This is a genomic window from uncultured Algimonas sp. (genome assembly GCF_947498175.1).
Taxonomy (GTDB): Bacteria; Pseudomonadota; Alphaproteobacteria; order Caulobacterales; family Maricaulaceae; genus Litorimonas.
The window spans coordinates 111213-223488 of sequence record NZ_CANMJB010000003.1 but is presented as its reverse complement, the minus strand read 5'-3'; the positions used below and the strand labels follow the sequence as shown (position 1 = coordinate 223488).

Below are 112276 nucleotides of genomic sequence, written 5' to 3'. Positions count from 1 at the left end.
CGCGACGCCTATCTGGATGATGTCGTGAACGGTGTGTCCCTATCGCGCCCGATCAAGGTCGTGGCTGCCTGCGGCAACGGCACGGCTGGAGCGTTCGCGCCCGAAGCGTTGCGGCGCATCGGCGCCGAGGTGATCGCCGTCGACTGCGATCTCGACCACACCTTCCCCAACTACAATCCGAACCCCGAATCCATGAAGATGCTGCACGCCATGCGCGACGCGGTGCTGGAGCACGGGGCCGATGTCGCGCTGGGCTTCGACGGGGACGGCGATCGATGCGGCGTCGTGGACGATGAGGGCGAGGAGATTTTCGCCGACAAGGTCGGCGTCATGCTCGCGCGCGATTTATCGGCGCTCCACCCGAACGCGCAATTTGTTGCCGACGTCAAATCGACCGGCCTGTTCAACACCGATCCCGTGCTAAAGGCAAACGGGGCGAAGACCGATTATTACAAGACCGGCCACAGCTACATTAAACGCCGCAGCAAGGAGCTGAATGCGCTGGTCGGGTTCGAGAAATCGGGCCACTATTTCTTCAACGCCCCGATCGGGCGCGGCTATGATTGCGGCCTGGTTTCCGCAGTCGCCATATTGCAGATGCTCGACCGCAGTCCCGGCAAGACCATGGGCGATCTGCGGCGCGATCTCCCCATGACCTACGGCTCGCCCACCATGAGCCCGGCCTGTGCCGACGAGGAGAAGTACGGCGTGGTGGAACGCATCGTGGCCGAGATCCAAGCCGCCAAGGAAGAGGGCGAAACCGTCGTCGGACAACGCATCGTGGACGTGAACACGGTCAACGGCGTGCGCTATACGCTCCAAGACGGCAGCTGGGGCCTGATCCGGGCGAGTTCCAACACGCCGAACCTCGTCGTCGTGGTGGAAAGCCCGACCGCCCGCGAGAATGCGGTTGGCATCTTCCGCGACATAGAGCGAAGGCTGGCCGCCCATGACGAGGTCGGGGAATTCGACCAGAAGATATGAGGCGCCGCGAACGTGACGGCGCATCCGGGTCGTTGACCTTCTCTTCCGGCCTCGACATGGCCGGGACATGAGAGGCGACCCCGGTGATAGCGGCGCTTGGGTGCGCATCGCCGTCGTGACCTACAATAGCGGCGCGCATACGCAGGCCTGCCTCGACGCGCTCGCCGCCCAGAGCGATCCGGCTTTCACGGCCATCATCGTCGACAATGACAGTTCGGACGGAGCGATCGACGGTTTGCGCCTGCCGGACGCCCGGTTCACGCTGGTCAGGAACACCGTCAATAACGGTTTCGCGGGCGGGTCGAACCAAGGGGTGCGGCAGGGGCGCGAACCTTACGTCATGACCCTCAACCCCGACACCCGGCTCGATCCGGACTGCTTGGCCCGCTTGCACCAGGCCGCCCGCGACCATGCGGGAGCCGCCATGCTGAGCCCGCTGCTCTGGCAGGAGGCAAGTCCCCCGGTTCTCGACGGGGCGGGAGACACGCTCAGCCTATACGGGATCGCCTGGCGCAACGGGCATGGCCGGGCGTGGCCCGATGCGACCGGACTGGAAGTCTGCGAAGTGTTCGGTCCGTCCGGTGCCGCCGCACTCTACCGCCGCGACCGGTTCGAAGCGGTCGGCGGATTCGACGAAAGCTTCTTCTGCTATTTCGAGGATGTGGATCTGGCCCTGCGCCTGCGCGCGCGCAAGGACATCGCCCTTCTGGTGCCCGATGCAAACGGCATTCATATCGGCGGGCATTCCACCGCGGGACTCCCAGGCTTCGCCATCCGCCAGACATCGCGCAACGCGCTTTCGAGCATGGCCACGAATGCGCCGCTCGCGCTCTTGCCGGTCATGCTCGCCTTGCACGTCATCGCCCACGCTTGGTTCCAGTTCCGCAACCGCAGAACGCCCGTCGCCCGCTTCCGGTCGGACGGGTTCCGCCAAGGGCTGGCGCGCCTGCCGCAACGGCTTTGGGCCAGAACCCGGCGGCGTCCCTATCCGATCGGCGCCAGTCTCCACGTCGCTCGCCGCCTATCCTGGACGATCCGCGACGTGAACGCGCGGCGCTTCGTATCCTGGCCTGCACCGCAACGGCCGGGCAGCCCACCATTGTCCGGCGGAACGACCGGAAGGCATGATCGTGCCGAACCATAAAGCCATGGCCTACGCATGACGACGAAATGTCCACCCCCGAGCGCGGCACGCTTCCGGCGGCCTGTCCCTATGGTCGGATTTGTCTCCGGGTCCATCACTCGCAGTCTTTCGCGACCGTCGCCGCGCATTCGGCATCAAATGAAGCGCGCAGGACATCAGACGCTCTTCATGGAATGTCCGAACGGTCTGTCTGTCTGGCTATGGGCAAACGCTCCTTCGGGCAACCAAAAGCCGTTGTATTCGTTGCGGCGAAGTCATATAGCGCGGCTTTTGGACCGTTCATCCTGTCCGCGTCTATCGGATCGCGCCCAGGGTGGTTACCGAACATGCGGTCTTCCTTGCAGTCCGCCTTTCGACGCCGTCCGGAGCAAGGGAGCGGTCTCCATCCGAGGATTTGTATGTCGGCATTACCGAAGGTCGCCGTCTTGGGTTGCGGACATTGGGGCAAGAATCTGGCCCGCAATTTCGCCGAACTCGGTGCGCTGCAGGCCGTCGTGGATCCGAATCCGGAGACCGCCCGCACTCATGCCGACATGCACGGCGTCGCCGCCATGACACAGGATGAGGCCCTTGCTTCGGATGTGGATGGCATCGTCATCGCCGCACCGGCGGAACTGCACCATGATCTGGCCATGGATGTCATCGCCGCCGGCAAACACGTCTATGTCGAAAAGCCGATCGCCCTGTCGGTGACCGACGGCGAGGAAATGGTCGCAGCCGCCCAGGCCGCCGATCGCATCCTGATGGTCGGCCATCTGTTGCAGTACCACCCCGTCTTTGCGGAATTGCGCCGCCGCGTGCAGGAGGGCTCGCTCGGCCAGCTGCGCTATGCCTATAGCCATCGTCTCTCGACTGGGATCTTCCGCGTCGCCGAGGATGCGGGCTGGAGCCTTGCGCCGCACGATGTTTCGATGCTGCTGTCGCTCTTCGGCGAAGCGCCGGACAGGATCCGATAGAGCGGTCTGGATTTCATCACGCCTGGCGTGGCCGACGAGCTTCGGCTCGACATGACTTTCCCGTCGGGCGGTCGCGCGCACGTCTTCGCTTCCTGGCTGCATCCGTTCAAGGAACAACGCCTTGTCGTCGTCGGCGCGACCGGCATGGCTGTTTTCGACGATCTGAAACCCTGGTCCGAGAAGTTGGCCATCTACCGCCATACCATCGACACGAGCGGGCCGGTTCCGATACCGCGCAAGGCCGAACCCGACTATATCGACGTACCGCAAGGCGAACCGCTGAAGTCCGAATGCCGGCATTTCCTGGACTGCATCGCCGAGAACAAAACCCCGTTGACCGACGGTGAAGAAGAATTGCGCGTCTTGCGCGTCATGGCGGATGACACGCTTCCCAAGCCGATCTAGACCTATCAGGACGAACCCATGCAATTCATCGACCTTCATGCCCAGCAAGCCCGTCTCAAGGACGAAATCGATGCGGGTATCGCCGCCGTTCTGGAAAGCGGCCGCTATATTCTTGGGCCCCAGGTCAAGGAATTCGAGGAGAAGCTCGCCGCGTTCGGCAGTGCAAAGCATGCGGTGGGCTGCGCCAACGGTACGGATGCGATCCTGCTGCCGCTGCTGGCTTGGGACATCGGACCGGGCGATGCGGTCTTCTGTCCATCCTTCACCTATTGCGCGACGGCGGAAGTGGTCGCCCTTTGCGGCGCGACCCCTATCTTTGTCGATATCGACCGCCAGACCTACAATATGGACGCGGAATCGCTGCGTCTTGCCGTCGAGGGTGTCGTGAAAGACGGCGAGCTGAGCCCGAAAGCGGTGATCGTCGTCGATCTCTTTGGCCAATGCGCGGACTATCCGGCCTGGAACCGATCGCGCGCCAGCACGGGCTGAAAGTGATATCGGATTCTGCGCAAGGCTTCGGCACGACGTTGAACGGTCGGCATCCGCTGCACTGGTCGGATGTGCAGACGACGAGCTTCTTTCCCGCCAAGCCTCTGGGTTATTACGGCGACGGAGGGGCGATTCTGACGGACGACGACGCGCTTTCATCCGCGCTCGACAGTCTGCGCGTCCACGGTAAAGGCAAGGATAAGTACGACAATGTGCGCATCGGCATGAATTCTCGCTTGGACACGCTCCAGGCCGCAATCCTGTTGCCGAAGCTCGCCGTCTTTGGCGACGAGATCGAAGCACACAACCGGATCGCCGACCGCTATACGGACGCATTGCGCAGCAACGCGCTGCGCGTGCCGACTGTCATGGACGGCGTGGTCTCGACCTGGGCTCAATATACGATCGAAGTGCCGGATCCGACAGCGTTCGCCGACGCCTTGAAGAAAGAGGGTGTTCCGACCGCCCGGTATTATCCGCGCCCGATCCACATGCAGACGGCCTATGAACATTACCCCATCGGCGCGGGCGGCCTAGCGAATACGGAAGACTGTATCGACAAAATCATTTCCCTGCCGATGCATCCCTATTTGAGCGAAGCGGATCAGGACAAGATTATCGCCGCGGCCCGCACTGCCATCTAAACATGACATCGAGCCGGTCACGAGACCGGCCGGACAACGAATCGAAGGGGCGCGCGCATGGCGATCAAGGACACTTTCCTGCAGAGAATATCGGACGGCTCCATCACGGTGGGGATTGTCGGGCTGGGCTATGTCGGCTTGCCGCTGGCCGAAGCCTATGTCCGCACCGGAACCAAGGTCATCGGTTACGACATCAGCGAAGAGCGCGTCGCGCAGCTCAATTCCGGCCTATCCGGAATGCGCCATATCGCCGACGATCGCGTTTCCGGCATGGTCGAAAGCGGCTTGTTCCGCGCGACAGCCAATCCGGCCGACCTGCAAGACGCCGACGCGATCCTGATTGCCGTTCCGACGCCGCTGGACGTCCATCACCAACCGGATTTGTCCTACGTCGAAGCGACCTGCGAGACATTGGCTTCCGTGCCGCGACCGGGTCAGCTCGTCGTGTTGGAATCCACGACCTATCCCGGCACCACGCAGGAAGTCATGCGTCCGATCCTGGAAAGGAGCGGACTGAAAGCCGGCGAGGATTTCATGCTGCCCTATTCGCCGGAACGCGAGGATCCCGGCAATCCGCACTTCGAAACGTCCACGATCCCTAAGGTCATCGGCGCGGACGGGCCAGCTGCGCGTGACATGGCGAAAGCCGTCTACGACCTGATCGTCACGACCGTGATGGTCTCGGACTCCAAAACCACGGAAGCGACCAAGCTGGTCGAGAACATCTACCGCTGGATCAACATCGCCGCCGTCAACGAGATGAAAGTGATCTTCGAGGCGATGGATATCGACATCTGGGAAGTCATCGACGCGGCCAAAACGAAGCCTTTCGGCTTCCAGGCCTTTTACCCCGGCCCGGGCGTCGGCGGGCATTGCATCCGCATCGACCCCTACTACCTGTCCTACAAGGCCCGCAAGCACGGCCTGTCGACCCAGTTCATCGAGCTGGCCGGCAACATGAACACCAACATGCCGCGGCGGATCGTCCAGCGCTTGCTGGAGGAAATGTCCTTGAAGTTGCGCAAGCCGTTGGCCGGGGCGAAGATCCTTCTGGTCGGCCTTGCCTTACAAGGCCGATATCGATGACATGCGCGAAAGTCCTGCGCTCGAGTTGATCGATATTCTCAAAGCCCACGGGGCGCACGTGTCCTATCATGACCCGATGATCCCGGTCGTGCCGACGACCCGCGAATATCCCGAGTTCGCCGGTATGGAGTCGGTCGATGGGTTCGACGGCTTCGATGCCGCCGTGATCGCGACCAATCACAGCATGGTCGACTATCGCGCGCTCTGTTCCGCGGTGCCGCTGGTCATGGATACGCGCAATGCCACGGCCGCCATTCGCGACGAATTCAGCGACCGGATCGTAAAGGCTTAACGCGGATAGGATGCATTCAATCCTCGCTTTCCGGAAATCATATCCTCGCCATACCTGAACGCTCTTAAGGTTCTCCTGTCATCGCAATAGGAGAGTTCATTCATGGCACGCGACATTCCGCAGTCCCCGAACCTGGGGCTGCCCCTCATGGCACCCGCACAGGCGCAAAAGCACTTGGTGGTCAACGATGCGCTGCTGCGCTTGGATGCCCTAGCGCAGCTCCGCATATCCGCCTTGGGAGTCGACGATCCGCCGATGGTCTTTGCGCCCGGCGATGCCTTTGCGACCGGTTCCGCCCCATCCGGCATCTTTGCAGGCCATCCGGAGAGTCTCGCCTTCGCGACCGGGCAGGGTTGGCGGTTCCAGCCCCTGCGTCCCGGCATTGTCGGCTACGACATCCAAAATGACACGTTGGTGCAATGGTCCGGGACGGCCTGGGTCGCCGTCGGCGGTCAGGGCTCCGGATCGCCCGATACGATTCCGAAACTGGGTATCGGCGCTCCAGCCGATCCCCGCCATTCGTTGAGTGTCCGGGGCGCCACCACCTTATTCAATGCCGCTCCGTCCGGCGATGGTCACAGACTGGTCCTCAACCGTCCGGCAGCGGGCGGCACGTCATCCTGCCTGTTTCAGACCGGGCTGTCCGGACGGGCGGAAATCGGCATGATCGGCGATGAGACGTTGAGCTTGCAGACGAGCCCGGACGGCACGATATGGCATCGGCATGCCAGCATCGCCCCCGACTTCAAGGGCCTGAGCGCGGCCGCTCTCAGAAGCGGGCAGCAGAGCTTGGCCGTCGATTCGATGATGGATGTCGCCACCCCGGGATCGGGCGGCATCTTTGCGCTGACGCTAACGGACGATGGCGGATATCCGCAATCGCATCATAGCGCCTTGATGGTCTACGACACCGGCGCCAGCCCCGTTCTGACCACGCTTGTTGCCTTGCCGGGCATCCGCAATCTGTCCGCCGCGACCCTGACCGGCCGGTCAGGCCCCGATGGTTTCACGAACATCGCCGTGAAGACCGGTGCCTTGCAGATCGAAAACCGATTTCAGGTTCAGCGCCAATATTCGTGGACTTTCCTATGCTGATGCTAGAAGCCCCGATTTTATATTTAAATCATTCTACCTGAGATTTTCCATGGATCGTCGTGATTTCGTCGTCGCAGCTGCTGCTATGGTGGCGGTGCAGGCCTGTGGTCCGCTGCAAACCCGCCGTCCGCATCAACGCGTCGCTATGGTTCCCAGCATGATGTTACCGAAGTCTGTTCTTCGACTTGAAACCATCCCCGTATCGAGCCTGAAGCAAAACAGTTTTAGAAAAGACAGGAAGGACATTTGCCATAAGATCAGCGCTGACAGGCTGAAAAGAATGTTCACAGGAGAGTATAGAAAGTTGTCGGAGGCCGCATTCGGCCACCAGTGGGGGACCATCTGAAAGGCCATGATGACAATCATTGCCGCAGTTCCGAAGACGGCAAGCCATCCGACATTGTATTTATACGTCATGAACCATCTTCCAGAAGGCCGATTAACTCCGACATGGATTTTTACTCCGGAAGGCCGCCTTAGCGGTAATATTCCAGATACCAATCCACGAAGTTCGAGATGCCGACGTCGACCGATGTATCGGGGCGGAAACCCGTCGCGGCTTTCAGGTCGGACGTATCGGCGCAAGTTGATGGCACGTCGCCGATCTGCATCGGCATGAAATTCCTGATCGCTTCCTTGCCGAGCTTTTTCTCGAGAGTCTCGATATAGGTCATGAGCGGCACGACGTTGCTGTTTCCGATATTGTAGACCCGGAACGGCGCGACGCCGGACGTGCAGGGGTCGGGATCATCGCTATTCCAGTCCGGGTCCGGCTGCGGAACCACGTCGGCCAGTTTCACGATCCCTTCGGCGATATCGTCGATATAGGTGAAGTCACGCGACATCTGGCCATTATTGTAGATGTCGATCGGCGTGTCCTCGATGATCCCCTTAGTGAACTTGAACAGCGCCATGTCCGGGCGTCCCCATGGGCCATAGACGGTGAAGAAGCGAAGGCCCGTGCAGGGCAGGCCGAACAGATGGGCGTAGCTGTGCGCCATCAATTCGTTGGCCCGTTTGGAGGCGGCATAAAAGGTCAACGGGTGGTCGGCATGACGATGTTCGTTGAATGGCTGCAACGTGTTTGCCCCGTAGACCGAGCTCGTCGAAGCATAGAGCAGGTGCTTGACGCCGTTGTGGCGGCAGCCTTCCAGCACGTTGAGGAAACCGGCCAGATTGCTTTTTACATATTCGCGCGGATGATCGAGACTGTAGCGAACGCCCGCCTGCGCTGCGAGATTGATAACCACGTCCGGCTGGTGACGCGCGAAGGTCTCCGCCATCCGGTCGTCATCGGCCAGATCGATGCGTTCCTCGGTAAAGCCATCAAAGGAGCGCAGACGATCGAGACGCGCCTCCTTGAGGTTCACATCGTAATAATCGCTGACGATATCGATTCCGATCACCTCGAAACCGGCCTTCAAACGGTCTAGCGCGACGTGATTGCCGATGAACCCGGCGGAACCGGTTACAAGATATTTCATTGGTTTCGGTCTTCCCCGGCCATCCCTGCTCGACGAGTCCGATAACCGTCAATGCGATGCTCCTATAAGCCACCCCGAAGGCAAGCCAAGCTTACAATAGGCGGAGATTGAGCACTCTACGCGCCAACACGATGATCATGATTGTTCCGCTTGCATAGGCGATACCCGTCGCCAAAGAGGAACTGCTGGGAAAACGAGTCAGCCATAAGTCCTGCCGGATTCGCGCCTTTGGCAAGGCCTCGTCTGCAAAAGGCAATGCTGACGAAAAAAGGATTCTGCAACGGCTAAGACTAAGGCTAAGGCTAAGGCTAAGGCTAAGGCTAAGGCTAAGGCTAAGGCTAAGGCTAAGGCTAAGATGATTCCCTCGACAGACCAGTCAAGCTATAGCGCTGCACATGTCAGAACGAGAACTAGCGATGGGCGAAAAGCCTGCATGAAAGCAAGGCTGCACTCGCTCTCGTCCCGTCAGTATAACCATGGCAAGATTCACGAGCGATCTGAAGAAAACAAATGGGGCCTTAAAGCACAACGCGGCTTCGATTTTCACACTATCGAGACTGGACACGACCCTTCGGAGCTGGAAGCCCTGTTCCCGGACACGATCCGCCACAGAACGGGAATGTATGACAACATGATTGTCTTCGTGGCCGATTTCAGGCGCGAGGTAAAAAATCCCGTCTTCAAGAACGACGCCTTTATATAGCGCGACATTGTTCTGGATCTTGCAACCATCGCCGATGCGGACGTCGGGACCGGCCATGACGTTCTGTCCGAGAGAGCAATTCTCGCCGATCACCGTGCCCGGCAAGACATGGCAGAAGTGCCATATCTTCGTGCCTTTGCCGAGCGTCACGCCGTCATCGACATAGGCGCTTTCGTGAACAAATGTGTCACTCATGAATGATCTTCCTTCGATAGCCTCAGCAGGCAAGCTATGGCCGTTGTACGAGTAGCGGCCATGTCCTGACAATCGCGACGCCCGGGTCAAGCGCTTTCGCCATGCGGGTTCGCATCACGATGGGTCGCCGTCCCGTTCGGGCCGAACCCGGTCAGGACAGGAGCGTGAGGAGATATTCGCCGTAACCGGACTTCTTCAGCGGTTCGGCAACCGCGGCGAGCCGGTCGTCGCTGAGCCAGCCCTTGCGCCAGCCGACCGCTTCGGGACAACAGATGCGCAGACCCTGCCGTTCCTCGATGATGCCGACGAATTGCGCCGCAGAGAGCAGGGAGCGGTGCGTGCCCGTATCCAGCCAGGTCGATCCCTTGCCGAACAGTTCCACGGACAGCTCGCCCCTATCCAGGTAGAGCGAATTCAATGCCGTGATTTCAAGTTCGCCGCGCGCGGAGGGCGTGACGGTCCGCGCCAGGGCGGGCGCGCGGTCGTCGTAGAAGTAAAGACCCGTCACAGCGTAGTTGGAGGCAGGGTCGTCCGGTTTTTCCACGAGCGATACGGCATTCATGTCGGCGTCGAAGCCGACGACGCCGTAATCTCCGGGGTTGCTGACATGATAGCCAAAGACGGTCGCTCCGGTCTTGCGTTGCTGGGCTCTGCGCAAGGCCAGTTCGAACTCGTCGCCGAAGAACAGATTGTCGCCCAGAATCAGGGCCGACGGATGACCGTTCAGGAAATCTTCCGCGATGATCAGCGCCTGCGCCAGCCCGTCCGGGCTGGGCTGGACGGCATAGGACAGGCGGATGCCGTAGTTGGAGCCGTCGCCGAGAAGATGCTCGAAGGCCGCCTGGTCGCGCGGTGTCGTGATGATCAGTATGTCGCGGATGCCCGCTTCCATCAGCACGCTGAGCGGATAGTAGATCATCGGCTTGTCGAAGACCGGCATCAGCTGCTTGCTGACGCTGATGGTCGAGGGGTGCAGGCGCGTGCCCGTACCGCCCGCCAGAATGATGCCGCGCCTGTCCGTCATGAGGTGCCTTCCGCTCCGAGATCCGCTTCCTGCAATGCCCGGCGCATGCCGTCACGCCAATCCGGCAAAGCGTAACCGAACCCGCGTTCGAAAGCCTCCGTGTCGAGAACCGAATAGGCGGGACGGGGCGCCGGCGCTCCGAACTCAGCCGTGGTGATGGGCTCGATCCGCATCCGCTTTTCGGCTGCATCGAAAATGGCGGCGGCGAATCCGGCCCAGCTGACCGGATCGCCTGTGTTCGTGACATGATAGGTTCCGCCTGTCGACGGGTCTGTCGCGATGGTCTCCAGCGCCGCGACGGCGGCGCGGGCGAGGTCGGGGGCATAAGTCGGGCGTCCTGTCTGATCGGACACGATGCGCAACGTGTCGCGCATTGCGGCGAGGCGCAGCATGCTGGTCAGGAAATTGCGCCCTTGGCCGTCATGGACCCAGGACGTTCTGAGAATGGCCGCGTTGGCCCCACTGTCTTGAATGGCGGTTTCGCCGTCGCGCTTGGTCCGGCCATAGACGTTGAGCGGCTGCGTCGGATGATCCGGACCGTAAGGCGAGACCGCACGGCCGTCGAAGACATAGTCCGTGGAGACGTGGACGAGCGGCGCACCGCGCTCGGCGCACCAGCGCGCTATGATGCCGGGCGCAACGGCATTGACGGCATGGGCGGTGTCCCGGTCCTCTTCCGCGCCATCGACATCCGTATAGGCTGCCGCCAGGATGACGCCGCTTTCGGAGGCGGCGCCATGCGCATCGAGGGTCTTGCATATCGCAAGCCCGTCGCCCGCCAGATCGAGGGCCTCGCGGCCAAGACAGGTCGCGTTCGGCAAGAGGGCGTCCAAGGCGCGGGCGAGCTGTCCGGTGCGTCCGATGACAAGCGGTCCCATCGCCTTCAGGCCTTGCGTCCGAGCCGCTGTCCGATCGCCTTGGCCTCCACGAGCGGGCGCCACCAGTCTTCGTTTTGCAAGTACCAGAGCACCGTGTCCTCGAGCCGCGACATCCAGTCGGCGGACGGGGTCCAATCGAGTTCGTCACGGATGCGCGAAGCGTCGACGGCGTATCGCCGGTCATGCCCCGGCCTGTCATCGACGAAAGCGATCAGCGAGGCATGATCGGTGCGGCCCGTGGGGCTGTGCCGGTCCATCAGGGAGCAGAGCGCCTGGACGAGTTCCAGATTGGTGCGCTCATTGTCCCCGCCGATATTGTAGGTTTCGCCCAGCCGGCCCTGCTCCAGAACCGTCAGCAAGGCATCGACATGGTCTTCGACATGGAGCCAGTCGCGCACATTGCTTCCGTCGCCATAGACGGGGATGGGTTCCTCTTGCAGCATTTTCAGGATCGCGACGGGAATGAGCTTTTCGGGAAACTGATAGGGGCCGTAATTGTTCGAGCAATTCGTCAGGACGACCGGAAGCCCGAAGGTCCGGCCCCAGGCCCGGACGAGATGATCGGACGCGGCCTTGGACGCCGAGTAGGGCGAACTCGGATCATAGGGAGTCGTTTCGGAAAAAGCCGGGTCGTGCGAAGACAGATCGCCATACACCTCGTCCGTCGAGACGTGGTGGAACCGGAAAAGGGCTTTTGCATCCGGTTCCAGGCCTGCCCAATGGGACCGCGCGGCCTGCAGCATCGAAAACGTGCCCACGATGTTGGTCTGGATGAAGTCGCCCGGTCCGTCGATGGACCGGTCCACATGCGACTCGGCGGCCAGATGCATGACCGCGTCGGGCCGCGTTCGCTGCATCAGGGCGGCGACCGCTTGCGTGTCGCAGACATCCATCCGTTCGAAGATGTAACCATCCTCGTCCGCGACGCTGCGCAGGCTGTCGAGATTGGCGGCATAGGTGAGCTTGTCGACATTGACGACCGAATGGCCGCGCGCGACCGCCTCGCGGATGACGGCCGAACCGATGAACCCGGCCCCACCGGTGACGAGGATCTTCACGGCCGGTTCCTCAAAACGGACTCTGGAACGCATCGAACGCCGGCGCCGCCGCATCTTTTTGCGAAACGACGGCATCCACGGCATCGACACCCCAATCGATCGACAGGTCGGGATCGTTCCAGACCACGCTGCCTTCGGCACCGGCCGCGTAATAGTCCGAGCATTTGTAATGGACGACGACATCGTCGGTGAGCGTGGAAAATCCGTGCAGGAAACCGGGCGGCACCCAGAGCTGGCGGGCATTGTCCTGCGTCAGTTCGGCCCGGACGTGCTGGCCATAGGTCGCAGACCCCCGGCGCACATCCACCGCAATGTCCACGATTGCGCCCTGAATGCAACGCACCAGCTTGCCCTGCGCATGCGGCGGGGACTGGTAATGAAGGCCGCGCACGGTTCCCTTGCGCCGGGATAGCGACTGGTTGTCCTGGACGAATTCGACCGGCTCCCCGACACTGTCGTCGAAGACGGACCGGCGGAACGTTTCCATGAAATAGCCGCGCGCATCCTCGAAGCGCCGGGGGCTGAAGAGGACGGGTCCGTCGATCTGGAAAGTGTCTGTCTTCATGTTGCCCAGGAATGTCCGAGAAAGGATTGCGACCGCGCCGGCCTTCGTCAGCCGGCGGCTTACAGTCAGCGCGTGTGTTTCTCAAGCCGTGGACCGGCCATGCGGCCGATCCTGGCAACCGGCGCGGCTTTCTAGGCATTCGAATGTCCGTTATGCCACCGGTTCCGTCAAAACACCCGTCAGCCTGATCTCGCGGCCTTTCACCTCGGCGGCGATCCCGTAAAGCTCGGCCAGCGCGTCCGGCGTCAGGACCCCGACGGTCGGTCCGTCCGCCAGGATGCGGCCTTCGCTCATCAGGATCATGCGGTCGGCATAGCGGGCGGCCAGAGTGATGTCGTGCAACACGACCAGCACGCCCAGACCCGCTTCGGCCTTGGTTTTCAGCAGGTCCATGATGCGGAACGCCTGGGCCGGATCGAGAGCGGCGACGGGTTCGTCGGCGATCAGCAAGGGCGTGCGCGCACAGAAAGCCCGCGCGCAATGCATGCGGGCGGTCTCGCCGCCCGACAGCGTGTCCACACGTCGGTCCGCCAAGTCGGTCAGCTGGCATTCGCCAAGCGCCGTCTCGACGGCTTGCCAGTCCTCGCCCGATATCCGGGATGGCGAGGCCCCGTAGGCGAAGCGGCCGAGTGCCACGACGTCCCGCACCCGCGCGGGCCAAGCCATGGGGCCGCTTTGAGGCAAATAGGCGATCCGGCGCGCGCGCTCCGCAGCGCTCATCTTCGAGACCGGGTCGCCGTCGATCTCCACCGACCCCATCGCCGGGACCAGACCCAGCGCACCGCGCAGCGCCATCGACTTGCCGGCCCCGTTCGGACCGATCAGAACGGCGATCTCGCCCGACCGGACCTGAAAGCCGACATGGTCCACGAGGGTGACCCCGTCGGCTTCCACATGGAGGTCCCTGACGCGCAGTTCGGTCATGACGCGCCTCTGCGCTGCGCCGCGATCCAGGCGAAGGCCGGCGCGCCGACGAGGGCCGCCACGACACCGAGCTTCAGCTCGCTGCTGGTGGGCGCCAGACGGACGCCGATATCGGCCAGAACCAGCATGATCCCACCGAGCAGGGCGGATGGCAGCAGCACGCGGGCCGGATCGCTGCGCACCCAGGGCCGGACCAGATGCGGCGCGATGATGCCGACGAACCCGATGGCCCCGGCCAGCGACACCGCCGCGCCCGTGGCCAGCCCCGCGCCGACGACGACCGCAATGCGCTGGCGCTGCAGATCCAGGCCGAGGCCCGCCGCCGCCTCCTCGCCCACTGTCAGGGCGGACAGTCCGCGGCGCGTCAGCATCAGCACCGCCGCGCCCGACACCATGAAAGGCAGGGCCAAGGCGATGTCGTCGAAACTGCGGTTGGCGACCGAGCCCAGCATCCAGTTGATCATGTCGGCCAGCGAAAACGGATTGGGGGCCAGATTGAGCAAAAGGCTCATCGCCGCACCCGCAAAGCTCGACAAGGCGACACCGACAAGGATCAGCGTGACCACGGACTGGACGCGGATCGCGAGCAGCGTGATCAGGGCCGTCGCGATCAACGCGCCCGCGATGGCCGCGACCGGCATGATCCAGACGGCGGCGGCCGCAAACCCGTAATAGATCGCGACGGCGGCCAGCAGCGACGCCGTGGCGGACACGCCCAATATGCCGGGCTCGGCGAGCGGGTTGCGCAGCAGGCCCTGCAGGGCGGCCCCGCTGACGCCCAAGCTCGCGCCGACCAGCCAGGCGGCGAGTGCGCGCGGCAGGCGGATCGACCAGACGATCGTGACGTCCCCTGCGGCGGCCGTCCCGAACAGAGCGGTCAGAACGCGGGACGGCGGCATGGGAGTCGAGCCGAGCAGGCAGGCGGCGAACAGGACGGCCGCGCTACCGGCGATCAGCGCCGGTATCAGGGGGATGCGCCGCATCACCGTCGGTTTTCCTCCGCGCGCACGGCCGCGCGGCTCAACGCTTCGACGGCATCGACCGCGAACCACGCTCCGCAGGACATCCAGGCGCTGGGCAGATCGACCACGGGGCGGGTCTTCAATTGCGCCTGCGCGATCGGGTGGCGCATGGAACTCCAGCGGTCGTGTTTCTGGCCGGGACTGTCGAAGAAGGCTGCGGCGACGAGGTCGGGCTGCGTGTTCGCCAGCCTTTCCAGTGGCAGGGAACGCCAGCCCGCACGCTGTTCGAAATTGGCCAGGCCGGCCTCTTGCAGGATCTCGTGGACCAGCGATCCCGCACCGGTCGTCGCGCCGGACGGGGTGACGTAGAGCGTGTCGAGGCGCGGGCCCGACCGTTCACCCGTTTGCCGCAGTTCGCCGAGGCGGCGATCCATGTCGGCTAGGATTTCGGCGGCCTGCGCTTCGGCGCCCAATCCCTTGCCCATGTCTTCGGTCACGCGGCGGATACCCGGCAGGTCTCCGGCCCAGCCCACTTGCAGGACCGGCACACCGGCCCGCTCGAACATGGCGGCCGCATTCGGCCCGCCGCCATAGGAGCGAACGACAAGGTCGGGCTGCAAGACCAGCGCATCTTCGGCGATGGGCCGTACCTGCGGCAATCCCTGCGCGGCGTCGCGCATGTAGGAAAATTCCGCCGTCGCGTGGGGCGAGAGCGCGAGAATCCGGTCTGGGCCCGCCAGTTTCAGGACATATTGATCGGCGCAGAAGTCCAGGCTGACGATGCGTTGCGCGCGGTCGGGCCTGTCCGCGGACGGCACCGCCGCAGGCGCCCCGCACCCAGCCGCCCCGCACCCGGCCGCCAGGACAAGCGACAGCGCCGCCAGCACAGGGCGGAAGCGGCTCCGTTCATTGTCCTGCCGTCCAGACCGCAATGTCAAAGCTCCTTCGCAACATGCGTCCCGGAGCGCCCGCACAGGGCGACGGACCCGGAACCGAGAAGAACCGCATCCGGCCGGGCCGGGTGCGACACATCCGATATCTGTCGCGAAAAAGGAGAGGCGCACGGCACGACCCGGTGCGTCTTCCCCGCCCTCGGACACATCCCGGTCCGCAGGCGAACGACGTGATGGCCGGTCTCCTGGCTTGCCGGTCGTCGCGGGCGGGCCGCCTTCCCGGAACGTGGCGTTCCAGTGGCAACAAGGCCCATCCGCATCACGGCTTACAGTTGCGGGTACAGCGCCGGTCTTGGTTCCTGAAGAACCGCACCGGCTTCCCATGCCCCGAAGGGCGCCATCGGGTTTCGGTTCACACCATGCGCGTCGGCGAGTCAAGCATGAGAGCGTGCCGGTCGGACGGGTCTATCCCGCCGCTTCCATCGCCATGGCGCGCAGGGTGGCGCGCATCCGGTCGATATGGTCGTCCTGGCCCTCGATCCGGTAATGGTCCCGCAATGCGGCGATGTCGGTGTGGATGATGCGTGTCCGGCCGCTTTCATCCGTGTAGATCAGCATCTTCAACGGCAGGCTGAAACCCAGTTCGGGTTCGGCCTGCATCAACGGCGCGCCGCCTTGCGGATTGCCGAAGACGAACAGCTTGCTCTGGCCGATGTCGCGACCGACCGACAGCGCGCCCGCCCCGTGATCGATCACGGCGAACAGACGGAAGTTCCTAGCCGATATGGCGTCGCGCAGCCGCGTTTCGGCCGCAACGAAACTGTCCGACACGCCGACCGAAGTCCGGACCGGCAGGGGCAACCGTTCGGACAGGGGCATGGCGTCGGGCAAGGGGATCGAGTCCGGCAGGCTGGAACAGGCCGACAGCAGAAGACAGGCGGCAATCGGAGCAAAGGATTTCATGATCCGCATCATGGCTCTCCCTTGGAATGTTTCCAGCTTTTTCTCGACCCGGTCGCTAAGCGCGTCATCCGACCAGTCCGTCCAGCAGGGTCGCCGTCCAGATCGCGATCCCCGACGACAGGCCCAGCGCCAGCAGCATCAGCACGCCGTCGCGCGCGATCAGGGCCAGACCCATGACGCCCAGGATAGCCGCGGCCGGGACGACGCCGAACGGAATCAGCCCGAGCGGGATCATGGCCGCGGACAGGAGGATCGCGACCAGCGCGGCCAGAACCAGCATCGGCCCCTCCGTCGCCCAAGCCAGACGCGGCTGGATGACATTGTCGATCTTCGCCAGCCACGGGCCGACCTTGGCGTGGACCGCCGCGACGCGCCTGTGGGGCACCCGGACGCGCGCCAGGAAATCCGGCACCCAGGGATGCGGACGGCGCGCCAGAAGCTGGACGGCAAAAGCGATGTTGATCAGGCCGAAGGCGGTCGGCAATCCGGGCAAGGCGCCCAGCGGCGTCATCAGGAACAATCCGCACAGCACCATGACGGGCCCGAAAGCGCGGTGACCCATGGAGATCACGATATCGCGCATGTTGCTGTCTGCGCCGTCCATTTCGGAAAGGACATGGGTCAAGACGCCTTGCAGCGGCGCCGTCTCGATGGGCGGGTCGATATCGTCGGGTTGGCTTTCCACGGCGGTGACAGATAGGGCGGGCGCTGTTAGGGCGCCACCGCTTATTCGCGAAAGGGGCGGCACACTTGGAATTCAATGTCTGGCTGAGCCTCGTCGTGCTGTTCACGGTCGGTGGGTTGACGCCCGGTCCGGCGGTCATGCTCGTCATGGCCAGCAGTTTCCGCCATGGTTTCCGGCCCGCCATGCTGCCCGCATTGGGCATCGCTTCGGCCAATGTGTTGTGGCTGGTGCTGGCGGCCAGCGGGACGGCGGCGCTGCTGACGGCATTTCCGAGCGTCACGCTGGGGCTGAAGATCGCCGGCCTCTTGGTCATTCTCTATCTCGGCCTGTCGACCATCTTCGGCCCGCCGCCGGACATGAGCGTGAGTTCCGGCGACGCTCCCCGCCGGTCGGGGCTGTATTTCCGCGGCCTCGCCCTGCAGATCAGCTCGCCCTTGCCGCTGGTCTATTTCGGGATGCTGCTGCCGCTCTATTTCGACCCGCAGAAGGACTTGCTCACCCAATTCGGGATCATGCTGGCGACGGTGACCTGGCTGGAGCTGCAGGGGCTGGCCGTCTATGCGGCCTTCGCGCGGTGGATCCGGGCGAAGCTGCAAAGCGCGCGGGCGGCGAAGGCCTTCAATGCGGCGATCGGGGTGGTGATGATCGCCAGCGGGGTGTGGGCAATCCTCGCCTGAAAGCGATTTCGTCCGGGGGACGAAATCGAGAGGATTGCCGGAAGGCGACAGCCGGACGGAAGCGACCGAAGGTCGCTATAGAGGCCTAATCAAGAAGGCTCTATAAACCGACCGTCCCCGGCATTCATTGCCGGGGGACGACTTCAGCTACGCCGCCGCCTCGATCTCGATCGCCTGCGCCGCGGCCATCAGCACCGCGCCGATGCGGATCGCGGTCTGCACGCCGGCGGGCTTGACGCCGCCCTTGGTGACTTCGGCGACATGCGCCTCCATGCACATGCCGCAGCCGTTTATGGCGGACACGGCCAGGCTCATCAGCTCGAAGTCGACCCGGTCGATGCCCGGATCGCCGATCACGTTCATGCGCAGGTTCGCCGGCATCTTGGCGTACTCACCGCCGACCAGATGGACGAAGCGGTAATAGACATTGTTCATGCCCATCACCGTCGCCGCCGCCTTGGAGGCGGTGACGATGTCGTCTGCAACGCTGACTTCGTCCCGGACCGCGCCGATCACCGTGTGGTTCTTCGTCGCGTAGGCGGACGCGAGCGCGATGCCCGCGACCTGGTCCTTGGACAGCCCGTCCATTCCGTCGGCCGCGAGAACGCGGCCCAAGTTGAGCTTGATGTCCTTGGCGTAGTCCGGCAGCGCGGACTTCAGCTCGGCGAGGGCCATTTAAGCGGCCTTCTGCAGGTCGATCACGTCTTCGCCCTTGGACCAGTTGCAGGGGCAGAGCTCGTCCGTCTGCAGGGCGTCGAGCACGCGCAGCACTTCCTGCGGGTTGCGGCCCACATTCAGGTCCGTGATGTAGATGAAGCGCACGACGCCGTCCGGGTCGGCGATGAAGGTCGCGCGCTGGGCGACGCCTTCGGCTTCGTCGAGAATGCCGAGCGCCGTGGTCAGGTCGCGCTTGATGTCGGCGAGCATGGGGATCGGCAGGTCGCGCAGCTCGTCCTGGTGCTTGCGCCAGTTCCAATGCGTGAACTCCGAATCGGTGGAGGCCGTCAGCAGCACGGCATCGCGGTCTTCGAATTCCTCGTTCAGCTCGCCGAAGGCGGCGATTTCGGTCGGGCAGACGAAGGTGAAGTCCTTGGGGTAGAAGAACAGGACCGTCCATTTGCCCTTGAGGTCGGCGTTGGAGACGGTGGTGAAGACATTGTCGATGGTGATGTCGTCGAACGGCTTGCCGTCGACGGCGGTCAGCGAGAATTCGGGAAGTTTGTCACCGATTTTGATCATGGGGGAATTCCATCCTTTGGATGCGTTGGGACGTGGGAGATGAACCGGAAGGTCCGGCAGGCGCAGGGCCTCTAGGTCCGTTGGAACGGGGCGCCCAATCGTTTGTTCCAATCGTTTCCATAGGGCGGGCCTAAGGGTCCGAAAACAGCCGACCGACACGGCTTTGTAACCGCACTGTCACATTTGTTTCGCTTGCGGTTCAAGAACCGCAGCCCTAGGGCGCGCGCAACTTCAGTCCATTCGAAACCAGCCTGTCCCTTCCATGAATTTGTCCGCCGTTTCCGCCGGGGAAAACCCGCCCGAAGACATCAATGTCGTGATCGAGGTTCCGCTCGGCGGCGAACCGATCAAATACGAAATGGACAAGGCCAGCGGCGCCATGTTCGTGGACCGGTTCCTCTACACATCGATGCGCTATCCGTGCAATTACGGCTTCATCCCGCACACGCTGTCGGATGACGGCGATCCGACCGATGTCCTGGTGGTCGGCCAGCGCGCCCTGATGCCGGGCTGCGTCGTGCGCGCCCGACCCGTCGGCGTTCTGATGATGGAAGACGAGGCCGGACTGGACGAGAAGATCGTCGCCGTGCCGCACGCCAAGCTGACCCCCTATTACGACCAGATCAAGACCTATCGCGACCTGCCGCAAGTGCTGCAGGACCGGATTCCGCACTTCTTCGCCCACTACAAGGACCTGGAAAAGGACAAGTGGGTCAAGGTGCTGGGCTGGGGCGGCCGGGACAAGGCCCATGAATTGATCGCCAGCGGGATCGCGGCGGCCTGACATGCGCCCTGTCCGGACATATGGGTGGATCGCGGCCGGGCTGACGGCCGTCTTCGCCGTGTCCGCACAGGCCGGTCCCATGCGTTCGGACGCAGCCGGGACGGCTTCTCCGATCCATCTTCCGGGACCCCCTGTTTCGGCGCAAGCGCACGCCGACCTGTCGGCCCGGTCCGACCCTGCGACGGCGAACCGTTTCACCTGCACGCAACGCTGCGACAGGCAGTTCGTGCGCAGCCACCAGATCTGCGTCGCCACGATCCGGGCTCTGTCCGCGCACGCATCCCCCGACGAAGCCCCGCTCTCGACACCCGTCCCGACCACGGATGATTGCGACCGCGCCGCACGGTCCGGCATCGATCAATGCCGCAAAAGCTGTCGTCCTGACGGCCTGTCTCCGGCGCGCGCCGACTAATCCGTCAGCCGCGCCGTGATGCGCGGCAAATACGGCGCCAGCGTCACGGCGCGGGCCGCGTAATAGACCAGGAACGCCAACCAGATACCCGTCGCTCCGAAGACCGGCGTCAGCAGGAAATGCGCGCCGATATAGATCGCAACGGAGGCGATGCCCGCATTGCGCATCTCCGCCGTATGGGTCGTGCCGATGAAGATGCCGTCCATCTGGTAGGCGGCAAACCCGATCACGGGCGCGAGCGCCGCGTAAGGCAGATAGTCGCGCGCCGTCTGGCGCACGTCGGGATCGACCGTCAGCCCATCGATCAGGAACGGCCCGCCCAGCAGGATGACCGCGCCGAGCAATAGCGCGAAGGCGCATGAGAAGCGCGTCGTCAGCCGCACCGCCCGCATGAAGCGCGCCCGGTCGCGCGCGCCGTAAGCCGCTCCGCTGACCGCTTCGGCCGTGTGGGCGAAGGCGTCGAGCACCAGCGCGCTCATGGTGATGAGCTGCATGTGGATATGGTTGGCCGCCATGAAAAGCGAGCCTTCGGACGCGGCCGCATTGCCGAAGAAGTTGAAACCGAGCGTCAGCGTCAGGGTTCGGATGAAGATGTTCGAGTTGGCCACGCCCAACCGTTTGAGCTGGGTCGGATCGAGCAGGTTGGCGCGCGTGACCACGCCGGGCCGTAGCCCGCCGCGCCGGATGAATTCGCGCCGCATCAGCATCAATCCCATGGCAAATCCGCACCATTCCGCCACAGCCGAGGCCAGTCCGACCCCGTAGAGCCCGGCGCCCAGCACGATGACGAAGACTGGCGACAGCACGATATTTACGAGGTTCAGCACGATCTGCAGCTGCAGGGCCAGACCAGCCCGGCTGATCCCCACGAACCAGCCCATCAGCGCGATCGTGCCCAGCGTGGCCGGCAGGCCCCACAGCCGCGCCTGGATATAGGTCGCCGCTTCGGATTCCAGATAGGGTGCGGCGGTGAAGACGGCGAAGGCGGCGGGCAACAGGAGCATCTGCGCGGCGAAAACGACCGTCCCGATGACCAGGCCCAGCGGAATCGCCCGCAATATGTGACCCTGCACCCCGGCCACATCGTCGGCCCCGTCATCCTGGGCGGCGAGCCCGGCCGTGCTCATGCGCAGGAAGCCGAAGCCCCAATAGACGATGCCGTAGATTACCGCGCCCAGCCCGATCCCGGCCAGGGCTGTCGTGCCGACGAAGCGCCCGACCACGAATGTGTCGACCAGACCGACCACCGGCGCGGCCGCATTGGCCAGCATGATCGGCCAGCTCTGGTTGAAGACCGCGCGGGCGCTCAGCGGGGGATGGGAGGGGCCGGACACGACGCCCGCTCTAGTCCCGTCCTTAACCGCGACCAAGCCCGTATAAGAGGAGCGGGAACGATTCCCCGCGCTGTTCGCTAGGAGTCTGATGCTCGATCCCGAATCATGGATGGAAGTGCGCGACGGGCATTTCTACTGCAAACCGGCGGACGCCTATGTCGATCCGATGGAGCCGGTGCCGCGCGCCGTCATCACGCATGGCCATGCCGACCATGCCCGCAAGGGCCACGGCAGGGTCTGGGCGACCGAAGAGACGATGGCGATCATGGACACGCGCTACTACATCTCCGACGACACGGTGCGCGTCCCGCTGCGCTACGGCCAGCGGCACGATCTGGGCGGGGGCGTCACGCTCTGGTTCGCCAGTGCCGGGCATATTCTCGGCTCCGCGCAGGCCGTGTTCGAATATCAGGGCCAGAGGATTGTCGCCGCCGGCGATTTCAAGCGCCACCCCGATCCGACCTGCGCGCCCTTCGAGGTCGTGCCGTGCGACGTCTTCATCACCGAGGCCACCTTCGCCCTGCCCGTCTTCCAGCACCCGCCGCTGGAGAGCGAAGTCGAGAAGCTGATGCGCAGCATGCGCACCCTGCCGGACCGCACGCACATCGTCGGCGTCTATGCGCTCGGCAAATGCCAGCGCGTGATGAAGACGCTGCGCCTGGCCGGGTATGAGCACCCCTTCTATCTGCACGGCGCGCTGAAACGGCTGACGGAACTCTATGAGAGCTACGGTCAGGATTTCGGCGAGTGGCAGCTGGTCAGCGAGATCGACCGCAAGGACAAGGACCGCTTCCGCGGCAAGATCGTGCTGTGCCCGCCCGCCCAGATCAATGACCGCTGGTCACGGAGATTTGCCGACCCGCTGCCCACGGTCGCCAGCGGCTGGATGCAGATCCGCGCGCGGGCGCGGCAGAAGCGGGCGGAGATGGGGTTGATCGTCAGCGATCATGCCGACTGGAACGATTTGCTACGGACGTGCCGGGAGACGGGCGCGAGCATGGTCTGGATCACACATGGTCGGGTCGAGGCGCTGGAATATGCGCTGCGCAAGGAGGGGATCAACGCGAAGGGGCTGCACCTGATCGGGATGGACGAGGAAGCGGGCGAATGATGGGGTTTGGCGCAGCCGAAATTTTCGATTGGCAATCGAAAATACCAACATGCCGTGAGCGCATGCGAATGGATGAACCCGCTTGGAGAATGAATGGGCTGCCTGCAGCAGGCTTCTTGGTTTCGTCTCCCCCTCCGACCCGCGTGCTACGCACGACGGCCCACCTCCCCCTGTCCGGGGGAGGAACCAAAGGGTCTGGCTTTCTACGATCTCTCTGTTCCTCCCCCGGACAGGGGGAGGTGGCCGAAGCGAAGCGTAGGTCGGAGGGGGAGACGAAACGAAAAGTCTCGCAAAGCGAGACCATCCGATGAGCGACCCATCCTCCAGTTTCGCGACCTTCGCCGACCTGCTCGACGATCTCTACTTCACCAATTCCAACCTCGCCAAGGAAGCGATCCTCAGCGAGTTCCTCCGCACCACGCCGGACCCCGACCGGGGCTGGGCGCTGGCTGCCATCGGCGGGACGCTGAGTTTCGATCTGTTCAAGCGCAACCTCGTCAAGACGCTGATGGAGGAGCGGATGGATCCGTATCTGTTCCAGCTGTCGCGCCACTATGTCGGCGAGATGAGCGAGACCGTCGCGCTCGCCTGGCCGCAATCGCCCGAGCCCGTGCGCCTGAACCGCCTGCCGGACCTTCATGAGGTGATCGAGGAGTTCAAGGTGCGCGATAAATCCGGCATTCGCGACTACCTCATCGTACTGCTCGACAATATGGCGCCACATCAGCGCTGGGCGCTGCTGAAGCTCGGCACGCGCGGGCTTCGGATCGGGATGAGCGCGCGGACGGTGAAGAAGACGCTGGCCAACATGAAGGGCGTCGATGTCGGCGTGATCGAGGAGTTGTGGCACGGCATCACGCCGCCTTACGAAGAGCTGTTCGCCTGGATCGACGGCAAAGCGGAAATGCCGGACATTTCCAACGTCATGACATATTCGCCGGTCATGCTGTCTCATCCCATCGACGAAGACGCTGACCTGGACCGACTGGCCCCCGACACCCACACGGCGGAATGGAAGTGGGACGGCATCCGCGTGCAGGTCGCCGGTATGGGCGGCGAGGCCCGGATTTATTCGCGCACCGGCGACGACATTTCCCACAGCTTCCCGGACCTGGCCGCGACCGTGAACTGGGACGCGGTGATCGATGGGGAGCTGCTGGTTCGGCCGGACGGAAACATCGGCAGCTTCAACGATCTGCAACAACGGCTCGGCAAGAAGAAGCCATCGGGACCATTGATGAAGCGCCTGCCCGCGCACCTGATCGCCTATGACATCATCAGCCAAGACGGCGTGTCATATCGCGACCAGACGCTGGACGAACGGCGCGGGCGGCTGGCCGACTTCATCGGCAACCGCAATCCGGATCACTATTCGCTCTCGGAACTGCTGGACTGGCAGACGGTCGACGATCTCAAGGCGCTGCGCGAGGAGGCCGCCGCATCCGAAGGCCTGAAGGAAGGGCTGATGATCAAGCGGCGCGATTCGCTCTACGTCGCGGGTCGTCCCAAACACGCCTGGTACAAATGGAAGCGCGAGCCGTTCCTGCTCGATGCCGTGCTGATGTATGCGCAGCGCGGTACGGGCAAGCGGTCGTCTTTCTACTCTGACTACACGTTCGGTCTTTGGAAGTCGGTCGAGGGCGAGGAGAAGCTCCTGCCCATCGGCAAGGCCTATTTCGGCTTCACCGACGAAGAACTGAAGCAGCTCGACAAGTGGATCCGGAACCACAAGGTCGCCCGCTACGGACCGGTGCAGGAAGTGGACAAGGAACTGGTCTTCGAGGTCGCGTTCGACAGCGCGCATCGCAGCCCGCGCCACAAGTCCGGCTACGCGCTGCGCTTCCCGCGCATCAGCCGCATCCGCTGGGACAAGCCCGCGCATGAGGCCGACCGGCTGGAGGTGATGGAAACATTGATCGGGAAGTAGGGGCCTAGTCCGGCAAACTCGCCAAATGCGACAGCCAGCGGTCCGGCGCCTCATAGGCGATGAGATGCCCGGTGCGCGGGACCACTTCCATCGTTGCAGTGGGCAATGTCTGCGCGAACCGGTCCACCGCGGCGGGCGGGAAGGCCGTTTCCTCCTCGCCGACGAAGAAGCGGATCGGACACTCCAAGCCCTGGAACAGATGATGCCAGTCGGAGCCGAACAGGCCCAGTTCGTCGATGAACCCGTCATAGCCCTGGCAGTGCGTGTCCTCGTAGGCGGTGCGGAACGCTTCGATCGTTTCCGCCTGGCGCGTGAATTCCAGGTCGGTCCGGCTGTCCTTGAGGTAGTGGCGGATGAATTCGACATCGTATCCCGCATCCACGCGCGACAGGAAACCGTGGGCGATCAGGCGGCCGACACGCGGGGCTTCGCGCGACAGGAAGGAGCGCAATTTCTGCGCCGCGCCGATGTGGCGCAGATGCGGGCCGCGCACCGTCGGCAGGCCCGGCGCCAGTGCGACGACGGCGGCGATGCGTCCGGGCAGGTGGTGCGCGGCCGCGAAGGCATGCATGGCGCTGGTCATCTGTCCGACGACAGGCACGCGCGGCAATGACAGCGCGTCCAGCAAGGTCTCGGTTTCCCGGGCGGTGTCGCGGAAAGGGTCGGCCGACGGCTCGCTATTGTAGGATTTCGAAAAACCGGGCCGCCACGGCATCACCAGCTTCACATTGTGACGCAGCAATGCGGCGTGCAGGGCCGCCGTCACGACGCGGCCGCCCAGCATGCCGGGCAGATAGAGCACGGGCCGGCCGCGCGGCGCGCCCGCGACCGTATAGTCGATCACATGTCCGCGCCCGACCATCAGGGCCGTCGGCGGCACGGTCTGCGCCGCGGCCCCTTCCGTTTGGGGCGTGCTCTCCAGGCTGTAGCGCGAAAAGCCCGAATAGAGACAGGCCAGTTCCGTCTGGGAGCGCACGCCCAGCTTCTTCAACAGCGCCTTGGTCTGGTTGCGCACGGTGGACAGCTTGCTGCCGCGCTGTTCGGCGACGGCGGACAGCGGCAGGCCCGTGACGATGGCGCGCGTGATCTGCAGCTCCGCCTTGGTCAGCTTCATCATGTCGCGGAAGCGCTGGCCGACATCGGGATACCAACTGATGTGCAAGGCGGACAGCAGGCCGACGGGCCGGCCCTGCCATCCGGTCGTGCGCGACAGCGACATCTTGACCAGCCCGCCATCGTCGGCCGGATGGAAGCCGAGAATGGTGAGGATGGTGTTTTCCGGCTGGGTTTCCAATCGCCCCAGATGGTCGAGCAATTCCGCATGGTGCCCGGTTTCGAACTGGGCGGGATCCAGGCGACCCGTGCCGGACAGGCCGAACAGGCTTTCGGCCGCCGGATTGGCGTGCAGGACCTCGCCGCGGCCCGACAGCGTCATCGCTGGCTTGATGGATGCGTTGAGCGTGCGGATCGCGCTCGACGCCGACAGTTTGCGCCGCCCCTGCGAACGCAGAAGAGTGAGGGCGTTCTCGAAATGGGCTTCGAGATCGGCAAGCCCGTCGAGCTGGCCCTGGCGGAGCCCCGGAGCATCGTCCGCTTCCTCCGAGAAGGCGGTGTCGAGGATATCGGCCTGATGGACCTGCAACGCATCGAACAGGGTCTCGAACCCTTCCGGCCCGACGACCAGGCCGTAGGCCAGCTGGATCAGCGATTCCTTGCTGGGCGGATCACCGTTTTTGCGGGCAGTCGTCATGGTGGGCGGTTTTCTCGCTAAGACAGGCGGGAAGGCCGTGTGCGGGCCAAACTCTCTTTGCGGCAACATTCTGTCCATGTCCAACGGGATGTTGCGGCGATCCGTCCGAAACCCTGTTGCCGTTGATTCCGGCCCGCCCTACAGGACAGGCCGTCCGGTCGTCGGCCCGATGACCGGCCCGGTCCGAAAGATGGGAGCCAGTATGAGCGAAAGACGCGATATCGCCGTCATCGGCCTGGGCACGTTCGGCAGCGCCGTGGCGCGCGAAATGGCCCGCATGGGCGATCGCGTGACGGGCATCGACCGCGACGCGGCCGCCGTTGCGGCCATGGACGGCGAGATCGACGCCGTCATGCAAGCCGATGCGACGGACCCGAAAGTCCTCAACCATGCCGGGATCGGCCAGTTCGACAGCGTCATCGTGGCGATCGGCGACGACATGCAGTCGAGCCTCCTGACCACGCTGGGCGTGATGCAGGCCGGTTGCCAGAACGTCCATGCCAAGGCCCAGACGCCCGAACATGCGCGGATCCTGAGTGCCATGGGTGTGCGCAACCTGCTGGAACCCGAAGCCGGGTTTGCCCTGCATCTGGCGCAGCTGTTGCACAATCCGCACATGGTGGACTTCCTCAATCTGGGCAACGGCAATTATATCGCGTCCATGAACGCGCCGTCCGGCTCGGCCTGTACGACGGTCGGCGATCTGCCTTTGGCGAAATACGATCTGTCCTGCGTCGGCATCGATATCGGAGAACGCATCGTGACGGACGACCTGGCACGCCACGAGCTCAGCCTGTCCGACAAGCTTATCCTGGCGGGCAAGCGCTCCGACCTGCGGCGTTTTTCGAACGGCGGCTGAAGCGCGTGAGCAAACTGTCGATCCCGGCCTGGCTGGTCATCGTCTACGGGGCGTGGATCGCGTCGGGAACGGCCCTGCTGAAACTGCCCATCGCCTCGACCCAGCCGATCAGCTGGGTGGACGCTTTGTTCACGGCCGTCTCCGCCGTGACCGTGACGGGCCTGATCGTGGTCGATACCAGCACGGCCTGGACGCTGTTCGGCCAAGGCGTAATCATGGTGCTGATCCAGTTCGGCGGGCTCGGCCTGATCACCTTTGCCGTCTTCGTGCTGTCGGCGGTCGGCGCGCGCATCGACGTCTCCAAACAGCGCTATCTGGCCGAGGAATTGAACATCGACACGATGGGCGGGCTGATTCCCTTCGTGCGGCGCATCCTGGGCATCTTCATCGTCTGCGAACTGGTCGGCATGGGTCTGATCGCATCGCAATTCGTGCCCGAATATGGCTGGGGCATGGGCTTGTGGCACAGCCTGTTCCATTCGATCAGCGCGTTCAACAATGCCGGTTTTTCGACCTTTTCGGACAGCCTGATGGGGTGGGTCGAGAACCCGGTCATCATCTGGACGATCAGCTTGCAATTCATCCTGTCGGGGCTCGGCTTCCTGGTCCTGTCGGAGCTGTTCCGCATCCGGCGCTGGCGGCGCCTGTCCCTGCATACGCGTCTGATGCTGATCGGCACGCCGCTGCTGATCGCGACGGGCGTGGGCGGCTACGCCCTGCTGGAATGGACCAATCCGGCGACGCTCGGCCGGTTCGACGGTGGCGGTCTGGGCGGCGTCTGGACCAAATTGCAGGCCAGCTGGTTCGAAGGCGTCACGCCGCGTACCGCCGGGTTCAATAGCATGGACACGGCGGGCGTGACAGACGCGACCGCCCTGCTGACCATGGTGCTGATGTTCATCGGCGGCGGGGCGACGTCCACGGCGGGCGGCATCAAGGTGACGACCGCCTTCGTGCTGCTGCTCGCCACGATCGCCTTCTTCCGCCGCTCGGGCGTGATCCACATCCAGCAAAACGAGATCGGGCCCTCTTCTGGCCTGAAAGTGATGGCGCTGCTCTTCGTCGGGCTGATGCTGATCTTCACGGCGTTGTTCGTGCTGGTGCTGAGCCAGGAGCTCGACTTCCTCGACGCCGCCTTCGAGGTCTTCTCCGCCTTCGGCACGGTCGGGCTGTCGCGCGGCGCGACCGGGGAGCTCGACACGCTCGGCAAGCTGACGATCTGCGTCGTCATGTTCCTGGGGCGGCTGGGCCCGCTGACGTTGGGCTTCCTGCTCGCCACAAAGACCCCGCCGCGCCTGCACTATCCGGAAGGCAAGGTCTATCTGGGCTAGCCCAGAATGCGGGCCAGCACGATGATGAGGACGAGGGAATAGACCGCAACCGACCCGATCACGAGGAAGGTGGACGGGTTGCGGCTGAAGGTGGCCGAGGCGATGGACTTCATCTGGTACATCAGGTCCGGCCACGTGTAGGAGACGAAGTCGCCTTGCGTGAAGACGGCCTTGATGCGCCCGTCCGCATCCACGACCGGCAGGCGCCGGAACCGTTCATTCGACATGATGCGCAGCCAGTTCAGCATGTCGTCCGTCTCGCGCGCCAGGCGCGGGTTCCTCGTCATGATGTCGGATAGCGGGGTGGCCTTGGCGTCGAGGCCCCGGCCGACCACCTTGTTCATGATGTCGCGTTCCGTCACCACGCCGATGACGACGTCGTCGGCATCGACCACGATCACGGATCCGTAATTCTTCTCCGACATGCGGGACACGGCCTCGAACACGCTGGCGTCCGGTCCGGCCGTCAGGGGCTGGGGTTTGGTCGCATATTCGGGACGGTCCATCAGGCGGTTGCCCTTGCGCGGCGCGTCGCCCGTGCCTGCGGGCGGTTCGACTTGGTTTCTCACGGATGTCATAATCGTCCTCAACGTGTAGCCGGGCCACGACTGGGTCTTTCGCCTCAAGCCCGTCGAAACATTGGTTACGGCACGCCCGATCGGCGCGATTGCAGACGCGGCTGATGCGCTTTGACGCAGGCCGGATTCGGATTGTCGCAAAAGAGTCTCGGAACATTGGCCCGGGGTTCCCATTGATAAGGTGAACCCACACGGGCGCGCACGCCGCCATGTCGCACGCCCCCATCCCCAAGGAGACACGAATGGCCATCAATAATCTGAAAGAACTCTACCTCGCCGAACTCAAGGACCTTTACGACGCCAACGAGCAAGCCAACGCCACGATCGAAAAGCTGATCCCCGCCGCCAGCGACTCCGGCCTGAAGGACGCCCTGAAGCAGTCCATCACCGGCACCAAGAAAGGCAACGAGCATCTCAAGTCGATCCTCGACAGCCACGGCGAAGGCGTCGGCAACGTGACCTGCAAAGGCATGAAGGGCCTGACGAAAGAAGCCGAAGAGCATGTCCTGAAGGAAGAATATGGCGATGACAGCGTGCGCGACGCCATGCTGATCAGCCAGTACCAGCGCATGGCCCACTACGCCATCACCGGCTACGGCTCCGTCGAAGCCTTCGCCAAGCGCCTCGACCTGCTCGAAGACGCCAAGAAGCTGGAAACCTGCAAGGAAGAGACGATGGAAGGCGACCTGAAATTCACCAAGCTCGCCCAGGACGGCATCAACAAGGCCGCCAAAGCCGCCTGATGAAGCGATCCGTCCGCCGGTCCCGTCCGTCCGGCACGACTTCGAGACCGTCCGTGCCCTGCACGGGCGGTTTTCGCTTATTCAGCCCTGTGACTGGTGCGGAACCTGCCAGCATGGCAGGACACGGGCCATGAGCGACAGACCCGACGATGCGGCGCGTGATCCACGCCTGCAGGACCCATATGCGGAAGAGGCCGGGACGGAACAGGCCGGGGCGGAACGGGCCAAGACGGATGGGGCCAAGACGGATCGAGCCAGGTCGGACATCGCAGAGGCCGTTCTGCATGGCCAGGCGCTGCGCCTGGACGATGCGGAGAACATGCTCAAGTCGAGCTTTCGCACCATGGCGCTGTTCGAATTCTTCGCCGACGTCAAACGTCCGGCCTCCATCGGCGAGATCGCGGACAATCTCAACATGCCGCAATCCTCGGCGTCCGCGCTGACCCGGTCCTTGCAGGAGTCCGGCTTCCTCGAACGCGACACGGAGAGCCGCGCCTTCTACCCCACATTGCGCGTGGCGTTTCTCGGCGACTGGTTGCTCCGCATGGCGGGCCTGCCCGACGGGTTCGCCGACAATCTGGCGCGGTTGTCGGAAACCATCGGCGAGACGGTTTTCCTGGCCATGCGCAACGGCATCTATTCGCAATACATCTACACCCACCACCGGCCCGGCCCCGTGCGCGAACATGTCGAGACCGGCTCCGTCCGGCCGCTGGTCTGTTCGGCCACGGGCTACGCCATGCTGACCGGCGATACGGATGCCGACATCGGCAAGCTGGTCCGGCGCACCATCCACGAGGTCGGAAACGATTTCTGGAAGGAATCCGCCGTCCAGGCGGTGGACGGCGTGCGCACGACCCGGGCCAAGGGCTACGCCGTCGCCGTCGGCCCGTCCTATGAAAGCACGGGCGGCATTGCCGTTTCCCTGCCCTCGCGCGGGGTCAGGCGCCATCTGTGCGTCGGCGTCGGCGGCCCGGCCGAGGTAATCCGCGAGCGCGCCCCCGAAATCGCGCCCGTCCTGCGCGGCTTCGTCGCCGGTCTGCCGCGGTCCATCGAGGACGCGATCATGGGCCGAGCGGCACTCGGACAAAGCCAGCCTCCGGCAACGGCGCCCGACGCTGGCGTAAATGCCCGTGCCGAGCGCAGCGAGGGGCTATAGCGATGTTCTTGCCATCTGCGCCGCAGGCGTAGGGAGCGGCCGCGTGACTGTTGTCACGGGTCAAGAGTGGATGCCCGTTTTTCCGCAACGGTCCGGGTCCGCGTTCGAGCCTCTTTCCGGATGGCGAAGGGCGAATGTTCGCTCTGATGCCGCTTCGGCGCATGTCGGTCGAAGACCCTTATCGGGACGCAAACCTGTGGGGCTGAAAGAGAGGTTGACGGTCCCCACATGACCCGTGGCCGCTTAAAAATCCTCATGAACCTCGATTTGAGGTGGGTGCCGGAAGTAACTGGACCACGGTCCAGACAGAGCCAGCTCCCGAAGGATACAGTAAGGTCCGGTGGATTAGTGCCGCTCACGCAGCCCGCAGGAACCGTCCACACCTATGTGGGACGCAAGGACCGCAAAAGCAAGCGGCTAACCGGCCGCGTCCGATAGTTGCCCGGCCAGGCGCTCGATCCGGGACGCCGCCTTCAGCAGCGCCTCCGTCGCCTCTGTTTCGGCCGTTTGCTGGGCTTTGGCGGCCTCTTCGACGTCGCGGTCCGCCGCCTTGAGCCGTCGTTCGACGCGCGCTTCGGCGGATGCCTTGGGGTCTTCCATCTCGTCCAGCAAGGTGATCCCGGCCATGACGAGCAGGCGCAGATCGCCGATCTGGCCGAATTGCTCGGACATTTGCGCAACGCGCCGGTCGAGCCGCTCGCCGAGCCTCTCCAGCCGCTCCTCTTCGCCGTCTTCGCAGCCCAGCGCATAGGCGCGCCCGTTGATGTCGAGATTGACCTTACCCATGGCTGGCTCCATCGCCTGCGCCCCCATTGCCCGAACCCCCATTGCCTGAATCCTTGTCTTTCAGAGCCTGCTGCAGCACCTGGATCGTCAGATCCAGTTCCTCGCGCGTCTGCTTGGACAGGGCCTGGAATTCCTCTTCGCGCTGGCGTCGCGTTTCCAGCGCCTCGTCCAGCTGGGCGGCGAGCTTGGCGCGGTCGTCGCCGAAGCCGTCCGCTTCGCGCAATTGCGTGTCCTGACGGGCGAGCTTTGCGAGAACGGGGTCGAGCGCGGTCTCGAGCGCGCCGAGGGCGTCGGCCAGGGCGCGCGCCGCCTGGTCGAGGCCGGCCTTCTTGTTGGCGCTGTCAGTCATGGCTTGCGGATAACATCTTCATTCGCAATATGAATGGCGCAAGATCGCCCTTGCGCCAAGCGTCTTTTTTCACAGCGATTATTGCGCTGGCAGGCGGTTGCGCGTAACCGGCCCCTCCATTCATCGGATGCGCGCGAAGGGCGGACGGCCTTTCGCCTTTCCGAACGCCAGGATCGTTTCCCACGCCATGACCCTCAAGATCGCCATTAACGGGTTCGGGCGCATCGGACGCCTCGTCGCCCGCGCCTTGCACGAATACGATATCCGGGACGTCGAACTCGTCCTCATCAACTCGCCCGGCAAGATCGAGACGTCGGCCCACCTGCTGCGCTACGACTCGGTGCATGGCCGCTTCGACGCGACCGTGGAGGAAGGCCCGGACTGGATCGATTTCGGGCGCGGGCGCATCGCCATGACCCATGAGCGCGATCCGGCCGACGTGTCGTGGGACCAAGCCGACCTGGTCATGGAATGCACCGGCCTGTTCCGGTCGCGCGAAAGGTGCCAACCGCATTTCGACGGCGGGGCGAAGGCGGTCCTGATCTCCGCGCCGGGCGAGGATGTGGACCGGACCATCGTCTACGGCGTCAATCACGACCTGCTGGGTCCGGACGACCGGCTCGTCTCCTGCGCGTCCTGCACGACCAATTGCCTGGCCCCGATCGCCAAGGTCATCATGGACACGGCCGGGATCCGGCGCGGTTTCATGACGACCGTCCACGCCTACACGCAGGACCAGCGCATCCTGGACAATTCCCACAAGGACCTCTACCGCGCGCGGGCCGCGGGACTGAACATGATCCCGACCTCGACCGGCGCCGCCAAGGCCGTCGGCAAGGTCATCCCGGAACTGGACGGCCGCCTGTCGGGATCGGCCGTGCGCGTGCCGACCGCCAACGTCTCCATGGTCGATCTGGCCTTCCAGCCGGAAGAGTCCATCACGGCCGAAGCCCTGAACGCCGCCATGCTGGAAGCCGCCGAAGGCCCGATGCGCGGCATCATCTCCTACACGACCGAGCCGTTGGTCAGCTCCGACCTCAACCACGATCCGCACAGCGCGACTTTCGCCAGCCCGCTGACCAAGTCGATGGACGGCAACCTGCTGAAAGTCGTCGCCTGGTACGACAATGAGTGGGGGTTCGCGAACCGCATGATCGATGTCGCCCGCACCATGGGCGAGCGGCTGGATCTCGCCTGACATGGACATCCGCCGACTGGAGGAAGCGCCCGGCGATCTCGGCGGGCTGGACGGCAAGACCGCGCTGGTGCGCGTCGATTTCAACCTGCCGCGATCGGACGACGGCGCCATCGCCGACGACACCCGCCTGCGCGCCGCCCTGCCGACGATCCGCTTCCTGCGCGAGCGCGGCGCGGCCGTGATCCTGCTGTCGCATTTCGGACGGCCCAAGGCCGCGCCCGATCCGGCCTTGTCCCTGGCCTTCGTCGCGGACCCGCTCGCCGCGGCGCTGGGCGCGCCGGTGCGGTTCCTGGACCGGGCGGACGGCAGGCCCGACGGCGTCATTCCCGGCGACGTCCTGGTGTTGGAGAACACGCGCTTCCTTCCCGGCGAGACCGAAAACGACCCAAGCCTGGCCGAAGAGCTGGCCCGGCTCGGAGACCTGTTCGTGATGGACGCGTTTTCCGTCGCGCACCGGGCCAACGCCTCGACGGCCGGGCTGGCCGACCATCTGCCGACCTATGCCGGGCTTTCGATGGAACGCGAGCTGGACCACATCGCCCAGGCGCTGGACCACCCGAAGACGCCGGTCATGGCCATCGTCGGGGGCGCCAAGGTCAGCACCAAGATCGGCCTGCTGGAAAACCTGGTCGAAAAGCTCGACCGTCTGGCCATCGGCGGCGGCATGGCCAACACCTTCCTGCTGGCCAAGGGGGTCGATGTCGGCCGGTCGCTAGCGGAAGCCCATTTGATCGGCAAGGCCGCGGACATTCTCAAGGCCGCGGCCCGCCATAATTGCGAAATCATCCTGCCCGTCGATGTCGTGACCGCGACGAAGTTCGAAGCGGGCGCCGAGACGCAAGTCCGCGGCCGCGACGGCGTCAAGCCAGGCGAGATGGTCCTGGATGTCGGCCCGGACACGGTCGGCGAGCTGATGGACGCGATGGACAAGTCGAACACGCTGATCTGGAACGGGCCGCTGGGCGCGTTCGAAACGCCGCCCTTCGACACATCGACCATCGAGGCGGCGAAGTATGCCGCGCGCCTGTGCCGGGCCGACAAGATCGTCGCGGTCGCGGGCGGCGGCGATACGGTCGCGGCGTTGAACGCGGCGGGCGTGGCGGAGGATTTCACCTTCGTCTCCACGGCGGGCGGGGCGTTTCTGGAATGGATGGAGGGCAAACGCCTTCCGGGCGTGCAAATCGTGACGAGAGGGAGCGCGTAGGCGAACATGGAACGACTGGACGAGATGAAAAAGGTGGCCCAGGCCATGGTGGCCCCGGGCAAGGGGATCCTGGCGGCCGACGAAAGCACGGGCACGATCGGCAAGCGCCTAGCTTCGATCGACACCGAGAACACGGAAGGCAATCGCCGCGCCTGGCGCGAAATGCTGTTCCGCACGGACGAGGCCATGAGGGAGCGGGTCTCCGGCGTCATCCTGTACGACGAAACGCTGCGCCAGAGCGCGTCCGACGGCACGCCGCTGGTCGATCTGATCCGGGACGCCGGCGCCGTTCCGGGCATCAAGGTGGACAAGGGCGCCAAGCCCATGGCCCTGCATCCGGGCGAGACCATCACCGAAGGGCTGGACGGGCTGCGCGAGCGGCTGGCCGAATATCATGATCTCGGCGCGCGCTTTGCGAAATGGCGGGCCGTCATCACCATCGCCCATCCGGACGCCGACCACCAGACGCCGACGCGCGGCGCGGTCCTGGCCAATGCGGAAAGCCTCGCGCGCTATGCCGCGCTTTGCCAGGAAGCGGGCATCGTGCCGATCGTGGAACCCGAAGTGCTGATGGATGGCTGCCACACGATCGATCGCTGCGAAGCGGTGACGCGCGACGTTCTCGTCGCCGTGTTCGATGCGCTGCGCCGTCACAATGTCCGGATGGAGGCCATGGTGCTGAAACCCAACATGATCGTGTCGGCCGCCGATTGCGACGACCGGGCCGACGTGCAGACCGTCGCCGCCCGGACCCTGTCGGTGCTGAAGGACATCGTGCCGTCTTCCGTGCCGGGCATCGCCTTCCTGTCCGGCGGGCAGGACGACGTGACCGCCACGGCGCATCTGGACGCCATGAACCGCAGGGGCGACCTGCCCTGGTCGCTGACCTACAGCTATGGCCGCGCCCTGCAGCAGAGCACGCTGCGCACCTGGTCCGGCAAGGCGGAGAACGTACCGGCCGCGCAGGAAGAATTCTCGCGCCGCTGCCGCATGAACGGCCTGGCCTCGACCGGCGAATGGTCCCAAGAGATGGAAGCCGGCGCCTGACCGGCCCGCCGGTCCAGATCGACATCGTCCGTCTGGACGAGGGCTGGCCGGATGTGTCGGGCCTCACCGCCCCGGCGGTCGCGGCCGCGCTGGCCGGCCTGGACGACCCGCATCTGGGCGAACTCTGCGTCGTGCTGGCCGACGATGCCCGCGTCCGGACCCTCAATCGAGATTACCGGGACCGGGACCGGCCGACCAATGTCCTGTCCTTCCCGCAAGCGCGCGCGACCGGACTGATGGGCGACGTGGTCTTCGCCCGACAAACGCTGGAGCGCGAGGCCGTCGAACAGGGCAAGGCCTTCGCGGACCATTTCGTCCATCTGCTGGTCCACGGCGTCTTGCACCTGCAGGGTTTCGACCACGGCGCGGACGACGACGCCGCGACCATGGAAGCCCGCGAAATCCGCGCGCTGGCGCGGCTGTCGATTGACAATCCCTATGGGTCGGATAATCGCTGAGGCGCTATGACCACCGACCCTGCGTCGCCGGACGACCCGGCCGCCCACACCCCGCCCCCGGCCGAACGTCTGTCCGAACGACCGTCCTTCTTCGCCAAGGTCTTCCGCCGCCGCATGACCGAAGCCGACAAGGATGTGGAGAACGTCTCCCCGACGGAGAAGGCGGCCGCGCGCGAACGCATGATCGATGCCGCCGACCGCTTCCACCTGCTGCGCGTGGACGATGTCATGGTGCCGCGCGCGAATATCGTCGCGATCGACAAGAACGCCTCGCTGAAGGCGCTGACCAAGGCGTTCCGCGCCGCCGGTCATTCGCGCCTGCCCGTCTATGAAGACACGCTCGATAATCCGGTCGCCATGGTCCACATCAAGGATCTGCTGCCCTACCTGATGTTCGACGCGCGCGGACGCACGGCCAAGACCTATCCGGACCGCAAGGTCATCCGCACCATCCGGCGGCCCGTCCTCTACGTCCCGCCCTCCATGCTGGCCCAGGATCTGCTGCGGCGGATGCAGGCGCGCCGGATCCACATGGCCGTCGTGGTGGACGAATATGGCGGCACGGACGGGCTGGTCACCATCGAGGACCTGATCGAGCCCATCGTCGGCGACATCGAGGACGAACATGACGAACTCGAAGACGCGCTGAAGAAGCTCACCCTGGAGGACGGCAAGATCTGCTGGGACGTGGATGCGCGCATGAGCATCGACGATTTCGAAGCCGCCATCGGCCGCGACTTCGCGACCATCGACGAGGAAGAGGAGGTCGACACGCTGGGCGGGCTGGTCTTCACCCTGGCCGGGCGCGTGCCCGAACGCGGCGAGATCATCGTCCATCCGAAAGGGGTGGAGATGGAAGTGACCGATGCCGATCCGCGCCGCGTCAAGCGCCTGCGCATCACCCTGCCGCGCAAGCCCGGCACCGTCGCGATCGACGTCTCCAAACCCCAGCCGGACACATGAACGTGACCGGACCCGGACGGGTCTGGGATGCCAGAGGGTGGGGGCCGCGTCTGCTGGTTCCCCTGGCCGGCGCCCTGGCGGCGCTGGGTTTCGCGCCGTTCCACATCTGGGGCGTGACGCTGCTGGCGCTGGCCGTGCTGTTCGTCCGCCTGATCGGCCTGTCCGGCTGGGAGCGCCCCGGCCGGGCGGGGTTCCGCACGGGGCTTCTATTCGGGCTGGGCTGGTTTTCGGCCAGCTGCTTCTGGATCGCGTCGGCTTTCATCGAACGCGGCCCCGAATTCATTCCCATGATACCGCCGCTGGTCGGCGGGCTGGCCGTGCTGCTGTCGCTGTTCTGGGGCGCGGCCGCAGCCGTCACCGCGAAAGTGGCCGCGACCGGCTACCGAGGCTGGGCGGCGACCGCCTTCGTCGCCGCCTTCACCCTGGCCGAGCTCGCCCGAGGGCACGTCCTGTCCGGCTTTCCCTGGAACATGGCGGCCTACGCGTTCGAGCCGGGCGGATGGATCAGCCAGTCCGCCCACTGGATCGGCGTCTACGGTCTGACCATGGTCGCCTACGGGATCGCCGCCGGTCTGGGCCTGGCCTGGACGGCGCGCCGGGTGAGGCCCGCCCTGGCCAGCGGGCTGGTCCTGGCAGGCTTGTTCGGTCTCGGCGCGCTGAGGCTCCAGGATGCGACGCGCGACATCCAGCCGGGGGTCGTGCTGCGCTTGGTCGCCGTGCCGTTCCGCCAGTCGGAGAAGATCGACCCGGCCACGGCCGGTCGCATCACGGACGCTCACATAGCGATCAGCCTGGCCCCGGGTCTGGACCGGGTCAGCCATCTGGTCTGGCCGGAAGGCGCGGTGAACGGGCTGGCGACGGAGAATGAAGGCCTGCTGCGTTTCGTCGGCGCGAACCTCGCCGCCGTGACGAACGATCCGCCCGTCTGGCTGATGAATTCGCTGCGCGAGGAGGTCAAGCCGGACCGCAGCGGCACACCGCGGCGGCACTATTACAACAGCTCCGTCGCCATCCTCTTCGACGACGACGGCAATCCGGCCGTGGCCGGGGTCAACGACAAGAAGAAACTCGTGCCTTTCGGCGAGTTCATTCCCGGCGGCGAGATCGTCGAGCGCATCGGCGCGCGGATCGTCTCCACCGCGCTCGGGTCCATCACGCCCGCGCCCGAGAAGCGCGTCGCGCACTTTCCCGGCCTGCCGCCCATTTCTCCGCAGATCTGTTACGAGGTCATCTTTCCCGGCCTGACGCCCGGCGGCGAGCCCCGCCCGCAGGCCATCCTGAACCAGAGCAACGATGCCTGGTTCGGATCGACCACCGGCCCGGCGCAACATGCCGCCATCGCCCGCTACCGCGCCATCGAGGAAGGGCTGCCCCTGATCCGCTCGGCGGCGAACGGCATCAGCGGCGTTTTCGACGCCCATGGCCGGGCCGACCGGATCCTGGACGGAAAAACCGCCGCTCATATCGATGTCGTGCTGCCAGTTGGCACGGATCGTGCAGCATCGATGCTACATATCAATTCGGCACTGCTCTTGATTAATGTAGGTTTACTATTACTAGCGTGCCTCTGGGCAGGACACTACGGCCGGAAGGGTGGACCGGGTTCGGCCCGCAAGCCAAATGTGGAGAAACAGGCCCCGTGACGAACAAACCCGCGACCAGCAAACATGCCCCGCGTTCCGCCAATCCCGTCGATGTCCATGTCGGCGCCCGGGTTCGGCTGCGGCGCCAGATGATGAAAATGAGCCAGGAGAAGCTGGGCGACCAGCTCGGCGTCACCTTCCAGCAGGTCCAGAAGTACGAACGCGGCACCAACCGCGTCGGCGCCTCGCGCCTGTGGCGGCTGTCGCAAGTGCTCGAAGTGCCGATCGGCTATTTCTTCGAAGGCATGACCAACGAGATCGAGGCGGGCGAGTTTTCCGACAACGACCAGATGCCGATCGTCTACGATTTCATCAACAGTTCCGACGGCGTCGCACTCGCCAAGGCGGTCTCGCAGATCGGCAACAAGGCGGTCCGCCGCCAGATCCTGGAACTGGCGCGCAGCCTGGCCAAGGACAGCGTGGATCGCGGCCCCGCCTAAGGGGGCGGCCGCCCTTTGGCGGCGTTCCGGCTTGTCATCGCCGGGCGCGGCCTCTAGGCGCCGCTGCCCCGAGTTCGACCGATGAGTTCCGATCCATGATTTTCCGGTCCGTGAGTTTCAGACCATGAGTTTCGATCCGGCCCGCGACCGCTTCCGCACGTTCGGGCGGGCCAAGGGGCGCACCCTGTCACCGGCCCAGGCCGCCTTGATGGAGGCCCACTGGCCGCGGCTGGAGCTCCGCCCCGGCGACGCCCTGCCGCCCGGCCCGCGCTGGCTGGAGATCGGCTACGGCATGGGGTCGCATCTTCTCCATCTCGCCCGAACGCATCCGGATGTGTCCGTCATCGGGGCGGAACCGTTCCTCAACGGCACGGCCAAGGTCGTCACGGGCGTCGATCACGAAAAATTGAACAATGTCCGGCTGTTCCGGGGCGACGTGCGCGAACTGATGGCCGCTCTGCCGGAAGCGTGCCTTGCGCGAGTCTTAATTCTGTTCCCAGATCCCTGGCCGAAGGCGCGCCACAACAAGCGGCGCCTGATCCGCACCGCCTTCGTCGAGGAGTTGAGCCGCGTGATCGAACCGGGCGGGCGCTTGCTGTTCGCCTCCGACATCCCGCATTACGTCGACTGGGCGCTGAGCCGCTTCCGCGCCCATGCGCGCGACACCGGACACGGCTTCGACTGGACGGGCTTCGATCCGGAACGGCCGCCCGAAGGCTGGCCCGGCACCAAATACGAAGCCAAGGCCCGGCGCGAAGGCCGCACGCCCTACTGGTTCGAACTGGTGCGCGCTGACACTTGATCCGACCGGGATCTAGACCGGTTCGCGCGCCCCGAACAGCGCGCTGCCGACACGCACATGGGTCGCGCCGAACGCGACGGCCGTCTCGTAATCCGCGCTCATGCCCATGGACAGGCCGTCCAGGCCGTGCGCGTTTGCCAGCTTTTCCATGCGCCAGAAATGCGGCGCGGCGGGCGCCTCCAGCGGAGGAATGCACATCAGCCCCTCCGGCCGCAGCCCGTATTCGGCATCCAGCCGGTCCAGGAACGTCCCCAGATCGTCGGGCGCGAGTCCGGACTTCTGGTCTTCCTCCCCGATATTGACCTGCACCATCAGTCGCGGCATCCGCCCGACCCTGTCGGCCGCTTTCAGCAGGGCGCGGGCGAGCTTTTCCCGGTCCAGCGTCTGGATGACGTCGAACAGGGCGCAAGCCTCCTTGGCCTTGTTGGTCTGAAGCGGACCGATCAGATGCAGTTCAAGCCGGTCGCGCTCGTGCGCGAACCGCTCGCCCCAGCGCCCTTGCGCCTCCTGCACGCGGTTTTCGCCGAACACGGTCTGGCCCGCCGCCAAGGCGGCGCGAACGCGGTCGTCCGGCTGCACCTTGGACACGGCGATCAGTTGCGGCTCGGGCACGCCCGCCTGGCGCGACGCGGCCGCGATCCGGTCCAGGATTTCCGTGCGGCGCGCGGCCATGGTAGAGGCGTCCTTCATGCCCGCGCCTTATGACAGTCCGCCGGAGGGTGCCACCACTTCGCTGACCACGATGATGAACATGGCCGCCGATCTGCGCAGCGCCCATGACGCGGCGGGCCGGCGGCCCTGCCGCCTCGCGCCGCTAGTGCTGATGAGCGACCGCGACCGCACGCCCGACCTCGAACAGCTGGCCCGGCGCATGCCGACCGGCAGCGCGCTGATCTACCGCGAGGCCGTGGGCGGTCACGATCTGGCCCTGGCCGAAAGGCTCGGCGTCATCACGCGCGGACGCGGCGTGCAATATCTCATCGCGGGCGATCCGCGCGTCGCCGTGGACTATGCGGACGGCGTCCATCTGCCGCGCGGGGATCCGGGGGCTGCGAGCCTGCGGCGCCGGGCGCCGCGCTCGCTGATCACGCGCGCCGCCCACAAGGACGGCACGCCCGAAGGCGGAACCGACCTTCTGGACGCGCTGTTCGTCTCCAGCGTTTTCCCCAGCCGAAGCCCGTCCGCCGGAACGCCCATCGGGGTGGCCGCGTTGACTCGCAGAGCGGCTCTGACGCCTTGCCCTGTTTTCGCGCTGGGCGGCGTCGGACCGGAAACCGCGCCCGCCCTTCTGGGGTCGGGCGCCGCAGGGTTCGCGTCGATCGACGGCCTTGCCGCAGCCCTGAGAAACGAAGCCCCAAAAAACGAAACCCCGAGAAACGAAGCCCCAAGAAACCAGACCCCGAGGACAGACGCCATGACCAAAGCCCCCGACACGACGACCGAGCCCATCGAGGCGCGGCCCGACGGCCATGTCAGCATTTCCAAGCAGGAAGGCGGCGAACGGATCGTCTTCACCGCCGACGTTACTGGCGCGTCCGCGACCGGAGAACTGACCCTGCGCCGCGTGGCGGACGGGGTGTGGAACGCCAACCATACCGGCGTGCCCAGCGAGATCGGCGGGCGCGGCGTCGGCAAGGCGCTGGTCAAGGCCCTGGTCGAGGATGCGCGCCGACAAGGCTACCGCGTCGTGCCGGGCTGCCCGTTCGTGGCCAAGCTGTTCGAACGCCATCCCGACTGGGCCGAGGGCGTCGCGGCCTAGTCGCCACCATCGTCGCCGGATCCTCCATCGTGCCCAAGACGCGCATCATGTATATGGAGGATAAATCGGGCGGGCTGGTCGGACCCGCTCGGATCGGCCGCGTGACCTTCTCCAAGTCGGGGAAATCCATCCGCTATGGTGGCCGCCTGTTCCTCAGGCTGGGCGGTCAGGGCTGCAAGGCCAACTATTTCGATGCCGAAACCCGCGAGCCGTTCTGGATTTCGGGACCGCGACGGGACGGCAAGGATCAACTCTATCCGGACAAGCCGAACAGGACCGAAATCGATGCCGACGTGGCGGACGAATACTGGTCCGAAATCCGGGGCAAGACGCCCGGTGCCTAGAAGGTGATCCCGCCTTCGATGAAGAGCGCGGTCGCCTTCTCCTCCCCGATCTGCGCCGTTCCGGCGACGTCCCGCACGCTTTCGCGGTCGGTATATTGCACGCCGGCTCCGACGCGGATGCGTTCGTTGACGTCGTAGCTGACGCCGCCCACGAACTGGTCGGATTTCAGGCGGACCAGATCGTCGGTGGCATGACCGTAGCCGACCGTGAAGCCGAGCATGGAGGGTTTCCAGGTCAGGCCGACATCGTAGGCCCGGTAGTCGCCATTTTCGAGCCCCTGGTTCGAGTCCAGATAGGATCCGCCCAGCGTCCAGTCGCGCATCTTCAGTTCCAGCCCGGCGCCGAACGCCTGCAGATCGTCCAGTCCGGCCAGCCCCGATGTCTCCGAGCCGCGCGCGAATGTGCCGGTCAGCTCCGCGCTCACGCCCGGCGCGAAGGTCCGGTCGAGCGCGATCCCCGCTTCCATCACGTCCTGGATGTCGGGCGCGACGACGTTCTCGATGTCGTTCAGATCGACGCAGTAATCCACGCCGCAGGCGCTGGCATCGGGCGCATAGGACACGCCCAGCTGGACGCCCAGCCCGACCTGGTCGCCGAGCAGGCGCGGGCTGGTATAGGTGACCTTCTCCGCGAAACCGGACGCGTCGTTGACGGTCTTGACCGCATCCAGGCCCGTATAGTCCACCGGCGAATTGCTGGCCCCAACAGTCATCAGGGTCGGCGCGCCGAGACTGAACAGGAAGGCCGACCCGTCGTCGCGGCCCAACGTCACGTCGCCGTAGGCCGACCGTACGAAAAGGTGAGCCGATTCCAACGCGACCTGCGCGTCCTTCGCCACGTCGGGTCCGGCGGTGTAGAATTGCGAGGTGTGGCCGCGCACGGCAACGCGGCCGGGCAGACCCGCCACGGTCAGGCCGGGACACCCGGGCGTGGTCGGCGGACAATCCGGCAGGCGCCGGGTGAAGCCCTTGCGGCCTTCATCATACTGGGCGCGGACCTGGCCGTGCACGCCCCATTCGATGCCGTTGCGCGTCACCGTGCTGAGTTCGGCTTCCACATCGGCGTCGCCGATGAACGCCTCTTCCCAACCGTCGGTTTCGCGGGCCGCCACGCCGCCCCTGACCGCGCCGCGCAGCAGCGTCTTGATGCGTCCGAAAAAGCCGGGTTTGGCGGACGGGTCGGGCGGCCAGGGGGAGGCGTCGTAGGGGCCGGCCGGACCCGGGCCATTTGGGACGGGCTGGCCATAGGGGCCGGCCTGTGCGGGGCTATGCGGATTGCCGTAGGGCCCGGCACTTGCCTGGGGCTGCGCCACCCATTGTCCCGGCAGTGGCGTCGGGCCGCTTCGGCTCCCATACGGTCCCGGTGCCGGGGCGCCCGGCCCGGCATGGAGCGGGGCCCGGCGCGGCAATTCGTGGATCGTCCAGTCCGTATCGTCCTGCACCTCCGCCTGACGCGCCCCCCGGTCCGGCGCGCTGTAGGTGTAGGCCGGCGACGGCACCGCGCCGTCCAGCGGCGCGGGTGCCGGAACGGCCGGTGCCGGTGCGGGCATGGCCGCCCCGGCCAGGGGCGGCGGGGCACCGGCCGTCTCGGCATCGAGGGCGCGGGTGCGCAGCTGCAGGGACGGCGCGGAGGCGCCCGCCGCACCGCTTGCCGTGGCGCCGGGCGCGCCCTCTTGCGGCACTTCCCAAGCCTGCACGGTCTTCTTGTTGGCGAACGGGCTGCTCGACTGCGCCGACGCCATGACGGTGGCGCCCATCGCCAGCACGAGAGTCGGGCCGATCGCATAGGTCAGGCGGGTGCGCAGACGGGCCCGCGCGGCCGCGCGCTGGTCCGCGCGGGCTTGCGCACGGTCTTCGGCGATCATGCGGTCCGCCAGCGGACTGTGGGCTTGAAGGGATTTGGAGGCGCGAAGAGGGGCGAAGGCCCGAAGAGGCCCGGAGGCGCGAAGGGGTCTGGAGCCATGAAAGGGTCTGGCCATGAGCCGGGGCTCCGCGAGTTGCCGGGTGACGGGCCTGGTGATTGGCCAGGGATGAAAGGTTCAGGACTCGCGTGGCACGGCAAGGCTGAAAATAGGGTTAACGCCGTTAACGGTTCGTTCACGCCGTTTTCCTCACGCCGTCTCCCGGCAGACGAAAGCGTTTGCAGGCTTGCGCTTACGGGAAGTTTATGAAACCGGCTCTTTACGCCGCGCGGGCCGTTCCGGCATAAGCGCGCGAACAGTCCCGGAAGACGCCCTAGCGCTTCTTTCGTCCAGTCGAAGGTTGCCCGCCCCATGGCCAAACGTTTCATATCCGCACAGCTTCCGCTTTGCGCCGCCGCTTTGATCGGCCTGTCCGCCTGCGGCACGCTCGGCATCGGCAAGTCGAAATCCACCGACACCCGGCAGGCCGCCGCCATCGCACCGACGAACGGGGTGAACTCCTTCCTGTGGCGCGCCACGCTGGAGACGCTGAACTTCATGCCGCTGGAACAGGTCGATCCGTTCGGCGGCGTGGTGATCACGGATTGGCGCGCCGATCCGGAAGCGCCGGATGAGCGCCTGCGCGCCACCGCCTACATCCTGGACCAGAACCTGCGGGCGGATGCGTTGAAGATCAGCGTCTTCCGCCAGGTCCGCGACGGTAGCGGCTGGGCGGACGCGCCGGTCGATGCCGACACGGCGCGCGAACTGGAAGACGCGGTGCTGACCCGCGCCCGCCAGCTCTACATCGCGACCGTCGACAACGCCTAGACCGCCCTTAGAAAACCGGTTTGACGATGGCGAGGATGACGATCGCCACCGTGACCAGGGCCGGGATTTCGTTGATCCGCCGGAAGAATTTTTCCGAGCGCGGCCGGCCGCCGTTCAGGAAGCCTTTTCGCGTCTTGGCCAGAAAGCCGTGATAGGCGATCAGGCCGAACGCCAGGCCGACCTTGATCAGCAGCCAGAGCGGCGGCGGCATGTTGTAGTGCAGCAGGACGAGCCCCAGCAGGAAGGCGACGATCATGGCCGGATTCATGATGATGCGCAGCAGCTTGACTTCCGCCTCTTCCATCTTCGCCTCCAGCTCTCCGCCGGGTTGGGCCCCCGAATGATAGACGAAGAGCCGCGGCAGATAGAGCATGGCGGCCATCCAGAAGATGACGGCGATCAGGTGGAACGCCTTGATCCAGAGATAGAGGCTGTCGGGCATGGGTCGGTCCTATATCCGGGAAGACGGGTCGGGGAAAGCGGGCCTAGGCATCGGGCCTGTCCGCGCGGCCGAACCACCAGGCCAGAGCGATCAGGGTCGCGCTGAACCCGGCGGCGACCACACCCATGGGAATGCGTTCGCCCGCGGCACGGTCCACTTCGACCCCCAGATGGTAGAGCGCGGCCGCCGCATAGAGATTGGCGATGCCCCACGCCGCATTGACGATGGGCGATGAAGGCCCGCGTCCCGGCGGCCGGGCGAAGGGCGTCGGAAAGCGGCGGCCCGACGCGCCGTTGATGATGTGCGGCAGGCTGTTCGCAATCAGCGCGCCGATGACGAAAAAGGCAACCGTCTCCATCAGGCTCGGGCGCCTTCGCGGATGCGCCGGATCACGGCGTGGACGTCGTCGATTTTCACGTCGGGCGTCACGCCGTGGCCGAGGTTGAAGATATGCGCGCCGTCCCGTCCATCGCGCAGCACCTGATCCACGGCCCGGTCTAGCGCCGCGCCGCCCGTGCGCAGCGCCAGCGGGTCCAGATTGCCCTGGATGCACATGCCATCCGGAATGGTGGCGCGGAAATCGTCGAGCGGCACGTCCGTCCCGGCGGCGATGGCGTCGATCCCCGTCTCGTGGGCGTAGCGGACCGCGTTCAGCCCCGCCCCGCGCGGAAAGCCCAGGATCGGGACGTCCACGCCCGCCGCCCGGATCCGCGTCACGATGTCCGCGGTCGGGCGCAGCACCAGCCGGTCGAACAGTTCGGGCGACAGGCCTTCCGCCCAGCTCTCGAAGATCTTCAACGCATCCGCCCCGGCGCGGGCCTGGCGGATCAGGTAATCGGCCGACGATACGACCAGCGCGTGGAGCAAGGCCGCCATCGCGTCCGGCTGTTCATAGGCGAAGCGTTTGGCCTGTTCCTTGTCCGGCGTGCCGCGTCCTTCCAGCATGTAGGTCGCGACCGTCCAGGGTCCCCCGGCGAACCCGATCAGCGCCTTGTCGGGCGCCAGTTCGGCCCGGACCTTGGCGACGGTCTCGTAGACGGCGGACACCCGGTCGGCGGCGCCGTCGATGGTCAGCGCATCGATGCCAGCCGCATCGATCGGGTCGAGCGTCGGGCCGACGCCCTTGACGAATTCCACACGCCGTCCCAGCCCGATCGGGATCAGCAGGATGTCCGCGAACAGGATGGCGGCGTCCATGTCGTAGCGGCGCACAGGCTGCAGCGTGACTTCGGCCGCCTTGTCGGGCGAAAAACAGAATTCGATGAAGCTGGATGTGGTGGCCCGCACCTCCATATATTCGGGCAAGTGCCGTCCGGCCTGGCGCATGAACCAGACGGGCACGGGATCGACCCGTTCGCCTCGGAGAGCCCGGAGGATGGGCGCGTCGGGGCGGGCCCCGTTCGGTTCGGTCTGCATCGGATCGGTCTTCATCGCCGGTTCTATAAACGAAAACGGTCCCGTCGCGCCCCCTCCCTTTCAACTTATTTTTTAAAGTTGAGGAGGTAGTGGAGCCTGTGGATCTGGGGACGATCTTAAGGGTTCGGTAAGAAGTCTTAACGCCCCGCCTCCGGCCTGTGGATCTGGAAAGGACCTGTTATCCATTCCACAGCCTGTGTGTCCCGGTCCGGAACGCACGGCCATGCCCGGCCGGGGATAAGGAACGGTTCTGTGGACGAAATCCCGCCTCGCGCATTCATCCCCGTTATTCACGGGATTGTCCGTTAACGCGGTCCGGCCGTGCATGGAATCCGGGACGGACGCGATTCCATGCCCGACTCGACTCCCCGGTCCGGGGATGGATGCATGATCTGTGGACAGGGGCGGACAAGTGACGGTAGGACAGGCGTCGCTTCTGAACGAAAGGCCCGATCATCCGCTGCCGCCCGCTCGCCGGGCGATCGACATTATGGCCGACCGCAATCCCAACATCTCGACCTGCTTCCACGTCCATCTGGTCAGCGATTCGACCGGCGAGACGCTGGTCGCCATGATGAAGGCGTCCACGGCGCAGTTCCGCAACGCGACCGCGCTCGAACATCTGCACGCGCTGGTTCGCTCCGACGCCCAGATGGAGCGCACGCTGGACGCGATCGAGAACAAGCCGGGCGTCGTGATCTACACGCTGGTCGATCCGGAAAAGCGGCAGATGCTCGAGTCGTTCTGCGACCGGCTGCACATTCCGCACGTCTCCATCCTGGACCCGACGCTGGCCATGATGGGGCGCTATCTGGGCGTCACCACATCGTCGGAAGTCGGCGCGCAGCGCACGCTCGACAAGGCCTATTACGACCGCATCCGCGCGCTCGACTTCGCCATGGCCCATGATGACGGGCAGCAGATGGACGGGCTGGTCGATGCCGATATCGTGCTGCTGGGCATATCGCGCACGTCGAAGACGCCGACCTCGATCTATCTGGCCAATCGCGGGTTCAAGACCGGCAACATCCCGCTCGTGCCGGTGGAACCGCACGGCATCCGGCTGCCGCCGGTCGTGGACACGCTGGAAACGCCGCTGGTCGTCGGCCTGGTGGCGTCGCCCGACCGGATCGTGGAGATCCGCACGAACCGGCTGAAGAGCTACGATATCGCAAAGGGCCGGGCGGCGGGCCGGACCGACTATACGGATCAGGGCTCCGTGCGCGACGAGGTGCGCGAGGCCAAGCGCCAGTTCGCCAAGCGCGGCTTTCCGGTGATCGACGTGTCGCGCCGCTCAATCGAGGAAACCGCCGCACAGATCATCAATCTCTACAAGCTGCACCGGCCGGAACAGGCCGCCAAACGGAGGCTGGTATGACGGAGGCAACCCGCCTGATCCTGGCGTCCGGCTCCGCCATCCGGCGCGAGATCATGGACGGGGCGGGCCTCGACTTCGAGGTGATCGCCCGGCCCGTGGACGAAGCCGCGATCAAGGCGGCGATGCTGGGCGACGGCGCCCGCCCGCGCGACATCGCCGACGCGCTGGCCGAAGCCAAGGCGCTTCGCGTCTCCCGGCAGGAACCGGGCCTGGTCGTCGGGGCCGATCAGGTGATGGTGATGGACGGCACGCTGTTCGACAAGCCGGAGACCGCGGCCGCCGCGCGCGATCGGCTGCGGGCCATGCGCGGGCGCAGACACGAGCTGGTCGGCGCGGTCGTGGTCGCGCGGGGCGGTGCGCCCGTCTGGCGCCATGTGTCGGAAACCCGCCTGTGGATGCGCGACTTTTCAGACGCGTTCCTCGAAGACTATCTGGCGCGCGAAGGCGACCTTGTGACGAAAAGCGTCGGGGCGTACCGCTTCGAAGGGCCGGGCGCGCAATTGTTCGACCGCGTCGACGGCGATTTCTTCTCCATCCTGGGGTTGAGCCTGCTGCCCCTGCTGCACTATCTGCGCGATTGCGGCGCGATCCCGGCATGAGTGCGCCCGTCACCCGACTGGCGGGCGTGTGCGGCTGGCCGGTCCACCATTCCCTGTCGCCCACGCTGCATGCGCACTGGCTGCGCGAAGCGGGGCTGCGCGGCGCCTATGTGCCCTTCATGGTCAAGCCGTGGGAGGCTCGGTCCGCCTTCGCCTCCCTGAAACGCACGACCATCGCGGGCGTGAACGTGACCCTGCCGCTCAAGACCCAGGCCTTTAGCTCCGCGGACGAAGCGACCGAGGATGCCCGCCGCATCGGGGCGGCCAATTGCCTTTACGTCCGCGGCGGTCGGCTGATCGCCCACAATACGGACCTGGAAGGTTTCACCGCGCCCTTGCGCGCCCGGCGGTCCTATGCGGATCTGTCGGACATGACGGTGCTGGTCGTCGGCGCGGGCGGCGCGTCGCGCGCGGTCATTGCGGGACTGCTCGGCCTCGGCGTGCCGGAGATCATCCTGTGCAACCGCACGGACGCGACCGCCGAAGCCCTGGTCGCGCAGGTCGGCCTGCCGTCCTTCTACGCCTTGCCCTGGGCCAAGCGCGGGCTGGCCGTCAAACGCGCCGACCTGATCGTCAATGCCAGTTCGGCCGGCATGGCCGGCTATCCGGCGCTGGACCTTTCGCTGGTGCGGGCGCCGCGCGGCGCCCTGGTCTATGACCTGGTCTACACGCCCGAACGCACGCCGCTGCTGGCCGATGCGGCGGAAGCCGGGCTGGAGACGATCGGCGGGCTCGACATGCTGATCGGACAGGCCCGGCCCGCCTTCCACCTCTTCTACGGGCAGGCCGCCCCGGACACGGACCCGGCGCCCGTGCTGCGCGAGGCATTGCGGACCGGCACGCGCTGATGAAGACGATCGGATTGACGGGCTCGATCGGCATGGGCAAGTCGACCACGGCGGCCATGTTCGAGGCGCTTGGCGTGCCGGTCTTCGACGCCGACGCCGCCGTCCACGCGCTCTACGCGCCGGGCGGCCGCGCCGTGCCGCTGATCCGCGCGGTCTTCCCGGATGCGATCGGCCCGGACGGCGGTGTCGACCGCGCTCGGCTCGGCGAGCATATGCGCAGCGATCCGCTGAATCTCGACGTCCTGACCAGCTTCGTCCACCCTTGGGTCGCGGAGATGCGGCAGGAATTCGTTGCGCAAGCGGAACGAGACGGAGCCAAGGCCGCGCTGTTCGACGTCCCGCTCCTGTTCGAAACGGGCCTGGACGCGCAAGTCGACGCCACCGTCGTCGTCACCGCCCCGGCGGCGGTCCAGCGCGCCCGCGTCCTGTCCCGCCCCGGCATGACGACCGCACTGTTCGACAGCCTGCTCGCCCGCCAGATGCCGGATGCGGAAAAACGCGCCAGAGCGGACTATGTGATCGATACGTCCAAAGGCATGGAGGCGGCGCGGGAGCGGGTGGCGCAGGTGTTGAGTTGTATACTAGAGGATCAAAACGGCTCATGTATTTAGGGTGGTCATTTGGACCTGTCCTAAATTGTACTGCGATTTGTCGAATAGGCGCTACGGACATGAAAAACCGAGGTTTATGGGCGTTCTTCAGCAAGGCAGTCGTGATGCCTTCAGCGATCATAGCTCTTTCGTCGTGCGTACTTTTACAAGATGTTTATGACGACCAAAGAAGAGATGACTGTGAGCCAAGACCTGGTCCTACAAGACCGGAATGCTGAATACGCTATTCCCCTGGTAGTTATATATCTACCTTATCCTTTGTATGAAGAACTCGTAAATATGTCGGCACAAGCCTTGACTGTGTAGTTGTTTGTTGAAAACTTAAGTTGTGGCGTTTCTGCCATTTACCTTGGAGGCTGATATAATTGAGATTAAACATAAAGATTTTGCTCTTGTTTCTGGCGGATCGAAATCAAAAAAGGATAAAGAAGCTATTGAAAAGGTCCGTCGTATCCGCAGTCAAGAGTTGAGAGACTCTTTCGGTGATCGCAACAGTGGTGGCGGTCGTGGTCATGATGGCAGTTCCAGATACAAAGTCCGCCCCGCTATTGTCGGAGGACATCCTGGTATAAAGATTACTAAACCAAGCAAGACACGATAGTTACAACGATCTATCTAGACTAAACTGGCGGCTTGCAAGGCGAGCCGCCAGAATTGGAGGAAGATTGGATTTCTATAGATTAATCTCCACCGTCCTCTTGGGTGGCTTTGCCTTGGGAGCTGAGCCCGTCGGGAAAAGTAGAATTTTGCTGTCTCCGCAGAATATCGCTTCTACGACCTTTATTCCTATCGAAATATATTTGAACAAGTCCGGGCCGCTGATTTTCATGTTAGATAGCGGCTCCTATATGTCGTCGATCAGCCATAGCTTTGCGGAGAAGGCCGGCTATCTAGACAGCTCTGACAAGAAAACGAGTGTCCGTATAGAACAGATTGATGGGCCCGCTGAATTCGAACTTTCGAGGGAAGTTGCTTTAGAAGCGGAGTTCTCCAGTGACGTCGTTTCCACAAGATTGCTTGTCGAAAGTGGTGTCGACGATCATTTTCCGCCAAATGTCGTGGGGATTATAGGTCGTGACATTCTCGCAGGAACAAAACTAACAAACCATCCAGACAAAGGGATTTCGCTTGAAGAGGTTCTGCCGGGCGGCCAGTGCAATATCGCGAACAGGTCCGACCGTTGTGAAGAGCTCCGGAATAGCCATCCGATCATCGAAGGCGAATGGCTGGGTCATCAGACCGATTTCGTTCTCGATACGGGAGCTCTGGACGTAGATGATTCCATCATTCTTAAATCGCCTATCAGCGAACGTACATGGTATTCTGATGCGTCCCGGTTACCTATCAGATCCGACGAGCGTCTATCGAATTTGAGCTCGAGACAGTTACGCAGTTCTGCCGAGACCATTGGTGATTTATCGAATTGCTTGCTCCAGTCTTACATAAAGGATCCTGAGGACTCTTCTTCGTCCTACGATAAAAGCACGATTCTCTTGGGTTTTGAATTTCTCAAGCATGTAGCGTTTACAATGGATTTTTCCACTCAGAGCATGAAGTTTGAGAAAGCGGATTGTCCCGAATTTGCCAGAGATACGTCCGGTATCATCCATTTCAATGTCGAGCCGGACGCCCCCAAGAAAATCTTCATCCAACACGTCGACATCGGCTCTCCATCCTGGATGTCCGGCGTTCGATCAGGCGATACCATCGTTGGTGTCGAAGATGCGGAAGGCCGATATTGGACGCATTTCGATAGTGAATTCTTCGAAGCGGCGGAAAACCATTTTGCCGCACCTGCGGGGAATAAAATACTTCTCTACATATTGCGAAACGGTGAAATTATTGAGCGTGAATTCATAAGCGATGATTATATGAAAATCTGATCGTTTGAACTGCGACTTTTTCTGACTAGGTTACTCCAATGAGGCCTTTCCAACCAGACCACAGAGCCTTCGTCTTCCCCACAGGCCATTCGTCCGAACCGTTCGGTCATCCGCCACACAATCTCTAGATTCGCCCCATGCCTCCTTGTGCGAAACCGTGCTCAATGTAGACATTGCCGGAGGCGACAACCAAGGGGCGGAGCGGAAAACTATTTGGCGACCCTATGCGCGCCACCGCAAGCGTACAGCCGCGCGCAAAGCGGGTCCGTTCGGATGTCGAGTCGATGACTCGCAGCTCTGCACGCATGGCCTCAATCCAATCGGCGCGATCCGCATCGATCATCCATTCGGCCAACCGCATCCAGCTTTCGGCCCGAAACATCACGCATTCCCCAACCGGGCCGTTGCGGCCCGCTTCGGCGCGGCCTCCGCGAGCAGGTCCCGCCTAAGGGCCTGACCATTCGGCGTGAGGCGGTAGACGTGACGGGCTGGACGACCGGGTGCGGAAGATGCCTCCCACTCGGAGGCGACCAGGCCTGCATCCGACAGACGCATGAGGATGGGATAGAGCGTGCCAGATCTCAGTCCCGTCTGCCTCATCAGGGCATAGCCATGCGCGGGCGCGTCGTTCAACACATCGAGAATGGAGCGCGTGGCGCGCGAAGGTGTCCGGGACCGTGCCATGGGTTAAATCTACATATGTAGAGTTTGGAGCCAATATCCGATGCGCCACCGGTTCGCGCCCTTCCTGGGTCTTTTCTCCACAGCCCGAATCGGGTTCGGGTCTCTGGCAATTTTGTCTCCTTTCACTAGATTCGCCCCATGCCCCCCTTGCGCGAAATCGTGTTCGATACGGAGACCACCGGGTTCGACAGCCAGGGGGCGGACCGGATTACGGAACTGGGCTGTATCGAGCTGGTCGACTGGTTGCCGACGGGCGAGCAGTTCCATGCCTTCATCGATCCCGAACGCGACGTGCCGGACAAGGTGGTGGAGATCACCGGGCTGACGACGGAATTCCTGCGCGGGAAGCCGAAATTCGCCGATCGCGCCGACGCGTTTCTCGACTTCATCGGCGACGCGCCGCTGGTCGCGCACAATGCGAAATTCGACATGGGCTTCATCAATGCGGAGCTGCGGCGGATCGGACGCGCGGAGATCCCGGAACGCCGCTTCATCGACACGCTGGCCATGGCCAACGCCGCCTTCCCGGGCAGTCCGGCGTCGCTCGACGCGCTCTGCAAGCGTTTCGACGTCAGCCTGTCGGGCCGCGACAAGCACGGCGCCATCATCGACTCCGAACTGCTGGCGCGCGTCTATCTGGAGCTGCGCGGCGGGCGCGAACGCTCGCTGGCCCTGGAACCGGACAGCGACGCGACGCCGGCCTCGCGCACCGGGGCCTATGCGGCGCCGGCCCGGCCCGAACCGCTCCCGCCCGCCCTGACGGAGGACGAAAAGGCGGCGCATGCGGCCTTCATCGCCGATATGGGCGGATCGGATCTGTGGGACCGGGTGTTGCGGCGGATGGACGGGCTGCGCTGAGCCCTGCGGGGCCGCGCGTCCCGGTTCAGCGTTCCAGTTTCGGATAGAGCCGCCGCAAGGTCTGCAGCAGCGTGTCGCCGGTCACGGGTTTTCGCAGGACGCGGTCCTCGGAATCGATGAATTCGACATGGTCCTTGTTGTAGGCCGTGATGAAGACGTAAGGGATGTCGCGGTCCTTGAGGATTTCCACGACCGGCTTCGACGTTTTCCCGGATCCGAGATTGACGTCGAGGAAAGCGATATCGATGTCCTGTTCCTTCGCGGTCTTCTTGGCGTGGTCGAGATGGATGCTGGGGCCGACGACCTCGAAACCGAGATCTTCGAGAATGTCCGCCATTTCGAAGGCGACGATCACTTCGTCCTCGACGATGAAGATGCGTTGGGGTCGGTCGGTCATGTCGCGTCTTCCGTTTTGGTATCGGTCGTATCGGTATAGGGCGTATCGGTGTCTGGCGTATCGGAGTCTGGTGCGGGGGGTCCGGGGTCCGGCATGTCGAGCGTCCAGACCAGACCGGTCGGCCGGTAGTCGGCGTGGGCCTCGCCGCCGGTCTCCAGAGCGACCGCCTGGCCGGTCAGGAACGACCCGAAGCCGGTGTCTTCGGAAACAACAGGTGGCGGCCCCCCGTGTTCCGTCCATTCGAAGATCAGCCGCGTTTCGTCCGCATCCGGTCCGCTCTCCGTGTCTCCCCGCCTCTCTCTCCGGGCGATGCGCCAATCCAGCGTGACCGTTCCGCCCGGCACGGACAGGGCGCCGTATTTGACCGCATTGGTGGCCAGTTCGTAGAACGCCATGGACAGGGACAGGCTCTGGCGCGACGGCAGGCTGACGACGGGACCGCTCAGCCGGATATGGCCGTCGCCGATGCGCTCCAGCATGTCGGCGGCGATGTCGCGGATCGTCAGCCTGTCCCACGACCCTTCGACCAGCTTGCCATGGGCGGCGGCATAGGCGTCCAGGCGACCGTCGATCGCGGCGCGCAGCGGCTGCGGCGAGCCGGACTTGCGCAAGGACTGGCCGACGATCGACTTGACCACGCTGAAGGCGTTCTTCACCCGGTGGTCGAGCTCGCCGATCAGGATCCTCTGCGTGTCCTGCAGGCGGCGCTCGCGGTCGATGTCGAGCAGCGCCACGGCGGCGCCGATGCGTTCGCCCCGGTCGTCGAGAACCGGTTGGCCGATGAGGCGCATCCAGAACCGGGTGCCGTCGCCGCGCTGGTAATGGACGTCCAGCTCGGACCGGTCCTCGCCGTCGCGCAGAACGCGCGATAGCGGATATTCGTGGCTTTCGACCTGGCGACCGTCTTCGTGGAACGAGACCCACTCGGCGTAACCGTCCACATCCTTGGAATAGAGGACGGGATGGCCGAGCATCGCCTCGACCTGGCTGTTGCCGTGCAGGATCTGTCCGGCCTGGTCGGCGATCACCACGCCGACCGGCACGGTCTCCATCACGACTTCCAGCAGGCTCAACCGGCGGGCGGTCTGGCGGGCGGCGTCGGCGGCGGCCTCCATGTGGCGGCCCTGGGCGGCGAGCCGGTCCTGCAGGCGGACGATCTCTTCTCGCAGTTCGCTTTCAGTCCTGTCCGGCATGGCGCAATCCGTGAATGGGAAAAGTCCGGGCATAGAGCGTGACGGCGCGATTGGAAGCGCTTTCCGGGCATGACGTCATCAGGAGATGCCGAGCCGTTTCAGGAAAGTCTCGAGTTGATCCAAGTCTTTGTATTTAAACCGGATTTCTCCGCCCTTGGCTTTGTGCCGGATGTCGGCCGCATAGCCGGTGAGGTCGCCGATCTTGCGTTCCAGCGCGACGATGTCGGCCGGTTTCGCCCCCTTGCGGGCCGGCACCTCCTGCGGCGCCTTTTCCGCCCGGACCCAGCGTTCGGCGTCCCGGACGCTGAGGTCGTTCTTGACGATGGCTTCGGCGAGGGCGTCGGGGTCTTCGGCGGCCAGAAGCGCGCGGGCATGGCCGGCCGTGATCTTGCCGTCGAGCAGCAGCTCGCGCGCGCGTTCGCTCAACCCCGTCAGGCGCACCGTGTTGGCCACATGGACGCGGCTCTTGCCAATGGTGGTCGCGATCTCGGCCTGGGTGCGGCCGAATTCGTTGATGAGCTGTTCGTAGGCGAGCGCCTCTTCCAGCGGGTTGAGGTCCGCGCGCTGCACGTTTTCCACGACGCCGATCTCCAGCACGTCGCGGTCGGACAGCTCGCGCACGATGATCGGCACCGAGGTCAGCCCGGCCTTCAGCGCCGCGCGCCAGCGGCGTTCTCCGGCGACGATCTGGTAGTCGGCGCCGTCACGGTCGCCGGCGTCCGCGTCTATCCTCCGCACGAGGATGGGCTGGAGGATGCCCTTCTGCTGGATGGAGGCGATCAGATCGTCCAGCTGGGCGGTCGCGAAACGCTTGCGCGGTTGGGCCGTGTTGCGGACCAGGCGCGAAATGGCGACGTTGCGCACGCCGGGCTGCTCGCGCGGGGCGTCTTCGTCCCTGGGCGGATCGACGAGAGCGCTCGTCTTGTCGCCGGGCGGATCGATCGGATAGTTCATGGCAATGCCCAAGCCCTTGATTTCCAAAGGTCTTTCATCGACATCGCCCTGCGTCTGGGCGGTGTTTGCGTCCTGCAGACCGGCGTCGTTCATCAGGGCCGACAGACCGCGGCCCAATCCTTTCCTGCGGGCCGGACCCGTCTTGCGATTCGGTCCCGTCTTGTGTTCCGTCCCCTGTTTCCGGTCCGACATGGGGCTCTCCTTCTACTTCTTGCGCGCCGCATGCTTGCGCAGGATTTCCCGCGCGAGACGGCGATAGGCCTTGGCGCCCTGGCTGGCGGGTTCGTAAGTCGTGACCGGCTCAGCGAAGCTGGGGGCTTCGGCGATGCGGACATTGCGCGGGATGACCGTGTCGAACACGGCGCGGCCGAGATGGCGGCGGACATCGTCGGCCACTTGCGCGGACAGACGGTTGCGCTTGTCATACATGGTCAGCACCACGCCATCGATGGCCAGTTTCGTATTGATCCCGGCCTTGGCCATCTCGACCGTCTTGAGCAGCTGCGACAGCCCTTCGAGCGCGAAGAACTCGCATTGCAGCGGCACGATGATCGACCGGGCGACGGCGAGCGCGTTCAGCGTCAGCAGGTTCAGCGAGGGCGGGCAATCGATTAGGACATAGTCGAAGCCCGACTCGGCCGCCTCGACCGCCTGCGACAGGATGCGCGTGCGGCCTTCGCTGGACCCGATCTCCATTTCCGCCGCGGCCAGATCCGGATGGCTCGGCAGTATATAAAGTCCGCGAACGCGCGTCGGCCGGATGGCCTCGTCCAGCGGCATTGTCTCGGTCAGCACGTGATAGGAGGATTTGGAGCGGTTGTCGCGCGGTACGCCCAAACCCGTCGAGGCATTGCCTTGCGGATCCATGTCGATCAGCAGGACACGCTGATCGAGTTCGGCCAGAGAGGCGGACAGGTTGATCGCCGTGGTCGTTTTTCCGACGCCGCCTTTCTGGTTGACGACGGCCATGATCCGTTTGGGTGTCACGAAAGCAGTTCCCGGTCTGGAAGTTCAGGTCTCAGAGCTCCGGAATGCGCGCGATCGGTAACGATGTCTATATGGGGATGCGGTGTATAACGATTGTTTCACGTGAAACATTCACACGATGTTTCACGTGAAACACTCATGCCGTTCCAAATTTTCGATGATGAGGAGCGATGCCGTCGGATCCGTCAGGCTTTGCACTGACCGCATGTTGAAGGCCCAATCCCGTTGCGCCTGTTTGACTTCATTGGCGAAATGCGCGCCTTTCAGCAAAACCAACCTGCCGTTTCCGGCCATATGGCGCTTTGCCATCGGCAACATCCGATGGAGCGGGGCGAACGCCCGCGCCGTGATGACATCAGCGTCGAGCGGATCGAGCGCCTCGATCCGGTCGGAACAGACGGTGACGGGAAGATGTGTTTCACGTGAAACACTCTTCAAAAAGCTGGCTTTCTTTCCAGCCGACTCGATCAGCCAGACATGCTGGTCCCGGCCATTATGCTTGGCGTCTATCGCGACGGACAGGCCTGGAAATCCGGCGCCCGAACCGAAATCGACGATCTTTTCGGCGAGGTCCGGAATGTGCGGAACGATCTGCGCCGAATCGAGCGCGTGACGGTTCCAGAACGATTCCAGCGAATTCGGCGCGACCAGATTGATCCGCGCATTCCATTTGCAAAGCCTCTGGTGCCAGAGGCGGTAATCCTGAAGGCTGTCGGGATGGATCGGCGCCTGTTCGGCAAACTGTTCAGGCGTCACGGCTCAGGCGGCTTTCGATTTTCGAACATAAGCCATGACCGCCATCAGCGCTCCGGGCGTAACGCCCTCCAGGCGCGACGCCTGGCCGAGTGTCGCGGGACGCGCCGCTTCCAACTTCTCGCGGACTTCATTCGATAACCCGCCAACGCTTCCGTAATCGAGTCCGTCGGGCAAGCGCAATCCTTCGTCGCGGCGAAAAGCGTCGATGTCGGCCTGCTGGCGGTCCAGATAGCCGGCATAGGTCGCATGGATCTCGGCGAACGCCTTCGAGCGTTCCGACAGAGCTCGGAGGCCCGGGAAAAGGGGGAGCAGGTCCTCCATCGCAATGTCCGGATAGGCGAGCAGATCCTTCACCGAACGGGGTTGGCCGTCCTGGTTCACGACCAGCCCGGACGCTTTCAACTCGGTCGGCGACTTGGACAGCGACCCGATCAAGGCTTTGGTCTGTTCGAACTCCGTCTGTTTCACGTGAAACATCTCGGCGCGGGCCTTCGTGATCATGCCGAGATCGCCGGCGATCGGGGTCAGACGCATATCCGCATTGTCGGACCGAAGATGCAGGCGATATTCGGCCCGGCTCGTGAACATGCGGTAGGGCTCGGTCACGCCTTTCGTGACCAAGTCGTCGATCATCACGCCGATATAGGCCTCGCTGCGATCCAGCAGAAGCGGGTCGCGGCCCTGCGCGGACAGGGCCGCGTTTGCGCCCGCGATCAGCCCTTGGGCGGCCGCTTCCTCGTAACCGGTCGTGCCGTTGATCTGCCCCGCCAGATAGAGCCTCGGCAGCGCTTTGGTTTCCAGCGTGGGGCGCAATTCGCGCGGATCTACATAGTCATATTCGATGGCGTAACCATAGCGTTTGACCCGGACGGATTCCAATCCGCGGATCGTGCGCAGGAACGCATCCTGCACATCCTCCGGCAAGGACGAACTAATCCCGTTCGGATAGACCGTGTCGCCGTCCGGATGGCCGGGCAGGCCTTCCGGTTCTAGGAAGATCTGGTGCCGGTCGCGGTCGGCGAAGCGCACGACCTTGTCCTCGATGGAGGGGCAGTAACGCGGGCCTTTCCCGGCGATAGACCCCCCGTAAACCGCTGATTTCCCTATGTTCTTCTCGATGACGGCGTGGGTGCGCGCATTGGTGTGCGTGATCGCGCAGGCGATCTGCGGAACCGTGATCGCGTCCGTCATGAAACTGAACGGCACCGGATGCGCGTCCGCTTGCTGCAGGTCCAGCGCGTCCCAATCGATGGAGGATTTCTCCAGCCGCGCGGGCGTGCCGGTCTTCAGCCGCCCCATTCGCAGACCCATGCCGTAGAGCCGCTCCGACAGACCGTCGGCCGGGGCCTCGCCCCAGCGTCCGGCCGGTGTGCGCCGGTCGCCGACATGGATCACGCCCTTCAGGAACGTGCCGGTCGTCAGCACGACCCGCGTGGCGAGGAATTCGCGCCCGTCCTCGGTGAGCACGCCCGCCAGACGCCCGTCCACCACGATCAGGTCGCGCACGGCGCCTTCCTCGATGCTCAGCCCGTCCTGGGCCGCCATCTCCGCCTGCATGGCGTTGCGGTAGAGCCAGCGGTCGCTCTGCGTGCGCGGCCCGCGCACGGCCGGACCCTTGGACCGGTTGAGCAGGCGGAACTGGATGCCCGACGCGTCGGCCACCCGGCCCATCACTCCGCCCAGCGCGTCGATCTCGCGCACCAGATGGCCCTTGCCGAGCCCGCCGATCGCCGGATTGCAGCTCATCTCGCCGATGGTCGCGGCGCGGTGGGTCAGCAGCAGCGTCTCCGCCCCCAGCCGCGCGGCCGCGCTGGCCGCGTCGCAACCCGCATGCCCCCCGCCGATGATGATGACGTCGTAAGCCTTCATGGGCGGGATATAGGCGGAGTGCGGCGCCAGGGAAAGCCGGGCGTTCAGGGAAGGACAGGGCTTGACCGGACCTGTTTCAAAAAGAAGCCGTTCCCGGCCATGAGTGCCGGAGACGATCGCTCATGAAGCCTTAGGCTGGACGAAGCACCGCGACGGAGAAAGCCTCGTCCGGATCCGAATGCAGCGCCTCGACGGACCACCCGGCGCGCGCGCAGAGCGCTTTCATCCGCTCCGGCGTGAATTTGCGTGAATCCTCCGTGTGGATCGTCTCGCCCGGCGAGAAGTCGAAAGTCTGCCCGCCGACGCGCACCGTTTGCGCGCGATGGGCGACCAGATGCATCTCCACGCGCGAGGCCGCGTCGTTCCAGCGGGCCTCGTGATCGAAGCCCGACAGGTCGAAATCCCCGTCCAGCTCCCGGTTGATCCGGCGCAACAGGTTGAGATTGAAATCCGCGGTCACGCCTTGGGCGTCGTCATAGGCCGGTAGCAGGACCGAGAGCGGCTTGACCCGGTCGAAGCCGAGAATGAAGCGCCCGTCCGCGCCTAGCATGCGCCGGGCCTGACGTAGGAAGCGGTCGATATCCGCGTCCGACAGATTGCCGACGGTCGATCCGGGGAAGAAGCCGACCCGCCGCCCGGCCGGATCCGAAAGAGGCGGCAAGGCGATCTCGGACAGGAAGTCCGCCACGACCGGGCGGACCTCCAATATGGGATAGTCCGCCCGCAACCGGTCCGCCGTCTCCAGCAGGAAACCCTCGGACACGTCGATCGGCACATAGGCCCGCAGGTCTTTCGCCGCGTCCAGCAGGATGCGCGTCTTGACCGACGCTCCGGCGCCGTATTCGACCAGCACGGCGTCCGGCCCCATCATGGCGGCGAGGTCCGGGGCGACCCGCTCCAGGATCGCGGTCTCGGTCCGGGTGAGGTAGTATTCCGGCAGGGCGGTGATGCGCTCGAACAGGGCCGAGCCGCGCGCATCGTAGAACCAGCGGCAAGGCAGCGACTTCTGCGGCTGCGACAGGCCGGACAGCACATCGTCCAGAAACGCGTTCGGAAAGTCGTCCTGCGACGGGGCAGGCGCGGAAGCTCGGGTCATGGTCGAAGGGTCCGTGCGATGTATTCAGAGGTCGCGGGCGAGGCGCAGGCCGGAGAACTGCCAGCGTTTGTCGGGATGGAAGAAATTGCGGTAGGTCGCGCGGACATGGCCGTCCGGCGTGACGCAGGATCCGCCGCGCAGCACGCTCTGCCCGCTCATGAACTTGCCGTTATATTCGCCCACGGCGCCGTCCGCGGCGCGGAAACCCGGATAGGGCACGAAGGGGCTGGCCGTCCATTCCCAGACATCGCCGAACAGGCCGCGCGGGCCTGCGCCTTTTTGCGGCAAGGGGCGCAAGGCGTCCGAACCGAGCGTGTTGCCGGTCGGCGCCTGCGAGCGGGCGGCGTGTTCCCACTCGAACTCCGTCGGCAGGCGCGCCCCGTCCCGGGTCCTGGCGGCCCAGCTGGCGAAGGCATCGGCCTCGTAGAAACTGACATGGCAGACCGGCGCGTCCATCGGCACGGGCCGCAGTCCGTAAAGCGTCATGCTGTGCCAGACGCCGTTGAGCCGTTCCCAATAGAGCGGGGCGGACCAGCCTTGCTGTTGAACCACCGCCCAGCCGTCGGACAGCCAATGGCGCGGCGTGTCGTACCCGCCATCGTCCATGAAATCCCGCCATTCGCCATTCGTCACGGCGCGGTCCGCCAAGGCGAAGGGCCGCAGCAGCACCTCATGCGCCGGGCCTTCCGAGTCGAAGGCGAAGCCGGCTCCGTCATGGCCGACACGGACGATGCCGGGCGCCTCGAAGGCCGTCCAGCCGAGCGGGTCGACCGCTCCCACCGGATCGTCCTTCACGGCTTCGCGGTAGGTGGGGCGGAGCGGGTTGCGCGAGAACAAGTGCAGCAGGTCCGTCAGCAGCAATTCCTGGTGCTGCTGTTCGTGCGACAGGCCGAGCGTGACGAGGGCCCGGGCCGCTTCGGCCGCACCCTCCAGCGCCTCGGCCATGCGCGCATCGACATGGGCGCGGTAGGCCAGCACATGGTCGAGGGCGGGCCGCGTCAGCAGGCCGCGCTCGGCGCGCAAGTGCCGCTCGCCGACCGCGTCGTAATAGGAATTGAACAGGTACTGGAAGGCCGGGTCGAACCGCTCGCCCTGTCCCAGCGCGCCGCACAGCACGAACTCCTCGAAGAACCAGCTCGTATGCGCCAGATGCCATTTGGCGGGGCTGGCGTCCGGCATGCTCTGCGCCGTGCAATCGGCGTCCGACAGCCCGTCCGCCAGCCGGACGGACGTGTCGCGGACGGCCGCATAGCGCTCGGCCAATGAGGATCCGTCATCCGGCCGATCGCCGGACTCCGCCTGCAGATCGCAATCGGGAAGTCTGTCCGGCACGGCATCCATGATGGCCCGACCCTATCAAGTCGCCCTGCAATTACAAATGACGCTTGCGCGACTCATTTGCCGACGCAGAACTGGCTGAAAATGCGGTCGAAGACTTCCTCGATGTCGCTGCGCCCGGCCAGCTCGTCGATGGCGCGCAGGGCGCGGCGGATGTCCTCGGCGGCCAGTTCCGGACCCGCGCCCAGATGAGTGCGGGCGGAACGGGTGGCGGCCAGGGCGCGGCGGGCGCAGTCGGCATGGCGCGCGCGGGTCAGTCCGGCCGGTTCGCGACCCGAGAAGCGCTCGCGCACCAGCGAATCGATGCGGGACAGGAGCCGGTCCACGCCATGCCCTTCCAACGCATTGATTTCATTGATGTCTTCAGGGTTTCCGTCGACATTACCGATGACGAGATCGCCGTCCTGGACCGGCGCGTCCGGCGCGGGGCCGCGTTGCAGCACGATGCGCAGATGAGCCTGGCGCGCACGGTCGCGGGCGCGCCGCACGCCTTCGGCCTCGATGGCGTCGTCGGTCTCTCGCAGGCCGGCCGTGTCGGACAGGGTGACGGGCATTCCGGCGATCACCATCTGCGCTTCGACGATGTCGCGCGTGGTCCCGGCCTGCGGCGAGGTGATGGCCACGTCGCGCCCGACCAGCTGGTTTAGCAGCGTCGACTTGCCCGCATTGGGCGGCCCGATGATGGCGATGTCGATGCCGGTCCGCACGGCGCGGCCTTGCGCGGCGCGGCTCAGCGCGGCCTCGATATCGTCCGCCACCCGGTCCAACGGCGCACGCGCGGCATGGGACAGGGCGTCGGGCACGTCGGCCTCGTCGGCGAAATCGATCTCGCCCTCGATCTGCGCCAGCGCGTCGAGCAGCCCTTCGCGCCAGCGCCCGTAAGTGTCACGCAGATGGCCGTCCATCTGGCGCAGCGCCTGTTCGCGCTGGCCTTGCGTCTGGGCGTCGATCAGGTCGAGCAGCCCTTCGGCCTCGGTCAGGTCCATGCGGCCGTTCTCCACGGCGCGGCGGGTGAATTCCCCGGCGCGGGCCTGGCGCAGGCCGAGCGACAGCAGCGCCTCCGACAGCGCCTCGATCACGGCGTGGGAGCCGTGGCACTGCAGCTCCACGACGTCTTCGCCGGTGAAACTGTTGGGCGCGGGGAAGAACAGGACCAGCGCTTCGTCGATCACGGTCCCGGCGCGCCCGAGCCGTCGCAGCACGGCGCGGCGGGGCGGCAGGTCGCGCTCTTCGGCCAGGTCGCGCTCTTCGGCCAGGTCGCGCTCTGCGGCCAGGGCGCGGGCGGCGGCATGTGCCTCCGGCCCGGACAGGCGGATCACGGCGACGCCCGCCCGGCCCGGCGCGGTGGACAGAGCGAAGATCGTGTCGCCAAACTGTGTTTTGACACTCATGCGGGCGGGCTTATAGCGCGGCCCCATGTTCGCCAAGCCATCCGCTCTCTCCCTGTCCCTCGCCGCGATGCTGTTCGCGGGATGCACCAGCGCCGTCCCGGCGCCGCCCGCGCCCTTTTCCGACCTGGACGCGCTGCCGCCGCTTCGCACGACCCTGGCCTGCCTGCCGGACGAGGCCGCGCTGGTGGCGGCGCACCGCGCCACGTCGGACGGCTATGAGGAGGCGGAGAACTCGCTGAGCTCGCTGGAGCGGCTGATCGGTCACGGCATCATGATGGTAGAGGTCGACATCGCCTCCATCGCCGACGGCACGCCGATCCTGTTCCATGACGGGGTGTGGGAGGAGCATGCCTCCGGCACCGGCCCGGTCGTTGCCACCGCGCCGGCGGATTTCGCCCGGCTGCGCCTGAAGGACGCGCAGGGCCGCGTCGGCGGCGAAGCCGTGCCGACCCTGGCCGACCTGCTGCAGGCCGCCCAAGGCCGCATCTATCTGGAGCTGGACCTGAAGACCTCGGCGGACGTGGACCGGGTCGTTGCCCTGGTGCGCGAGCGCGGCATGGTCGATCAGGTCCTGCTGATCGCGAGCACGGACGAGGAGGCGGAGCGCTTCCACCGCGACTATGGCGACGAGTTCCTGCTGTCGCTGCCGCGATCCTTCCGGCCCGGTCCGGGCGCGCCCCGGCAGGCTCTGTGGATCGGCGAAAGCTGGGAGAACGGGGCGGAACGCCGCCTGCCGCCGCGCCACTACGTCATCGGCGCGCAATGGCAGAAGAACGCGGACGCCCTGCCCCGCGCCGCCCGGGCGCTCGACATCCTCGTGACGCGCCAGGCCCAGCGCTACCCTGCCGTGGCCGGATTGAAGAAAGGCGCCGCCTTCCGGGCATGTCTGCGCGAAGGGTAGAGTTTAAAGCCGGTTCTTCAGGCATATACCCATTCCTCATCCCGGACTTGATCCGGGATCCAGCACAGGACCGACAGGCGGGCCGGACCGGCTGGGAGATGGATCCCGGATCAGGTCCGGGATGAGGGGGAGAGAAGGCTAGGTAATCCCCGTCTCCGACGCCATGTGCACCACGCGTTGCGGGAACGGGATCTCGATCCCGGCTTCGTCCAGCGCGCGCTTGATCGCGATGCGCAGGTCGCTGGCGCGGGCCAGCCACGTGTCGCCCGGCAGCCAGCAGCGGCAGGACAGGGTGATGGCGCTGTCGCCGAACCCCATGACGTAGACTTCCGGCGGGGTCGGGGCAGAGGTGCCGTCGTCGGCGACGGGCAGGACGCCGTCGTGGTTCGCCATCGTTTCCAGCAACAGGGTCCGCGCCGCCTCCAGGTCCGTGGCGTAGCCCACGCCGATCTCGATGACCGCCTTGCGGTGGGCGTGACGGCCGAAATTCTGCACCCGGTTGCCCCAGATCACGCTGTTGGGCAGGTAGATGGCGATGTTCTCGATATTGCGGATGGTGGTGGTAAACAGGCCGATCTCCTCGACCGTGCCGACCGTGTCGCGACCGATATCGACGAAATCGCCGACCTGGAGCGGCCGCAGGATCAGCAGCATCACGCCCGCGGCGATGTTGGACAGCGTGTCGCGCAGCGCCAGGCCGATGGCGATCGCCGCGCCGCCGAAGACGGCCAGCAGGCTCGTCGGCGGCACGCCCAGCTTCACCAGCACGGCGTAGAGCGTCATGGCCAGCACGAGATAGAAGACGACCGAGGCCAGCACGGGGCGCAGCGTCGCGTCCAGATGCGACCCGCCGAAATGGGACGTCCGCAAGCGCCTGGACAACCAGCGGCCGAAAAACACGCCGGCGGCGAAGATCAGAACGGCGGAGACGACATTGCCGCCCAGCACCAGCAGGAAGGGGAACTCCGCCTGCGCGCGGGCCCAATAGTCGGCGATCATGTCCATGGGGGCGGTCCTTGAAAAGCGGGGATCAGGCGAAAGGCGGGGATCAGGCGGCGCGGCGGCGCGCGGCGAACCGGGCGAGGCCGAACAGCAGGCGTTGGGTCAGCGCTTCGGCCGGGGCGCCCGTGCTCTTGAGCTGGCGTTCGACCGTCTGGCATTGCGACAGGGCCGAGCGCAGGGCGCGGCCGTTCCAGCGGTTCAGCGTGGCCACGAAGGCGTCCTCGGCCATGCGGAAGACGGGCGGGCGCAGGGACCGCGTCGCCGCCTGGGCGCTGTCGCCCCGGTCCATGCGCGCGCTCGCCTCGCACAGGCGCAAGATGTGGCGTTGCAGGGCGAAATGGATAGCGACGGGGCTGGTCTTGGCCTCGACGGCGCGGCGGTAGCGCGCGTCCAGGCTATCGAGGCGCCCGGACAGGGCGTCCTGGATGATCGGGTCGATGGCCGAGCCCTGCGCCCCGGCGGCGAGCGCCCGGACGTCCGCCGGCGTCACGCGGGCGCCCTCCTCGGTGCCGTAGCCCTTGTAGAGCGCCATCTTCTCGACCTCGCCCTCGGCCAGGGCGTGGTCGCCTTCCAGCAGCGGGATCCACAGGTCGAGCGCGTCCGGGGTGACGCCGATGCCCAGATCGTCCAGCCGGTCCTTGATCTGCTGGCGGCGGTCGCGCGCCCCCATCGGGTAGCAGCCGATCGCGGCGACATGCTTGGCGGCTTCGGCCGCCTTGCGCACGGCCGACCGGGTGGACAGATCGCCCGCCTCGATGACCAGCCTGGCTTCGACCCTGGAAGGATCCGCATCCAGCGCCTTGAGGATCTTGGCGATCGCCGCGCCGGAACGTTCATGGTCGAGCCGCAGGCGCACCAGCCGCGTCCCGCCCAGCAGGCTCATCGCGCTCATCTCGTCCTGCAGGCGGGCCGGGTCGGTGGCCAGATCGTCGGCCGTCAGCACGGTCGCGCCGAAGGCCGGGTCGATGTCGGGCGCCAGCGTCTGGATCAGGGCGGCCGCGCGCGCCTTGACCAGGCCCCGATCCGGCCCGAACAGCAGCGCGCCCAGCAGGTCGTGCGGCGGTTGCGACAGGAACCGGGTCTGGCGGGCGCCGGTGACCTTCATGAATGCGGGGCTTTCATGCGTGCGGCACCTTCACCGGATCGTCGCCCTCGGACCTTTGCGGCTCCGGCGGCGTCCGCCCGCAGCCGTCACGGCTTGGCCGGGTCGGGCGTTCCGGTCGGCCCGGGCGTTTCCGGCCGCGGCGTCGCGCCAGGTCCGGTCAACCCCGTCTCGGCCTCGGCTTCGGCTTGGGCTTCGGCTTGGGCTTGGGCTTCGGCTTCGGCTTCGGCTTCGGCTACGGCTTGGGCTTGGGCTTCGGCTTCGGCTACGGCTTGGTCCTTGTCGAAGTCGGCCAAGGCCATGGTGAGTTCCTGGATCAATTCGTTGGCCACGTTGCTCGCGGCGCGTTCGAGCGCGGCATCAGCCGTCGCCTGCAGGCGGCTGGGGTCGATATTGGCGGAAAAGGACGACGTGCTGCTCGTGCTGCCGGAGGCGATGCGCTGCCCGTCCCTGCGGCGGGTCAGCGTCCACTGGGCCGTGACGATGCCGTCGAAGCGCGACGCGGCGTCCAGGGTCGTCAGGCCGACGCCGGCGCGTTGCTGCGTCGGCTCGATATGGACGGTGTAGGTCGGGTCCGCCGGGGCGTCGATCCGGTCGGCCAAGCTCTGGCGGATGACGAAGCCGGCCAGGCGGTCGGCTTCGTCCCGTCCGGGGCCGACGCTGACGCCCAGATCGCTGAACACGGTCCCGGCGGACGGCATGGCGTGCATCGGCTGGAAACCCGCGCAGCCGGACAGGGCGGCGGACAGGAGGAGGCTCAGGGAAAGAAGTATCTGTTTCATTGCGCCACTATATTGACGATGCGGCCGGGCACCACAATGACCTTTCGGACGCTCAGCCCGTCCAGCGTCCGGGCGACGTTGGGCTCCGCCAGGGCGGCGGCTTCGGCGTCCGCCTTGGACACGTCCCTGGGCACGGAAATCTCGCCCCGGCGCTTGCCGTTGACCTGCACCGGCAGGATCACCGCGTCCTCGACCAGCAGGGCCGGATCGGCCTGCGGCCAGGGCGCGGCCGCACACATCCCCTCGCCGCCCAGCCGCTCCCAGCATTCCTCGGCCAGATGGGGCATGAACGGAGCGATGGAGCGGACCAGGATGCCGAGCGCTTCCAGGCGGGCGGCATCTTGGCCCTTATATTTCGACAGCGCGTTGGCGAGCTCGTAGATCTGCGCGACCGAGGTGTTGAAGCGGAACGCCTCGATGCCTTGCGTGATTTTCTCCAGCGCCTTGTGAGCCTGACGGCGCAGGGCGAGACCGTCGCCTTCGGCCTCCGGATCCGCGGCCTCCGGACCCGCAGCCATCGGGCCATGGTCCGGCACATCGGTGGTCTCGACGATGCGCCAGACTTTCTTCTGGAAATTCCACGCCCCGCGCACCCCGTCCTCGGACCATTCCACGTCGCGTTCGGGCGGAGAGTCGGACAGGACGAACCAGCGTGCCACGTCCGCGCCGTAGGTTTCGATGATGTCGTTGGGATCGACCGTGTTCTTCTTGGACTTGGACATCTTGATGACGTCGCCGCGCGTGACGGACTTCCCCGTCGGCATGTGGATCAGCGCCCCGTCCTTGTCCGCCACGTCGGCGGGCAGCACCCAGCCCTCGTCGGTCTCGTAGGTCGCGTGCGTCACCATGCCTTGCGTGAACAGTCCCGCGAACGGCTCGCCGGACGGCAGATCCAGCAGCCCGCAATCGCGCAGGCCCCGGGTGAAGAAGCGCGAATAGAGCAGGTGCAGCACGGCGTGCTCCACCCCGCCGACATACTGGTCCACGGGCAGCCATTGGCTCGCGGCTTCACGGTCGAAGGGCGAGCCGTCCTTGCCCGCGAACTTGGCGAAATACCAGGAGCTGTCCGCGAACGTGTCGAGCGTGTCGGTCTCGCGCTCCGCCGGCCCGCCGCATGTCGGGCAGCTCGTGTGCTTGAAGGTCGGATGGCGGTCGAGCGGATTGCCGGGGGAGTCGAACTCGATGTCGTAGGGCAGCTCGACGGGCAGCTGGTCCTCCGGCACGGGCACCGCGCCGCATTTCGGGCAATGGATGACCGGGATCGGGCAGCCCCAATAACGCTGGCGGGACACGCCCCAGTCGCGCAGGCGGTACTGCGTGGTGCCGTACCCGGCATCCAACTCTTCGATTTCTGCGATGGCAGCTTTGATGGCGTCTTCCTTGGACAGGCCGTTCAGGAAGCCAGAATTATAGAGCGTGCCTTCGCCCGTATAGGCTTCGATCATCTCCTCTTCCCGCTCATCCCGACGAATGTCGGGATCCAGGCTGGAGCTTTCGCCGTCGGCTGGGCCCCGACGTTCGTCGGGGTGAGCGGAGGGTTTGATGACGGGGATGATCGGAAGGCCGTATTTCTTCGCGAACTCGAAATCCCGCTGATCGTGCGCGGGCTGCCCGAACACCGCGCCCGTGCCGTAGCCCATGAGAACGAAGTTCGCGATCCAGACAGGAAGGGTCTCGTCCTCCTTGAACGGATGCTCGACCAGGAGTTTCGTATCGAGGCCGAGCTTGGGCGCTTGCGCAATAGCTTCTTCGGATGTGCCGATCTTGGCGCAGTCTGCGCGGAATGCGGTTACATCCTCTCGCGTCTCGGCCAACGCCTTGGCCAGAGGATGGTCGGGCGATACGGCCAGAAAGCTTGCACCGAACATCGTATCGGGGCGGGTCGTGTAAACGCGAAGGCCGCACTCGCCATTGTAGCCCTGTATGGCCGCATCTTCTGGGAGGCTATCCAGGCCAAGACTGTCTAGCGTCTGGCAGTGCTCGGGATGGCGCGTGCGCCGTTCCTCAGCATCCGCCACCATCATGTTCCTGTATTCCGCTAGCGTTTCTGGGGTTAACGGCTCGCTGCTCGCAACGATGCTAGCTTCAGGGTCGCCGCACCCGACCCAGTCGAATTCAATCTCCGCGCCCTCGCTCTTCCCGATCCAATTGCGCTGCATCAGCCGCACTTTTTCCGGCCAGCGGTCGAGCGTCTCCAGCCCCTCCAGCAACTCCTCCGAATACGCCGTGATCTTGAAGAACCACTGCTCCATGTCGCGTTGCTCGACCGGCGCCCCGCTTCGCCAGCCGCGCCCGTCGATCACCTGTTCGTTGGCGAGGACCGTATTGTCGACCGGGTCCCAGTTGACCTTGGCAGTCTTGGAATAGACGAGGCCCTTCTCCCAGAACTTCAGGAAGATGCGCTGCTGCTCGGTGTAGTAGCCGACGTCGCAGGTCGCGAATTCGCGGCTCCAGTCCAGCGCGAAGCCGAGCCGTTTCATCGGTGCGCGCATCTGCTCTATGTTGGCGTAGGTCCAGTCCTTGGGGTGTCCGCCCGTCTCGATGGCCGCGTTCTCCGCCGGCATGCCGAACGCGTCCCATCCCATCGGGTGCAGCACCTCGAAGCCTTGCGCGCGTTTGTAGCGCGCCACCACGTCGCCCATCGCGTAGTTGCGCACATGGCCCATATGGATCCGCCCGCTGGGATAGGGGAACATTTCGAGGGCGTAGAATTTCGGCTTGGGCGAGGCGTCGTCGGCCTCGAACAGCCCGGCCTCGTCCCAGCGCGCCTGCCATTTCGGTTCGGTCTCAGCCGGATTATACGGCGATGTGATCGTGTCTCCCATTGGCGCGCTCTAGCCGGGTGCGTGGGAAGGGTTAAGCCCGAATGCGAGAAATTGTCACCGATGCGCCCCTGCCTTTACACAGAGCGGTCTTGCCGCCAATCTGAAGACGGCTGCGGGATCCATTGCGGAATTGGCAAAGGGCGGGATTGGCAAAGGGCGGGATTGGTTGAGGGGACGATCATGGACGACATCATCGAGACGCTGGGCGGACCGGCCTCGCTCTACATCCTCGCGGTCGCCTATTTCGGCATGGTGATCGCCGAACGCCTCTGGCACCTGTTCCGCCGCAGCCCGGATTATGACGACCGGGACGCGCTGTGCAGCATCGGGCTGAACCTGATGAACAGCGCAATCGGCATGGTCGTCGGGCTGATCCTGCCGCTGGCGCTCTATCTCTGGGTATTCGACACGGCGCGGCTGACGACGCTCGACGCGCTGTGGCTATCCGTCCCGGTCGCCTTCGTCCTGCACGAACTGGCCTATTACGTCGAACACCGGATGGGCCACCGGATTGGTCTGCTCTGGGCGTTCCACAGCATCCATCATTCGTCCAATTCCTTCAATCACACGACGGCGGCGCGCGGTTTCTACCTCGACGGCAAACTCCAGATCATGGGCGCTCTGGCGGCCGCGCTGCTGGGCGTTCCGCCGGTCGTCTATGTCGCCGTCGCCGTGGCCAAGAGCCTGTACGGCATCTGGAACCATGCCAGCTATGTCGGTCGTCTCGGCGGGCTCGACCGGATCTTCGCCACACCGATGAACCACAAGATCCACCACGCCAACCAGCCCGACTATATCGACCGCAATTACGGCCAGGTGCTGATGATCTGCGACGATCTGTTCGGCAGTCGCGCGCATTACACGATCGAGCCGGTCGTGGGCCTGGTCGAACCGGTCACGGACAACAATCCGCTCTCCGCCCAATTCGTCGGGCTGCGGCAGCTCGCCCGCAAGATGGCGTCGGCGGATCGCTGGTCCGACAGGCTGGCCTATCTGTGGCGGCCGCCGGAATGGTCGCATGACGGGCGTTGCCACGGCGTCTGCCCGAAATATGCGCGCCGCGCCGAAGCGGCCGCGAACCTCTAGCATGACGGCCCGTCCACGCAGGCGGACTGGCGCGCAGGCGGACGGGCGCGCTCATCCGGCCGATCAGAGGTCGCCGATGGCGACATGTTCGATGTCGGTCCAGCGGGTTTCGGCCTGGTCGATATGGGCGTCCCGCTTCTTCAGCCATGTCTTGCGAACGCGCTTGCTGACGTTCAGGTAGAGCCTGCCGTCCACCACCGTATAGGCTTCCGGATCGGCGTCGAACTTCTTGCCCTTGGACACGCCGTAGGCACAGAAGCCGCCGTAAGCCGGGACGAAGCGCGCCGGATCGGCGGTGAAGGCGTCCAGATTGGCCTGATCGGAAAAGCGGTAGGTCGCGCCGTCATGGTCGGCGCTGAATCGCGCCAGCCCTTCGACGGGCTCGCCCGGCGTCTGGTAGGACACGACGTCATAGCCCTGCACGGCCAGGGTCGGGGCTTGCGCGGTCGTCGTGACGCTGATTTCGTCGGCGGCGAAGGCGGGCAGGGTGATCATCGCGCCCGTCGCGCCGAGCGCCAAGGCTGTCGCCACGATCGGGGTCTTGAGGAAATTACGCATGTGGGTCTCTTTTCAGTCCTGTGATGGCCCTCGACGAGGCCGCAGGAACCGCTTATGGACCGTCCGGTTCAAATGACAGACACGATGGTCTCGCGACATGTCACGAGCCTGTGAGAATATCGATATCGAGCGAAGATCCATTCTGGTCACCTGCGGGCCGATATGAACCGTTGCCTGTGACAATGCGTTGATCGGTTGAGCGGGAAACGAAGGTCTACCGGAAGGACAGATGATGGCAGGCGGATGGTCGAAGGACGGGGCGATACAGGAACAGATCGACGACAGCGTCAAGGACGCGGTGCGTCACGCGGCGGCCCGCCTGCCCAGGGGCGAAAGCGCCAGACTGTGTGTTGAATGCGCGGACCCCATTCCGGAAGCGCGGCGCGAAGCCCTGCCCGGCGTGAAGACCTGCGTGCCCTGCCAGACGGAACGCGACGGCACGACGACGCTCAGCCCCTATAACCGCCGCGGCTCCAAGGGCAGCCAGATGCGCTGAGCCGACTTCGGCCGGCTCATGAAAAAAGCGCCCCGCGGGGCGCCGTTTCGTGATCTGATTGAGGTGAGGCCGGACGGCCCAGCCGCCCGGTTCCTCTGAAATCGATCCCCCGGATCAGTCGCCTGCGTCATCCGCCAGCTTCTGCAGCAGATAGACATGCTGCAGCGCCAGGCGGTTGGCCGTTTCCTTGAGGTTAGCCGCGGCGCTGTGGCCGCCGTCGATGTTCTCGTAATAGAGGAAATCGTGGTCCTGGTCTTCCATGCGCTGGGCGAATTTGCGCGCGTGGGCGGGATGGACGCGGTCGTCCTTGGTCGAGGTGACCAGGAAGACTTCCGGATAGTCCACGTCGGCCCGGATGTTGTGATACGGGCTGATGCGGCGCAGGAATTCGCCTTCGACCGGATCGTCCGGATTGCCGTATTCGCCCATCCAGGAAGCCCCGGCCAGCAGGGTGTGGAAGCGCTGCATGTCGAGCAGCGGCACCGCGATGATGGCCGCGTTGAACAGGTCCGGGCGCTGCGTCGTCATCACGCCGGTCAGCAGCCCGCCATTGGAGCCGCCCTCGATGCCGAGATGATCCGGGCTGGTGATGCCCTTGTCGATCAGCGACTCCGCCACCGCGATGAAATCGTCATAGATGCGCTGGCGCTCGGTCTTCAGACCGGCCTGGTGCCAGTTGGGTCCGTATTCGCCGCCGCCGCGGATGTTGGCCAGCACATAGACGCCGCCCTGCTCCAGCCACAGCTTGCCGCGCGTCGCCGAATAGCTCGGATTGAGCGGGATCTCGAACCCGCCATAGCCGTAGAGCAGGGTCGGGTTCTCGCCGTTCATCTCCGTATCCGCCGCGCGGACCACGAAATAGGGCACGCGCGTGCCGTCCTTGGACGTGGCGAAGAACTGCTCGCTGACCATGCCGTCCGTGTCGAACCAGTCCGGCAGCGACTTGGCCGCGACCGGGGTAAGATCGTCCGCCGACGTGTCGATCGTGTAGAGCGTGTCGGGGGTCAGGAAATCCTCGGCCGACAGGAAGGCGATGCTTTCCTTCGGATTGGTCGCGCCGACATTCGCCGCGCCGTTGGCGGGCAGGTCGATCGCCTCGGACGTCCAGCTTTCGCCGTCCCAGTCGAAGGCCAGGACAGAGCCCTTCACGTCGGTCGTCTTGGCGAGCAGCACCTTGTCGGCTGTGACGCCGTAGCCGCCCAGCGAGCTGCGCTCGTCCGGCGAATAGACCAGGTGGACGTCGGCGATCTCACCGTCCTCCATGAAGTCGTCCACGGCGAAACTGACCAGATCGCCGGATTCGAAGCCGCGCCAGTCCTCGTTGAGCGACAACATCATCTGGCCCTTGAATTCGGCGCCGAGGTTGGACTTGGTCGGGACCGGCACCTGGACGGCCTCGCCCACGCTGCCGTCCTCGTTGCGGGGGAACCAGAACGTGTCCGTGTCGTAGAAGGTCGTGCTTTGCGACACGAAGATCTCGCGGCGGCCGTCGCTCAGCTCCAGAACGCCCGGCCAATAGCCGACATCGGTCTGATTGCCCCGGCCGATCTCGACCGCGTCGTCCAGGTCCTGGCCGCGCGTCCAGAGGCGCGCCGTGCTGGGATAGCCGCTATCCGTGAGCGTCCCTTCACCGAAGTCGATGGCCACGACCATCGTGTCTTCGTCGACCCAGTCCATCGTGCCTTTGGATTCCGGCGTGACGAAGCCGCCTTCGCTGGCGGGCACGAATTCGCCGGTTCCGGCGTTGAATTCGCGGCGCACGACCGCGTCCTTGCCGCCGTCGGACAGGTTGACGATGCACATGTCGTAGTCGGGGCTCAGGCAGTTATTGCCCTTGTAGACCCAATTGGCGTCCTCGTCGGCCGCCAGCTTGTCGAAGTCCAGCACCGTTTCCCATTCGGTCTCGTCGGACAGATAGCTGTCCATGGTGGTGCGGCGCCAGATGCCACGCACGCTGTCCTCGTCCTGCCAGAAATTGTGGGCGTACCCGCCGCGGTAGGAGACGTAGGGGATCTTGTCCTTGCTCTGCAGGATGTCGAGCGCGTCCTGGTAGAGCGTCTCGTAGCGCGGATCGGCCTTCAGCCGGTCGAGCGAGCGTTCGTTCCATTCGCGCACCTGGGCGAGCGCGTCCTCGCCTTCGACCTCCTCGAGCCAGAGATGGTCTTCGTCGCGCTGGCCCTCGGTTTCGTAGGCGACGGGCACGTAATCGTCAGCCGTCGCGTCCGCGTCGACCGTTCCGGCGTCCGCGCTTTCGGTCACGGGGGTTTCGCTCGCATCGGTCATGGCGGTCTCGTCAGTGTCGGAACAGGCGGCCAGCAGGGCCAGGGCGCTTGCGGCCAGAAGCAGGTGTTTGGGGGTCATTGCGGTCTCCAGTCAGAGTGTCTGGAGACGGTGTAACGCCGTCGTGGGGGAAGGCAAGTCGAACCGAGCGGGCGCCCGCTCATTCCTGCGGCGCGTCGTCGTCCAGAAGGTCGGGCCCCGTCCGGCCGGCCGCCTCGGCGATCTTGCGTTCCTCAGCCATGTGCTCGATGATGGTGAACTCCGCATTCGTGTCGAGCGCTTCCGCCAGCATGGCCTCCGGCACGGGCCGGGCTTTCGCAGGCTTGTCCGCCGGAACCGGCGGGGCGGACCCCGTATCCACCCGCACGCGGTAGAGCGGTTCGGGCAGGGAGAAGCCCTGGTCCTCCAGCACGGTCTTGACGTCGCGGATGGCCTGGCTGCGGGCGGAGAAGAAGCCGGTCTCGCGCTGGTCGATCCAGGCCATGTAGTCGATCAGGATGGAGCTGTCGCCGACCTCCACGATCCGGCCGGCCGGCGGCGGGTCGGCCAGCACGAAGGGCAGCTCCGCCATGGCCTGCGTCCCCACGGCGATGGCCGCGACGGGGTCGTCGGCGCTGTCCACGCCGACCCGGAAACCGAACCGGCGCGTGGGATTGGTCGTGTAGTTCAGGATGTCGGCCTTGAAGACCTTGGCGTTGGGAATGCGCAAGTGGTTGCCGTCCAGCGTCATCAGAATGGTCGCGCGGGTGTTCAGCCGCACGACGATCCCCTCCTGCCCGTCGATGACGACATGGTCCTCGGCCCGGAAGGGCTGGCGGATCGACAAGAGCAGCGACGCGACGTAGTTCTCCACCGTGTCGCGCACCCCGAAACCCAAGGCGATGCCGATGATCCCGGCCCCGCCCAGCACGGTTCCGACCAGTCCGGTCGCGCCGAGGATGTTCAGCGCCACGACGATGCCGATCAGCACGAAAGCGATGCGAATGGCCGTGGCGATCAGTTCGGCCAGGAACGGATTGCCCGCCATGCGTTCCAGCAATCTCTTCCGCCCGGCCAGGAAGCGGCCCAGCAGATAGATCGCGACCAGCGCCGTCAACGCTGCCGCGATCAGCGGCAGCGCGCGCACGAACTGCGTGCTCAGTTCCGCCGTGCGGTCCACCAGCGGGGTGACGTTGTCCGACACATCCAGCGTGCGCACGATCTCGTCCTGGACGGCCACGACCCCGTCCACCCGTTCGGCGATCCCGACCGCCCGCTCGGCCGCTTCGGTGTTGGGCGCTTCGCCCGACAGGGTGACGACGCTGCCGTCCACGCCGATGGCGACGCTTTGCGTATCGGTCATCTTGGACAGGATGTCCGCGATCCGGGCCTGGATCTGCCTGTCGGTCGGACCGGACTGGACCGTGATCGGCGCGACATCCGCCGGCGCGTCCTGCGCCCAGGACACGGTCGGCGGGATCAGCACGTAGAGCAGAGCCAGCACAAGGGCGGCGATGTAATGCAAGGGACGCATGATGTTCGAACGGCTGGGCGCGCCTGCGGTTTCATCTTATAGGCGGAGCCATGGACTTCCTCATCATGAACGGGGCCGGCAACCGGTTCGCCGTGTTCGACGCGCGGTCGCGCCCCGGCTTCGTCCTGTCGGACGATCAGGTCCGCGCCCTCTGCGAGCCCGGCTCCGCCGCCATGGGACCGCTCGGCGCGGACCAGCTGATCGTGCTGCGCGCCCCGGCCTCCGCCGGGGCGGACGTCTTCATGGAAATCCGCAACCAAAAGGGGTTCGAAGTCGATGCGTGCGGGAACGCCACGCGATGCGCGGCCTGGCTGGTCATGGAGGAAACGGGCCGCGACGCCGCCGTGGTGCAGACCAATGACGCGCATCTGCCCTGCACGCGCACGGGGCCGTTCTCGGTCGCCGTGGATATGGGCGAACCCAAGCTCGACTGGGCGCAGATCCCCTTGAAGGAGCCGATGCACACCCATCATATCGATGTGAAGCTCGGCCCGATCGACGCGCCCGCTCTGTCCAATCCGGGCGCGGTCAGCATGGGCAATCCGCATGTCGTCTTCTTCGTCGAGGATTTCGACACGGTGAAGCCGCATCTGGCCGGGCCGATGGTGGAATTCCACCCGCTTTTCCCGGAGCAGACCAATGTCGGGTTCGCGCGCATCGACGCGCCCGACGCGATGCGCCTGAAAGTGTGGGAACGCGGGGTCGGCATGACGCAGGCCTGCGGCACCGGCGCCTGCGCCGCCGTCGTCGCCGCCCACCGCCAGAAACGCGCCGGCCGGTCGGTCGCCGTCCAGGTGGATGGCGGCACGCTCCATATCGATTGGCGGGCGTCCGACGGCCACGTCATCATGAGCGGGCCGGTCGAACTGGAGGGGCGCGGGACGCTTTGAAGCCGCCAAACGAAAAGGCCGCCCTCGCGGACGGCCTGCACTCGGTCGAAGGGCGGGAGCGTCAGCTCTCGGCTTCGGGCAGCCGGATCGTCGGGCCGAGATTGGCGATCACTTCGCGGGCCGTAAAGGCGTTCGGCGCCTCTTCGGGCTTCGGGCCGTTGCCGAAACGCACTTCGGCCGTGGTGCGGTACTTGTTGATCTCGCGCACGTCGAAATCGTCGAAGCCTCTGCCGAAGCCCCCGTGGAAGCCGGGACGCCCGAACCGACCGAACCCGTAATAGCCGCCGAACCGCGAATAGCGGAAGCCCGGCCCCCAGCCGAAACGCGGATGGAAGAAGCTGTAATCGAAGAAGGGATCGTAGAAGTTCGGCCCCAGCGACGAGCCGCGATAGCGGGTCTTGCTCTCCGTGTCGCGCTCGACCAGCTCGAACCAGTCATAGCCGCGTTCCAGCGTGGTTTCGGCCGCGCGGTAGAGCAGGTAGTTCTCGACCGTTTCGCGCTTGGTCAGCGAATTGCCCGCAAAGGTGATCCGGGCGCGGTCGTTCTCGATCATCTGCTGCGAAAACCCGTCAAAGGCGCCCGGCTCGCTGGCGGGCTGGTACGGGGTCGCCGTCGCGCAGGCCGCCAGCAGGGCGGCACCGGCGCACAGCAAGGCGTGCCGAAGCGTCTTATGCGTTGTCCTGATTTCCATCCTGTGTCTCCTTATCTCGCTCGCGCGTATAACGCGGCGTTTCTGAACCGGCGCTGCACGAAACATAAACTTTCCTTATGTTCCAAGCCTATCCGGTCTGGCTGTCCGCAGCCAATCACAACTGCGTGGCAGGGGATCAAGCGCCGGACCGGCCCCGTCGTTCCAAGGCGATCGACACGATCGCCCAGATCATGACCGGGATTGCGACCAGCAGCGGACCCGCGCCGAGCCAGGCCGGCAGCCAGTCCGACCGGGCCGCCAGAGTGGCCAGAGGCAGCCACGGCGCCATCAGGAACACGGTCCAGAGGCCGTAAGATGGCTTGAAGCCCCGCCTCCAGGACCGCCACGCCAGGCGCATGACCACCGCGCAAGGAATGATGGCGAACGCACCGAGCCCCAGCGACAGGAGCAAGGCCGAGCTGGCGGGTGTGAAGCCCGGATCGGTTTCGAAGAAGCCCGCGAAGAACCACAGCGTCGCCGCGACCGAGGCGGCCAGGCCGATGGCGGCCAGACCGGCCGACAGGCGGTCGGCGGGCCGTCCGCGCGGGGGCGTAGGCGGGGTGAGGGGTGCGGGGCGGCGCATGGCCCGTAGGAGTATGACACGGAGGCGGCCGGACTCGCCAATCGATTTTCACGGGGCCAATCGATTTTCACGGGGCCGATCGATTTTTCGCAAGGAATGCATTGCGCCGGTCCGCCGATTGCCGCAATCTTGACGGGCAAAGGACTTGCGACAGAGAAGAGGAGGCCGACATCGCCACGCTCCGCAGGACCGCGCCGGATCCCGCCCGTCGCCGCCCGCGCAGGGGGGTCGCGAGAGGTGCGGTCGCGGGATGCGCGGCCGGGGCGCTGCTGAGCGCGCTCGGCCTCTCCTTTGCCGGGGCGGCTGGGCCGCCTTCCTCCGCCTCCCCCGGACAAGGTCCTCCCGAGCGGTCCTCCCCCGACCGAAACCCGCCCGGCAGTCTGTCGCATGACCATCTGAGCCCGCCCGTCCCGCCGTCCGCGGCCGCCACCCCGTCCCCCGCCACCCCGTCCCCCACCACTCCGCCGCAAAGGTCGCTGCACTATCTCGGTTCGGTCGAGCTTCGGCCGGAAACGGGATCCTTGGCCGCCGGTTGGACGATCCGCATCGCCGACCCGGATGCGCGCGAGATCGCTTTCGCCCTGAACGCCGCCTTCGGCGCGGCGCGGGTCGGCGGCGCGGATGTAGTGTCGGTCGCAACGGCCCCCGCGCCCGGTCTGGACGGCCTCGCCCTCATCCATGCCGTTGCCCTGCACCCGTCCCGGGACGGGGCGGACCGCATCGTCAAGATCGCCTATGCCGGGCCGCTTTTCCCGGACCGGTCGTCGGTCGCCGTCAATACGCTGGATGCGGACAAGGTCGAACTGACGGCGGACAGTTTCTGGTTCCCGTTCGATGCGAGCTTCGGCGCGCGTCTGACGGCCGACATACAAATCAGGGTCGCAGGCGACTGGCAGCCGGTGGCGGCAGGGCGTATCGACCGCACGCCGGTCGGCTACCGGCTGCGGCAGGACCGGCCCGCGCTGGACATCGCGGTCTCGCTCCTGTCGTCGAGCGTGCGGTATCCGGCGCAGGACTGGACCATTTTCGATGCACGCCGCGAACCGGGCACGAAGATCCCGGAATTGAAGGCGGCGCTGAACGGCTGTGCGGCCTATCTGAACGCTCTGGCCGGTCCGGCCGGGCCCTTGCCGCCCGCCTCCATCATCGTCACGGGGCGGGCCGAGGCCAGCTATGCGCGCGGCACGCTGATCTCGCTCAGCGACATCGAGAACGAAGGCGAGGAAGCCCTGCGCCAGTTCATCTGCCACGAGCTCGCCCATTATTGGAGCCGCGCCCACATTGGCGGGCCGGACAACTGGATCAACGAAGGCGTGGCCGACCATCTGGCCAACATGGCCGTGCGCGAGGCGTTGGGCGAGGCCGTCTATGCCGCGCGGCTGGTCCGCTACCGGGACTGGCTGAACGGCTACGACCTGCCGCCCGTCTGGACGGCCGGAGCCACCGTCCGTCCGCCTCATCTGGTGCTGTATCGCAAGGCGCCGCTTCTGCTCGCGGAGCTGGAAAACCGCGTGGGGCGAAAGGCTTTCGCGGCTTTCATGCAGGCCCTGATGGCCAACCCGCCGGTGACGACGCGCGATTTCCTGAATGAACTCGAAAGGGTCGCAGGCACGCCGACCAAGCACTGGTTCGAAGCGAAGCTGGCCGAATAGGGCCGTCCGGTCATGAGAAAAGGCGTGTCCGGACAGGTTCGCGCTTTACCGGCACCCGGTTTTACGGCTCTTTTCCAGCAAAGACGCAAGGAGGCAGTGATGAAGACGGACCCCACCCCGGAAAAGAAAAGCGAACGGTTCGAAGTCCGTCTGGGCTTTGCAGAAAAGCAGAGCTTCATGGAGGCCTGCGACAGCCAGGGCGACACGCCGTCCTCGGCGATGAGACGGTTCATTCACGGCTATACGCGACGTGCTGTCGAGCGCTTGGCGCAGCGCCTCCCGGCGGCGGGGCACCAGGGCAGCCATGTTCGCTGCGATTTTCGTCGTGGTGTTCGGACTGTTCTACGCGGCTTTCATGCGGGAGCGCACTCTCGACGATGCGGCGGTCTTCGCGGCGCGCGACATCGATGGGAACGGCGAGTTGAGCTTGGCCGAACTCGATCTGCCGCAGGTTTCCGGGGATGGTCCGAACAGCATCATGCAGGTGCTCGATCTGGATGCTTCGGGCACGATCACGCGCGACGAGTTCATCGCGCGGCCGGATGGTCTATCTGATGGAGGATTCCGGAGAAGCCGTACTGCCCGCAACGGAAGATGGCAGCCCGTCCATGACGTTCGTGGAGTTTTCGTTCGGCGAGGACAAGGCGACGTTCGGCACGTTCGAGAATTCCATCGTCAATGCGGATGATCTGGACCGGATGGTGATCTGGTATGCCGACGGCACCAATGCGAGGTTCGAGGACGACATATCGATCCAGAGTGGAGAGACCATGACGATTCTAGCGGACTCAGCCACCTTCCCCTCTTCCGTCCAAGTCGGTCAGGAAGACAACCGTGCTGTTGCGACGCGGTCCCCCGGATAGAAAAAGCGGCCTTGGAAAGACGGCCTTTTGCGGATTTCGACACGCGCTGCGATCAGGCCGGCAGTCGCAACAATGCGACGGTGTCGATGACTTCTATCATCGGGCTCGCGGCGGACCCGGCGACCGGTGCGGAGCTGGAGACTGTCAGTCGCGGGTCGTCAGCACGCGCACGTCGTAGCCCTTGTCGGCCAGCATGACGGGGACGCTGTCCGGGCCGAGCAGGTGACCGGCGCCGACGGCGACGAAATCCACGCCCGCGCCTTGCAGCTCCTGGTCGAGCCGGTCCGCCCAGGCCGCGTTGCGCCGGGTGAACATGGCGTCATACATGTCGGGGATGAGACGCTTGGCTTCGAGGACTACGTCGTCTTCGAGCATGTCGACCCGTCCGTGCGCCCAGCTTTCGGCCATCCGGGTCATGGCGACGACGCCGCCGTCCAGCTCGTCCAGCGTCCATTCCAGCATCTCGATCTGCGTCTGCTGGTCCATGCCGGCCAGGATGCGCAGCTGTTGTTCGGCGGTCTCGAAGGCGCGTCGTTCCAGCTTTTCCACACGCGGTTCCAGAACGGCCTCGGCTCCGGCCGCCGGGTCGAAGCCCGCGCCCACCATCTGCATGATCGGCAGGGTGATCGCGGCGAGCCAAGGCTGCAACTGGTCGAGCATTCCCACGCTCATGCCGAGCTTTTCAGCCTCATGTGCGAGTTTGGCGCGCGTCTTGTCGTCCAGCAGACTGGAGAGGGGCGCGTCGGCGGCACCCAGTTCCATCGTGATCCGCTGCAGGTCCGGATCGTTCTGCGCGTCCTTGGGCAGTTCGAACCAGGCTTCGTCGGCCCGCGCGATGGCGTCGGTCAGAGCCTGCGACTGCCATTGCGTGTCCGGCAGCAGGAGGTGGAAGGTCCCGAACAGGATCACTTCGGAATCCGCATCCGTAACGGAGAACATGACCGGTTCGTCGCGCAGCGTAGCCTCGTCGAGATCGGCGAGGTCGAACGGCGCATCGGCCGCATTGGCAGGGATGCTGATCAGGAGCGCCAAAAGGGCGGCGTGAAGAGGGCGGATCATGTCTTGTCCTTCGAAGGCTGCATGACGTTGCAATGCCCGCAAGCCGGGTGCGAGACAAGCAAAAGGCCGCCCCGTCCGGGGCGGCCTCGCAAAGCTCAGCTCCGGGCGGCTCAGTGCGCCACAACCGCCAGCAGCAGGAGCGCGATGATGTTGGTGATCTTGATCATCGGGTTCACCGCCGGGCCGGCCGTGTCCTTGTAGGGATCGCCGACCGTGTCGCCGGTGACGGACGCCTTGTGGGCTTCGCTGCCCTTGCCGCCGTGATGGCCGTCCTCGATATACTTCTTGGCATTGTCCCACGCGCCGCCGCCGGCGGTCATGGAGAGCGCCAGGAACAGACCGGTCACGATCACGCCCATCAGCATCGCCCCGAGCGAGGCCAGCGCCTGTTCGGTCCCGGCGATGAAGTAGATCGCGAAATAGAGCACGATCGGCGCCAGGATCGGCAAGAGCGACGGCTTGATCATTTCCTTGATCGCCGCGCCCGTCAGCAGGTCGACGGCCCGGGCGTAATCGGGTCGCGACGTGCCTGCCATGATGCCCGGATCCGACTTGAACTGGCGGCGTACCTCCTCGACGATCGCACCGGCCGCGCGGCCGACCGACTGCATCGCCCATGCTCCGAACAGATAGGGCAGCAGGCCGCCGATGAACAATCCGACGATGACGTAGGGATTGGTCAGGCTGAAATCGACGCTCACGCCGGACAGCGGATTGCCGGGCTGCGCGCTGAAATACAGGATGTCCTGATAGTAGGCGGCGAACAGCACCAGCGCCCCGAGACCGGCCGAGCCGATGGCATAGCCCTTGGTCACGGCCTTGGTCGTGTTGCCCACGGCGTCCAGCGCATCGGTCGTCTTGCGCACGTCCGGGTCCAGATTGGCCATTTCGGCGATCCCACCGGCATTGTCCGTCACGGGACCGAACGCGTCGAGCGCGACGATCATGCCGGCCACGCCGAGCATGGCCGTCACCGCGATGGCGATGCCGTACAGGCCCGCCAGGCTGAAGGTGATGATTATGCCCGCGACGATGATCAGCGCCGGAACGGCGGTGGCTTCCATCGACACGGCCAGGCCGGCGATCACGTTCGTGCCGTGACCGGATTCGGACGCGGCCGCGACCGACCGGACCGGACGGTATTTGGTGCCGGTATAATATTCGGTGATCATCACGATCAGGCCGGTGATGACCAGGCCGACGACGGCGCACCAGAACAGGTCCATGCCGGAAAAGGCCGCGCCGACGATGTCGCCGTTGCGGTCGAACGTCTCCGTCCCCACGACCTCGCCGAACCCGCCGAGCACGAAGACCGTGACACCGGCGATGGCGGCGATGGACAGCACGCCCGTCGCGATCAGCCCCTTATAGAGCGCGCCCATGACGTTGGTCGAGCCGGACGACAGCCGCACGAAATAGGTCCCGATGATCGAGGTCACGATGCAGGCCGCCCCGATCGCCATCGGGTAGAGCGCCAGAACGCCCACGCCCGCGAACAGGATCGAGCCCAGAACCATGGTGGCCGCGATGGTCACGACATAGGTCTCGAACAGGTCGGCCGCCATGCCGGCGCAGTCGCCGACATTGTCGCCGACATTGTCCGCGATGGTGGCCGGGTTGCGCGGGTCGTCTTCGGGAATGCCCGCTTCGACCTTGCCGACCAGATCGCCGCCGACATCCGCCCCCTTGGTGAAGATGCCGCCGCCGAGGCGCGCGAAGACCGAGATCAGCGACGCACCGAGGCTAAGGCTGACCAGCCCGTCGATGACGCCGCGCGCGTCCGCGCCCATCGGGCCCGTCAGGACCATGTAGTAGACGGCCAGACCCAGCAGGGCGAGACCGGCCACGAGCATGCCCGTGATGGCGCCCGCCTTGAAGGCGATGTTCAGGCCCGCGCCCAGCGAGCCGCGCGAGGCTTCGGTCGTGCGGACGTTCGCCTGCACGGACACCAGCATGCCGACATAGCCGGCGATGCCCGACAGGACCGCGCCGATGACGAAGCCGAGCGGCGCGATGAAGCCGCTGGAGCCCCAAAAGAGGGCGAAGAGGATGACGGTCACGAACACGCCGACGACGGCGATCGTCTTGTACTGCTTGTTCAGATAGGCTTTCGCGCCTTCCTGGATCGCGCCGGCGATCTCGTTCATGCGTTCGTTGCCGGTGCTGGCCTTCATCAGGCTGGCGCGGGTCACGATCCCGTAAAGCACGGCGAGCAATGCCGCGCCGATGATGATGTAGAGTGTCATTGTCTAGTGGCCCCGACCCTTGGGCAAAAATGTTTCGGGCCGGGTCTCCCTCAGTTCGGCCGGGCGAACGCGCGGCGTGCATGTCTGAAGTTGGCCGTCCGGTGCGCCGCCCGCGGGTAGGGTCCCGGGTGCGGTCTTTCGGACGCTTCCCCTCGCGATGTTGTGAAGTTGGCCGTCTCTGCTTGGTGGACGAGGACGCTTCCCTTCGCGATGAAAACCGTCTGGCGCAGATGCGGCTCCATTTCAAGGGAAAGCCGTTCGCCGTTAACCGGATGTCAACGACTGACCTCCACCGATTGATCTGTTAACCCCGCGCGGCGGCGAAACTGTGCCATTTTGGCAACGCGAGACGGAAAAGCGGGCGAAACGAGGCGGTTGCGGCGCAATGGCACTGGCCGGACGGTTCGGCCAAGCCTTAGTAAGCGATCAATCAATAAGACAGTTCGGGAGACAATCATGACAGGTTCATTTGCCGGCCGCGCCAGCGCGCTCGCCCTCATCATGGCGCTCGGCGCGTCATCCGCCTTCGCGCAGGACCGGACGTCCAGCAGCGACGTCTTCATGGACGAGGTCGTCACGACGGCGACCAAGAGCGCCGATGTCGAAACCGTCCAGGACGTTCCGGTCGCCGTCACCGCGCTGAGCGCGGACACGCTCGAAGCGCTCAAGGTGCGCGATCTCGAACAACTCGCTTTTGCGGCGCCCAACGTCACGCTCGACGATATCGGCACGTCGCGCGGCACGGCCAACTTCTCGATCCGCGGCCTGGGCGTGAACAGTTCGATCCCTTCGATCGATCCGACCGTCGGCGTCTTCCAGGACGGCGTCTATCTGGGCGTGAACACCGGCGTCGTGTTCGACATCTTCGATCTGGAATCGGTCGAGGTGCTGCGCGGACCGCAAGGGCTGCTGTTCGGCCGCAACACGACGGGCGGCGCGGTCCTGATCAACACGACCAATCCGACGGACGAAATGCGCTACCGGGCGCGTTTCGCGGTCGAAAGCCCGCTGGACGGGGACCGGGGCGGCCCCAGCACCTATGCCATGGGAACGCTCACGGGCCCGATTGTCGCCGGCAAGCTGAACGGCAAGATCGCCGCCTATTACAACAAGGATGACGGTTATTTCCGCAATGGCTTCGACGGATCCAACCACGGCAAGGCGCAGACCTATATCCTGCGCGGCGGTCTGGAATGGAGGGTCACGCCCGATTTCACGCTGAACGCCAAGGGCGAATATTTCGATTCCGACGGCGACGGACCGGCGGCGCAGAACCGCGGACTGTTCGAGCGCGACAGTTTCGATTTCTCGATCGACGAGCCGGGCTCCTATCGCAACAGGGTGTATAACGGCACAATCCGCGCCGATTGGGATGTCGCCTTCGGCAACGGCCAGATCACCAACATCTTCGGCTATCGCCAACTGGACGCCAACACGCTCGGGGACATCGATTCCTCGCCGTTCGACGTCTTCCACTCCACGACGCAATTCGAACAGGAGCAATTCTCCAACGAACTGCGCTACAACGGCACGTTCGGCGCCGCCGAAGTCACGACGGGCCTGTACTGGTTCGACCAGGACGTCGCCTATGACGAAGTCCGCTTCCTGTTCCGCTTTGCCGGCGCGGGCGCCCCGCCGACCTTCTATGGCGGCGGCCAGCAGAGCCACCAGGTGCTGGGCGCCTTCGTCAATGTCGATTACGCGATTGCAGACAATTTCATTCTGACGGCGGGTCTGCGCTATTCGGACGAGGAAAAGGACGCCGGCATCACCTATGTCCAGCCGCGCCTGGCACCTTGCTCCATCGTGGCGGGAACCTGCCCGTTCGACGGGCTGAACTTCACCGGCGCGCCCAACGGCTACACGGATGACGACAGCTGGTCGAACTGGACGCCCAAGCTCGGGGCGCAATATTTCTTCGACGATGACTGGCAGGCCTATGCCACTTACACAAAGGGCTTCCGGTCGGGCGGATACAATTTCCGCATCACCAACGTTCCGGTCTTCCTGGCGCAGGTCGCGGCCAATGGCGGGCAGTTCTCGTTCGATGAGGAAGAGGTGGATGCGTTCGAGCTCGGCACCAAATGGACATCCGACGACCGCCGCGTCAATGTGAACGCCGCCGGCTTCTATACGGATATCAGCGACATGCAGCGCGAAGTGAATGTCTCGGATCCGGCCGCAGGCGTGCTTCAGAACATCATCAACACGGCGGACGCCTCCATTCTCGGCTTCGAGGTCGACGGGCGCTTCACCCTGTCGGACATGTTCACCCTGACCGGCAATCTGGGCGTCATCGACGCCGAATATGACGATGTCCGCGCCGACATTTCGGGCGACGGCGTCGTCTCCGCCGCCGATCTGGCGCTCGACCTGCCCCGCGTCCCGGAAGCCACATACGGCTTTGGCGGCATCGTCGACGTTCCGACGGGCGAGCGCGGCCTCGTCACCATGCGCGGCAATTTCCAGCATCGCGACCGCTTCGCCTACACGGACAGCAATCTCGGCTGGGTCCAGGCGCTCGACCGCCTCGATGCGTCGCTGACCTATTCGATCGAGAACCGCAACGGCCAGCGCATCTCCATCTCTGCCTTTGGCCGCAACCTGCTGGACGAAGTCCAGGTCGGCGGCGACACGCAATTGCCCGGCACATTCGCCGCCCCTTATGGCGGCCAGTATCCGCGCCAGACGGGACAGCCCGTGCCGTTCGCGGACAATCCGCAATTCGGCACGTTCAGCCCGCTGAAGAAGGGCAAGGTGTTCGGCATCGAGCTCAACATAGAAGGCTGACCCGGCCCATGACCCGGCCCGTGACCCGGCCCATGGGTCGCGCGTTCAAGCCCCGCTTCGGCGGGGCTTTTTTCATGGCCGTCCATCACGCTTCGGTGAAAATCCGCGCGACCGGTTGAACGAAAGGCCGGATGCGGCGTAACAACAAGGCAACCTTCATCCGTTTGTTTCGGAGACCACCATGACCCGACCGTTCCGCCTCGCCCTCCTGTCCGCCGCCGCATTCGCCTTGCCGCTCCTTGCGCTTCCGGACGGGGCAATGGCCCAGACATCCGTCACCGGCACGTCCGGCACGACGATCCAGATGGAGGAACTGGCGACCTTCGACGGAGCGTGGGCGATGACGTTCCTGCCGGACGGCCGCGCGCTGGTGACGGAAAAAGCGGGGACGATGTGGCTGCTCAGCGACAAGGGGGCCAAGATCGGGCGCATCGATAACGTCCCCGAAGTCACGGAACGCAACCAGGGCGGCCTGGGCGACATCATCGTCGATCCGGATTTCTCGGACAACAACACCGTCTATCTGTCCTATGTCGAACGCGACGCCGACGATGACGACCTGTCCGGCGCCGCCGTGGAGCGGGCCACGCTGAACCTGACCTCGAACGGCGGATCGTTGGCGGACCGCGAGGTGATCTGGCGGCAATTCCCCAAAGTGACCGGCAACGGCCATTACGGCCATCGTCTGGCGATTTCGCCCGATAACGCCGAAGGCGGCGGGGGCTATCTGTTCATCACTTCGGGCGAGCGGCAGAAATTCACCCCGTCGCAGAACATGGACATGAATCTCGGCAAGATGATCCGGGTGGCCAAGGACGGCTCCGCACCGGAAGACAATCCGTTCTACGGACAGGCCGGCGTCACGAACCAGATCTGGTCGCTCGGCCATCGCAACCCGCTCGGCATCGATTTCGATGCGGACGGCCGCCTTTGGGTCCACGAAATGGGTCCGGCGCATGGCGACGAGTTGAACCTGATCGTCCGCTCGGAGAATTACGGCTATCCGGTCGTCTCCAACGGGGATCACTATTCCGGCACGGAGATCCCGGACCACACGTCCAATCCCGTCTTCGAAAATCCCGCCACCTGGTGGGACCCGGCGATCAGCCCCGCCGGTTTCGTGATCTATGACGGCGACCTCTTCCCCAACTTCACCGGCGACGGCTTCATCGGCGGCCTGTCGAGCCAGGCGCTGGTCCGCGTCGTGTTCGACAAGGACAAGATCGACAATGTCGGCGGCAGCCCGTCCAAGACGGACCGGCGCGAGACCATCGCGACCGAAGCCGAACGGTTCGAATGGGGCCAGCGCATCCGCGAAGTGGAACAGGGTCCGGACGGCGCGCTCTACGTGCTGGAAGACAATGAGGGCCGGTTGCTGAAGCTGACGCCGGGCTAGCGCGCGGACTCACCCCGGTTCGAATGCGGGACCTTGGGCCTCAGGTGGACGCGGCCCGCGCGGGAGCGCTCAAGCGCCAACCAGCGGATAGGTCGCTTCCAGATCGTACCGGTTCGGACCGCGCGTCTGCCGCCAGCTGGAATAGAGCCCGAACTGATCGACCAGGAAGGGTCCGACCATCGTGTCGGCATGCTTGCGCTCATACTCCGCGATCCTTTCCAGATCCGGATAGGGCTTGAGATAGGCCAGCGTCAGATGCGGGCGGAAATCGCGGCGCTCCATCGGAATGCGCAGTTCGCGCGCCACGCGCTTGCAGTGATTGTGCAGCCTGGTCAGCGCCGGGTCGGGATCGACCTTCAGATGGATCTGGTGCGGTTCGGCGCGGCCAAAATGGCTCATGCCGCGCAAGGTCAGCTCCATCGACGGCAAGGGCCGCCGCGCCAGTTCCGCGTCCAGCTCCTCGGCCAGCGTCTCGCTCACCTCGCCAAAATAGCCGACCGTGACGTGCAGCTTCTCAGGCGCGCTCCAGCGAGCGCCGGGCACGCCTTTCTGCATCCGGGTGACGGCCCGGATGACACCCGAAGGCGGCCGGATGGCGGCGAACAGGATCATCGGCGCCCCGCTACCGTCCGAGCGGGCAGCGATAGGTCCTGTGCAGCCGGTCGGCCTCGCGCTCCATCTCGTCCGTCCAGTCGATCGCGTGCGCGTCGATGTTTTCCGACAGCTGCTCGATGGATGTCGCACCGATGATGTTGGAGGTGACGAAGTCCCGGCTTTCCACGAACTTCAACGCGAACTGGGTCGGCGTCAGGCCGAGCTTGCGCGCCGTCGCGTTCGCGTCGAGCCAGCTCTCCTCGTGCTTCATATAGTTGGACATGAAGCCGTCGAACAGCGCGCCGCGCGAGCCTTCGGGCGCCGTCCCATCGTCATACTTGCCCGTCAGCACGCCCATGGCCAACGGGGAGTAGGCGAGCAGGCCGACCTTTTCCCGCATGGCCACCTCTGCGCGGTCATAGTCGAACCGCCGCGCGATCAGCGAATAGACGCACTGGTTGGACTGCATCCGCGGCAGGCCGTGCGCCTCGGCCAGGGCCACGAACTTCATCGTGCCCCAGGCGGATTCGTTGGACAGGCCGACATGGCGGATGCGGCCGGCATCGACATGGCGCTGCAATGTTTCCAGAATCTCCAGCAGCGGCACCATGTCGTCCGCATCGTAATCGTCATAGCTGTGCATGCCGAAGGCGGGGAGGTCCCGGTCGGGCCAGTGCAATTGGTACAGATCGATGTAATCGGTCCGCAGGCGGCGTAAGGATTGCTCCACCGCCATGTCGATCTGCTCGCGCGTGTGGCGGCATTGCTCGACCTGGTCGTCACGGGTCCAGACCATGCCGGAGCGGCCCACGACCTTGGTGGCCAGCACGACATCGTCGCGCTTGCCCCGCGCGGCCAGCCAGCTGCCGATATAGTCTTCCGTGCGGCCTTGCGTCTCGCGCTTGCCCGGCACGGGATACATTTCCGCCGTGTCGATGAAGTTCACGCCGCGCTCGGAGACGGCGTAGTCGAGCTGGTCATGCGCCTCGTCTTCACTGTTCTGCTGGCCCCAGGTCATGGTGCCGAGGCAGATCGAGGTCACGTCGATATCGGTCGTGCCGAGTTTGCGAAGTTCCATAGGATCAGAGTCCTGCAAGAGTGGAGAAGAGCGTCGTTGCGTGGGCTACCGCACGTCGGCGCGATGCGCCAAGGGGAAACGGATCGCGACCCCTAAAGTCACGCCCTATGGCGCCCATAGGCAAAATCTTGCCGCTTCCAGCCCGTCTGACCCGCTTGTCATTGGCAAAATGAGTGAATTGCACCTATATTGGAGGCAACTGCCGCCCTTCCTCCGCGTTGGGATGGTGATACTATCAACGGAGTTCACAATGAACGATTTCAACAGAGGCGTCATCGGCGGCAATGTCGATACCGAGGTCGGCCTCAAGAGTTTCATGCTCGGCACCTACCGGTGGATGATGCTGGCCATGCTCGTCACGGCCGGCGTGGCTTATATGACGGGCCAGGCGATACTGTCCAACGAAGCCATTGCCGCCTTCCTTCGCAATCCGCTCGTCGTGCTCGGTTTCGTGATCGCGATTCCGGTCCTGTTCGGCGGCGTGGCGCGCAAGCTGCCCTCCATGTCCATGGGCGGCGTGCTGACCTTCCTGTTCGGGTTCGCCGCTCTGATGGGTGTGTTCACGGGCGTGTTGACCATCGCCTATACCGGCGCGGTTCTTCTGAAGATCTTCTTCATGACCGTGGCGCTGTTCGCGGCCCTGTCCATGTTCGGCTACACGACCAAGACCAATCTGATGCCGTATCTCAAATTCGCGGCGATCGGTTTCGTGGTCTTCGTTGGCTACATGGTGCTGTCCATGTTCGTCCCGGCGCTGGCGCCGACCGGCATGATGCAGACGGTCATGATGGGTGTCGGCCTGGTGCTGATCTCGGTCATCACGGCCGGCCAGACCCAGGGCTTGAAGGCCATGTATTACGGCCTCGGCAACGATCTGGAGATGATTAACAAGTGGAGCGCCATGGGCGCGGCCAGCCTGCTGCTTTCCTTCATCAACATGTTCCAGTTCCTGCTGGCCCTGTTCGGCAGAGACTAGGCGCGACGCCTCAGACGGAACCCGGAAGGCCCCGCCGTCGCGCGGGGCTTTTTTGTGGCCGGCATGGGTACGGTCTCGCTTTAGGGCTGCCTTCCAAGGCCTGTCCGGGCGTCTTCATCCACCGCAGCGCCGAACTTGTGGGACACAGCCCCTATCCGACCAACGGGGTTCGTGCGTATCAAGGCCCTGATGAGCGTCTATCTCCACGGGCTATCGACATGCGTGCCGCCCCACGCCTTGCCCCAGGACGAGGTCGCCCGCCGCGCCCATGAAATCCTCGGCCCCCGTTTCAAGGGGTTCGACCGTCTCGCCCCCGTCTTCGAGACGTCGGGCGTGAAGATGCGCTACAGCGTCGCGCCGTTCGACTGGTTCGAAAGCGCAGGCGGATGGACCGACCGCAATGCGCGCTACATGGATGGGGCGGCCGATCTCTATGTCGATGCCGCCAGACAGGCGCTGGACGATGCGGGCTGGAGAGCAGAGCAGGTCGATATCCTCGTGACCGTATCATCGACCGGGATCGCGACGCCGACGCTGGAAGCCCAAGCCAAGAGCCGGATGGGGTTTCGCGACGATGCCTTGCGCGTGCCGCTGTTCGGTCTGGGCTGTGCCGGAGGCGTGTCCGGATTGAACGTGGCGCGCGAACTGGCGCATGCGAACCCGTCCGCCAAAGTGCTGCTCGTCGTGGTGGAGACCTGTACGCTGTCCTTCCGCAAGGCGCGGCCCAAGAAGGCCGACATCATCGCGACCATCCTGTTCGGGGACGGTGCGGCGGCCGCCGCCCTGTCGTCGGAAGAAAGCGGTGTCCGCGTGGACCGCGGCGCGTCCAAGACCTGGGACGACACGCTGCCCATCATGGGCTGGGAGGTGGACGAAGACGGGCTGGCCGTCGTGTTCGATCGCTCCATTCCGGACTTCGTCACCGAAGAGATGCGTGCCGCGACCGATGCGGCCTGTGCGCAGATGGGGCTGGAGCGCGACATGTTGGGCCGCGTCGTCGCTCACCCGGGCGGAGCGAAAGTCGTCGATGCGCTGGAGGCGTCGCTCGGCCTCGGCGGGGGTTCGCTCGACATCGAACGCGACATATTGCGGGACTATGGCAATATGAGCGCGCCGACCGTTCTCTTCGTGCTGGACCGGGTATTGAAACGCGGCGATGCGGAAGGCACGGGCCGCCCGCTGCTGGCTTGTGCGCTGGGACCGGGCTTCTCGGCCGCCTTCGCCCCGGTCCATGTCGCCTAGGGAGCGCGCACGATGAGCCTGTTCGCCATTCTCTTCCTCGCCTACGTCGTCTTCGAGCGGCTGGTCGAACTGCCCATTGCGACGCGCAATACCAAACGCCTGATCGCCCAGGGCGGGGTCGAACATTCGCCGCGCCATTATCCGCTGATCGTCGCCGTCCATGCCGGCTGGATCCTCGCCATGGTCTGGTGGGGCCACGACAATCCGCTCAACATGATCTGGCTCGGCGTCTATGCGGTGCTGCAGGTCCTGCGCGTCTACATCCTCGGCACGCTGGGCCGCCGCTGGACCACGCGCATCATCGTCCTGCCGGACGAGGCGAAAGTGACCAAAGGCCCCTTCGCCCTCGTCCCGCATCCCAACTATCTGCTGGTCATCTGCGAAATCCTCGTCGCCCCGCTCGTGCTGGGCCTGTGGGAGGTCGCGGCCATCTTCGGCGCGCTGAACGCCATGATCCTGGTGATCCGCGTTAGCGCGGAAGAGAGAGCCTGGGCAAGCCGGTCAACCGGTTCGGAATAGGCGTCAGACAGACGCGAAACTCGACAGCCTACAATTCAGGGTCGGTCATTCTCCAATCTCGCGACGAGCCGATGAAGCCAGGGACGCAGAACGGCGTGTCCGAATTCGGATGATGCGGCCCGCGAGGCGTGGACGCGGTCGTAGGTCACAAAATCGCGACCGCTAGGTGTGTAGACGGCGCACTCTACGCCGGGACAGTAGAAGGCGTTTCGGCTTGCCCACTCGACGTTGGGCGTCTGCTCCGCGAAGCTGGCAACGGCGTCGTCCAGCGAAAACGTCATCGAATAGATCTCCTCGTCCGGAATCGTCGCGCCCCGACCCAGCGGGATGTCCCTTGCAATATCCACGAACCGGCGGTTCAGGATCGTGCCGTTGCCGAGCAGCAAGATCTGCACATCGGGATTGAGGGCCCTCATCCGGCTTAGCGTGTCCTCAAAGAATTCGACCCGGATGGGACGCCAGAATGTCGAGACGACGACGATATCGACCTGGCTGAGGATTCCGCCGTCCGCGAAGATCTGCCCGTTCCAGTCTCTGCACTCGGCGGCGAGGTCGGGATTGGTGTAGATCCCGGCACGGTCCTGATAACCCTCTATGTCGTAGACGGGTGCACAGCCCCTGAAGCTGGCCGGGATGACATTGGCGTCGGGAAGAGCCGCGCTCACCGCGTTGAAACCGTCGACTCCGAGACTGTCGCCGAGGATCGCGATATTGATCCGGTCCGGCGAGACGGTCAGGCAATCGACGCTTTCGATGTCGGGGCAAACCTCCCGCACCTGCGCGTAGCGCACATCATTGACGTCCGTGCGCGCCAGCAACGCTTCGGGGCTTGGCAATGTGGACTGCGCCGTCATGTCGGGATTGGCCGCCATCGGCACTTGCGAGACCGGTTGCGGCGCGCTCAGGACGGAAAATGCCGCCAAGCTCACAGCCAGCGTCGTCACCCAACCCGCCCCCATGACACCCGCCCCCATGACTCCGGCTGCGCCCGCCGCGTGGCGCGCCGAATGGGAGGGTGCCCGCAACGGTGTCTCGACCCAGCGATAGAGCGCATAGGCCAGCAGAAACGATGCGACCGCAACGCCGACGGTTTGCCCGACCGTCAAATCGGGACCGAACCGATACTCCATGAAGACGATGAGCGGCCAATGCACCAGATAGAGGCTGTAGGACATCTTGCCGATCAGAACGGCCGCGCCATTCGTCAGGATCCGGCTCGAGACCGGAACCCGGGCCGCAAGGATCACCGCGACGGTCCCCAAGCAGGGCAACCAACTCGACAGACCTGGAAAACGGGTGGCCGGATCGTAGAGGATTGCCGCGCTCAGGATCGCACCTAGGCCGCCGAAGAACAGGAGCTGACGCAACCCTGTCGGCAAATTCACACGGTAGTAGCGCAAGCCGACGGCCGTCAGCCCCCCCAATGCGAATTCGGTGATCCGGAACGGCATGAGGTAGAAGGCGGCGGCGACATAGCGACCCAACGCCCACTCAGCGGCGAGCAGGCCAATGACGGCGATGGCGGCCATGCTGAGGAGCGCGACATGCCGGGGAATTTTGAGAGCTATTCCCGCCATGAGCAGGAGGGGCCAGAGTAGGTAGAACTGCTCTTCGACCCCGAGCGACCAGGTGTGCAGAAGCGGTTTCAGTTTGCTGTCCACATCCCAGTAGCCCGCTTCCAGCCAGAACCCGAAATTGGACAGCGACGCAAGCGCCAGCAGGGCCGACCGCATCATCGCGATCAGATCGGCGCGTCCGAAGATGAACCATGCGACGAGCACGGTCACGGCGACGGTTGCGAACAAGGCCGGAAACAAGCGCCGCGCCCGACGCAGATAGAAGGTGCGGAGTGAGAAGTCTTCGCCTTGCTCCAGGATGATCCCGGTGATCAGGAAGCCGGAGATTACGAAGAAAACATCCACGCCGATGAAGCCGCCCGAAAAGGGCGGCAGTGAGAGGTGGAAGGCGAGGACGAGCAAGACCGCCACAGCGCGCAATCCATCGATCTCGGCTCTATAGGTCATGCTGGATCAGCCATACTTGTCGATCGACCGAGGGAACGAGTCTGCCCAGCGAACCTTTGCCATTGCTGCGGCGCACATGTCACCCCCGTCTATGAACTGATGCGCAAATCCATGAGGGGCAAAGAATCCTCAGTATCCTTGGCCCGCTGAGCTGGTTGTATCAGCGCAAGGCAACGCGAGAGGTCGGTTGGGCGAACATCTCCTGCGCCCTCAACGCCTTGGTTCCGGCGATGCGCAGACACGCGGAAGCGCGGGCCTGGGAGTCGCACTAATTGTCAGACTTGGATTCTGGCTTGAGCTGGTCGAGCAGAGCCCGCTCCGGGGCTGACAGATTGGCTGGGTTGCCGATCAGCAGCACGCCGCGCGTGCCGTCCTCGGCTTCCAGCAGGTAGAGCGTGGCCTCGCTGCCCGGATCGGTTCCGGCGTCCACGAACCACATGTCCTCGACCCGGATCGCGCCGAGGCCGTAGGCCGTGTCGGTCTCGCGGCAGTAGAGCGCCTTGGCCTGAGTCTCGAAGTGATGGGCGAAGCCCTTCGCGGCGGCCTTCTCCAGAAGATAGGGGATGTCTTTGACGGGATCGGGGGCCATGGGGTCTCCTGGTCTCTCGGTAAGAGGTCTCTCGGTAAGTCTAGTCTCTCAGCAATTCGTTCACGCCCGTCTTGGCGCGGGTCTGCGCATCGACGGTCTTGACGATGACGGCACAAGCGAGGCTGTGACGGCCATCCTTGGCGGGCAGCGAACCAGGCACGACGACGGAAAAGGACGGGACTTCGCCGTAGGTGATCTCGCAGGTCTCGCGGTCGTAGATCTTCGTGCTTTTGGAAATGAACACGCCCATCGCCAGCACGGCGCCTTCGCGCACGATCACCCCTTCGACCACTTCGGAGCGCGCGCCGATGAAACAGCCGTCCTCGATGATGGTCGGATTGGCCTGCAGCGGTTCCAGCACGCCGCCGATCCCGGCGCCCGCGCTGATGTGGCAGTCCTTGCCGACCTGCGCACAGGAGCCGACGGACGCCCAGGTGTCGATCATCGTGCCTTCGCCGACGCGCGCGCCGAGATTGACATAGGACGGCATCAACACCGCCCCCGGCGCGACATAGGCCCCGCGGCGCACGGCGCAGGGCGGCACGGCGCGGATGCCGGCGCGTGCGAAATCGTCCTCGGTCCAGCCGGAAAACTTGCTCGGCACCTTGTCGAACCAGGCCCCGTCCGCCGGCCCGCCCGACATGAGCGTGTTGGCGTGCAGGCGAAAGCCGAGCAGCACGGCCTTCTTGAGCCACTGATGCACGATCCAGTCGTTGCCGCTCTTCTCGGCGACGCGGAACGTCCCGTCGTCCAGCCCCGCAATGGCGGCCTCGACGGCGTCGCGCCGCTCCCCGGTCGTGTCGGGCGACAGGCTGGCCCGGTCGTCCCAAGCGGATTCGATGGTGGATTGCAGTGCGTCGGTGGTCATGGACGGGCGCTTAGGCCAACCCCCATGAAACCGTCAACGCCGGACCTTGCGTTCCACCATCAGGTGGAGCGCTTCGAGGAAGCGCGACCGGTCCCTGGGCGCGAATGGCGGCGGCCCGCCGATACCGGGTCGGTCCGCCCCGTCCCGGAGATCCGCCAGGATGGCGCGCACGGCGATCTGGGAACCGATCGTGGCATCGTCCATGACCTTGCCGTTGGGGGCCAGGACGCTCGCACCCGCCTTCAGGCATCGCTCCGCGAGCAGGATGTCGGCCGTGACGACGATGGCGCGTTCGTCGGCGCGTTCGGCGATCCAGTCGTCGGCGGCGTCGAACCCGTCCGTGACCCGCTGGAACGCGATGGCTGGCTCCGCCGGGGTCCGCAGCCACTGATTGGCGACGACCGTAACGGGAACGCCGTGCCGCCGGGCGACCTTGTAGGTTTCTTCGCGCACCGGACAGGCATCGGCATCGATATAGATGTGCGTCCCCACGGCACGCGCCTAACGAGCGCGGCGACGCGTCACAAGACTTTCATGCCTGAATGACTTGCGTCATTTCCATTCATGTTTAAATGGGTGGCATGAATACGAACTGGTCCGACTATCCCGTGTTCCTCGCCGTCGCCCAGGCAGGCTCGCTGACGGCGGCGGGCAAACGGCTGGGCATGAGCCAGCCGACCGTGGGGCGGCGCATCCGCGCACTCGAAGACCATTTCAACACGCCGCTGCTCAAGCGCCAGAGCGGGCAGCTTGTCCCCACCACGTTCGGGCAGAGCATGCTCGACCATATCCGGCGCATGCAGGACGAAGCGGCCGCCATCGACCGGTCGTCGGCCACGCTGGAAGACAGCCTGTCCGGCGTCGTGCGGTTGAGCGCGACCGAAGGGATCGGCACGGCTTGGCTGCCGGGCGTGATGCAGCGCTTCCGGGCCGAGCATCCGGACGTTCTGGTCGATATCGGCATCGGGTTCGAGAGCTTCAACCTGGCCCAGCGCGAGGCCGATATCGCCCTGCGCTGGAAGAGCCCGGGCGAGCAGAATTCCCTGATCGGACGCAAGGTGGCGGACGTGGCGTTCGGCTTGTTCGCCAGTCCCGAATATCTCGATCTGGCGGGCGCGCCCGAAACGGTCGACGATCTGCCTGGCCATGACGGTGTGATGGCCATGATCATGGACGGCAAGATGCTCTGGCTGATGGATGAGCGGACGGACGAGATGATCCACATGCCGGGCCGGATCACGTTCCAGTCCAACTCCATCTGGGCATTCTACGAGGGGCTGGAACAGGGTTACGGCATCGGCATGTTGCCTCTTTGCGGACAGACGACGCGCAGCCGGAACCTGGTGCGGGTCATACCGGACCTCGAACAGACGGAAGCGCTCTACCTCGTCGCGCATCAGGATCTGAAACGCTCGGCCCGCATTCGCGGCGTCTTCGACTATCTGGTCGAAGCCTTCCGCCAAGACGCCGCCTTCTTCGCCCATGGCGGCGAAAGCGTCTTCTCGCCCGGCCGGTTCGACATCGCGCCGCCTTCGTCCCGCCATGAAGACCGCAATCTTCCGCATCTCTCCGCCGCCGCGGAATAGACCTCGACCTGCCGGGCGCACGCGTTAAAGCGCCGTCATGTCCACAGCGTCGAGACAGACCGGCTTTTCCTGCCCGCTTTGCGATGCGGCCGGGTTCACCCTGCTGGAAACGCAGGCCGACTGGCTGTCGCGTGCGGCCGGGACGGCTGACGAACGCCGGCAGATCGGCGGCATCGTCGCCGCCGATCCGGACCTTGCCTTCGGCGGCATCGTGCGGTGCCGTGAATGCGGATTGGCGACGGTCCGGACGCGGCCGTCGCCGGACGCGCTCGGGCGCTTCTATTCGGCCTATTATGCCTCGGCGAGCTACGGCACGAAGCGCGACAAGAAAATCAAGCGCGCCGCGCGCCGCGTCCGCCGCCTGTCGCGCCGGATCCGAAGCAACGGTTCGAACGCCAAGCGGCGTTTCCTCGATGTCGGGGCCAATCTCGGCTATGCGGTCGAGGGGGCGAGGCAGCGAGGGTTCGACGCGACCGGGATCGAGATCGACGCCGAAGCAGTCGCGCGCGCAACCGCCGAATTCCCCGGCAACAGCTATCACGCCACGACCGTGGAGGCGTTCGCCGCGCGCGGCGAGACGTTCGACCTGGTCTACTGTTCGGAAGTGATCGAACACGCCATCGACATCCGGTCCTTCGCTTCCGCCCTGATGGACCTGGTCGCGCCGGGCGGCGTGCTGTTCGTGACCACGCCCGCCGACGGCCACCGCGCCACGCCCGACCCGCTGGTCGGCTGGGTGCAGGTCAAGCCTCCGGAACATCTGCACTGGTTCGCAAAGGCGCATCTGCTGCGCCTGTTCGACCGGCCGGACTTCGCCCCGCGCTTCCGGTTCAATCCCAAGCCGGGCCACAAGCTGGTGCTGAGGCGCGCGCTGCACTGAGCGCGATGTTCGCCTTGGCGAACGCGACCCGCCCCCATATAGCCGCCCGCGTGAGCGATGCGCGCAAGGATACGATCGATTTCGGCTTCGAAGAGGTCCGGACCGCCGACAAGCAGGAGCGCGTCCGGCAGGTCTTCGACTCCGTCGCGCGCGATTACGACCGCATGAACGATGCGATGAGCGCCGGACTGCACCGTGTCTGGAAGGACATGGCGATCACCAAGCTCAACCCCCAACCCGGCGAGCGACTGCTCGACGTGGCGGGCGGGACGGGCGACATCGCCCGGCGTTTCGTTCGTGCGGCCGACAAGGTGCGCCGGCGCCGCGGCGGAGCCCCTGCGCGGGCCGTCATCTGCGACATCAACGACGAGATGCTGCTGGCCGGGATCGATCCGCGCAAGGATTCCGGGCTGGACCTGACCCGCGTCTGCGGGAATGCGGAAGCGCTGCCCTTCGGCGACGCGCAGTTCGACGCGGTGACGATCGCCTACGGCATCCGCAACGTGACCGACCGCAGGGCGGCGCTGCGCGAGTTCCACCGCGTGCTCAAACCCGGCGGGCGGCTGGGCGTGCTGGAATTCACCACCCCGCCGGAACCGCTGATCCGGAAGGCCTACGATGCCTACTCCTTCGCGGTCATCCCGCGGCTGGGCGGGGCCATCGCGGGCGACCGCGACAGCTACCGGTACTTGGTCGAAAGCATCCGGCGCTTCCCCAAACAGGACCAGTTCGCGCAGATGATGCGCGATGCGGGGTTCGCCGGCGCGAACTGGACGGATTACAGCGCGGGCGTCACGGCCTTTCACACGGGATGGAAAATCGCATGAGCTCCGATTCCGGAAAAGACAATCGTCCGAACGATCCGAAGGAGACGCTGGAAGCGGTCGAAGCCGCCAATGCCGCGCAACTGCCGGAAGGCACGGGCGGCAACAATCATTTCTGGCTCGATTTCGGGCCGCTTCTGATCTTCTTCGTCAGCTTCCACTGGATCCGGCGTAGCGACCCTGACGGCGCCATGCTGGTCGCTGCGGGAATCTTCGCCGTGGCGGCCGTCGTCGCCGTCGTTTTGGGATGGCTGCGCTACAAGTCGGTCTCGCCCATGCTGATCCTGTCCACGGGCATCATCGTCGTCACGGTCGTCCTGGCCCTGCTGGCCGACAACCCGATCATCTTCTACATGAAACCGACCATCGTGAATTCGCTGTTCGGGATCGCGGCGATCGGCGGCGTTTTCATGAACCGCAACATCATCCGGCTGATGGTCGGCAATGCGTTCACCCTGCCGAACCGGATCTGGGACAAGCTCGCCGTCCGTTGGGGCCTGTTTTTCTTCGCCATGGCGGCGCTGAACGAATTCATCTGGCGCACCCAGTCGGAAGAGTTCTGGGTCAATTTCAAGGTGTTCGGCTTTCTGCCGCTCACGATCGCCTTCACCCTGACCCAGATCCCGACGATCAGCCGCCATGGCGGATTGGCGGGCCTGTCCAAGGACGAATCGTAAACCCGCCCTTAACCGTGTTCTCCGGCCGGGCTGGACCCGGCCGGGAAAAGCCTTACGCCGCGTTTCGACGAACGGTCGGGGCCGACCGGCTTCGGTGCGATGAGCGGGCAGGAAGCGACCTCATGCGGATCACACATTTGCGCGTGGCTGTGGCCATCGCCCGCCTCGAACCTCCAGCCTCCTACGCCAAGGCGCAATCGGAGGCGGCGGCCCATCTCTACCGGATCGGCGCGGCGCAACGGCACGGCCTGTTCGAACCCTTCGATCCCGACGCCCGCGAACTCAATGAGTGGCTGGCCTCCGTGCGGGCCGGGCGCGCGCTCTGCCGGGAAGCCTGGGACATGTTCATGGACGAAGGCGACCGGCGCATCGCGCTGACGGCCTGAAGAACCGGGACGCCTTCCGGGCTGCCGCTGTCCGTCGGCATTGCCCTTAGACATTGAAAACGCGCCCACCCTTGCTATAAGCCGGTCGAACCTCTTCCGCGCGATTTTCAAGGACACATAATGGCATCTCTGGACAGTTTCGGCTGCGAACGCGAGCTCACCGTCGGCTCAAAGACCTATTCCTATTTCGACCTCGCGGTCGCGGAAGCCAACGGCCTGTCTGGCATCTCGAAACTGCCGCGCTCCCTCAAGGTGCTGCTCGAAAACCTGCTGCGCTTCGAAGACGGCAAGACCGTGACCAAGGCCGACATCGAGGCCATGGCCGGATGGCTGACGGAACGCCGCTCATCCCACGAGATCGCCTACCGCCCGGCGCGCGTGCTGATGCAGGATTTCACCGGCGTTCCGGCCGTCGTCGATCTGGCCGCGATGCGCGACGCCATGGCCAATTTCGGCGCCGACCCGGAAAAGATCAATCCGCTGGTGCCGGTCGATCTGATCATCGACCACTCCGTCATGGTCGATTATTTCGGCACCGAAGACAGCTACGAGAAGAACGTGGCGCGCGAATATGAACGCAACGGCGAACGCTACGACTTCCTGAAATGGGGCCAGACGGCGTTCGACAATTTCGCCGTCGTGCCGCCGGGCACCGGCATCTGCCATCAGGTCAATCTGGAATATCTGGCGCAGACGGTCTGGACCAAGACGGTCGGAGCCAAGGAATACGCCTTCCCGGACACGCTGGTCGGCACCGATTCCCACACGACCATGATCAACGGCCTGGGCGTGCTGGGCTGGGGCGTGGGCGGCATCGAGGCCGAAGCCGCCATGCTCGGCCAGCCCATCTCCATGCTGATCCCCGAAGTGGTCGGCTTCGAACTGACGGGCAAGCTGCCCGAAGGCGCGACGGCGACGGATCTGGTGCTGCGGGTCGTGGAAATGCTGCGCGAAAAGGGCGTGGTCGGCAAGTTCGTGGAATTCTACGGCAAGGGGCTCGATTATCTCTCGCTCGAAGACAGCGCGACCATCGCCAACATGTCGCCGGAATACGGCGCGACCTGCGGCTTCTTCCCGGTCGATGACGACACGCTGCGTTACTTGCGCGCGACGGGCCGCGACGAAGAGCGCGTGGCGCTCGTGGAAAGCTATTGCAAGGCGCAGGGCCTGTTCCGCACCGACGATGTGCCGAGCTTCACCGACACGCTGCATCTGGACATGAGCACGGTGCGCCCGTCCCTATCCGGCCCGAAGCGTCCGCAGGACCGGTTCGACCTGGAGGGGTCGGCCGATACGTTCAAGCTCATCATGACCAAGGATTTCGAGAAGGCGGGCGACGCCTCCAACCCGATGCCCGTCGAAGGCCATGACTTCACCATCGATCACGGTCACGTTCTGATCGCGGCGATCACGTCCTGCACCAACACGTCCAACCCGTCCGTCATGATGGCGGCGGGCCTGGTCGCCAAGAAGGCGAACGAGGCGGGCCTGATGGTCAAGCCCTGGGTCAAGACCTCGACCGCGCCGGGTTCCCAGGTCGTGGGCGAATATCTGGAACGCTCCGGTCTTCAGGACGAACTCGACAAGATCGGATTCGACATCGTCGGTTACGGCTGCACCACCTGCATCGGCAATTCCGGACCCCTCGCCCCGCCCATCGCGCAGGCCATCGCCGACGGCGATCTGGTCAGCTGTTCGGTGCTGTCGGGCAACCGCAACTTCGAAGGCCGGATCGGCCCCGACATCAAGGCGAACTTCCTCGCCTCGCCGCCGCTGGTCGTCGCCTATGCGCTGGCCGGGACCATGCACCACGATTTCGAAAAAGATCCGCTCGGCCAGAACAAGGACGGCCAGGATGTGTTCCTGCGCGACCTCTGGCCCACCAGCCAGGAAATCGCGGAGGCGGTGCGCGGCTCGGTCACGCGCGAGCTGTTCGAGCAGGAATATGCCGACGTCTTCAAGGGCGACGCCCGCTGGGCCGACATCGATGTGACGGGCGGCAAGGTCTATGACTGGAACCCGGCGTCGACCTATGTGCGCAACCCGCCCTATTTCGAGGGCATGGGCATCGACCCCGATCCGGTGCGCGACGTCGAAGGCGCCAACATCCTGGCGTTGCTGGGCGATTCGATCACGACGGACCACATCAGCCCCGCCGGTTCGATCAAGTTCGACGGACCGGCAGGCCGCTACCTCCAGGAACGCCAGGTCAGCCGCGAAGCGTTCAACTCCTACGGCTCGCGCCGCGGCAATCACGAAGTCATGATGCGCGGCACCTTCGCCAACATCCGGCTGAAGAACCTGATGGCGCCGGGCACGACGGGCGGGGTGACGAAATACGTCCCGACCGGCGAAGTCATGTCCATCTTCGACGCCGCGCAGCGCTACAAGGCCGACGGGCGCGATCTGGTCGTCTTCGCCGGCTCGCTCTACGGCAACGGATCGTCGCGCGACTGGGCGGCCAAGGGCACGATCCTGCTCGGCGTGCGCGCGGTCATCGCGGAGAGCTTCGAGCGCATCCACCGCTCCAACCTGATCGGCATGGGCGTGCTGCCGCTGGAGTTCATGAATGGCGACGGTTGGCAAAAGCTCGGACTGAGCGGCGACGAACAGGTCAGCATCGGCGATATCGACGACATCAAGCCGATGGACGAACTGCCCGTCACCATCACCATGACGGACGGTTCGACCCAGACGATCACGACCAAGGTGCGGATCGATACGGAAAACGAAATGGAATATTACCGCAATGGCGGCATCCTCCATTACGTGCTGCGCAATCTGGCGCGCGAGGAGCGCCTGGCCGCCTGAGAGCGGTCAAGCCGAGCCGACAACGGACAGGCCCGCTTCGGCGGGCTTTTTCTTTTGCCCTGCTTATTTGCAGGGCAGCCCTCCGGCATGAAACTGTAAATCAGTCGCATTTCCTGTTGTGGATGAGAACTGTTCTCACTAAGGCGCCCCGGTTCAACTCCAAGGGGATCCTCTCATGCGCCTATCCGCGCTGCTGCTCAGCACCGTTCTTTCACCGCTTGTCGCCACCAGCGCCCTGGCCGACGACACGCCGTTCGAAGACGAAATCGTCGTCACCGGTCAGTACCTCTCGCTCGGTCAGGTCAATGCGGTGAAGACGCCGACCCCGATCATCGACATCCCGCAATCGCTGACCATCGTGACGGCGAGCGACATCGCCGAGCAATCCTTCCTCAGCCTCGCCGACGTGACGCGCTACACGCCCGGGGTGAACATCAGCCAGGGCGAAGGTCATCGCGACGCCATCATCATCCGCGGCAACCAGACGACGGCGGACTTCTTCCAGGACGGGCTGCGCGACGATGTCCAATATTACCGTCCCCTCTACAATCTGCAGCAGGTCGAGATCCTGCGCGGGGCCAATGCGCTGCTGTTCGGCCGGGGCGGCGTGGGCGGCATCGTCAACCGCGTCACCAAGCGCCCGGACCTGCGCGACGGGTTTACGGACGTAACGGTCAGCATCGACACGTTCGGCGCCCATTACGGCGCGGTCGACATCAACGCGCCGGTCGGCGACACGGTCGGCATCCGGCTCAACGGGTTCTACGAAGGTCTGGAAAACCACCGCGACTTCTTCGATGGCGAGCGGTTCGGCCTCAACCCGACCGTGGATGTCGAACTCGGACCGCTGACGACGCTCGGCCTGTCCTACGAATATCTGGACGATGACCGCGTCGTGGACCGCGGCGTGCCGTCCGTCGCGGTCGCGGGCGGTCCGGATGTCCCGCTCGAAGGCTTCGACGACACCTTCTTCGGCTCGCCCGACGGCAATTTCACGACTCTCCAAGCGCATATCCTGCGCGGGCGGCTCGACCATCGTTTCAACGATGATCTGCGCGGCAATGCCTCCATCCAGTACGCCGATTACGACAAGGTCTATCAGAACCTCTATGCGAGCGAGTCCGTGGTCCTGACCAACGGCGCATTCCCCGAAGTCGAGCTGGACGGCTACCGCGACGCGACGGAGCGCGACAATTTCCTGGCGCAGGCCAACCTTGTCGGGGAGTTCGATACGGGGTCCATCGGCCACACAGTCCTGTTCGGTCTGGAATATGCCTCCCAGCACACGGATAACGGCCGTTTGGACAACCGTTTCGCCTCGAACGGTGACGACCAGTTGTTCATCCCGTTCACCGATCCGCTCGCCATTCCGGCCTTCGCGTTCAATGTCCCGGCGCGCGAGCGTCGCTCCAACGTCTATGTGTTCTCGGCCTATGCCCAGAACCAGATCGACTTGACGGACCAATTCAAGATCGTGCTTGGCGGCCGCTACGACAATTTCGACATCGACGTCACCGATATCGCGGGCAACGCCCAGTTCACCCGAACGGATGAGGAGATCACGCCGCGTCTCGGCGCGATCTACAAACCGGTCGAAACCGTGTCGATCTATGCCAGCTACAGCGAAACCTTCACGCCGCGCTCCGGCGATCAGTTCCTGACGCTCAATCTCGACACGGCCTCGACCCGTCCGCAATTCACGGAAAACCTGGAAGGCGGTGTGAAATGGGATGTCCGCCCCGATCTCAGCGTCACGGCGGCCGTCTTCTCGCTCGACCGCAAGGGCTTCACCTCGATCGACCCGGACAACCAGCAGCAGCTGATCACGATCGACGGGGCGACCGTCAACGGCCTGGAACTGCAGCTGATCGGCGACCTGACGGATCGCTGGTCGGTCAATGCAGGCTATTCCTACATGGACGGCGAAGTCGAAGATCTCAGTTTCGGCGGGGGAACCGTAGGGGCGGGCACGCTTAACGGCAACAGAACGCGCCAGACGCCGGAGCATACGCTGTCCGTCTGGAACAGCTACCAATTCGACAGCAGATGGAGCGCCGGCCTCGGGGCGACCTATCAGGACAGCTATTTCGTGCGCGAGGACAATAGCGTCGAAGTGCCGGATTTCGTGCGCTTCGATGCCGCCGTCTATTACGACATGTCGGATACGCTGCGCCTGCAGCTCAACGTCGAGAACCTGTTCGATACGGATTACTTCCCGGACGCGCACAGCAACGACAACATCTCGACGGGCGAGCCGCTGAACGCCCGGCTGACGATGCAAAAGCGCTTCTAGGCGTAGCGCGGCAAGGTGCGGGGGCGGGTGCCGGCGGATTGGCAGCCCTCGCGCCGGCACGGGCCTTCCGCCTCGTGGCGCAAGGTGCCGCATCCTTCGCAACAGGTTTCGAACACTTCCGCCGGGGAGTCCGGACCTGCCGCGTCGCACCCCGCTTCGACCCGGGGCGGCAGGATAGACAGTCCGGGCACGGGGTCGCGGCGGCGATAGATGCTGACGTCGCAGCTCGGCTCCAGCACGACCAGATCGATCTGGCCGAGATTGCAGATCCCCCTCAGGCGCAGCAGCTCCATCAGATCGTGCAATCCGATACCGGTCTGGCGCAACTCTTCCGTCAGGACGATGCCTTCGCTGATGACGATGCGAGGCCGGCCTTCCACGCGCGCCCGCAGAGCGGGATTGCGGTCCGCCGCAACGGTGATCGCCTTGTTGACCAGAACGATCACGGTGATGACCAGCAGGCAGTGCAGGATCGGCACTTCGGGATAGAAATTTCCGTCGCCCACGGCCGATCCCAGCGCCAGGATCACCAAGATGTCCAGAATCGACAGATGCGACTTGGACCGACGGCCGAGCAGCCGGATCAGCGTGAACATGTAGCCGTAGATCACCACCGTCCGGAACAGGATTTCCAGCAGGTAGAAGGGCGGCACGTCCCCCAGCAGCATCCGGCCGAGATCGAAGGGTATGATGGGATCGCTCATGGCACGCGTCTAGCGGAGCGCGCCGCGAGATGCACCGGCCGTGTCGCCCCGGACCGGCGTTGCGCAGCGCCCCTCAAGGTCAGGCTACACCGCGTCGGCGGTCTCGCGCTCCGGCACCTGTCCGCCATACATCTCGTCCATGAACAGGGTGAAGATGCGGCGCCCGGCACTGGTCTTGCCGCCCCCGTCGAGGGCCAGGGGCTGGCGGTGGATGGCGCGGGTCAGGGTCGGCAGCAATCCGGACGGAACCGGTTCGTAGGCCATCTTCCAGTCGGAGAAGGCCCGGTCCTTGATGTCGCCTTCATGCAGGATCCGCAGATCGGTGTGGCGCGGATCGTTCTGGATGGTGTGGAACAGGTCCAGGATCACGTCGGTTTCGCCCTCGATGATCTGCAGGAATTGGTGGCGGTCATAACATAGCAGACCGGTCACACCGGCTTGCGCGTTGTTTCGGCGCGAATGGTCGAGCAGGGCGCGCACCTCCTCTGAGCCCATCGGAACGGGCGTCTCGCTGCTATAGACGATCTCCAGAAGGGCGGGGCGGGTGTCGGGCATCAAATCTCGGATCCGGGTTGAAAGGCGCGGTTGCGCGTCAGCATAAAACACATACGGACGGAACGGGAAGCGGGTTTGCCCGAAATAAGGGCCGAATGTCGCTTTTTCAGCGCAGATGGCGGCCGATATCGAATACCCCCAATTGCGAAGACCGCGCCTGCCCGGAAACGCACCAGCTGACGAAATGTTCGCAGTTGCGGACCAGCGGGTTGTAGCGTTGGCCCATGCGGCCGCGAGCGCGCACCACCACTTCGGGTCCCGACAGGGGCGACGCATAGGCCACGCGCCGCGCCGGCCGTCCGCCAGTGAAATCGTCCATGTCCGTTTCCATGACCCGCCCGAACCGGGCGGAACTGTGGATGACCGTGCCGTAGCCGGTCGCCAGACCGACGTGATCGAACAAGCCGCGCACGCGCACGGCCAGCAAGGTTCCAGCCGGATGGACCCGGGCCGTTCGTTCGAAGGGATAGCGTTTCATGCCCTACAGATAGAGGGCCGAACGCCCGAACGCAAAACACCCGGCTCCGCGATGGAGCCGGGTGTTCAAACGCATCAGACGGCAACGGACCTAGCCGCTGCGGTAATCGCCATTCTCGAAGAAGGTGCGGTTGGTGCCCTTCTCATAGTAGTAATAGCGGCCATTGGCGTCCTGATAGCGGGTGGACCGGTCAAGATCGGGCGCGTAAATCGTGCCGTCTTGCATCCTCTTGTCCTTGTTGCTGCCGTGGATCGCGCCACCGATCGCGCCGGCGCCGGCGCCGACTGCGGCCCCTTCGAGAACGCCGACGTCGCCGGAAATGGCGCCGACGCCGGCGCCGATGGCGGCCCCGATTGCCGTTCCGCGCACTGTGTCCCGCTCCACATTATCCGTTGTTTCGCAAGCCGCGAGTGAAACAGCCGCCACACAAAGCAAGCTGGTTTTGATATAGGTATTCATTGTGATCTCCATTGACCCGATTGTGGGTGGCCCCCGCAGGACCCGTAGGCGATAAAAACGCCGAAGCGGGTCTAGAGTTCCTGCGACCTGCGACATAAACGCAAGATGAGCTGCGCATTAACAAACGTTTCGCTTCCAAAAAGGCCGCGCCATGACGATCGAGCCGATCCACCAGACATTGCTGAACCTGATCCATCTCGCCGTGCTGCCGGGCTGGGTCCTGCTGATCCTGGCGCCGCGCTGGCGCTGGACCGACAGGATCGTCCATAGCGGGCTCTATCCCGTGCTGCTGGGTCTGGCCTATGTCGGCTTCCTCGTCTGCGCGCTGATCTACGGCCCCGATGCGGGCGCGGCGGATTTCACGACGCTGGAAGGCATCGCGACGATCTTCGCCCATCCGTTCGGCCTGCTGACGGCTTGGGTGCACTATCTGGTGTTCGATCTGTTCGTCGGCCTGTGGGAGGCGCGCGATGCGCGCCGCCGCGGCATGAGCCATTGGGCGCTGGTGCCCTGCCTGTTGCTGACGTTCCTGGCGGGCCCGGCAGGGCTGCTGCTCTATTTCGCGCTCAGGCGGAAATGGTCGATCGACGGAACCTAGCCGCAGAGCGAGCGGGATTTCCGCAAGGCAGCCGTCACGCCCTTCAAGCTGAAATTGTAGGTCACTTCGGTGCCGCGTTCCGAGACCGCTTCCACCGTCATGTTGGCCCCGGCCCGCATCTGCTTGACCAGGCGGCGCTCGTCGGCATCTTCCGCGATGAAGGCTTCGTTTTCCGCCCCGTACATGTTGACGCCCGTCGATCCGACGCGGGCCATGGGCGACCGGGCGGGCTTTAGCGGGAAGCCCGTCATCAGGGAGGGCTGTTCCGTCGCGTCGCCGTTCGCCCAATTGGACACCAGGAAAAAGACGTCGCCGTGACGGACGGTCTCCGGCGACAGGGCGGTCGGGCGGCTGACGGCGTAGCAGGTCTTCGCCGCGCCGTTGCCGCGCGTGTAGACGGTCCAGTCGCCATGCGTGCTGTCCAGCCGGGGCTGGTTGGCCGCCGCCGGTACGGGAACCAGGACGGCCCATGAGGCGATGGCGATCAGGGCAGGAATGAGCAAGCGTTTCATAAGGCTGGTATAGACCGTCTTCAGGCTTAATTGTCGCTTAACGTCAGCACATTTTTAACAGTGCGGCCGTGTCGGCCAGCACGGCAGGGTTTGCCGGTGAAACCGTTCGACCATCAGCCGTTCCGCCCCAGCCCCGTCTTGCGCTTGCGGTCCTTCTGCACGAGCGGGCGCGGGGCATGGCCGCCGAACAGGATGGACCGGTCATAGAGCGCCAGGGCGGCCGCCAACCCGACATTGACGCAAAACGCCGTCGGGATCTTCACGATGTGGGCGCAGGCGTCCTGAACGGGTTGCGACAGCGATCCTTTTTCCGGGCCGAGAATGTAGGCGGCGTTGAGGGGGTGGCGGAAGCTGGGCAGATCGACTGCGTCGTCCGTCAGTTCCACGCCGACCAGCACGCAGCCTTCGGGGAAACGTGCGGGATCGAAATCCGGCCAGCGGTAATAGGGCAGATGGGTGCTGGACCCGGACGTATCGGTCTGCCGGACGCTCCTGTCGTCCAGGTCGGACCCGATGGTGAAGGCGAAACTCGCGCCGAACGCATGGGCCGTGCGCAGGATGACGCCCAGATTGTGCGCCTTGGACAGGCCTTCGCTGCCAATGCCGAAATAGCCGCGCATCATTCGGCCGCCACGCCGGGATGGGGACGCTCGACCAACCTGACCGAACGGTACATCGCATAGCCTGCGACGAAAGCGCTGCCGACGATGATGATCAGGAAAGGCGTCTTCGGGCCGACATTCATGGCCGCCAGTCCGATCAACCCGAAAGTGGTCAAGTTGACGAACAGGTTGAGCAGGACCGAGCCTGCGCTCATCAGCCGGGCGCGGATGGCCGGATCTGACCGGCGCTGCGCCATGGCTTGCAACGGGACCAGAAAGACGCCGTTGCACAAGGACGCCCCGACCAGGCAGGCCAGGAAGAGAGGGGTGAGCGGATCGGACAGGAAGTCCGACAGCGGCCCGATGGCCTCGGTCCCCGCATAGGTCGGGCTCGGCAGGGCGTAGAGGCCAAGCGTGAATAAAGCGACCCCGATGATGCCGACCGCCGACAGTCGTACGGCCTCCGGACCCCAGACCTTCCAATCGCCGATGAGCATGGTCAGCAGGGACCCGACCAGGATCGCGAGGGTCGAGATCGCCAGAATCAGCATCAGGACCAGGTTTTCGAACCCCATCACCGAGGCGACATAATCCGGAAAGGTCGTCACGAACACGGTCGACAGGCCGTAGAACCAGCTCACGCCGAGCAATGGACGCAATACGTCGGGATTGGAAAACGCCGTCTTGAGGATGGTCCATGTCGCGCTGACGGGCTCGTAATTGACGTTCAAGTCCGGCATCGGCGCGGGCGCGGGAGGGCATTGTTCGGCTGCGAGCCAGCCGAACAATGCCATCACGAACAGCACGATCGCGATCGTGCCCGTGCCGGTCTGGATCACCGCCGTGCCGACGATCGTGCCGATCAGCAGCACGGCGAACTGGACCCCGCTCATCAGCGCATTGCCGGTGATGAGTTCGTCCTTGGTCAGCCATTGCGGCAGAACGGCGTTCTTGGTCGGGGAGAAGAAGGCCGATTGAGCGCCCATCAAGCCCAGGCAGAGGGCGAGGATGCGCACGTCTTCGAGCAGGAAGCCGAGCCCGGCCAGCGCCATGATGAGAATCTCGGCGCGCTTGACCCAGCGGAAGATCACGCCGCGGTCGACCTTGTCCGCGATCTGGCCGGAAATGGCGCACAGGATCGTGAACGGACCGGTGAAGATCAAGGCGGCGACCGGCACGCGGATCTGGCTCGGCAGGTCGGACAGGAAGGCCACGCCGCCGAACGTGATCAGCGCGATCAACGCGTTCTTCAGCGTGTTGTCGTTGAACGTGCCTGTCTGGAACAGCACGAAAAGCGGCGCAAACCGCCGCTGCCGCAACAGATGTCCGGCGGCTTTCGCGCTCACGCGGGGGCCTTGTTGCGCGCGGCACGGGCCTGGGCGGTCTTGTTCAGAGCGAGTTTGCCGATATCGTCCGGGTCGAGCGCGCCGGGGACCGCATGGTCGAGCAATTCGAGCGAGCGCGTCTCGATCCGGTCTTGCAGCCGCGTCATGAACGCCTCTTTGCCGAGACCGGGCGGGATCGGGTCGAGGAATTCCACCTTGGCAGGCCCCGGATGCTTGATCCAGTCCCTCTGGTTCCAGCGCTGGCCCAGATTGGTCGCGACCGGCACGACGGGGCAATCGAAGTCCTGCTGCAGATGCCAGACCCCCTTCTTGTAGGGATGATGGGTGCCGACGCGGCTGAGATGGCCTTCCGGGTAGATCAGGATGCGCCGGCCCTGTTCGCGCACGATGCGGGATGTCTCGGCCATGCGCGCCCATGTCCCCGCCCCGCCGCAGCTCTCCACCACGACAGCATTCATCTTGGCGAGGATGACTTTGATGAGCCAGAACTTCTCCAGATGGTCGCCCGTGACGAAGGACAGGTCGTCGAACTGGTGGAACATGACGATGCCGTCGCCATAGCTCTGATGCTTGGCCGCGATGATGACCGGTCCGTCGTCCGGCACGCGTTCATGGCCCGTGACCTCGACCGTGACGCCCGCAATCGTGCGCAGGCCCCAGCGGACCAGCTGCGTATAGCGCCGCAAGGACGTCATCAGCAACGCCCGTCCGGGCACGAGGCTGAACACGACGCCGATCACCGCATAGAGCGCGGTGGCCGCATAGAAGAACAGGTTGAACAGGGTGGACCGGATCATGATGGCGAGAGTGGCGGGCGGACCGCGCCTTGTCCAGCGGCGCGACGAAACCGAAAGCGCGCCATGCGTGAGCGGAAGGTCGACTTGGGGGAGGATCGCCGCCGGATCATCCGTCCCACACACGCGATGCCGCCACGCCTCACCTTGCGCCGGCCTTGCGTGCGTCCTAGCCATGGGACCGTGGAGACCGCATGAAGAAAGCCCTGTCCGCCGTTCTGGCCATCATCGTCCTGGTGATCGCCTATCTCCTGCTTTGGCCCGTATCCGTCGCGCCCGCGGCCTGGGACGCGCCGGAAGACACGGGCTATGTCGGCGACTTCGCCCCTAACCGCGATCTGGCCGACCTCACCCATATCGACCTGGCCCCGCATCACGGCCCCGAAGACATCGTCGCGCTGGATGACG

114 protein-coding genes, 1 other RNA gene, 2 pseudogenes and 1 riboswitch (2 of these 118 only partly in view) are annotated in these 112276 nt (G+C 65.0%); of the genes and pseudogenes, 56 read left to right on the top strand and 61 right to left on the bottom strand.

The genetic code is table 11. The features are described 5' to 3' along the window. From Q0718_RS05950 to Q0718_RS05910, 8 genes and pseudogenes are all read left to right on the top strand, one after another. Positions 1-984, top strand: the 3' portion of a protein-coding gene (locus tag Q0718_RS05950; protein ID WP_298914943.1) for a phosphomannomutase/phosphoglucomutase. Its footprint begins 537 nt before the window's first position; the window shows 984 of its 1521 coding nt (coding positions 538-1521); its start codon lies off the left edge, out of view; it ends in the stop codon at positions 982-984. A gap of 67 nt (positions 985-1051) precedes the next feature. Further along, on the top strand, positions 1052-2128 hold the full coding sequence (locus Q0718_RS05945) for a glycosyltransferase family 2 protein (RefSeq protein ID WP_298914940.1): 1077 nt from the start codon (positions 1052-1054) through the stop codon (positions 2126-2128). Positions 2129-2526: 398 nt separating this feature from the next. Next, a complete protein-coding gene (locus Q0718_RS05940) occupies positions 2527-3084 on the top strand; it encodes a Gfo/Idh/MocA family oxidoreductase (RefSeq protein ID WP_298914938.1) in 558 nt (185 codons plus the stop codon). A 27-nt stretch (positions 3085-3111) separates the two neighbouring features. Continuing rightward, entirely contained in the window at positions 3112-3489 is a 378-nt protein-coding gene (locus Q0718_RS05935; RefSeq protein ID WP_298914936.1) for a hypothetical protein, read from the top strand. Positions 3490-3507: 18 nt separating this feature from the next. Further along, positions 3508-4622 (top strand): annotated as a pseudogene (locus Q0718_RS13675) (DegT/DnrJ/EryC1/StrS aminotransferase family protein). Positions 4623-4679: 57 nt separating this feature from the next. After that, entirely contained in the window at positions 4680-5708 is a 1029-nt protein-coding gene (locus Q0718_RS05920; RefSeq protein WP_298914927.1) for a nucleotide sugar dehydrogenase, read from the top strand. A gap of 1 nt (position 5709) precedes the next feature. Then, the gene (locus Q0718_RS05915) at positions 5710-6000 is read left to right on the top strand and encodes a UDP binding domain-containing protein (RefSeq protein WP_298914924.1); all 291 of its coding nucleotides are present in this window, start codon (positions 5710-5712) and stop codon (positions 5998-6000) included. Between the two features lie 102 nt (positions 6001-6102). Continuing rightward, positions 6103-7095 (top strand): DUF2793 domain-containing protein, encoded by a 993-nt coding sequence (locus Q0718_RS05910; protein WP_298914921.1) that lies wholly within the window; start codon positions 6103-6105, stop codon positions 7093-7095. 132 nt (positions 7096-7227) lie between these two features. On the opposite strand, the gene Q0718_RS05905 is transcribed toward Q0718_RS05910, so the two are convergent. From Q0718_RS05905 to Q0718_RS05850, 12 genes are all read right to left on the bottom strand, one after another. Continuing rightward, complete coding sequence (locus Q0718_RS05905) at positions 7228-7512, bottom strand: hypothetical protein (protein ID WP_298914918.1); 285 nt, start codon at positions 7510-7512, stop codon at positions 7228-7230. Positions 7513-7571: 59 nt separating this feature from the next. Next, positions 7572-8579 carry an NAD-dependent epimerase gene (locus tag Q0718_RS05900; RefSeq protein ID WP_298914916.1) on the bottom strand — a complete coding sequence of 336 codons (1008 nt, stop codon included), beginning with the start codon at positions 8577-8579 and terminating at the stop codon, positions 7572-7574. 376 nt (positions 8580-8955) lie between these two features. Next, entirely contained in the window at positions 8956-9477 is a 522-nt protein-coding gene (locus Q0718_RS05895; protein WP_298914913.1) for a DapH/DapD/GlmU-related protein, read from the bottom strand. Positions 9478-9628: 151 nt separating this feature from the next. Continuing rightward, entirely contained in the window at positions 9629-10501 is an 873-nt protein-coding gene (rfbA, locus tag Q0718_RS05890) for a glucose-1-phosphate thymidylyltransferase RfbA (protein ID WP_298914910.1), read from the bottom strand. Next, positions 10498-11379, bottom strand: a complete 882-nt coding sequence (rfbD, locus tag Q0718_RS05885) for a dTDP-4-dehydrorhamnose reductase (protein WP_298914907.1) — start codon at positions 11377-11379, stop codon at positions 10498-10500. Before rfbD ends, rfbA begins: the two co-directional genes overlap by 4 nt. Before the next feature lie 5 nt (positions 11380-11384). Then, positions 11385-12437 carry a dTDP-glucose 4,6-dehydratase gene (gene rfbB / locus Q0718_RS05880; protein WP_298914904.1) on the bottom strand — a complete coding sequence of 351 codons (1053 nt, stop codon included), beginning with the start codon at positions 12435-12437 and terminating at the stop codon, positions 11385-11387. Positions 12438-12447: 10 nt separating this feature from the next. Continuing rightward, positions 12448-13002: a dTDP-4-dehydrorhamnose 3,5-epimerase gene (rfbC, locus tag Q0718_RS05875; RefSeq protein WP_298914901.1), complete on the bottom strand. Its 555-nt coding sequence runs from the start codon at positions 13000-13002 to the stop codon at positions 12448-12450. A gap of 150 nt (positions 13003-13152) precedes the next feature. Beyond that, positions 13153-13926, bottom strand: a complete 774-nt coding sequence (locus tag Q0718_RS05870; protein WP_298914898.1) for an ABC transporter ATP-binding protein — start codon at positions 13924-13926, stop codon at positions 13153-13155. Further along, positions 13923-14909, bottom strand: a complete 987-nt coding sequence (locus Q0718_RS05865; RefSeq protein ID WP_298915498.1) for an iron ABC transporter permease — start codon at positions 14907-14909, stop codon at positions 13923-13925. The genes Q0718_RS05870 and Q0718_RS05865 overlap by 4 nt, the downstream gene beginning before the upstream one ends. Continuing rightward, positions 14909-15826, bottom strand: coding sequence for an ABC transporter substrate-binding protein (locus Q0718_RS05860; RefSeq protein WP_298914895.1), 918 nt, complete (start codon positions 15824-15826; stop codon positions 14909-14911). Before Q0718_RS05860 ends, Q0718_RS05865 begins: the two co-directional genes overlap by 1 nt. Positions 15827-15998: 172 nt before the next feature. Further along, a riboswitch (cobalamin riboswitch) is annotated at positions 15999-16198 on the bottom strand. A gap of 48 nt (positions 16199-16246) precedes the next feature. Then, entirely contained in the window at positions 16247-16744 is a 498-nt protein-coding gene (locus tag Q0718_RS05855; protein WP_298914892.1) for a DUF302 domain-containing protein, read from the bottom strand. 64 nt (positions 16745-16808) lie between these two features. Further along, a complete protein-coding gene (locus Q0718_RS05850) occupies positions 16809-17429 on the bottom strand; it encodes an exopolysaccharide biosynthesis protein (RefSeq protein ID WP_298914889.1) in 621 nt (206 codons plus the stop codon). A gap of 65 nt (positions 17430-17494) precedes the next feature. On the opposite strand from Q0718_RS05850, the gene Q0718_RS05845 reads away from it, so the two are divergent. After that, positions 17495-18106 (top strand): LysE family translocator, encoded by a 612-nt coding sequence (locus tag Q0718_RS05845; RefSeq protein ID WP_298914886.1) that lies wholly within the window; start codon positions 17495-17497, stop codon positions 18104-18106. 147 nt (positions 18107-18253) lie between these two features. On the opposite strand, the gene Q0718_RS05840 is transcribed toward Q0718_RS05845, so the two are convergent. Continuing rightward, the gene (locus Q0718_RS05840; protein ID WP_298914883.1) at positions 18254-18781 is read right to left on the bottom strand and encodes a carboxymuconolactone decarboxylase family protein; all 528 of its coding nucleotides are present in this window, start codon (positions 18779-18781) and stop codon (positions 18254-18256) included. Further along, positions 18782-19345 carry a peroxiredoxin gene (locus tag Q0718_RS05835; protein ID WP_298914880.1) on the bottom strand — a complete coding sequence of 188 codons (564 nt, stop codon included), beginning with the start codon at positions 19343-19345 and terminating at the stop codon, positions 18782-18784. A 262-nt stretch (positions 19346-19607) separates the two neighbouring features. Here Q0718_RS05835 and ppa point away from each other — a divergent pair, with 262 nt between their 5' ends. Further along, positions 19608-20129: an inorganic diphosphatase gene (gene ppa, locus Q0718_RS05830; protein WP_298914877.1), complete on the top strand. Its 522-nt coding sequence runs from the start codon at positions 19608-19610 to the stop codon at positions 20127-20129. A gap of 1 nt (position 20130) precedes the next feature. After that, positions 20131-20541, top strand: coding sequence for a hypothetical protein (locus Q0718_RS05825; RefSeq protein WP_298914874.1), 411 nt, complete (start codon positions 20131-20133; stop codon positions 20539-20541). Here the strand turns inward: Q0718_RS05825 and Q0718_RS05820 are convergent. Then, positions 20538-21875, bottom strand: a complete 1338-nt coding sequence (locus Q0718_RS05820; protein WP_298914872.1) for an MATE family efflux transporter — start codon at positions 21873-21875, stop codon at positions 20538-20540. The genes Q0718_RS05825 and Q0718_RS05820 overlap by 4 nt on opposite strands. Positions 21876-21963: 88 nt before the next feature. Here Q0718_RS05820 and Q0718_RS05815 point away from each other — a divergent pair, with 88 nt between their 5' ends. Both Q0718_RS05815 and Q0718_RS05810 read left to right on the top strand, forming a co-directional pair. Beyond that, positions 21964-22986: a ligase-associated DNA damage response exonuclease gene (locus tag Q0718_RS05815; RefSeq protein WP_298914869.1), complete on the top strand. Its 1023-nt coding sequence runs from the start codon at positions 21964-21966 to the stop codon at positions 22984-22986. A gap of 307 nt (positions 22987-23293) precedes the next feature. Further along, positions 23294-24913, top strand: coding sequence for a cisplatin damage response ATP-dependent DNA ligase (locus Q0718_RS05810; protein ID WP_298914866.1), 1620 nt, complete (start codon positions 23294-23296; stop codon positions 24911-24913). A gap of 4 nt (positions 24914-24917) precedes the next feature. Here Q0718_RS05810 and Q0718_RS05805 read toward each other — a convergent pair whose 3' ends face one another. Then, positions 24918-26663 carry an alpha/beta fold hydrolase gene (locus tag Q0718_RS05805; protein ID WP_298914863.1) on the bottom strand — a complete coding sequence of 582 codons (1746 nt, stop codon included), beginning with the start codon at positions 26661-26663 and terminating at the stop codon, positions 24918-24920. Between the two features lie 202 nt (positions 26664-26865). On the opposite strand from Q0718_RS05805, the gene Q0718_RS05800 reads away from it, so the two are divergent. Both Q0718_RS05800 and Q0718_RS05795 read left to right on the top strand, forming a co-directional pair. Next, entirely contained in the window at positions 26866-27522 is a 657-nt protein-coding gene (locus Q0718_RS05800) for a TrkA family potassium uptake protein (RefSeq protein ID WP_298914860.1), read from the top strand. A gap of 5 nt (positions 27523-27527) precedes the next feature. Further along, positions 27528-28853, top strand: a complete 1326-nt coding sequence (locus tag Q0718_RS05795) for a TrkH family potassium uptake protein (RefSeq protein WP_298914857.1) — start codon at positions 27528-27530, stop codon at positions 28851-28853. On the opposite strand, the gene Q0718_RS05790 is transcribed toward Q0718_RS05795, so the two are convergent. Next, positions 28850-29431, bottom strand: a complete 582-nt coding sequence (locus Q0718_RS05790; protein ID WP_298914853.1) for a CBS domain-containing protein — start codon at positions 29429-29431, stop codon at positions 28850-28852. The genes Q0718_RS05795 and Q0718_RS05790 overlap by 4 nt on opposite strands. Positions 29432-29673: 242 nt before the next feature. Between Q0718_RS05790 and Q0718_RS05785 the strand changes: the two genes are divergently transcribed. Together Q0718_RS05785 and Q0718_RS05780 are read left to right on the top strand one after the other, a co-directional pair. After that, the gene (locus Q0718_RS05785; protein WP_298914849.1) at positions 29674-30174 is read left to right on the top strand and encodes a ferritin-like domain-containing protein; all 501 of its coding nucleotides are present in this window, start codon (positions 29674-29676) and stop codon (positions 30172-30174) included. Between the two features lie 130 nt (positions 30175-30304). Next, entirely contained in the window at positions 30305-31333 is a 1029-nt protein-coding gene (locus Q0718_RS05780) for a helix-turn-helix domain-containing protein (protein ID WP_298914846.1), read from the top strand. Positions 31334-31550: 217 nt separating this feature from the next. On the opposite strand, the gene ssrS is transcribed toward Q0718_RS05780, so the two are convergent. From ssrS to Q0718_RS05765, 3 genes are all read right to left on the bottom strand, one after another. Beyond that, a non-coding RNA gene (gene ssrS / locus Q0718_RS05775) (6S RNA) lies at positions 31551-31709 on the bottom strand. Positions 31710-31750: 41 nt separating this feature from the next. Then, a complete protein-coding gene (gene zapA / locus Q0718_RS05770) occupies positions 31751-32119 on the bottom strand; it encodes a cell division protein ZapA (protein WP_298914843.1) in 369 nt (122 codons plus the stop codon). After that, a complete protein-coding gene (locus tag Q0718_RS05765) occupies positions 32112-32468 on the bottom strand; it encodes a hypothetical protein (RefSeq protein WP_298914840.1) in 357 nt (118 codons plus the stop codon). The genes zapA and Q0718_RS05765 overlap by 8 nt, the downstream gene beginning before the upstream one ends. Before the next feature lie 187 nt (positions 32469-32655). Between Q0718_RS05765 and gap the strand changes: the two genes are divergently transcribed. From gap to Q0718_RS05725, 8 genes are all read left to right on the top strand, one after another. Further along, complete coding sequence (gap, locus tag Q0718_RS05760) at positions 32656-33666, top strand: type I glyceraldehyde-3-phosphate dehydrogenase (protein ID WP_298914837.1); 1011 nt, start codon at positions 32656-32658, stop codon at positions 33664-33666. Position 33667: 1 nt separating this feature from the next. Further along, on the top strand, positions 33668-34870 hold the full coding sequence (locus tag Q0718_RS05755) for a phosphoglycerate kinase (protein WP_298914832.1): 1203 nt from the start codon (positions 33668-33670) through the stop codon (positions 34868-34870). 6 nt (positions 34871-34876) lie between these two features. After that, positions 34877-35917, top strand: coding sequence for a class I fructose-bisphosphate aldolase (locus Q0718_RS05750; protein WP_298914829.1), 1041 nt, complete (start codon positions 34877-34879; stop codon positions 35915-35917). After that, on the top strand, positions 35887-36375 hold the full coding sequence (ybeY, locus tag Q0718_RS05745) for an rRNA maturation RNase YbeY (protein ID WP_298914823.1): 489 nt from the start codon (positions 35887-35889) through the stop codon (positions 36373-36375). Before Q0718_RS05750 ends, ybeY begins: the two co-directional genes overlap by 31 nt. A gap of 6 nt (positions 36376-36381) precedes the next feature. Next, positions 36382-37338 (top strand): hemolysin family protein, encoded by a 957-nt coding sequence (locus Q0718_RS05740; RefSeq protein ID WP_298914820.1) that lies wholly within the window; start codon positions 36382-36384, stop codon positions 37336-37338. Continuing rightward, a complete protein-coding gene (gene lnt, locus Q0718_RS05735) occupies positions 37335-38981 on the top strand; it encodes an apolipoprotein N-acyltransferase (protein ID WP_298914818.1) in 1647 nt (548 codons plus the stop codon). Before Q0718_RS05740 ends, lnt begins: the two co-directional genes overlap by 4 nt. Further along, positions 38978-39421, top strand: a complete 444-nt coding sequence (locus tag Q0718_RS05730) for a helix-turn-helix transcriptional regulator (protein WP_298914814.1) — start codon at positions 38978-38980, stop codon at positions 39419-39421. The genes lnt and Q0718_RS05730 overlap by 4 nt, the downstream gene beginning before the upstream one ends. A gap of 124 nt (positions 39422-39545) precedes the next feature. Continuing rightward, positions 39546-40223 (top strand): tRNA (guanine(46)-N(7))-methyltransferase TrmB, encoded by a 678-nt coding sequence (locus Q0718_RS05725; RefSeq protein WP_298914811.1) that lies wholly within the window; start codon positions 39546-39548, stop codon positions 40221-40223. 12 nt (positions 40224-40235) lie between these two features. Here the strand turns inward: Q0718_RS05725 and Q0718_RS05720 are convergent, their stop codons facing one another. Next, on the bottom strand, positions 40236-40913 hold the full coding sequence (locus Q0718_RS05720) for a YggS family pyridoxal phosphate-dependent enzyme (protein WP_298914809.1): 678 nt from the start codon (positions 40911-40913) through the stop codon (positions 40236-40238). Between Q0718_RS05720 and Q0718_RS05715 the strand changes: the two genes are divergently transcribed. Both Q0718_RS05715 and Q0718_RS05710 read left to right on the top strand, forming a co-directional pair. Further along, on the top strand, positions 40912-41982 hold the full coding sequence (locus tag Q0718_RS05715) for an N-acetyltransferase (protein WP_298914806.1): 1071 nt from the start codon (positions 40912-40914) through the stop codon (positions 41980-41982). The genes Q0718_RS05720 and Q0718_RS05715 overlap by 2 nt on opposite strands. 29 nt (positions 41983-42011) lie before the next feature. Continuing rightward, complete coding sequence (locus Q0718_RS05710) at positions 42012-42326, top strand: hypothetical protein (protein ID WP_298914803.1); 315 nt, start codon at positions 42012-42014, stop codon at positions 42324-42326. Here the strand turns inward: Q0718_RS05710 and Q0718_RS05705 are convergent. Next, positions 42323-44305: a porin gene (locus tag Q0718_RS05705; RefSeq protein WP_298914801.1), complete on the bottom strand. Its 1983-nt coding sequence runs from the start codon at positions 44303-44305 to the stop codon at positions 42323-42325. The two genes, Q0718_RS05710 and Q0718_RS05705, sit on opposite strands and share 4 nt — an antisense overlap. 294 nt (positions 44306-44599) lie before the next feature. Between Q0718_RS05705 and Q0718_RS05700 the strand changes: the two genes are divergently transcribed. Next, positions 44600-45058: a DUF3576 domain-containing protein gene (locus Q0718_RS05700; protein ID WP_298914798.1), complete on the top strand. Its 459-nt coding sequence runs from the start codon at positions 44600-44602 to the stop codon at positions 45056-45058. A 7-nt stretch (positions 45059-45065) separates the two neighbouring features. Here Q0718_RS05700 and hemJ read toward each other — a convergent pair whose 3' ends face one another. The 3 genes from hemJ to hemE are packed head-to-tail and all read right to left on the bottom strand — an operon-like array spanning position 45066 to position 46931. After that, entirely contained in the window at positions 45066-45500 is a 435-nt protein-coding gene (gene hemJ, locus Q0718_RS05695) for a protoporphyrinogen oxidase HemJ (protein ID WP_298914795.1), read from the bottom strand. A gap of 43 nt (positions 45501-45543) precedes the next feature. After that, positions 45544-45858, bottom strand: a complete 315-nt coding sequence (locus tag Q0718_RS05690) for a hypothetical protein (RefSeq protein ID WP_298914793.1) — start codon at positions 45856-45858, stop codon at positions 45544-45546. Beyond that, positions 45858-46931 carry a uroporphyrinogen decarboxylase gene (gene hemE / locus Q0718_RS05685; RefSeq protein ID WP_298914791.1) on the bottom strand — a complete coding sequence of 358 codons (1074 nt, stop codon included), beginning with the start codon at positions 46929-46931 and terminating at the stop codon, positions 45858-45860. The genes Q0718_RS05690 and hemE overlap by 1 nt, the downstream gene beginning before the upstream one ends. Before the next feature lie 397 nt (positions 46932-47328). Here hemE and Q0718_RS05680 point away from each other — a divergent pair, with 397 nt between their 5' ends. The 6 genes from Q0718_RS05680 to Q0718_RS05655 all read left to right on the top strand — a co-directional run bounded on the left by Q0718_RS05680 (position 47329) and on the right by Q0718_RS05655 (position 52235). After that, the gene (locus Q0718_RS05680) at positions 47329-48294 is read left to right on the top strand and encodes a pyruvate, water dikinase regulatory protein (protein ID WP_298914789.1); all 966 of its coding nucleotides are present in this window, start codon (positions 47329-47331) and stop codon (positions 48292-48294) included. Further along, entirely contained in the window at positions 48291-48893 is a 603-nt protein-coding gene (locus Q0718_RS05675; RefSeq protein WP_298914786.1) for a Maf family protein, read from the top strand. The genes Q0718_RS05680 and Q0718_RS05675 overlap by 4 nt, the downstream gene beginning before the upstream one ends. Beyond that, positions 48890-49741, top strand: a complete 852-nt coding sequence (locus tag Q0718_RS05670) for a shikimate dehydrogenase (RefSeq protein ID WP_298914783.1) — start codon at positions 48890-48892, stop codon at positions 49739-49741. The genes Q0718_RS05675 and Q0718_RS05670 overlap by 4 nt, the downstream gene beginning before the upstream one ends. Further along, positions 49741-50352: a dephospho-CoA kinase gene (gene coaE / locus Q0718_RS05665; RefSeq protein WP_298914781.1), complete on the top strand. Its 612-nt coding sequence runs from the start codon at positions 49741-49743 to the stop codon at positions 50350-50352. Before Q0718_RS05670 ends, coaE begins: the two co-directional genes overlap by 1 nt. A 328-nt stretch (positions 50353-50680) precedes the next feature. Beyond that, positions 50681-50953 carry a hypothetical protein gene (locus Q0718_RS05660; RefSeq protein WP_298914776.1) on the top strand — a complete coding sequence of 91 codons (273 nt, stop codon included), beginning with the start codon at positions 50681-50683 and terminating at the stop codon, positions 50951-50953. Positions 50954-51017: 64 nt separating this feature from the next. Continuing rightward, positions 51018-52235 (top strand): hypothetical protein, encoded by a 1218-nt coding sequence (locus Q0718_RS05655; RefSeq protein WP_298914773.1) that lies wholly within the window; start codon positions 51018-51020, stop codon positions 52233-52235. A gap of 124 nt (positions 52236-52359) precedes the next feature. On the opposite strand, the gene Q0718_RS05650 is transcribed toward Q0718_RS05655, so the two are convergent. Then, positions 52360-52620, bottom strand: a complete 261-nt coding sequence (locus tag Q0718_RS05650) for a hypothetical protein (RefSeq protein ID WP_298914770.1) — start codon at positions 52618-52620, stop codon at positions 52360-52362. Further along, positions 52617-52919, bottom strand: a complete 303-nt coding sequence (locus Q0718_RS05645; protein WP_298914768.1) for a PadR family transcriptional regulator — start codon at positions 52917-52919, stop codon at positions 52617-52619. The genes Q0718_RS05650 and Q0718_RS05645 overlap by 4 nt, the downstream gene beginning before the upstream one ends. 138 nt (positions 52920-53057) lie before the next feature. Here Q0718_RS05645 and dnaQ point away from each other — a divergent pair, with 138 nt between their 5' ends. Then, positions 53058-53777, top strand: coding sequence for a DNA polymerase III subunit epsilon (gene dnaQ / locus Q0718_RS05640; protein ID WP_298914765.1), 720 nt, complete (start codon positions 53058-53060; stop codon positions 53775-53777). A gap of 25 nt (positions 53778-53802) precedes the next feature. Here dnaQ and Q0718_RS05635 read toward each other — a convergent pair whose 3' ends face one another. The 9 genes from Q0718_RS05635 to mnmE all read right to left on the bottom strand — a co-directional run bounded on the left by Q0718_RS05635 (position 53803) and on the right by mnmE (position 63758). Then, entirely contained in the window at positions 53803-54174 is a 372-nt protein-coding gene (locus tag Q0718_RS05635) for a response regulator (protein ID WP_298914762.1), read from the bottom strand. Then, a complete protein-coding gene (locus Q0718_RS05630; protein ID WP_298914759.1) occupies positions 54171-55367 on the bottom strand; it encodes an HWE histidine kinase domain-containing protein in 1197 nt (398 codons plus the stop codon). The genes Q0718_RS05635 and Q0718_RS05630 overlap by 4 nt, the downstream gene beginning before the upstream one ends. A gap of 78 nt (positions 55368-55445) precedes the next feature. Continuing rightward, positions 55446-56513 (bottom strand): ParB/RepB/Spo0J family partition protein, encoded by a 1068-nt coding sequence (locus Q0718_RS05625; RefSeq protein WP_298914756.1) that lies wholly within the window; start codon positions 56511-56513, stop codon positions 55446-55448. A gap of 12 nt (positions 56514-56525) precedes the next feature. Further along, positions 56526-57290 carry a ParA family protein gene (locus Q0718_RS05620; RefSeq protein WP_366523836.1) on the bottom strand — a complete coding sequence of 255 codons (765 nt, stop codon included), beginning with the start codon at positions 57288-57290 and terminating at the stop codon, positions 56526-56528. Positions 57291-57431: 141 nt separating this feature from the next. After that, positions 57432-58064, bottom strand: coding sequence for a 16S rRNA (guanine(527)-N(7))-methyltransferase RsmG (gene rsmG, locus Q0718_RS05615; RefSeq protein ID WP_298914750.1), 633 nt, complete (start codon positions 58062-58064; stop codon positions 57432-57434). 3 nt (positions 58065-58067) lie between these two features. Beyond that, positions 58068-59933 (bottom strand): tRNA uridine-5-carboxymethylaminomethyl(34) synthesis enzyme MnmG, encoded by a 1866-nt coding sequence (mnmG, locus tag Q0718_RS05610; RefSeq protein WP_298914747.1) that lies wholly within the window; start codon positions 59931-59933, stop codon positions 58068-58070. 130 nt (positions 59934-60063) lie between these two features. After that, positions 60064-61029: an L-histidine N(alpha)-methyltransferase gene (gene egtD, locus Q0718_RS05605; protein WP_298914744.1), complete on the bottom strand. Its 966-nt coding sequence runs from the start codon at positions 61027-61029 to the stop codon at positions 60064-60066. A 24-nt stretch (positions 61030-61053) separates the two neighbouring features. Continuing rightward, the gene (gene egtB, locus Q0718_RS05600; RefSeq protein ID WP_366523835.1) at positions 61054-62292 is read right to left on the bottom strand and encodes an ergothioneine biosynthesis protein EgtB; all 1239 of its coding nucleotides are present in this window, start codon (positions 62290-62292) and stop codon (positions 61054-61056) included. 131 nt (positions 62293-62423) lie between these two features. Then, positions 62424-63758 carry a tRNA uridine-5-carboxymethylaminomethyl(34) synthesis GTPase MnmE gene (gene mnmE, locus Q0718_RS05595; protein ID WP_298914736.1) on the bottom strand — a complete coding sequence of 445 codons (1335 nt, stop codon included), beginning with the start codon at positions 63756-63758 and terminating at the stop codon, positions 62424-62426. Between the two features lie 25 nt (positions 63759-63783). Between mnmE and Q0718_RS05590 the strand changes: the two genes are divergently transcribed. After that, on the top strand, positions 63784-64659 hold the full coding sequence (locus tag Q0718_RS05590; RefSeq protein WP_298914733.1) for a glycerophosphodiester phosphodiesterase family protein: 876 nt from the start codon (positions 63784-63786) through the stop codon (positions 64657-64659). A 138-nt stretch (positions 64660-64797) separates the two neighbouring features. Here Q0718_RS05590 and Q0718_RS05585 read toward each other — a convergent pair whose 3' ends face one another. The 4 genes from Q0718_RS05585 to leuS all read right to left on the bottom strand — a co-directional run bounded on the left by Q0718_RS05585 (position 64798) and on the right by leuS (position 70370). Further along, positions 64798-65664 carry a mechanosensitive ion channel family protein gene (locus Q0718_RS05585; RefSeq protein ID WP_298914731.1) on the bottom strand — a complete coding sequence of 289 codons (867 nt, stop codon included), beginning with the start codon at positions 65662-65664 and terminating at the stop codon, positions 64798-64800. A 43-nt stretch (positions 65665-65707) separates the two neighbouring features. Next, positions 65708-66766: a DNA polymerase III subunit delta gene (gene holA / locus Q0718_RS05580; RefSeq protein WP_298914728.1), complete on the bottom strand. Its 1059-nt coding sequence runs from the start codon at positions 66764-66766 to the stop codon at positions 65708-65710. 86 nt (positions 66767-66852) lie between these two features. Next, a complete protein-coding gene (locus tag Q0718_RS05575) occupies positions 66853-67545 on the bottom strand; it encodes a hypothetical protein (protein ID WP_298914725.1) in 693 nt (230 codons plus the stop codon). Further along, positions 67542-70370, bottom strand: coding sequence for a leucine--tRNA ligase (gene leuS, locus Q0718_RS05570; protein WP_298914722.1), 2829 nt, complete (start codon positions 70368-70370; stop codon positions 67542-67544). Before leuS ends, Q0718_RS05575 begins: the two co-directional genes overlap by 4 nt. Before the next feature lie 180 nt (positions 70371-70550). Here leuS and Q0718_RS05565 point away from each other — a divergent pair, with 180 nt between their 5' ends. Further along, positions 70551-71456 carry a sterol desaturase family protein gene (locus tag Q0718_RS05565; protein WP_298914719.1) on the top strand — a complete coding sequence of 302 codons (906 nt, stop codon included), beginning with the start codon at positions 70551-70553 and terminating at the stop codon, positions 71454-71456. Positions 71457-71519: 63 nt separating this feature from the next. On the opposite strand, the gene Q0718_RS05560 is transcribed toward Q0718_RS05565, so the two are convergent. Next, positions 71520-72014 (bottom strand): YHS domain-containing (seleno)protein, encoded by a 495-nt coding sequence (locus Q0718_RS05560; protein ID WP_298914716.1) that lies wholly within the window; start codon positions 72012-72014, stop codon positions 71520-71522. Between the two features lie 232 nt (positions 72015-72246). Between Q0718_RS05560 and Q0718_RS05555 the strand changes: the two genes are divergently transcribed. Further along, positions 72247-72510 carry a DksA/TraR family C4-type zinc finger protein gene (locus Q0718_RS05555; protein ID WP_366523834.1) on the top strand — a complete coding sequence of 88 codons (264 nt, stop codon included), beginning with the start codon at positions 72247-72249 and terminating at the stop codon, positions 72508-72510. Positions 72511-72624: 114 nt separating this feature from the next. Here the strand turns inward: Q0718_RS05555 and Q0718_RS05550 are convergent, their stop codons facing one another. Together Q0718_RS05550 and Q0718_RS05545 are read right to left on the bottom strand one after the other, a co-directional pair. Continuing rightward, the gene (locus tag Q0718_RS05550) at positions 72625-74871 is read right to left on the bottom strand and encodes a prolyl oligopeptidase family serine peptidase (protein WP_298914710.1); all 2247 of its coding nucleotides are present in this window, start codon (positions 74869-74871) and stop codon (positions 72625-72627) included. A gap of 79 nt (positions 74872-74950) precedes the next feature. Further along, a complete protein-coding gene (locus tag Q0718_RS05545; RefSeq protein ID WP_298914707.1) occupies positions 74951-76303 on the bottom strand; it encodes a mechanosensitive ion channel family protein in 1353 nt (450 codons plus the stop codon). A 50-nt stretch (positions 76304-76353) separates the two neighbouring features. On the opposite strand from Q0718_RS05545, the gene dapF reads away from it, so the two are divergent. Continuing rightward, positions 76354-77193: a diaminopimelate epimerase gene (dapF, locus tag Q0718_RS05540; RefSeq protein ID WP_298914704.1), complete on the top strand. Its 840-nt coding sequence runs from the start codon at positions 76354-76356 to the stop codon at positions 77191-77193. A gap of 61 nt (positions 77194-77254) precedes the next feature. On the opposite strand, the gene Q0718_RS05535 is transcribed toward dapF, so the two are convergent. Continuing rightward, on the bottom strand, positions 77255-77884 hold the full coding sequence (locus Q0718_RS05535) for a hypothetical protein (RefSeq protein WP_298914701.1): 630 nt from the start codon (positions 77882-77884) through the stop codon (positions 77255-77257). A 136-nt stretch (positions 77885-78020) separates the two neighbouring features. Next, on the bottom strand, positions 78021-78467 hold the full coding sequence (locus Q0718_RS05530) for a hypothetical protein (protein WP_298914699.1): 447 nt from the start codon (positions 78465-78467) through the stop codon (positions 78021-78023). 521 nt (positions 78468-78988) lie between these two features. On the opposite strand from Q0718_RS05530, the gene Q0718_RS05525 reads away from it, so the two are divergent. The 3 genes and pseudogenes from Q0718_RS05525 (at position 78989) to Q0718_RS05520 (ending at position 80982) form a co-directional block, all read left to right on the top strand. Next, a complete protein-coding gene (locus Q0718_RS05525) occupies positions 78989-80119 on the top strand; it encodes a hypothetical protein (RefSeq protein ID WP_298914696.1) in 1131 nt (376 codons plus the stop codon). A 304-nt stretch (positions 80120-80423) separates the two neighbouring features. Continuing rightward, positions 80424-80651: pseudogene (locus Q0718_RS13670) on the top strand (hypothetical protein); the annotation flags it as partial. A gap of 22 nt (positions 80652-80673) precedes the next feature. Continuing rightward, positions 80674-80982: a hypothetical protein gene (locus Q0718_RS05520; protein ID WP_298914692.1), complete on the top strand. Its 309-nt coding sequence runs from the start codon at positions 80674-80676 to the stop codon at positions 80980-80982. A gap of 144 nt (positions 80983-81126) precedes the next feature. On the opposite strand, the gene Q0718_RS05515 is transcribed toward Q0718_RS05520, so the two are convergent. Continuing rightward, on the bottom strand, positions 81127-82041 hold the full coding sequence (locus Q0718_RS05515) for a TraB/GumN family protein (protein WP_298914689.1): 915 nt from the start codon (positions 82039-82041) through the stop codon (positions 81127-81129). Between the two features lie 110 nt (positions 82042-82151). Beyond that, positions 82152-84287, bottom strand: a complete 2136-nt coding sequence (locus Q0718_RS05510) for a sodium-translocating pyrophosphatase (protein WP_298914686.1) — start codon at positions 84285-84287, stop codon at positions 82152-82154. A 456-nt stretch (positions 84288-84743) separates the two neighbouring features. Here Q0718_RS05510 and Q0718_RS05505 point away from each other — a divergent pair, with 456 nt between their 5' ends. Both Q0718_RS05505 and Q0718_RS05500 read left to right on the top strand, forming a co-directional pair. Beyond that, positions 84744-87077 (top strand): TonB-dependent receptor, encoded by a 2334-nt coding sequence (locus tag Q0718_RS05505; protein ID WP_298914683.1) that lies wholly within the window; start codon positions 84744-84746, stop codon positions 87075-87077. Positions 87078-87258: 181 nt separating this feature from the next. Then, a complete protein-coding gene (locus tag Q0718_RS05500; RefSeq protein ID WP_298914680.1) occupies positions 87259-88473 on the top strand; it encodes a PQQ-dependent sugar dehydrogenase in 1215 nt (404 codons plus the stop codon). Positions 88474-88542: 69 nt separating this feature from the next. On the opposite strand, the gene thpR is transcribed toward Q0718_RS05500, so the two are convergent. Both thpR and Q0718_RS05490 read right to left on the bottom strand, forming a co-directional pair. Continuing rightward, positions 88543-89085 (bottom strand): RNA 2',3'-cyclic phosphodiesterase, encoded by a 543-nt coding sequence (gene thpR / locus Q0718_RS05495; RefSeq protein WP_298914678.1) that lies wholly within the window; start codon positions 89083-89085, stop codon positions 88543-88545. A gap of 10 nt (positions 89086-89095) precedes the next feature. Next, entirely contained in the window at positions 89096-90145 is a 1050-nt protein-coding gene (locus Q0718_RS05490) for an aldo/keto reductase (protein ID WP_298914675.1), read from the bottom strand. 250 nt (positions 90146-90395) lie between these two features. On the opposite strand from Q0718_RS05490, the gene Q0718_RS05485 reads away from it, so the two are divergent. From Q0718_RS05485 to Q0718_RS05475, 3 genes are all read left to right on the top strand, one after another. Further along, a complete protein-coding gene (locus Q0718_RS05485; RefSeq protein ID WP_298914673.1) occupies positions 90396-91121 on the top strand; it encodes a Bax inhibitor-1/YccA family protein in 726 nt (241 codons plus the stop codon). 189 nt (positions 91122-91310) lie between these two features. Further along, positions 91311-92363 (top strand): hypothetical protein, encoded by a 1053-nt coding sequence (locus Q0718_RS05480; RefSeq protein WP_298914670.1) that lies wholly within the window; start codon positions 91311-91313, stop codon positions 92361-92363. Positions 92364-92375: 12 nt separating this feature from the next. After that, complete coding sequence (locus tag Q0718_RS05475; RefSeq protein WP_298914667.1) at positions 92376-92882, top strand: isoprenylcysteine carboxylmethyltransferase family protein; 507 nt, start codon at positions 92376-92378, stop codon at positions 92880-92882. A 35-nt stretch (positions 92883-92917) separates the two neighbouring features. On the opposite strand, the gene Q0718_RS05470 is transcribed toward Q0718_RS05475, so the two are convergent. The 4 genes from Q0718_RS05470 to Q0718_RS05455 form a co-directional block, all read right to left on the bottom strand. After that, the gene (locus tag Q0718_RS05470; RefSeq protein WP_298914664.1) at positions 92918-94906 is read right to left on the bottom strand and encodes an acyltransferase family protein; all 1989 of its coding nucleotides are present in this window, start codon (positions 94904-94906) and stop codon (positions 92918-92920) included. A gap of 268 nt (positions 94907-95174) precedes the next feature. Beyond that, positions 95175-95495 (bottom strand): hypothetical protein, encoded by a 321-nt coding sequence (locus tag Q0718_RS05465; protein ID WP_298914661.1) that lies wholly within the window; start codon positions 95493-95495, stop codon positions 95175-95177. Positions 95496-95535: 40 nt separating this feature from the next. Further along, positions 95536-96363: a 2,3,4,5-tetrahydropyridine-2,6-dicarboxylate N-succinyltransferase gene (dapD, locus tag Q0718_RS05460; protein WP_298914658.1), complete on the bottom strand. Its 828-nt coding sequence runs from the start codon at positions 96361-96363 to the stop codon at positions 95536-95538. A 33-nt stretch (positions 96364-96396) separates the two neighbouring features. After that, positions 96397-96855 carry a YaiI/YqxD family protein gene (locus Q0718_RS05455; RefSeq protein WP_298914655.1) on the bottom strand — a complete coding sequence of 153 codons (459 nt, stop codon included), beginning with the start codon at positions 96853-96855 and terminating at the stop codon, positions 96397-96399. A gap of 89 nt (positions 96856-96944) precedes the next feature. On the opposite strand from Q0718_RS05455, the gene Q0718_RS05450 reads away from it, so the two are divergent. The 7 genes from Q0718_RS05450 to Q0718_RS05420 all read left to right on the top strand — a co-directional run bounded on the left by Q0718_RS05450 (position 96945) and on the right by Q0718_RS05420 (position 105820). Next, positions 96945-97949: a LysR family transcriptional regulator gene (locus tag Q0718_RS05450; protein WP_298914652.1), complete on the top strand. Its 1005-nt coding sequence runs from the start codon at positions 96945-96947 to the stop codon at positions 97947-97949. Positions 97950-97986: 37 nt separating this feature from the next. Further along, positions 97987-98829 carry a methyltransferase domain-containing protein gene (locus Q0718_RS05445; protein WP_298914649.1) on the top strand — a complete coding sequence of 281 codons (843 nt, stop codon included), beginning with the start codon at positions 97987-97989 and terminating at the stop codon, positions 98827-98829. Positions 98830-98879: 50 nt separating this feature from the next. Beyond that, positions 98880-99656, top strand: coding sequence for a bifunctional demethylmenaquinone methyltransferase/2-methoxy-6-polyprenyl-1,4-benzoquinol methylase UbiE (ubiE, locus tag Q0718_RS05440; RefSeq protein WP_298914646.1), 777 nt, complete (start codon positions 98880-98882; stop codon positions 99654-99656). After that, complete coding sequence (locus tag Q0718_RS05435) at positions 99653-100330, top strand: inner membrane-spanning protein YciB (protein ID WP_298914643.1); 678 nt, start codon at positions 99653-99655, stop codon at positions 100328-100330. Before ubiE ends, Q0718_RS05435 begins: the two co-directional genes overlap by 4 nt. 122 nt (positions 100331-100452) lie before the next feature. Beyond that, positions 100453-100716, top strand: a complete 264-nt coding sequence (locus tag Q0718_RS05430) for a hypothetical protein (RefSeq protein WP_298914640.1) — start codon at positions 100453-100455, stop codon at positions 100714-100716. 120 nt (positions 100717-100836) lie between these two features. After that, positions 100837-103527, top strand: coding sequence for an aconitate hydratase AcnA (gene acnA, locus Q0718_RS05425; protein WP_298914637.1), 2691 nt, complete (start codon positions 100837-100839; stop codon positions 103525-103527). Positions 103528-103702: 175 nt separating this feature from the next. Then, positions 103703-105820, top strand: coding sequence for a TonB-dependent siderophore receptor (locus Q0718_RS05420; protein ID WP_298914633.1), 2118 nt, complete (start codon positions 103703-103705; stop codon positions 105818-105820). Here the strand turns inward: Q0718_RS05420 and Q0718_RS05415 are convergent. From Q0718_RS05415 to Q0718_RS05400, 4 genes are all read right to left on the bottom strand, one after another. Further along, the gene (locus Q0718_RS05415) at positions 105817-106524 is read right to left on the bottom strand and encodes a YetF domain-containing protein (protein WP_298914631.1); all 708 of its coding nucleotides are present in this window, start codon (positions 106522-106524) and stop codon (positions 105817-105819) included. The two genes, Q0718_RS05420 and Q0718_RS05415, sit on opposite strands and share 4 nt — an antisense overlap. An 84-nt stretch (positions 106525-106608) precedes the next feature. Next, positions 106609-107079: a BLUF domain-containing protein gene (locus Q0718_RS05410; RefSeq protein ID WP_298914628.1), complete on the bottom strand. Its 471-nt coding sequence runs from the start codon at positions 107077-107079 to the stop codon at positions 106609-106611. A 106-nt stretch (positions 107080-107185) separates the two neighbouring features. Then, complete coding sequence (locus tag Q0718_RS05405) at positions 107186-107557, bottom strand: lecithin retinol acyltransferase family protein (protein WP_298914625.1); 372 nt, start codon at positions 107555-107557, stop codon at positions 107186-107188. A 90-nt stretch (positions 107558-107647) separates the two neighbouring features. Continuing rightward, positions 107648-108016 (bottom strand): YMGG-like glycine zipper-containing protein, encoded by a 369-nt coding sequence (locus tag Q0718_RS05400; RefSeq protein WP_298914622.1) that lies wholly within the window; start codon positions 108014-108016, stop codon positions 107648-107650. Between the two features lie 151 nt (positions 108017-108167). On the opposite strand from Q0718_RS05400, the gene Q0718_RS05395 reads away from it, so the two are divergent. Then, positions 108168-108614 carry an ABA4-like family protein gene (locus Q0718_RS05395; RefSeq protein ID WP_298914619.1) on the top strand — a complete coding sequence of 149 codons (447 nt, stop codon included), beginning with the start codon at positions 108168-108170 and terminating at the stop codon, positions 108612-108614. Here Q0718_RS05395 and Q0718_RS05390 read toward each other — a convergent pair. From Q0718_RS05390 to Q0718_RS05375, 4 genes are all read right to left on the bottom strand, one after another. After that, positions 108611-109126 carry an invasion associated locus B family protein gene (locus tag Q0718_RS05390; protein ID WP_298914616.1) on the bottom strand — a complete coding sequence of 172 codons (516 nt, stop codon included), beginning with the start codon at positions 109124-109126 and terminating at the stop codon, positions 108611-108613. The two genes, Q0718_RS05395 and Q0718_RS05390, sit on opposite strands and share 4 nt — an antisense overlap. A 113-nt stretch (positions 109127-109239) precedes the next feature. Then, complete coding sequence (locus tag Q0718_RS05385; protein WP_298914613.1) at positions 109240-109749, bottom strand: RNA methyltransferase; 510 nt, start codon at positions 109747-109749, stop codon at positions 109240-109242. Then, positions 109746-111074: an MFS transporter gene (locus tag Q0718_RS05380; RefSeq protein WP_298914610.1), complete on the bottom strand. Its 1329-nt coding sequence runs from the start codon at positions 111072-111074 to the stop codon at positions 109746-109748. Before Q0718_RS05380 ends, Q0718_RS05385 begins: the two co-directional genes overlap by 4 nt. Further along, entirely contained in the window at positions 111071-111871 is an 801-nt protein-coding gene (locus Q0718_RS05375; RefSeq protein WP_298914607.1) for a 1-acyl-sn-glycerol-3-phosphate acyltransferase, read from the bottom strand. Before Q0718_RS05375 ends, Q0718_RS05380 begins: the two co-directional genes overlap by 4 nt. A 191-nt stretch (positions 111872-112062) precedes the next feature. Here Q0718_RS05375 and Q0718_RS05370 point away from each other — a divergent pair, with 191 nt between their 5' ends. Further along, positions 112063-112276: the 5' portion of an SMP-30/gluconolactonase/LRE family protein gene (locus Q0718_RS05370; protein WP_298914604.1), read on the top strand. 860 nt of this gene lie beyond the right edge of the window; 214 of the gene's 1074 nt are visible here — the first part of the coding sequence; its start codon is at positions 112063-112065; the stop codon falls past the right edge of the window.

Bases quoted from the DNA above. Each gene is read 5' to 3' on its own strand.
- Q0718_RS05445 (WP_298914649.1), top strand. From the start codon at position 97,987: ATGTCCACAGCGTCGAGACAGACCGGCTTTTCCTGCCCGCTTTGCGAT.
- Q0718_RS05835 (WP_298914880.1), bottom strand. From the start codon at position 19,345: ATGATCAAAATCGGTGACAAACTTCCCGAATTCTCGCTGACCGCCGTC.
- Q0718_RS05870 (WP_298914898.1), bottom strand. From the start codon at position 13,926: ATGACCGAACTGCGCGTCAGGGACCTCCATGTGGAAGCCGACGGGGTC.
- zapA (WP_298914843.1), bottom strand. From the start codon at position 32,119: ATGGGTAAGGTCAATCTCGACATCAACGGGCGCGCCTATGCGCTGGGC.
- Q0718_RS05635 (WP_298914762.1), bottom strand. From the start codon at position 54,174: ATGACCGACCGACCCCAACGCATCTTCATCGTCGAGGACGAAGTGATC.
- Q0718_RS05805 (WP_298914863.1), bottom strand. From the start codon at position 26,663: ATGACGACTGCCCGCAAAAACGGTGATCCGCCCAGCAAGGAATCGCTG.
- Q0718_RS05555 (WP_366523834.1), top strand. From the start codon at position 72,247: ATGGCAGGCGGATGGTCGAAGGACGGGGCGATACAGGAACAGATCGAC.
- ppa (WP_298914877.1), top strand. From the start codon at position 19,608: ATGAATTTGTCCGCCGTTTCCGCCGGGGAAAACCCGCCCGAAGACATC.
- Q0718_RS05755 (WP_298914832.1), top strand. From the start codon at position 33,668: ATGGACATCCGCCGACTGGAGGAAGCGCCCGGCGATCTCGGCGGGCTG.
- Q0718_RS05565 (WP_298914719.1), top strand. From the start codon at position 70,551: ATGGACGACATCATCGAGACGCTGGGCGGACCGGCCTCGCTCTACATC.
- acnA (WP_298914637.1), top strand. From the start codon at position 100,837: ATGGCATCTCTGGACAGTTTCGGCTGCGAACGCGAGCTCACCGTCGGC.
- Q0718_RS05405 (WP_298914625.1), bottom strand. From the start codon at position 107,557: ATGAAACGCTATCCCTTCGAACGAACGGCCCGGGTCCATCCGGCTGGA.
- Q0718_RS05900 (WP_298914916.1), bottom strand. From the start codon at position 8,579: ATGAAATATCTTGTAACCGGTTCCGCCGGGTTCATCGGCAATCACGTC.
- Q0718_RS05560 (WP_298914716.1), bottom strand. From the start codon at position 72,014: ATGCGTAATTTCCTCAAGACCCCGATCGTGGCGACAGCCTTGGCGCTC.
- Q0718_RS05410 (WP_298914628.1), bottom strand. From the start codon at position 107,079: ATGCCCGACACCCGCCCCGCCCTTCTGGAGATCGTCTATAGCAGCGAG.
- rfbD (WP_298914907.1), bottom strand. From the start codon at position 11,379: ATGGGACCGCTTGTCATCGGACGCACCGGACAGCTCGCCCGCGCCTTG.
- Q0718_RS05435 (WP_298914643.1), top strand. From the start codon at position 99,653: ATGAGCTCCGATTCCGGAAAAGACAATCGTCCGAACGATCCGAAGGAG.
- Q0718_RS05740 (WP_298914820.1), top strand. From the start codon at position 36,382: ATGACCACCGACCCTGCGTCGCCGGACGACCCGGCCGCCCACACCCCG.
- egtD (WP_298914744.1), bottom strand. From the start codon at position 61,029: ATGACCCGAGCTTCCGCGCCTGCCCCGTCGCAGGACGACTTTCCGAAC.
- Q0718_RS05915 (WP_298914924.1), top strand. From the start codon at position 5,710: ATGCGCGAAAGTCCTGCGCTCGAGTTGATCGATATTCTCAAAGCCCAC.
- Q0718_RS05780 (WP_298914846.1), top strand. From the start codon at position 30,305: ATGAGCGACAGACCCGACGATGCGGCGCGTGATCCACGCCTGCAGGAC.
- hemJ (WP_298914795.1), bottom strand. From the start codon at position 45,500: ATGCCCGACAGCCTCTATCTCTGGATCAAGGCGTTCCACCTGATCGCC.
- Q0718_RS05505 (WP_298914683.1), top strand. From the start codon at position 84,744: ATGACAGGTTCATTTGCCGGCCGCGCCAGCGCGCTCGCCCTCATCATG.
- Q0718_RS05785 (WP_298914849.1), top strand. From the start codon at position 29,674: ATGGCCATCAATAATCTGAAAGAACTCTACCTCGCCGAACTCAAGGAC.
- Q0718_RS05400 (WP_298914622.1), bottom strand. From the start codon at position 108,016: ATGAATACCTATATCAAAACCAGCTTGCTTTGTGTGGCGGCTGTTTCA.
- dapF (WP_298914704.1), top strand. From the start codon at position 76,354: ATGGACTTCCTCATCATGAACGGGGCCGGCAACCGGTTCGCCGTGTTC.
- Q0718_RS05500 (WP_298914680.1), top strand. From the start codon at position 87,259: ATGACCCGACCGTTCCGCCTCGCCCTCCTGTCCGCCGCCGCATTCGCC.
- Q0718_RS05810 (WP_298914866.1), top strand. From the start codon at position 23,294: ATGAGCGACCCATCCTCCAGTTTCGCGACCTTCGCCGACCTGCTCGAC.
- Q0718_RS05535 (WP_298914701.1), bottom strand. From the start codon at position 77,884: ATGGAAATCAGGACAACGCATAAGACGCTTCGGCACGCCTTGCTGTGC.
- Q0718_RS05470 (WP_298914664.1), bottom strand. From the start codon at position 94,906: ATGACCTATAGAGCCGAGATCGATGGATTGCGCGCTGTGGCGGTCTTG.
- hemE (WP_298914791.1), bottom strand. From the start codon at position 46,931: ATGAAGACCGATCCGATGCAGACCGAACCGAACGGGGCCCGCCCCGAC.
- thpR (WP_298914678.1), bottom strand. From the start codon at position 89,085: ATGATCCTGTTCGCCGCCATCCGGCCGCCTTCGGGTGTCATCCGGGCC.
- lnt (WP_298914818.1), top strand. From the start codon at position 37,335: ATGAACGTGACCGGACCCGGACGGGTCTGGGATGCCAGAGGGTGGGGG.
- Q0718_RS05510 (WP_298914686.1), bottom strand. From the start codon at position 84,287: ATGACACTCTACATCATCATCGGCGCGGCATTGCTCGCCGTGCTTTAC.
- Q0718_RS05420 (WP_298914633.1), top strand. From the start codon at position 103,703: ATGCGCCTATCCGCGCTGCTGCTCAGCACCGTTCTTTCACCGCTTGTC.
- ybeY (WP_298914823.1), top strand. From the start codon at position 35,887: ATGGTCCCAAGAGATGGAAGCCGGCGCCTGACCGGCCCGCCGGTCCAG.
- Q0718_RS05840 (WP_298914883.1), bottom strand. From the start codon at position 18,781: ATGGCCCTCGCCGAGCTGAAGTCCGCGCTGCCGGACTACGCCAAGGAC.
- Q0718_RS05590 (WP_298914733.1), top strand. From the start codon at position 63,784: ATGTTCGCCAAGCCATCCGCTCTCTCCCTGTCCCTCGCCGCGATGCTG.
- Q0718_RS05630 (WP_298914759.1), bottom strand. From the start codon at position 55,367: ATGCCGGACAGGACTGAAAGCGAACTGCGAGAAGAGATCGTCCGCCTG.
- Q0718_RS05375 (WP_298914607.1), bottom strand. From the start codon at position 111,871: ATGATCCGGTCCACCCTGTTCAACCTGTTCTTCTATGCGGCCACCGCG.
- Q0718_RS05945 (WP_298914940.1), top strand. From the start codon at position 1,052: ATGAGAGGCGACCCCGGTGATAGCGGCGCTTGGGTGCGCATCGCCGTC.
- Q0718_RS05550 (WP_298914710.1), bottom strand. From the start codon at position 74,871: ATGACCCCCAAACACCTGCTTCTGGCCGCAAGCGCCCTGGCCCTGCTG.
- Q0718_RS05485 (WP_298914673.1), top strand. From the start codon at position 90,396: ATGAACGATTTCAACAGAGGCGTCATCGGCGGCAATGTCGATACCGAG.
- Q0718_RS05430 (WP_298914640.1), top strand. From the start codon at position 100,453: ATGCGGATCACACATTTGCGCGTGGCTGTGGCCATCGCCCGCCTCGAA.
- Q0718_RS05790 (WP_298914853.1), bottom strand. From the start codon at position 29,431: ATGACATCCGTGAGAAACCAAGTCGAACCGCCCGCAGGCACGGGCGAC.
- mnmG (WP_298914747.1), bottom strand. From the start codon at position 59,933: ATGAAGGCTTACGACGTCATCATCATCGGCGGGGGGCATGCGGGTTGC.
- Q0718_RS05920 (WP_298914927.1), top strand. From the start codon at position 4,680: ATGGCGATCAAGGACACTTTCCTGCAGAGAATATCGGACGGCTCCATC.
- dapD (WP_298914658.1), bottom strand. From the start codon at position 96,363: ATGACCACCGACGCACTGCAATCCACCATCGAATCCGCTTGGGACGAC.
- Q0718_RS05620 (WP_366523836.1), bottom strand. From the start codon at position 57,290: ATGGCCGTCGTCAACCAGAAAGGCGGCGTCGGAAAAACGACCACGGCG.
- Q0718_RS05625 (WP_298914756.1), bottom strand. From the start codon at position 56,513: ATGTCGGACCGGAAACAGGGGACGGAACACAAGACGGGACCGAATCGC.
- coaE (WP_298914781.1), top strand. From the start codon at position 49,741: ATGAAGACGATCGGATTGACGGGCTCGATCGGCATGGGCAAGTCGACC.
- Q0718_RS05750 (WP_298914829.1), top strand. From the start codon at position 34,877: ATGGAACGACTGGACGAGATGAAAAAGGTGGCCCAGGCCATGGTGGCC.
- Q0718_RS05520 (WP_298914692.1), top strand. From the start codon at position 80,674: ATGGAGGATTCCGGAGAAGCCGTACTGCCCGCAACGGAAGATGGCAGC.
- Q0718_RS05545 (WP_298914707.1), bottom strand. From the start codon at position 76,303: ATGCGTCCCTTGCATTACATCGCCGCCCTTGTGCTGGCTCTGCTCTAC.
- Q0718_RS05725 (WP_298914811.1), top strand. From the start codon at position 39,546: ATGAGTTTCGATCCGGCCCGCGACCGCTTCCGCACGTTCGGGCGGGCC.
- rfbA (WP_298914910.1), bottom strand. From the start codon at position 10,501: ATGACGGACAGGCGCGGCATCATTCTGGCGGGCGGTACGGGCACGCGC.
- Q0718_RS05895 (WP_298914913.1), bottom strand. From the start codon at position 9,477: ATGAGTGACACATTTGTTCACGAAAGCGCCTATGTCGATGACGGCGTG.
- Q0718_RS05670 (WP_298914783.1), top strand. From the start codon at position 48,890: ATGAGTGCGCCCGTCACCCGACTGGCGGGCGTGTGCGGCTGGCCGGTC.
- Q0718_RS05905 (WP_298914918.1), bottom strand. From the start codon at position 7,512: ATGACGTATAAATACAATGTCGGATGGCTTGCCGTCTTCGGAACTGCG.
- Q0718_RS05385 (WP_298914613.1), bottom strand. From the start codon at position 109,749: ATGATGCGCGGCTATTTCGGCATTGGCAGCGAAGGCCTGTCCAAGGCG.
- Q0718_RS05395 (WP_298914619.1), top strand. From the start codon at position 108,168: ATGACGATCGAGCCGATCCACCAGACATTGCTGAACCTGATCCATCTC.
- Q0718_RS05415 (WP_298914631.1), bottom strand. From the start codon at position 106,524: ATGAGCGATCCCATCATACCCTTCGATCTCGGCCGGATGCTGCTGGGG.
- Q0718_RS05575 (WP_298914725.1), bottom strand. From the start codon at position 67,545: ATGAAACAGATACTTCTTTCCCTGAGCCTCCTCCTGTCCGCCGCCCTG.
- Q0718_RS05765 (WP_298914840.1), bottom strand. From the start codon at position 32,468: ATGACTGACAGCGCCAACAAGAAGGCCGGCCTCGACCAGGCGGCGCGC.
- Q0718_RS05825 (WP_298914874.1), top strand. From the start codon at position 20,131: ATGCGCCCTGTCCGGACATATGGGTGGATCGCGGCCGGGCTGACGGCC.
- Q0718_RS05865 (WP_298915498.1), bottom strand. From the start codon at position 14,909: ATGCGGCGCATCCCCCTGATACCGGCGCTGATCGCCGGTAGCGCGGCC.
- Q0718_RS05855 (WP_298914892.1), bottom strand. From the start codon at position 16,744: ATGAAATCCTTTGCTCCGATTGCCGCCTGTCTTCTGCTGTCGGCCTGT.
- Q0718_RS05815 (WP_298914869.1), top strand. From the start codon at position 21,964: ATGCTCGATCCCGAATCATGGATGGAAGTGCGCGACGGGCATTTCTAC.
- Q0718_RS05645 (WP_298914768.1), bottom strand. From the start codon at position 52,919: ATGGCACGGTCCCGGACACCTTCGCGCGCCACGCGCTCCATTCTCGAT.
- Q0718_RS05450 (WP_298914652.1), top strand. From the start codon at position 96,945: ATGAATACGAACTGGTCCGACTATCCCGTGTTCCTCGCCGTCGCCCAG.
- Q0718_RS05910 (WP_298914921.1), top strand. From the start codon at position 6,103: ATGGCACGCGACATTCCGCAGTCCCCGAACCTGGGGCTGCCCCTCATG.
- mnmE (WP_298914736.1), bottom strand. From the start codon at position 63,758: ATGAGTGTCAAAACACAGTTTGGCGACACGATCTTCGCTCTGTCCACC.
- Q0718_RS05515 (WP_298914689.1), bottom strand. From the start codon at position 82,041: ATGATCCGCCCTCTTCACGCCGCCCTTTTGGCGCTCCTGATCAGCATC.
- Q0718_RS05940 (WP_298914938.1), top strand. From the start codon at position 2,527: ATGTCGGCATTACCGAAGGTCGCCGTCTTGGGTTGCGGACATTGGGGC.
- Q0718_RS05705 (WP_298914801.1), bottom strand. From the start codon at position 44,305: ATGGCCAGACCCTTTCATGGCTCCAGACCCCTTCGCGCCTCCGGGCCT.
- Q0718_RS05475 (WP_298914667.1), top strand. From the start codon at position 92,376: ATGAGCCTGTTCGCCATTCTCTTCCTCGCCTACGTCGTCTTCGAGCGG.
- Q0718_RS05700 (WP_298914798.1), top strand. From the start codon at position 44,600: ATGGCCAAACGTTTCATATCCGCACAGCTTCCGCTTTGCGCCGCCGCT.
- Q0718_RS05720 (WP_298914809.1), bottom strand. From the start codon at position 40,913: ATGAAGGACGCCTCTACCATGGCCGCGCGCCGCACGGAAATCCTGGAC.
- Q0718_RS05530 (WP_298914699.1), bottom strand. From the start codon at position 78,467: ATGCGCCGCCCCGCACCCCTCACCCCGCCTACGCCCCCGCGCGGACGG.
- Q0718_RS05675 (WP_298914786.1), top strand. From the start codon at position 48,291: ATGACGGAGGCAACCCGCCTGATCCTGGCGTCCGGCTCCGCCATCCGG.
- Q0718_RS05480 (WP_298914670.1), top strand. From the start codon at position 91,311: ATGAGCGTCTATCTCCACGGGCTATCGACATGCGTGCCGCCCCACGCC.
- leuS (WP_298914722.1), bottom strand. From the start codon at position 70,370: ATGGGAGACACGATCACATCGCCGTATAATCCGGCTGAGACCGAACCG.
- Q0718_RS05490 (WP_298914675.1), bottom strand. From the start codon at position 90,145: ATGGAACTTCGCAAACTCGGCACGACCGATATCGACGTGACCTCGATC.
- Q0718_RS05585 (WP_298914731.1), bottom strand. From the start codon at position 65,664: ATGGACATGATCGCCGACTATTGGGCCCGCGCGCAGGCGGAGTTCCCC.
- gap (WP_298914837.1), top strand. From the start codon at position 32,656: ATGACCCTCAAGATCGCCATTAACGGGTTCGGGCGCATCGGACGCCTC.
- Q0718_RS05390 (WP_298914616.1), bottom strand. From the start codon at position 109,126: ATGAAACGCTTGCTCATTCCTGCCCTGATCGCCATCGCCTCATGGGCC.
- holA (WP_298914728.1), bottom strand. From the start codon at position 66,766: ATGAAGGTCACCGGCGCCCGCCAGACCCGGTTCCTGTCGCAACCGCCG.
- Q0718_RS05800 (WP_298914860.1), top strand. From the start codon at position 26,866: ATGAGCGAAAGACGCGATATCGCCGTCATCGGCCTGGGCACGTTCGGC.
- Q0718_RS05715 (WP_298914806.1), top strand. From the start codon at position 40,912: ATGCCCGCGCCTTATGACAGTCCGCCGGAGGGTGCCACCACTTCGCTG.
- dnaQ (WP_298914765.1), top strand. From the start codon at position 53,058: ATGCCCCCCTTGCGCGAAATCGTGTTCGATACGGAGACCACCGGGTTC.
- rfbC (WP_298914901.1), bottom strand. From the start codon at position 13,002: ATGAAGACAGACACTTTCCAGATCGACGGACCCGTCCTCTTCAGCCCC.
- Q0718_RS05465 (WP_298914661.1), bottom strand. From the start codon at position 95,495: ATGGCCCCCGATCCCGTCAAAGACATCCCCTATCTTCTGGAGAAGGCC.
- Q0718_RS05690 (WP_298914793.1), bottom strand. From the start codon at position 45,858: ATGGAGACGGTTGCCTTTTTCGTCATCGGCGCGCTGATTGCGAACAGC.